This window comes from Edaphobacter lichenicola (genome assembly GCF_014201315.1).
Classification (GTDB): domain Bacteria; phylum Acidobacteriota; class Terriglobia; order Terriglobales; family Acidobacteriaceae; genus Edaphobacter; species Edaphobacter lichenicola_B.
On record NZ_JACHDY010000006.1, the window covers coordinates 1 to 114173 of the forward strand.

The 114173-nt window shown below is 59.0% G+C and carries 111 protein-coding genes (1 of these 111 running past the window's edge); 64 read left to right on the plus strand and 47 right to left on the minus strand.

What is annotated here, in order from left to right; translation table 11 throughout:
* The 34 genes from HDF09_RS17200 to rplQ form a co-directional block, all read left to right on the plus strand.
* Positions 1–165, plus strand: a 165-nt coding sequence (locus HDF09_RS17200; RefSeq protein WP_455685161.1) for an EF-Tu C-terminal domain-related protein, incomplete at its 5' end; no start/stop codon positions are given.
* Between the two features lie 127 nt (positions 166–292).
* Positions 293–610, plus strand: coding sequence for a 30S ribosomal protein S10 (rpsJ, locus tag HDF09_RS17205; RefSeq protein WP_013581294.1), 318 nt, complete (start codon positions 293–295; stop codon positions 608–610).
* Positions 611–706: 96 nt separating this feature from the next.
* Positions 707–1447 carry a 50S ribosomal protein L3 gene (gene rplC / locus HDF09_RS17210; protein ID WP_183768676.1) on the plus strand — a complete coding sequence of 247 codons (741 nt, stop codon included), beginning with the start codon at positions 707–709 and terminating at the stop codon, positions 1445–1447.
* Between the two features lie 87 nt (positions 1448–1534).
* The gene (rplD, locus tag HDF09_RS17215; RefSeq protein WP_183768678.1) at positions 1535–2233 is read left to right on the plus strand and encodes a 50S ribosomal protein L4; all 699 of its coding nucleotides are present in this window, start codon (positions 1535–1537) and stop codon (positions 2231–2233) included.
* Positions 2233–2526 (plus strand): 50S ribosomal protein L23, encoded by a 294-nt coding sequence (locus tag HDF09_RS17220; RefSeq protein WP_183768680.1) that lies wholly within the window; start codon positions 2233–2235, stop codon positions 2524–2526. Before rplD ends, HDF09_RS17220 begins: the two co-directional genes overlap by 1 nt.
* Positions 2527–2607: 81 nt before the next feature.
* The gene (rplB, locus tag HDF09_RS17225; RefSeq protein WP_183768682.1) at positions 2608–3432 is read left to right on the plus strand and encodes a 50S ribosomal protein L2; all 825 of its coding nucleotides are present in this window, start codon (positions 2608–2610) and stop codon (positions 3430–3432) included.
* A 122-nt stretch (positions 3433–3554) separates the two neighbouring features.
* Complete coding sequence (gene rpsS / locus HDF09_RS17230; RefSeq protein ID WP_183768684.1) at positions 3555–3842, plus strand: 30S ribosomal protein S19; 288 nt, start codon at positions 3555–3557, stop codon at positions 3840–3842.
* Between the two features lie 91 nt (positions 3843–3933).
* The gene (gene rplV, locus HDF09_RS17235) at positions 3934–4455 is read left to right on the plus strand and encodes a 50S ribosomal protein L22 (RefSeq protein WP_183768691.1); all 522 of its coding nucleotides are present in this window, start codon (positions 3934–3936) and stop codon (positions 4453–4455) included.
* Between the two features lie 78 nt (positions 4456–4533).
* The gene (rpsC, locus tag HDF09_RS17240) at positions 4534–5208 is read left to right on the plus strand and encodes a 30S ribosomal protein S3 (RefSeq protein ID WP_158943402.1); all 675 of its coding nucleotides are present in this window, start codon (positions 4534–4536) and stop codon (positions 5206–5208) included.
* Between the two features lie 74 nt (positions 5209–5282).
* Positions 5283–5717, plus strand: coding sequence for a 50S ribosomal protein L16 (rplP, locus tag HDF09_RS17245; RefSeq protein WP_183768693.1), 435 nt, complete (start codon positions 5283–5285; stop codon positions 5715–5717).
* 65 nt (positions 5718–5782) lie between these two features.
* Complete coding sequence (rpmC, locus tag HDF09_RS17250; protein ID WP_183768695.1) at positions 5783–6058, plus strand: 50S ribosomal protein L29; 276 nt, start codon at positions 5783–5785, stop codon at positions 6056–6058.
* Positions 6059–6060: 2 nt separating this feature from the next.
* Positions 6061–6405 carry a 30S ribosomal protein S17 gene (gene rpsQ / locus HDF09_RS17255; protein ID WP_179636960.1) on the plus strand — a complete coding sequence of 115 codons (345 nt, stop codon included), beginning with the start codon at positions 6061–6063 and terminating at the stop codon, positions 6403–6405.
* A 78-nt stretch (positions 6406–6483) separates the two neighbouring features.
* Positions 6484–6855: a 50S ribosomal protein L14 gene (gene rplN / locus HDF09_RS17260; protein WP_158790617.1), complete on the plus strand. Its 372-nt coding sequence runs from the start codon at positions 6484–6486 to the stop codon at positions 6853–6855.
* Between the two features lie 86 nt (positions 6856–6941).
* Positions 6942–7271 carry a 50S ribosomal protein L24 gene (gene rplX, locus HDF09_RS17265; protein ID WP_221270196.1) on the plus strand — a complete coding sequence of 110 codons (330 nt, stop codon included), beginning with the start codon at positions 6942–6944 and terminating at the stop codon, positions 7269–7271.
* Between the two features lie 119 nt (positions 7272–7390).
* Positions 7391–7939 carry a 50S ribosomal protein L5 gene (gene rplE / locus HDF09_RS17270; RefSeq protein WP_158790619.1) on the plus strand — a complete coding sequence of 183 codons (549 nt, stop codon included), beginning with the start codon at positions 7391–7393 and terminating at the stop codon, positions 7937–7939.
* 56 nt (positions 7940–7995) lie between these two features.
* Complete coding sequence (locus HDF09_RS17275) at positions 7996–8181, plus strand: type Z 30S ribosomal protein S14 (protein ID WP_020715220.1); 186 nt, start codon at positions 7996–7998, stop codon at positions 8179–8181.
* Between the two features lie 163 nt (positions 8182–8344).
* Positions 8345–8743, plus strand: a complete 399-nt coding sequence (gene rpsH / locus HDF09_RS17280; protein ID WP_158790620.1) for a 30S ribosomal protein S8 — start codon at positions 8345–8347, stop codon at positions 8741–8743.
* A 124-nt stretch (positions 8744–8867) separates the two neighbouring features.
* The gene (gene rplF / locus HDF09_RS17285) at positions 8868–9413 is read left to right on the plus strand and encodes a 50S ribosomal protein L6 (protein ID WP_183768697.1); all 546 of its coding nucleotides are present in this window, start codon (positions 8868–8870) and stop codon (positions 9411–9413) included.
* A gap of 133 nt (positions 9414–9546) precedes the next feature.
* Positions 9547–9912 (plus strand): 50S ribosomal protein L18, encoded by a 366-nt coding sequence (gene rplR / locus HDF09_RS17290; RefSeq protein ID WP_179636966.1) that lies wholly within the window; start codon positions 9547–9549, stop codon positions 9910–9912.
* 50 nt (positions 9913–9962) lie between these two features.
* A complete protein-coding gene (gene rpsE, locus HDF09_RS17295) occupies positions 9963–10469 on the plus strand; it encodes a 30S ribosomal protein S5 (protein ID WP_218884479.1) in 507 nt (168 codons plus the stop codon).
* Between the two features lie 38 nt (positions 10470–10507).
* Positions 10508–10702 (plus strand): 50S ribosomal protein L30, encoded by a 195-nt coding sequence (gene rpmD / locus HDF09_RS17300; protein ID WP_158943424.1) that lies wholly within the window; start codon positions 10508–10510, stop codon positions 10700–10702.
* A 101-nt stretch (positions 10703–10803) separates the two neighbouring features.
* On the plus strand, positions 10804–11265 hold the full coding sequence (rplO, locus tag HDF09_RS17305) for a 50S ribosomal protein L15 (RefSeq protein WP_179585620.1): 462 nt from the start codon (positions 10804–10806) through the stop codon (positions 11263–11265).
* A gap of 93 nt (positions 11266–11358) precedes the next feature.
* Entirely contained in the window at positions 11359–12768 is a 1410-nt protein-coding gene (secY, locus tag HDF09_RS17310) for a preprotein translocase subunit SecY (RefSeq protein ID WP_183768698.1), read from the plus strand.
* Between the two features lie 13 nt (positions 12769–12781).
* A complete protein-coding gene (locus HDF09_RS17315) occupies positions 12782–13507 on the plus strand; it encodes an adenylate kinase (protein WP_260181615.1) in 726 nt (241 codons plus the stop codon).
* A 20-nt stretch (positions 13508–13527) separates the two neighbouring features.
* Positions 13528–14277 (plus strand): type I methionyl aminopeptidase, encoded by a 750-nt coding sequence (gene map / locus HDF09_RS17320; protein ID WP_183768700.1) that lies wholly within the window; start codon positions 13528–13530, stop codon positions 14275–14277.
* A gap of 147 nt (positions 14278–14424) precedes the next feature.
* A complete protein-coding gene (gene infA, locus HDF09_RS17325) occupies positions 14425–14643 on the plus strand; it encodes a translation initiation factor IF-1 (RefSeq protein ID WP_013581270.1) in 219 nt (72 codons plus the stop codon).
* 178 nt (positions 14644–14821) lie between these two features.
* Complete coding sequence (rpmJ, locus tag HDF09_RS17330; protein WP_158790629.1) at positions 14822–14935, plus strand: 50S ribosomal protein L36; 114 nt, start codon at positions 14822–14824, stop codon at positions 14933–14935.
* A 159-nt stretch (positions 14936–15094) separates the two neighbouring features.
* Positions 15095–15475, plus strand: a complete 381-nt coding sequence (gene rpsM, locus HDF09_RS17335; RefSeq protein WP_183768702.1) for a 30S ribosomal protein S13 — start codon at positions 15095–15097, stop codon at positions 15473–15475.
* 3 nt (positions 15476–15478) lie between these two features.
* Positions 15479–15901 (plus strand): 30S ribosomal protein S11, encoded by a 423-nt coding sequence (rpsK, locus tag HDF09_RS17340; RefSeq protein ID WP_179585612.1) that lies wholly within the window; start codon positions 15479–15481, stop codon positions 15899–15901.
* Between the two features lie 15 nt (positions 15902–15916).
* Positions 15917–16102 (plus strand): DUF1272 domain-containing protein, encoded by a 186-nt coding sequence (locus tag HDF09_RS21395; protein ID WP_406705053.1) that lies wholly within the window; start codon positions 15917–15919, stop codon positions 16100–16102.
* Positions 16103–16156: 54 nt separating this feature from the next.
* The gene (rpsD, locus tag HDF09_RS17350; protein WP_179585608.1) at positions 16157–16789 is read left to right on the plus strand and encodes a 30S ribosomal protein S4; all 633 of its coding nucleotides are present in this window, start codon (positions 16157–16159) and stop codon (positions 16787–16789) included.
* Between the two features lie 168 nt (positions 16790–16957).
* Positions 16958–18061, plus strand: a complete 1104-nt coding sequence (locus HDF09_RS17355) for a DNA-directed RNA polymerase subunit alpha (protein ID WP_179585606.1) — start codon at positions 16958–16960, stop codon at positions 18059–18061.
* A gap of 197 nt (positions 18062–18258) precedes the next feature.
* Positions 18259–18492, plus strand: a complete 234-nt coding sequence (locus HDF09_RS17360) for a four helix bundle protein (protein ID WP_433985137.1) — start codon at positions 18259–18261, stop codon at positions 18490–18492.
* A 94-nt stretch (positions 18493–18586) separates the two neighbouring features.
* Positions 18587–19066 (plus strand): 50S ribosomal protein L17, encoded by a 480-nt coding sequence (rplQ, locus tag HDF09_RS17365; RefSeq protein WP_183768706.1) that lies wholly within the window; start codon positions 18587–18589, stop codon positions 19064–19066.
* A gap of 75 nt (positions 19067–19141) precedes the next feature.
* Here rplQ and HDF09_RS17370 read toward each other — a convergent pair whose 3' ends face one another.
* Positions 19142–20590, minus strand: coding sequence for a GGDEF domain-containing protein (locus tag HDF09_RS17370; protein ID WP_260181622.1), 1449 nt, complete (start codon positions 20588–20590; stop codon positions 19142–19144).
* 212 nt (positions 20591–20802) lie between these two features.
* Here HDF09_RS17370 and HDF09_RS17375 point away from each other — a divergent pair, with 212 nt between their 5' ends.
* On the plus strand, positions 20803–21234 hold the full coding sequence (locus tag HDF09_RS17375) for a hypothetical protein (protein WP_183768716.1): 432 nt from the start codon (positions 20803–20805) through the stop codon (positions 21232–21234).
* 19 nt (positions 21235–21253) lie between these two features.
* Positions 21254–22459 carry a lactonase family protein gene (locus HDF09_RS17380; protein WP_183768718.1) on the plus strand — a complete coding sequence of 402 codons (1206 nt, stop codon included), beginning with the start codon at positions 21254–21256 and terminating at the stop codon, positions 22457–22459.
* Between the two features lie 23 nt (positions 22460–22482).
* Here the strand turns inward: HDF09_RS17380 and HDF09_RS17385 are convergent, their stop codons facing one another.
* From HDF09_RS17385 to trpE, 7 genes are all read right to left on the minus strand, one after another.
* Complete coding sequence (locus HDF09_RS17385; protein WP_183768720.1) at positions 22483–23529, minus strand: NAD(P)-dependent alcohol dehydrogenase; 1047 nt, start codon at positions 23527–23529, stop codon at positions 22483–22485.
* Positions 23530–23607: 78 nt separating this feature from the next.
* Entirely contained in the window at positions 23608–24147 is a 540-nt protein-coding gene (locus HDF09_RS17390; protein ID WP_183768722.1) for an adenine phosphoribosyltransferase, read from the minus strand.
* Between the two features lie 6 nt (positions 24148–24153).
* Positions 24154–24435, minus strand: a complete 282-nt coding sequence (locus HDF09_RS17395; RefSeq protein WP_183768724.1) for an acylphosphatase — start codon at positions 24433–24435, stop codon at positions 24154–24156.
* A 100-nt stretch (positions 24436–24535) separates the two neighbouring features.
* Entirely contained in the window at positions 24536–25093 is a 558-nt protein-coding gene (gene efp, locus HDF09_RS17400; RefSeq protein ID WP_183768726.1) for an elongation factor P, read from the minus strand.
* Positions 25094–25242: 149 nt separating this feature from the next.
* The gene (locus tag HDF09_RS17405) at positions 25243–26181 is read right to left on the minus strand and encodes a nuclease (RefSeq protein WP_183768727.1); all 939 of its coding nucleotides are present in this window, start codon (positions 26179–26181) and stop codon (positions 25243–25245) included.
* 11 nt (positions 26182–26192) lie between these two features.
* Entirely contained in the window at positions 26193–26780 is a 588-nt protein-coding gene (locus HDF09_RS17410; protein ID WP_183768729.1) for an anthranilate synthase component II, read from the minus strand.
* A gap of 563 nt (positions 26781–27343) precedes the next feature.
* On the minus strand, positions 27344–28915 hold the full coding sequence (trpE, locus tag HDF09_RS17415; RefSeq protein WP_183768731.1) for an anthranilate synthase component I: 1572 nt from the start codon (positions 28913–28915) through the stop codon (positions 27344–27346).
* 229 nt (positions 28916–29144) lie between these two features.
* Between trpE and HDF09_RS17420 the strand changes: the two genes are divergently transcribed.
* A complete protein-coding gene (locus HDF09_RS17420; protein ID WP_183768733.1) occupies positions 29145–30410 on the plus strand; it encodes a Glu/Leu/Phe/Val family dehydrogenase in 1266 nt (421 codons plus the stop codon).
* A gap of 104 nt (positions 30411–30514) precedes the next feature.
* Here the strand turns inward: HDF09_RS17420 and HDF09_RS17425 are convergent, their stop codons facing one another.
* The gene (locus HDF09_RS17425; protein ID WP_183768735.1) at positions 30515–33226 is read right to left on the minus strand and encodes an FG-GAP-like repeat-containing protein; all 2712 of its coding nucleotides are present in this window, start codon (positions 33224–33226) and stop codon (positions 30515–30517) included.
* A 290-nt stretch (positions 33227–33516) separates the two neighbouring features.
* Here HDF09_RS17425 and pgsA point away from each other — a divergent pair, with 290 nt between their 5' ends.
* A complete protein-coding gene (gene pgsA, locus HDF09_RS17430) occupies positions 33517–34209 on the plus strand; it encodes a CDP-diacylglycerol--glycerol-3-phosphate 3-phosphatidyltransferase (RefSeq protein ID WP_183768737.1) in 693 nt (230 codons plus the stop codon).
* Positions 34210–34446: 237 nt separating this feature from the next.
* Here the strand turns inward: pgsA and HDF09_RS17435 are convergent, their stop codons facing one another.
* The 3 genes from HDF09_RS17435 to HDF09_RS17445 form a co-directional block, all read right to left on the minus strand.
* Positions 34447–36057, minus strand: a complete 1611-nt coding sequence (locus tag HDF09_RS17435; RefSeq protein ID WP_183768739.1) for an MFS transporter — start codon at positions 36055–36057, stop codon at positions 34447–34449.
* Between the two features lie 454 nt (positions 36058–36511).
* Positions 36512–38035 (minus strand): fumarate hydratase, encoded by a 1524-nt coding sequence (locus HDF09_RS17440; RefSeq protein WP_183768740.1) that lies wholly within the window; start codon positions 38033–38035, stop codon positions 36512–36514.
* Positions 38036–38201: 166 nt separating this feature from the next.
* The gene (locus HDF09_RS17445; RefSeq protein ID WP_183768742.1) at positions 38202–38936 is read right to left on the minus strand and encodes a hypothetical protein; all 735 of its coding nucleotides are present in this window, start codon (positions 38934–38936) and stop codon (positions 38202–38204) included.
* Positions 38937–39076: 140 nt separating this feature from the next.
* On the opposite strand from HDF09_RS17445, the gene HDF09_RS17450 reads away from it, so the two are divergent.
* Positions 39077–39634: a c-type cytochrome gene (locus HDF09_RS17450; RefSeq protein ID WP_183768744.1), complete on the plus strand. Its 558-nt coding sequence runs from the start codon at positions 39077–39079 to the stop codon at positions 39632–39634.
* A gap of 77 nt (positions 39635–39711) precedes the next feature.
* Here the strand turns inward: HDF09_RS17450 and HDF09_RS17455 are convergent, their stop codons facing one another.
* Entirely contained in the window at positions 39712–40908 is a 1197-nt protein-coding gene (locus HDF09_RS17455; RefSeq protein ID WP_183768746.1) for a DUF481 domain-containing protein, read from the minus strand.
* 568 nt (positions 40909–41476) lie between these two features.
* Here HDF09_RS17455 and HDF09_RS17460 point away from each other — a divergent pair.
* Both HDF09_RS17460 and HDF09_RS17465 read left to right on the plus strand, forming a co-directional pair.
* A complete protein-coding gene (locus HDF09_RS17460; protein WP_179637013.1) occupies positions 41477–42214 on the plus strand; it encodes a GvpL/GvpF family gas vesicle protein in 738 nt (245 codons plus the stop codon).
* A gap of 244 nt (positions 42215–42458) precedes the next feature.
* Complete coding sequence (locus HDF09_RS17465) at positions 42459–44051, plus strand: OmpA family protein (protein WP_260181629.1); 1593 nt, start codon at positions 42459–42461, stop codon at positions 44049–44051.
* 200 nt (positions 44052–44251) lie between these two features.
* On the opposite strand, the gene HDF09_RS17470 is transcribed toward HDF09_RS17465, so the two are convergent.
* The gene (locus HDF09_RS17470) at positions 44252–44473 is read right to left on the minus strand and encodes a hypothetical protein (RefSeq protein WP_179585564.1); all 222 of its coding nucleotides are present in this window, start codon (positions 44471–44473) and stop codon (positions 44252–44254) included.
* A 133-nt stretch (positions 44474–44606) separates the two neighbouring features.
* Here HDF09_RS17470 and HDF09_RS17475 point away from each other — a divergent pair, with 133 nt between their 5' ends.
* The 3 genes from HDF09_RS17475 (at position 44607) to HDF09_RS17485 (ending at position 47648) form a co-directional block, all read left to right on the plus strand.
* A complete protein-coding gene (locus HDF09_RS17475) occupies positions 44607–45644 on the plus strand; it encodes a zinc-dependent alcohol dehydrogenase family protein (protein ID WP_183768748.1) in 1038 nt (345 codons plus the stop codon).
* A 118-nt stretch (positions 45645–45762) separates the two neighbouring features.
* Positions 45763–46704: an ABC transporter ATP-binding protein gene (locus HDF09_RS17480; RefSeq protein ID WP_183768750.1), complete on the plus strand. Its 942-nt coding sequence runs from the start codon at positions 45763–45765 to the stop codon at positions 46702–46704.
* A 59-nt stretch (positions 46705–46763) separates the two neighbouring features.
* The gene (locus HDF09_RS17485) at positions 46764–47648 is read left to right on the plus strand and encodes an ABC transporter permease (protein WP_183768752.1); all 885 of its coding nucleotides are present in this window, start codon (positions 46764–46766) and stop codon (positions 47646–47648) included.
* Between the two features lie 66 nt (positions 47649–47714).
* Here the strand turns inward: HDF09_RS17485 and HDF09_RS17490 are convergent, their stop codons facing one another.
* From HDF09_RS17490 to HDF09_RS17510, 5 genes are all read right to left on the minus strand, one after another.
* Positions 47715–49439, minus strand: coding sequence for an ArnT family glycosyltransferase (locus HDF09_RS17490; RefSeq protein ID WP_183768754.1), 1725 nt, complete (start codon positions 49437–49439; stop codon positions 47715–47717).
* Positions 49440–49531: 92 nt separating this feature from the next.
* Entirely contained in the window at positions 49532–50836 is a 1305-nt protein-coding gene (locus HDF09_RS17495) for an NAD(P)/FAD-dependent oxidoreductase (protein WP_183768973.1), read from the minus strand.
* 206 nt (positions 50837–51042) lie between these two features.
* Positions 51043–52050, minus strand: a complete 1008-nt coding sequence (locus HDF09_RS17500; protein WP_183768756.1) for a YpdA family putative bacillithiol disulfide reductase — start codon at positions 52048–52050, stop codon at positions 51043–51045.
* Positions 52051–52091: 41 nt separating this feature from the next.
* Positions 52092–52799, minus strand: coding sequence for a response regulator (locus HDF09_RS17505; protein ID WP_183768758.1), 708 nt, complete (start codon positions 52797–52799; stop codon positions 52092–52094).
* A gap of 35 nt (positions 52800–52834) precedes the next feature.
* A complete protein-coding gene (locus tag HDF09_RS17510) occupies positions 52835–53551 on the minus strand; it encodes a response regulator (RefSeq protein ID WP_183768760.1) in 717 nt (238 codons plus the stop codon).
* Between the two features lie 86 nt (positions 53552–53637).
* Here HDF09_RS17510 and HDF09_RS17515 point away from each other — a divergent pair, with 86 nt between their 5' ends.
* Together HDF09_RS17515 and HDF09_RS21185 are read left to right on the plus strand one after the other, a co-directional pair.
* Positions 53638–55545, plus strand: coding sequence for a DUF2339 domain-containing protein (locus HDF09_RS17515; protein ID WP_183768762.1), 1908 nt, complete (start codon positions 53638–53640; stop codon positions 55543–55545).
* On the plus strand, positions 55542–56840 hold the full coding sequence (locus tag HDF09_RS21185) for a DUF3999 family protein (protein WP_183768764.1): 1299 nt from the start codon (positions 55542–55544) through the stop codon (positions 56838–56840). Before HDF09_RS17515 ends, HDF09_RS21185 begins: the two co-directional genes overlap by 4 nt.
* A 131-nt stretch (positions 56841–56971) precedes the next feature.
* Here HDF09_RS21185 and HDF09_RS17525 read toward each other — a convergent pair whose 3' ends face one another.
* Entirely contained in the window at positions 56972–59650 is a 2679-nt protein-coding gene (locus HDF09_RS17525; RefSeq protein ID WP_183768766.1) for a DNA translocase FtsK, read from the minus strand.
* A 378-nt stretch (positions 59651–60028) separates the two neighbouring features.
* Here HDF09_RS17525 and HDF09_RS17530 point away from each other — a divergent pair, with 378 nt between their 5' ends.
* Together HDF09_RS17530 and HDF09_RS17535 are read left to right on the plus strand one after the other, a co-directional pair.
* Positions 60029–60493 (plus strand): PA2169 family four-helix-bundle protein, encoded by a 465-nt coding sequence (locus HDF09_RS17530; RefSeq protein WP_183768768.1) that lies wholly within the window; start codon positions 60029–60031, stop codon positions 60491–60493.
* Between the two features lie 126 nt (positions 60494–60619).
* Positions 60620–60976 carry a DoxX family protein gene (locus HDF09_RS17535; protein ID WP_183768770.1) on the plus strand — a complete coding sequence of 119 codons (357 nt, stop codon included), beginning with the start codon at positions 60620–60622 and terminating at the stop codon, positions 60974–60976.
* 11 nt (positions 60977–60987) lie between these two features.
* Here the strand turns inward: HDF09_RS17535 and HDF09_RS17540 are convergent, their stop codons facing one another.
* Complete coding sequence (locus HDF09_RS17540) at positions 60988–61872, minus strand: undecaprenyl-diphosphate phosphatase (protein ID WP_183768772.1); 885 nt, start codon at positions 61870–61872, stop codon at positions 60988–60990.
* 98 nt (positions 61873–61970) lie between these two features.
* On the minus strand, positions 61971–62996 hold the full coding sequence (locus HDF09_RS17545) for an SH3 domain-containing protein (RefSeq protein WP_260181645.1): 1026 nt from the start codon (positions 62994–62996) through the stop codon (positions 61971–61973).
* Between the two features lie 184 nt (positions 62997–63180).
* Here HDF09_RS17545 and HDF09_RS17550 point away from each other — a divergent pair, with 184 nt between their 5' ends.
* Entirely contained in the window at positions 63181–64368 is a 1188-nt protein-coding gene (locus HDF09_RS17550) for a tetratricopeptide repeat protein (protein ID WP_183768774.1), read from the plus strand.
* Positions 64369–64374: 6 nt separating this feature from the next.
* Positions 64375–66159, plus strand: coding sequence for a chloride channel protein (locus HDF09_RS17555; protein WP_183768776.1), 1785 nt, complete (start codon positions 64375–64377; stop codon positions 66157–66159).
* A gap of 105 nt (positions 66160–66264) precedes the next feature.
* On the opposite strand, the gene HDF09_RS17560 is transcribed toward HDF09_RS17555, so the two are convergent.
* Together HDF09_RS17560 and HDF09_RS17565 are read right to left on the minus strand one after the other, a co-directional pair.
* Positions 66265–67290 carry a threonine ammonia-lyase gene (locus HDF09_RS17560; protein ID WP_183768777.1) on the minus strand — a complete coding sequence of 342 codons (1026 nt, stop codon included), beginning with the start codon at positions 67288–67290 and terminating at the stop codon, positions 66265–66267.
* 89 nt (positions 67291–67379) lie between these two features.
* A complete protein-coding gene (locus HDF09_RS17565; RefSeq protein WP_183768778.1) occupies positions 67380–69620 on the minus strand; it encodes a patatin-like phospholipase family protein in 2241 nt (746 codons plus the stop codon).
* Between the two features lie 277 nt (positions 69621–69897).
* Here HDF09_RS17565 and HDF09_RS17570 point away from each other — a divergent pair, with 277 nt between their 5' ends.
* Positions 69898–71103 carry a hypothetical protein gene (locus HDF09_RS17570; protein WP_183768779.1) on the plus strand — a complete coding sequence of 402 codons (1206 nt, stop codon included), beginning with the start codon at positions 69898–69900 and terminating at the stop codon, positions 71101–71103.
* 75 nt (positions 71104–71178) lie between these two features.
* Here HDF09_RS17570 and HDF09_RS17575 read toward each other — a convergent pair whose 3' ends face one another.
* A complete protein-coding gene (locus tag HDF09_RS17575) occupies positions 71179–72846 on the minus strand; it encodes a ribonuclease J (RefSeq protein WP_183768780.1) in 1668 nt (555 codons plus the stop codon).
* 118 nt (positions 72847–72964) lie between these two features.
* A complete protein-coding gene (gene rpiA / locus HDF09_RS17580) occupies positions 72965–73675 on the minus strand; it encodes a ribose-5-phosphate isomerase RpiA (protein WP_183768781.1) in 711 nt (236 codons plus the stop codon).
* Between the two features lie 260 nt (positions 73676–73935).
* Here rpiA and HDF09_RS17585 point away from each other — a divergent pair, with 260 nt between their 5' ends.
* Positions 73936–75636 (plus strand): tannase/feruloyl esterase family alpha/beta hydrolase, encoded by a 1701-nt coding sequence (locus HDF09_RS17585; protein ID WP_183768782.1) that lies wholly within the window; start codon positions 73936–73938, stop codon positions 75634–75636.
* A gap of 294 nt (positions 75637–75930) precedes the next feature.
* A complete protein-coding gene (locus HDF09_RS17590) occupies positions 75931–77316 on the plus strand; it encodes a dihydrolipoyl dehydrogenase family protein (RefSeq protein WP_183768783.1) in 1386 nt (461 codons plus the stop codon).
* Positions 77317–77680: 364 nt separating this feature from the next.
* Here HDF09_RS17590 and HDF09_RS17595 read toward each other — a convergent pair whose 3' ends face one another.
* The 3 genes from HDF09_RS17595 to HDF09_RS17605 form a co-directional block, all read right to left on the minus strand.
* Positions 77681–78526: a 2,3,4,5-tetrahydropyridine-2,6-dicarboxylate N-succinyltransferase gene (locus HDF09_RS17595; protein ID WP_183768784.1), complete on the minus strand. Its 846-nt coding sequence runs from the start codon at positions 78524–78526 to the stop codon at positions 77681–77683.
* A gap of 48 nt (positions 78527–78574) precedes the next feature.
* Positions 78575–79495: a 4-hydroxy-tetrahydrodipicolinate synthase gene (gene dapA, locus HDF09_RS17600; RefSeq protein ID WP_183768785.1), complete on the minus strand. Its 921-nt coding sequence runs from the start codon at positions 79493–79495 to the stop codon at positions 78575–78577.
* A gap of 120 nt (positions 79496–79615) precedes the next feature.
* Positions 79616–80860 (minus strand): pyridoxal phosphate-dependent aminotransferase, encoded by a 1245-nt coding sequence (locus HDF09_RS17605; protein ID WP_183768786.1) that lies wholly within the window; start codon positions 80858–80860, stop codon positions 79616–79618.
* Between the two features lie 372 nt (positions 80861–81232).
* Between HDF09_RS17605 and HDF09_RS17610 the strand changes: the two genes are divergently transcribed.
* Positions 81233–81646, plus strand: a complete 414-nt coding sequence (locus HDF09_RS17610) for a hypothetical protein (RefSeq protein WP_183768787.1) — start codon at positions 81233–81235, stop codon at positions 81644–81646.
* Here the strand turns inward: HDF09_RS17610 and HDF09_RS17615 are convergent.
* From HDF09_RS17615 to HDF09_RS17665, 11 genes are all read right to left on the minus strand, one after another.
* On the minus strand, positions 81643–82911 hold the full coding sequence (locus tag HDF09_RS17615; RefSeq protein ID WP_183768788.1) for an aminopeptidase: 1269 nt from the start codon (positions 82909–82911) through the stop codon (positions 81643–81645). The two genes, HDF09_RS17610 and HDF09_RS17615, sit on opposite strands and share 4 nt — an antisense overlap.
* 107 nt (positions 82912–83018) lie before the next feature.
* Positions 83019–83705, minus strand: a complete 687-nt coding sequence (locus tag HDF09_RS17620) for a 4-hydroxy-tetrahydrodipicolinate reductase (RefSeq protein WP_183768789.1) — start codon at positions 83703–83705, stop codon at positions 83019–83021.
* Between the two features lie 10 nt (positions 83706–83715).
* Positions 83716–85119 (minus strand): lysine-sensitive aspartokinase 3, encoded by a 1404-nt coding sequence (gene lysC, locus HDF09_RS17625; protein ID WP_183768975.1) that lies wholly within the window; start codon positions 85117–85119, stop codon positions 83716–83718.
* A 26-nt stretch (positions 85120–85145) separates the two neighbouring features.
* Complete coding sequence (gene asd / locus HDF09_RS17630) at positions 85146–86267, minus strand: aspartate-semialdehyde dehydrogenase (protein WP_183768790.1); 1122 nt, start codon at positions 86265–86267, stop codon at positions 85146–85148.
* A 183-nt stretch (positions 86268–86450) separates the two neighbouring features.
* Positions 86451–86819: a hypothetical protein gene (locus HDF09_RS17635; RefSeq protein WP_183768791.1), complete on the minus strand. Its 369-nt coding sequence runs from the start codon at positions 86817–86819 to the stop codon at positions 86451–86453.
* Positions 86820–86843: 24 nt separating this feature from the next.
* Positions 86844–87647 carry a carboxypeptidase regulatory-like domain-containing protein gene (locus tag HDF09_RS17640; RefSeq protein WP_260181647.1) on the minus strand — a complete coding sequence of 268 codons (804 nt, stop codon included), beginning with the start codon at positions 87645–87647 and terminating at the stop codon, positions 86844–86846.
* 110 nt (positions 87648–87757) lie between these two features.
* Positions 87758–88804, minus strand: a complete 1047-nt coding sequence (locus HDF09_RS17645; RefSeq protein ID WP_183768792.1) for an isocitrate/isopropylmalate dehydrogenase family protein — start codon at positions 88802–88804, stop codon at positions 87758–87760.
* 3 nt (positions 88805–88807) lie between these two features.
* Complete coding sequence (nrdR, locus tag HDF09_RS17650) at positions 88808–89281, minus strand: transcriptional regulator NrdR (protein ID WP_183768793.1); 474 nt, start codon at positions 89279–89281, stop codon at positions 88808–88810.
* Positions 89282–89509: 228 nt separating this feature from the next.
* Positions 89510–90553 carry a lysylphosphatidylglycerol synthase transmembrane domain-containing protein gene (locus HDF09_RS17655; RefSeq protein WP_183768794.1) on the minus strand — a complete coding sequence of 348 codons (1044 nt, stop codon included), beginning with the start codon at positions 90551–90553 and terminating at the stop codon, positions 89510–89512.
* Between the two features lie 33 nt (positions 90554–90586).
* Complete coding sequence (locus tag HDF09_RS17660; RefSeq protein WP_183768795.1) at positions 90587–91312, minus strand: lytic transglycosylase domain-containing protein; 726 nt, start codon at positions 91310–91312, stop codon at positions 90587–90589.
* 51 nt (positions 91313–91363) lie between these two features.
* Positions 91364–92347, minus strand: coding sequence for an HAD-IIB family hydrolase (locus HDF09_RS17665; RefSeq protein WP_183768796.1), 984 nt, complete (start codon positions 92345–92347; stop codon positions 91364–91366).
* A gap of 147 nt (positions 92348–92494) precedes the next feature.
* On the opposite strand from HDF09_RS17665, the gene HDF09_RS17670 reads away from it, so the two are divergent.
* Positions 92495–92845, plus strand: coding sequence for a hypothetical protein (locus HDF09_RS17670; RefSeq protein ID WP_183768797.1), 351 nt, complete (start codon positions 92495–92497; stop codon positions 92843–92845).
* A 170-nt stretch (positions 92846–93015) separates the two neighbouring features.
* Positions 93016–94290 carry a threonine synthase gene (locus HDF09_RS17675; RefSeq protein WP_183768798.1) on the plus strand — a complete coding sequence of 425 codons (1275 nt, stop codon included), beginning with the start codon at positions 93016–93018 and terminating at the stop codon, positions 94288–94290.
* A 132-nt stretch (positions 94291–94422) separates the two neighbouring features.
* Here HDF09_RS17675 and HDF09_RS17680 read toward each other — a convergent pair whose 3' ends face one another.
* Entirely contained in the window at positions 94423–94752 is a 330-nt protein-coding gene (locus tag HDF09_RS17680; RefSeq protein ID WP_260181652.1) for an STAS domain-containing protein, read from the minus strand.
* Positions 94753–94823: 71 nt separating this feature from the next.
* A complete protein-coding gene (locus tag HDF09_RS17685; protein ID WP_183768800.1) occupies positions 94824–95801 on the minus strand; it encodes a zinc-dependent alcohol dehydrogenase family protein in 978 nt (325 codons plus the stop codon).
* Between the two features lie 825 nt (positions 95802–96626).
* On the opposite strand from HDF09_RS17685, the gene HDF09_RS17690 reads away from it, so the two are divergent.
* Positions 96627–98012, plus strand: a complete 1386-nt coding sequence (locus HDF09_RS17690; RefSeq protein ID WP_183768801.1) for an MATE family efflux transporter — start codon at positions 96627–96629, stop codon at positions 98010–98012.
* A gap of 7 nt (positions 98013–98019) precedes the next feature.
* Here the strand turns inward: HDF09_RS17690 and HDF09_RS17695 are convergent, their stop codons facing one another.
* Together HDF09_RS17695 and HDF09_RS17700 are read right to left on the minus strand one after the other, a co-directional pair.
* Positions 98020–98940 carry a DMT family transporter gene (locus HDF09_RS17695; RefSeq protein WP_183768802.1) on the minus strand — a complete coding sequence of 307 codons (921 nt, stop codon included), beginning with the start codon at positions 98938–98940 and terminating at the stop codon, positions 98020–98022.
* A 90-nt stretch (positions 98941–99030) separates the two neighbouring features.
* Positions 99031–101148 carry a M13 family metallopeptidase gene (locus HDF09_RS17700; protein ID WP_260181665.1) on the minus strand — a complete coding sequence of 706 codons (2118 nt, stop codon included), beginning with the start codon at positions 101146–101148 and terminating at the stop codon, positions 99031–99033.
* Between the two features lie 160 nt (positions 101149–101308).
* Here HDF09_RS17700 and HDF09_RS17705 point away from each other — a divergent pair, with 160 nt between their 5' ends.
* Positions 101309–102946, plus strand: coding sequence for a hypothetical protein (locus tag HDF09_RS17705; RefSeq protein WP_183768803.1), 1638 nt, complete (start codon positions 101309–101311; stop codon positions 102944–102946).
* 231 nt (positions 102947–103177) lie between these two features.
* On the opposite strand, the gene rpsT is transcribed toward HDF09_RS17705, so the two are convergent.
* Positions 103178–103456 carry a 30S ribosomal protein S20 gene (gene rpsT, locus HDF09_RS17710; RefSeq protein ID WP_183768804.1) on the minus strand — a complete coding sequence of 93 codons (279 nt, stop codon included), beginning with the start codon at positions 103454–103456 and terminating at the stop codon, positions 103178–103180.
* A gap of 469 nt (positions 103457–103925) precedes the next feature.
* Here rpsT and HDF09_RS17715 point away from each other — a divergent pair, with 469 nt between their 5' ends.
* The 4 genes from HDF09_RS17715 (at position 103926) to HDF09_RS17730 (ending at position 107981) form a co-directional block, all read left to right on the plus strand.
* Positions 103926–104963: a PhoH family protein gene (locus tag HDF09_RS17715; protein ID WP_183768805.1), complete on the plus strand. Its 1038-nt coding sequence runs from the start codon at positions 103926–103928 to the stop codon at positions 104961–104963.
* A 74-nt stretch (positions 104964–105037) separates the two neighbouring features.
* On the plus strand, positions 105038–105949 hold the full coding sequence (locus tag HDF09_RS17720) for a glycoside hydrolase family 16 protein (RefSeq protein WP_183768806.1): 912 nt from the start codon (positions 105038–105040) through the stop codon (positions 105947–105949).
* The gene (ybeY, locus tag HDF09_RS17725; RefSeq protein ID WP_183768807.1) at positions 105946–106536 is read left to right on the plus strand and encodes an rRNA maturation RNase YbeY; all 591 of its coding nucleotides are present in this window, start codon (positions 105946–105948) and stop codon (positions 106534–106536) included. Before HDF09_RS17720 ends, ybeY begins: the two co-directional genes overlap by 4 nt.
* Entirely contained in the window at positions 106533–107981 is a 1449-nt protein-coding gene (locus HDF09_RS17730; RefSeq protein ID WP_183768808.1) for a hemolysin family protein, read from the plus strand. Before ybeY ends, HDF09_RS17730 begins: the two co-directional genes overlap by 4 nt.
* Before the next feature lie 512 nt (positions 107982–108493).
* Here HDF09_RS17730 and HDF09_RS17735 read toward each other — a convergent pair.
* Positions 108494–109558, minus strand: coding sequence for a rod shape-determining protein (locus HDF09_RS17735; RefSeq protein ID WP_281376834.1), 1065 nt, complete (start codon positions 109556–109558; stop codon positions 108494–108496).
* 102 nt (positions 109559–109660) lie between these two features.
* Complete coding sequence (locus HDF09_RS17740) at positions 109661–111013, minus strand: hypothetical protein (protein ID WP_183768809.1); 1353 nt, start codon at positions 111011–111013, stop codon at positions 109661–109663.
* Between the two features lie 194 nt (positions 111014–111207).
* Between HDF09_RS17740 and ald the strand changes: the two genes are divergently transcribed.
* Positions 111208–112320: an alanine dehydrogenase gene (gene ald / locus HDF09_RS17745; RefSeq protein WP_183768810.1), complete on the plus strand. Its 1113-nt coding sequence runs from the start codon at positions 111208–111210 to the stop codon at positions 112318–112320.
* Positions 112321–112523: 203 nt separating this feature from the next.
* Positions 112524–114173 carry the 5' portion of a sensor histidine kinase gene (locus HDF09_RS17750; RefSeq protein WP_183768811.1) on the plus strand. Its footprint extends 957 nt past the window's final position, so only the first 1650 of its 2607 coding nucleotides appear in the window; its start codon is at positions 112524–112526; the stop codon falls past the right edge of the window.

Below are 114173 nucleotides of genomic sequence, written 5' to 3' on the forward strand. Positions count from 1 at the left end.
TCGGCGAAGCTTCCTGCAGGCACCGAGATGTGCATGCCCGGCGATAACATCCAGCTGGAGATCACGCTGCACACGCCAGTCGCGATGGAGAAGGGGCTGCGCTTCGCTATCCGCGAAGGCGGACGCACCGTCGGAGCAGGCACCATCAGCGAGATCATCAAGTAAAGAACGTGCTTCACAAAGAAGTCTTTTAGTTTTAGCTGTTCAAGAATAACGAGGGCTGCCGGCAGGTGCAGAAGTTCATCACCGGCAGCTACTCCAAACGATCTTTGAAGCGTGAAAGAGACACACCATGGCTGGACAGAGAATCAGAATTCGTTTGAAGGCATATGACTACCGCGTGCTGGATACGTCGACCGGCGAGATCGTCGAGACGGCCAAGCGCACCGGAGCCCAGGTTGCGGGTCCCATTCCGCTGCCGACCATGAAGAACAAGTACTGCGTTCTTCGCTCGCCCCACGTGGACAAGAAGTCGCGCGAGGCCTTCGAGATCCGCACGCACAAGCGGCTGATCGACATCCTCGAGCCGACCCAGCAGACTGTGGACGCGCTGATGAAGCTCGATCTGCCTGCGGGCGTTGACGTAGAGATCAAGACGGTTCAGAAGTAAAGAATCTTTCAATAAAAGCTCTTTGTTTTCGGTTTAGATGCATCAACCCGGCAGTGCTGAGCTGAAGCATCAGCATGATGAGGAAAGGAAGCTCCAATGTCAGTAGTAGGAATTCTCGGAAAAAAAGTCGGCATGACGCAGATCTTCGACGAGCGCGGTGATATTCACCCTGTGACCGTCCTGAAGGCTGGCCCATGCGTGATCACCCAGCTCAAGACGCTCGCGAAGGACGGATACGAAGCCGCGCAGATTGGCTACGTCGACTTCGTGAAGGCTTCAAAGATCAATAAGGCGATGACTGGCCACTTTGCGAAGTCCAACGTTCCTCCGGTCAGGATGATCAAGGAAGTCGAGCTCGAAGCGGTGAAGACTGCTGAAGGCGAGGAGAAGGTCACGGCCAAGGCTGGCGATCGCATCCTGGTCGATATCTTCAACGACGAGCGTTTCGTCGACGTCATTGGCACCTCCAAGGGTCGCGGCTTTGCTGGCGTCATTCGCCGCCACGGCTTCGGCGGCGGTCCCAAGTCGCACGGCCATATGTTCCAGGTGCAGGGTTCGATCGGTGCTTCTTCGTTCCCCTCGCGCGTATTCCCCGGGCAGCGCATGCCGGGTCACATGGGCCACGCGCAGATCACGGTTCGCAACCTGCGTATTCGCGGTATCGATCTCGAAGACAACCTTCTGCTGGTTGAGGGCGCCGTGCCCGGCCCGCGTGATGGCTTCGTGCTGATCTCCAAGGCAAAGGCACCACCGCGTGAGCGTCGTGGATTTGCTGGCGCCGCAACGAAGGACGCTCTGAAGGCTTCCAAGAAGGCTGCACCGTCCAAGAAGAAATAAGTAGTCGATTGAAAAGGCTTGCAGCATGAAGCCGCAAACAAAGTTATGGCTCGCCGCATCGACGGCGAGCAAAGAGAGAGAAGAACGATGGCAAACATCAACGTAGTAAATCTTGCTGGAGCCAAGGTCGGAGAGTTTGAACTCGTCGACGAGGTCTTCGCGGCAGAGATCAACGACGGTCTCCTGTGGGAGTCGGTCAAGCACTACCGTGCTGCTCTTCGGCAGGGAACCGCTGCTACCAAGAACCGTAATCAGGTTTCGGGTGCAGGCAAGAAGCTTTGGAAGCAGAAGGGAACCGGCCGTGCGCGTGTTGGTTCGATTCGGACTCCGCTCTGGCGTGGTGGTGGTACGGTTCACGGACCGAAGCCGCGCAGCTACGAGTACGCCTTCCCGCAGAAGAAGCTGATGGGCGCGCTCCGCTCGGCGATCACGGCGAAGATCAACGATGGCAAGTTCACCATCGTCGACTCGTTCGAGGTTCCCGAGGCGAAGACCAAGCTCTTCCGCACCGCGCTCGACAAGCTCGAAGCGGGCAAGACGACTCTCCTGGTTGAGAGCAGCCGCAAGCTGGACGAGAAGCTCTACCTCGGCTCGCGCAATCTGCAGGGTGTGGAACTGGTTCTCAGCTCTGAGGTTCACCCGTACGACCTGCTCCGTTATGAGCACGCCGTCTTCTCGAAGGATGCCATCGAGGCTCTTCAGGAGACTCTCAAGAAGTTTGTATCCAAGCGCAGTAAAGCAACAGATGAGCGCAGCAAAGCCGCCGCGCAGAAGGAGGTTGCGTAATGCCAACTCTCTATACCGTCATTCGCCGCCCCCTCATCACTGAGAAGGGCATGACCGTCAAGGAGACGCAGAACACCCTGGTGTTCGAAGTCGCCCTGAAGGCCACCAAGACCGAAGTCAAGCAAGCTGTTGAAACACTCTTCAAGGTCAAAGTCACTGGTGTTCGCACCACGACCGTTGAGGGCAAGGAGCGCCGCCGGGGTAAGTTTGCCGGCTACCGCCCCGACTGGAAGAAGGCTTACGTTCGCTTGAAAGATGGCGAGAAGATGCCGGAGTACCTCAACAGCCTCTAAGCGAGATTGTTTCGCGAGTAACAGAATTCAGGACCGAAGCGCCGCTAAGCGATTAGCAGCGCGGGCAAGGGAATAAAGACGATGCCGATCAAATCATTTCGACCGATTACCCCATCACTCCGCTTCGCTACGAAGCTTGTCAACGATGACATCACGACGGACAAGCCGCACAAGCCGTTGCTCGGAGTCAAGCAGCGCACCGGCGGCCGCAATAACAACGGCGGTCTCACGATGCGTCACCACGGTGGCGGTCACAAGCAGAAGTTGCGCCTGATCGACTTCAAGCGCGACAAGTTCGGGATCCCCGGCACGGTTGCGACGGTTGAGTACGATCCTAACCGCAGCTCCCGTATCGCGCTGATCCACTACGCGGACGGCGAAAAGCGCTACATTATCCAGCCGATCGGTCTCACTGTCGGTCAGTCGATCATGAGCGGTCCAGAGGCCGATATCCTCGTCGGCAACGCTCTGCCGTTGAAGTTCATCCCGACCGGAACGATTGTGCATAACATCGAGCTTCGTCCGGGAAAGGGTGCACAGATGGCTCGTTCCGCTGGAGCCCAGGTCAACCTGATCGCGAAGGAAGGCGATTACGCTCTGCTGAAACTGCCTTCGGGCGAGACCCGCAAGGTTCTGGTTGAGTGCATGGCGACCATCGGCCAGGTTGGCAATACCGATCACGAGAACGTCACGATCGGTAAGGCGGGACGCAATCGCTGGAAGGGTATTCGCCCCTCCAACCGTGGTGTCTCGATGAACCCGGTCGATCACCCGCACGGTGGTGGTGAAGGTAAAACTTCGGGCGGTCGTCATCCTGTAACCCCCTGGGGTCAGCCGACTCGTGGATACAAGACCCGCAATAACAAGCGGACTGATGTGTTCATTGTGAAGCGTCGTACGAAGTAAAGAAAAAGCTTTTCAGCAAATAGTTTTTCGGTTTTAGTTCCGCAGCAAAGTGCAACACCAAGTCTCGCAAACAAGAGATTCGTCGTATCCAGCATCGCAACAAGAAAGTCGGAGCTTAGCAAATGTCACGTTCAGCGAAAAAAGGTCCTTTCATCGACGGTCACCTCATGAAGAAGATTGAGGGGATGAACCAGGTCAACGACAAGAAGGTACTGCGCACCTGGTCGCGCCGGTCCACGATTCACCCGGACTTCGTCGGCCACACCATTGCCGTGCACAACGGTCGCAAGTTCATTCCGGTCTATGTGACGGAGAACATGGTGGGTCACAAGCTTGGAGAGTTTTCGGCCACCCGCACGTTCAAGGGCCACTCCGCGCGCGCCGCTGAGACCTCCGCGAAGCCCAAATAAACCGGGCTGAGGCGTTTGCAGTTAGGTAGGACCGCGAGCCCGCGGCAATGGATAACGGGCAGCGAAGCAGAAGTTTTGAAGGACGAAGATTATGGCGAAGGCAGCAGAAAAAATCAGAGAGTTCCGCGCAGAAGCGAAGTTTCAGCGTACCAGCCCGCAGAAGGCGAAGCTTGTCCTGGATCTGATCAAGGGACTACGCGTCGAGCAGGCGCTCAATACCGTTCACTTCAGCACCAAGCGCATGGCGCCCGTGGTGGAGAAGGTTCTGCGTTCGGCGATCCAGAACGCGACTTACGTCTCGCAGGAGCAGGGGCTCGACGTCGATGTCGACAACCTCTACGTCCGCACCGCGATCGCGAACGAAGGTCCGCGCATGAAGCGCATCCGCCCTGCTCCAATGGGCCGCGCCTTCCGCTACCAGCGCAGGCTCGCACACATCATCGTCACCGTTGCTGAGAAGAAGTCGGCCACTGCGATCAGCGCAGCTGCCGATGCGACTCCAGCCCCGGCCGCGAAGAAGGGCACCAAGAAGGCAGCCAGCAAGACTGCGGCAAAACCCGCAGTCAAGAAGGCTGCCGCCAAGAAACCCGCAGCGAAAAAGGCCGCGAAGTAAGCCGGTTTCTTGTAAACTTAAAGTTTTGCACTACCGCCCACCGGCTCAACCGGAGAGGGCACGGAGTAAAGGGAAGCTATGGGACAGAAAGTCCATCCGTATGGGTTGCGCCTCGGCATCAACAAGCCGTGGAAGTCACGCTGGTTCGTGGAACGCGGCTATGACAAGCTGCTGGTCGAAGACGTCAAGCTCAAGGCTGAGCTGCGCGAGAAGCTGAAGGCGGCTGGTGTCAGCTCTGTTGAGGTCGAGCGCCCAGGCAACAAGCTGCGCCTGATCATCCGCACGGCGCGTCCGGGCATCATCATCGGCCGCAAGGGCGCCGAGATCGACAAGCTCAAGGCCGATATTCAGAAGCGCACCAGCCGCGAGGTCTTCATCGACATTCTCGAGGTCAATAAGCCCGAGCTCGACGCTCAGCTGGTTGCCGAGAACATCGCGCTGCAGCTTGAGAAGCGCGTCAGCTTCCGTCGCGCAATGCGCAAGTCGGTTGACTCGGCGCTCCGCTTTGGTTGCAAAGGCATCAAGGTCCGCGTCTCCGGTCGTCTGAACGGAAACGAGATCGCCCGCTCGGAGTGGTACCTCCAGGGCCGTCTGCCGCTGCACACGCTGCGTGCCGACATCGACTACGGTTTTGCCGAGGCGCACACCACCTACGGCATCATCGGCGTCAAGACCTGGGTCTATCGCGGCGATATCTACGAGCAGAAGAAGCGTCGCGACCAGGGTGTTACCACTGGCGCATTCGCAAGCTAAGTTTTTCCCGGCCTGGCCGGAGTTTCCGGGGAGCGCGTTGAACGTATCCCTGAAAGAGTGAAGAGGGTTTTCTTATGTTGATGCCAAAGAAGGTCAAGTTCCGCAAGCAGCAGCGCGGACGAATGAAGGGCAAAGCGTGGCGCGGCTCCGATCTCTCCTTCGGCGACTTCGGCCTGAAGGTGATGGAGTGCGGTTACATCACCGACCGCCAGATCGAAGCCAGCCGTATCGCGATGACGCGTTTCATCAAGCGTGGCGGCAAGGTCTGGCTCCGTCTGTTCCCGGACAAGCCGATCACGAAGAAGCCTGCCGAAACCCGTATGGGTAAAGGTAAGGGCGCTCCGGATCATTGGGTCTGCGTTGTTCGTCCGGGCCGCATTCTGTTCGAGATGGAAGGTGTCACGCCGGAGCTTGCCAAAGAGGCGATGCGTCTCGCGGCACACAAGCTTCCGCTCAAGACCAGCTTCGTCCAGCGCCATGATGTCAAGGCGACGGTCGTTACCAAGTAAAGGCGCGACCAAGTAAGACCGCGGTCAAGCAGCTTTAGCAATCTTTTAGTAGTTAGGAAAAGACAATGGAATTCGAAAAAATTCAGAACCTCAGTGACGATGAGCTCAAGAGCGAGCAGGCCAAGGCCGGCGAGCAGCTCTTCCGCATCCGCTTCCAGAAGAGCCTCGGCAACAACGAGGGCATCAAGAAGCTGCGGACGCTCAAGCTGGATGTCGCCCGCATCAAGACCGTCGAACGGCAGCGCACCCTGGCCGCCGAGAAGGCCGCCAACCCCGTCGTCGCCAACGTTGCGCCGGCCAAGAGCACTCGCACCGCCCGCAAGAAAGCGAAGAAGGACTAATCATGGCAGATACAACCAACACCGCAGCAGCAACTCCCGAAGCTCAGACCTCGCGTCGCAATGAGAAGGTGGGTCTGGTCGTCTCGACCAAGATGCAGAAGACGATCGTCGTCGAGATCGAGATGCGCAAGGCGCACCCCAAGTACAAGCGCGTGATGAAGTCGAACAAGAAGTTCTACGCGCACGACGAGCAGAACTCGGCCCGCGTGGGCGATGTGGTTCGCATTCGCGAGGCGCGTCCTCTGTCGAAACTCAAGCGCTGGTCGCTTGAGGAGATCGTTCGCCGCTCCTCGCTCGCGTTGGCGGAAGAGAAGTCTGCAGCCGCTGTCGCTGCCGAAGCTAAGTAGCTTTTAGCGTTTATCAAGTTCAAGCCTGGGGCATGAGCCCCGGCCGTGTCACCGCAGTAGATAGCCAGGAGAAGAACGATGTCAGTACAAATGAGAACAATGCTTGACGTAGCCGATAACTCTGGCGCGCGCAAGTTGCAGGTGATCCTGCCCCTCGGTGGTGGTCTCGGCAAGAAGGCAGGCCTGGGCGACGTCGTCACCGCAGCTGTCAAGGAAGCCTCTCCCGATGGCACCGTCAAGAAGGGGAAGGTCGTCAAGGCTGTGATCGTCCGTACGCGCAAGGAGTATCGCCGCCGCGATGGAACGTACATCCGCTTCGACCAGAACGCCGCTGTCGTCATCAACGATGCCAACGAGCCGGTCGGAACCCGCGTGTTTGGACCGGTTGCCCGTGAGCTTCGCGAGAAGAAGTTTTTGAAGATCGTCTCGCTCGCACCTGAGGTCATCTAGTTCACGTCGCGCAGCTTTTGCGCGGTGCCACAAAGTATTCGGAGTCCGGCTCCGAGGTTTCAAGATCGTCGAGAAGAGAGAGAGTTATGGCAGGCATCAAGATCAAGCGGAATGACAAGGTCGAAGTAATCGCAGGCAAGGATAAGGGCAAGCAGGGCCGAGTCCTTCGCGTCATCGCTGAAAAGAATCGCGTTCTGGTTGAAGGCGTGATGATGGTGAAGAAGCACGTGAAGCCGAATCCCCAGCGGAATATCAAGGGCGGCATCGCGGAGCAGGAGTCCACCATTCACGTCTCGAACGTGATGTTGCTCGATGGCGACGGGAAGAAGTCTCGCGTCGGATCGCGCTTTGAAGGCGACACTAAGGTACGCTTCGCGAAGACCAGCGGCGCCACGATCGCTGAGAAGAAGAAGTAAAGAAGATTTAGCAAAGTTTTTTTGTAGAGAAGTTCAAATCCTGTAGCAACGGTTCACCCCACGCATCGGTACACGGGCTCAAACCCAATCCGGCAACCGTGGAGAAAGCGAAGAAAAACATGGCAGCACGTCTGAAGCAGAAGTACGAGACCGAGATCAAGCAGGCGCTGGGCAAAGAGCTCAATATCACCAACGCCATGGCGATCCCGAAGCTCGAGAAGATCGTCATCAACATGGGTCTCGGCGAAGCCACCCAGAACGTCAAGATCATGGATCCCCTGGTGGCCGATCTTGCCGCCATTGCCGGTCAGAAGCCTGTGACCACCAAGGCCAAGAAGTCCATCGCAGCCTTCAAGGTGCGCGAGGGCATGCCCATCGGCGCGATGGTGACTCTGCGCGGCGACACCATGTACGAGTTTCTTGACCGCCTCATCTCGATCGCTCTTCCCCGCGTCCGCGACTTCCGCGGCGTCTCGTCGAAGAGCTTCGATGGCCGCGGCAACTACACCCTTGGCCTGCGCGATCAGCTGATCTTCGCTGAGATCGACTATGCCAAGGTCGACAAATTGAAGGGTATGAACGTCACCATCGTCACGACGGCGAAGGATGACAACGGTGCCCGCGCCCTGCTGAAGAGCTTTGGTATGCCCTTCCGCGTTGGAGCATAAAGAAAGATCAACCAAGTTTTCTTTTGAACTTGCACTAAAGATAGAGAGCAAAACACATGGCAACTACAGCAAAACGCGTCAAAGACGCAAGGAAACCGAAGTTCAAGTCTCGCCAGCACAACCGCTGCCAGCTCTGCGGTCGTCCCCGCGCCTTCCTGCGGAAGTTCGGCGTATGCCGTCTCTGCTTCCGCTCGCTCGCCCTCAAGGGAGAAATTCCGGGCGTTGTGAAGTCGAGCTGGTAGAATAAAAGGATCCGTGTGCGGCTCAGGTCGCGCACTTACTCCAGAGACCTCATCAGGGCGTCACGCTTATGGTGCAGAAGTCTGGACGTATCACCCGAAACAGACATCCCCGCTGGTTCTTACGAGAGATACTCGTGAGCGAACGGGGGATGAAGGAGAATGAATGAACCTCACAGATCCAGTAGCAGACTTTTTGACCCGCATCCGTAACTCCATCCGTGCGCGTCACCAGAAGCTCGACGTCCCCGCCTCCAAACTCAAGGCCGAGATCGCCCGCATCCTCAAAGAAGAGGGTTACATCGCGAACTACAAGCCGACCGAAGAGAATGGCATGAAGGTCATCCGCGTTTACCTGAAGTACGGCCCGAACAACGAGGCTGTCATCCGTGACCTGCAGCGTGTGTCGCGTCCCGGCTGCCGTGTGTATCTTGGCCGCGACGAGATTCGCCGCGTTCAGGGCGGTCTCGGCATCTCCATCATGACCACCCCCAAGGGTGTCATGACCGGCCGCCAGGCACGTCGCGAAGGTGTTGGCGGCGAGATCCTCTGCGAAGTCTGGTAAAGAAAAAGAAACAAAGTCTTTCCAGAATCTCAACTCTGGAAAGACTGCATTCGAGCCATCGGCTCATCGGCTGCAGTGGAACTTAGAAACCTTAAGGGACTCGCAAGCCACAAAGGGATTCGTTATGTCACGTATTGGTAAGAAGCCGATCGCTCTACCCGCCGGCGTCAAGTACACGGTCAGCGAGAACGGCAACACTGTAATGGTTGAAGGGCCCAAGGGCAAGGTCAGCGCGATGCTGCCTGGCGGCATCACTCTCGTCCAGAAGGATGGCCACCTGATCACCGAGCGCCAGACCGACAAGCAGGCGGCGTTTCACGGCCTCGCCCGCGCGCTGGTCTTCAACGCTGTCACCGGCGTCACCACCGGCTGGACCAAAGAGATCGACATCGTCGGCATCGGATACCGCGCCGAGCTGAAGGGGAAGAACATGGTGGTCTTCACCCTGGGCTACTCTCACCCCATCGAGTTTCCGCTGCCCACCGGCATCTCCGTTGAGATCGACCCCAAGCAGACTCACCTCACCGTCTCCGGCATCGACCGGCAGAAGGTGGGCCAGATCGCTGCCGACATGCGCTCTCTCCGCAAGCCCGACCCTTACAAGAACAAGGGCGTCCGCTACACCGGCGAGAAGCTGAAGAAGAAGGTCGGTAAGACCGGAGCCAAGTAACAGGGGGGAGGGTGTAGGGAATAGGGTGTAATAAGCACCGTCCTCTACACCCTGTGCCCTAAACCCTACACCCTGCATCACAAACCGAACGTCCTCAGCATTCTGAGTACGCCACTAGGAAGGAAAGTCAATCATGATCAATCCACGTCAGCGTAATGTGATCCGCCAGCGCGTTCACACCCGCATCCGCGAGAAGATGTCCGGTACCGCCGAGCGTCCACGCCTCAACGTCTATCGCTCGCTCAATCACATCTACACGCAGCTCATCGACGATCTCAACGGAGTCACCATTGCCTCTGCCTCCTCCATGGGCAAGAAGACCGAAGAGAAGAAGTACGGCGGAAACATCGCCGCGGCTGCCGAAGTCGGCAAGCTGATCGCCGAGCGCGCGAAGGAGAAGGGCATCAAAAAGATTGTGTTTGACCGTGGCGGCTATCTGTATCACGGCCGTGTGAAGGCTCTCGCCGATGCAGCCCGTGAAGCGGGTCTCGATTTCTAAGGTTCCCACGGCGCGCCTCGATTGGCCGCCAGAAAGCTGGATAAGACATTATGGCAATGAAGAAAAAAATCGATGCGAACCGCCTCAATCTGAAGGATGAGGTCGTTTCGATCAACCGCGTCACCAAGGTCGTCAAGGGCGGTAAGAATATGTCCTTCGCCGCGCTGGTCGTTATCGGCGACCCGGCGGAAGGCGTGGTCGGCTACGGCTCGGGCAAGGCCAAGGAAGTTCCCCAGGCGATCCGCAAGGGGATCGAGTCTGCCAAGAAGAATCTGCACAAGGTTAATCTGACCGAGAGCACGATTCCTCACCAGGTCCTCGGCCACTTCGGCGCAGGCCAGGTGATGCTCAAGCCCGCCCCGGAAGGTACTGGCGTCATCGCCGGCAAGACGGTTCGTGCTGTGATGACCGCCGCTGGTGTGCAGAACGTGCTGACCAAGAGCCTCGGCTCGGCGAACCCGCACAACGTCATCAAGGCTACGTTCGATGCTCTGATCCAGCTTCGCAACAAGGCCGAAGTCGCCGCCCTGCGCGGTAAGGCAGTGGAAGAGCTCTAAGCTCAACCCTGCTCCAACAAGATTCAAGGAGCTCTCTCATGGCTGACACCAACGCAATCGCCAAAATCAAGCTGCAGTACTTCCGTTCCAAGATCTGCACCCCGGTCAAGCACAAGCTCGTCATCAAGGGCCTAGGCTTTACCCGTCTCAACCAGATCGTCGAGCGCGAAGACACGCCATCCATTCGTGGCATGGTCGCAAAGGTTCCCCATCTCGTCCGCGTCGTCGACTAGTCGCCGAACCGGCATAACCGCACCAAACCCCGTAAGGGCTAACTCATAAGCGAGTCGGCGAAGAGCAGAAGCTGCTTCACCGGCGTTAAGCGAGGAAACAAATGGCAATCCGTAATCTCTCCAATCTCCGCGCCCCCAAGCGGGCGAACGAAAACAAGAAGCGTGTCGGCCGTGGTATGGGTTCGGGCATGGGTAAGACCTCCACCCGCGGCCACAAGGGTCAGGGCTCCCGCTCGGGTTCGTCCTTGATGCGTGGTTTTGAAGGCGGCCAGATGCCCCTTCACCGCCGTCTGCCCAAGCGCGGCTTCACCAACATCTTCCGTGTCGAGTACCAGGTCCTCGGCCTCGACCGCGTCGCCGAGATCGTTGCCGCTGAAAACGTCACCGAGTTCACCCTCGACAAGATCATCGAGCTTGGCCTTCTCCGTAAGAAGGGCGCTTTGATCAAAGTGTTGAATAACGGAGAGATCAAGACTGCCGTGACGGTTCACGCGCACAAGTTCTCGAAGACCGCCCAGGAGGCGATCGAAAAGGCCGGCGGCAAGGCCATCCTGATCGGCTAGGCAGCATTTAGAATGATTGGCAGGCGAGGGCAACCGCCCTCGCATCGCCGTTTCACCAGATCACCAGGTTTTACCCCGAGGTTCCCGCACCCGATGTTCGAGAAAATCGCAAACATCTTCAAAATCCCCGACCTCCGCAAACGCGTGTTGTTTACGCTTGGCATGTTGGCCGTATACCGCCTCGGCGGGCACATCCCCACCCCCGGCATCAACGCCGACATGCTCGCCCAGTTCTTCAATCAGAACTCCGGCTCAGCTCTCGGCCTGGTCGATCTCTTCTCCGGCGGAAACCTCCGCAAGCTCACCGTCTTCGCGCTCGGCATCATGCCGTACATCACGGCGTCGATCATCTTCCAGCTGCTCACGGTCATCTATGAGCCTCTGGCGAAGCTGCAGAAGGAAGGCGAACTCGGCCGCCGCAAGATCACCCAGTGGACGCGTTACGTTACGGTTCTGCTTGGCATCGTGCAGTCGTTTGCCATCGCGCTGACGCTCACCAATACCAGCACCGGGCAGACGATGGTCACCATCTCCCGCGCCGCTTTCATCCCGCTTTGCGTCATTACTCTCACCGCCGGCACTGCATTCATCATGTGGCTGGGGGAACAGATCACCGAGCGCGGCATCGGCAATGGCATGAGCCTGCTCATCTTCGCTGGTATCGTCGTCGGCTTGCCCAAAGGCATTGAGAATCTCTACGAGAAGGTACGTGACAACGCCTGGGGAGCGCTGACTCCCATCGCTGTCGCCTTCCTGATCGTGGGCATGATCGCCGTCGTCGCCTTCATCGTCTTCGTGGAGCGCTCCGAGCGTCGCATTCCGGTCCAGTACGCCAAGCGCATCGTTGGCCGCAAGATGATGGGTGGCCAGTCGACACACCTCCCGCTCAAGGTCAACTCCGGCGGTGTGATGCCGGTCATCTTCGCCAGCTCCATCCTGTCGGCTCCTCTGCTCTTCTCCGGCGCTCACATCTTCGGCTACTCTCTGCAGGACTCCTCCTTCTTTGGTCCGATCCTGCGTGCTCTGGCTCCCGGCGAGCCGTGGTACGAACTGCTGCAGATGGTCGCGATCATCTTCTTCGCCTACTTCTACATCTCGATCGTCTTCCGTCCAGACGATATCGCCGACAACATGCGCAAGTACGGCGGCTTTATCCCCGGAATTCGTCCCGGCAAGCGCACTGCCGACTTCATCAATGATGTGCTGACACGCATCACCCTTGTCGGCGCGCTCTATCTCATCATCATCACCATCATTCCGCAGCTGCTCATCAGCGGAATCCACTTCAACCATCTCTGGCTCATCGGCTCGGTCTTTGATCGGCTGCCGACCTGGATGACCAACGGCCTCGGCGTCAACTTCTACTTCGGCGGTACCAGCCTGCTGATCGTTGTCGGCGTAGCCATGGACACGGTCCAGCAGATCGAATCGCAGCTCATCATGCGTCACTATGACGGCTTCACTCCCAAGAGTGGCCGAATCCGTGGCCGCAAGAGCTGGTAGGGAAGTTAGCCCGTTGACTACAAGCACCGCATCCGAACCCGAGACGGCCCCGGCAGAGAAGAACTTCCTGCCCGGGCCGGTCCTCCTTTTAGGCGCTCCCGGCGTTGGCAAGGGCACGCAGGCGAAGGCGCTGATGGCCGCTTACGGTATCCCGCAGATCTCCACCGGCGACATCCTCCGCTGGAACATCTCCAACGGTACGCCACTCGGCAAGGCGGCGAAGACTCTCGTCGATCAGGGCACCCTCGTCTCTGACGAACTCGTCAACCAGATGGTCGCCGACCGACTAAAACAGCCTGATACGCGGCGTGGCTTTATTCTTGATGGGTTTCCACGGACGCTGAATCAAGCGAACTGGCTCGATGCGCAGTTGACCTCTGATGCCGGCACTCTGCCCGTGGTCGCGATCAGCATCGTCGTCGAGTACGAGCAGCTGCTCCATCGCATCACCGGCCGTAGGATCTGTGGAACGGACCACATCTATAACATCTATTCGAATCCACCTGCTGTTCCAGGCATCTGTGATGTTGATGGTTCCGCTCTGATCCAGCGTCCCGATGATTCCGAGGCTGTCTTCACGGAACGCATGAAGACTTTTGAAGCCCAGACCGCTCCTGTGATTGAACACTATCGGAAGCAGGGCCGCTTCGAAATAGTAGACGGGGACCGCCCAGTCGAAGAAGTGACTGCCGGAATCGTGTCCGCTCTTAAACGTCTTCGCAACGATTCGAACCAGTAGCCCCGAGACAAAGCTGCCCTATGGCCATCATGATCAAAACGGCGCAGGAGATCGAGAAGATGCGGATCTCCGGCAAGGCTCTCCGCCAGGTTCATAACGCAATCGCGCCCCATGTTGTTCCTGGCGCGTCGACGATGGATCTCGAGGAGATTGCCGTAAAAAAGATCGCCGAGCTGGGCGCCATTGCAGCCTTCAAGGGATACCACGGCTTTCCCGCGGCTCTGTGCACCTCGGTCAACAACGAGGTCGTCCACGGCATGCCCAACGCCAAGCGCATCCTCGCCGAAGGCGATATTCTCTCTATCGACTGCGGAGTTATCATCGACGGCTTTTACTCGGACGCCGCCGTGACCTACCCGATCGGCAAGGTGAGCGCTGGGACGACAAAGCTTCTCGAAGTGACAAAGGCCTCCCTCGAGAAGGCGATCGAGCAGTGCCAGGTTGGCGGGCGGTTGGGCGATATCTCCGCCGCCGTCCAGGAACTCTGTGAAGCGGAGGGTTTTGGGGTCGTCCGGGAGTTTGTCGGGCACGGGATTGGCCGCGCCATGCACGAAGACCCGCAGGTTCCGAACTTTGGCGCTGCCGGCAAGGGACCGAGGTTGAAGGCGGGCATGGTGCTCGCCATCGAGCCTATGATCAACGCCGGCGGGCCCGAAGTGCGGGTTTTGAAGGATGGCTGGACGGCGGTGACCATTGACGGCAGCTACAGCGCCCACTTTGAGCACACCGTCGCCCTCACGAAAGATGGCCCCTTGGTGCTTACCCGCTAGGTAAATCGACCCCTTTTGGGGTACTATAAGAGATGCGGTGTGCGCAAGTGTGTCGCATGGTAACTCTGGTTGAGGAAAACGCTCAACTCAAAGAAGAAGTTATGGAAACGAAAGGGGTTCGCCCCTTGACCTTCCAAAGGAGATCGTTTGTCGAAGGAAGATGCAATTGAAGTGATGGCGGTGGTCGTCGAGACCCTGCCGAATGCGATGTTCAAGGTCGAGCTTGAGAACAAGCACCAGGCCCTTGCACACGTCTCCGGACGTATGCGCAAAAACTTCATTCGTATCCTCCCCGGCGACCGCGTCGCGATTGAGCTCAGTCCGTACGATCTCAACCGCGGCCGCATTGTCTACCGCTACAAGTAGACAACGGCTACGGGGCCCATCCCGTCTCCAATCATGGGTTGCTCAAGCGCATTTGCACTTGGGATAGTTCAGGGTTTTTGACCCTGGCGTTCAGGCTGCACGTCAAAAGGAGTTTCGTCTCCTCGAGATGCGTACTCTGGTTGCCGGTTTCACGTTGCAATCAAAGAAGGGAATCACAATGAAGGTCCGTGCCTCAGTAAAGAAGATGTGTGACAAGTGCAAGGTTATTCACCGCCGCGGTGTTGTGCGTGTTATCTGCGAGAACGCAAAGCACAAGCAGCGTCAGGGATAAAAAAGACCGCAAGGTCTGTGTTTTTCGATTCCAGCATCACCGGCCCCGCCGGGCTAGTTAGCCGAAGTCAAGGCTTGCGTTGAACCCGACGGACTCAGCCGTAAACAAGAAACCCCGCTCCCGTGGCGAAGCTACGGAGCTCAACCGAAAAGGAACCCCATGGCACGTATTGCTGGAGTCGATGTCCCTAATAACAAACAGGTGCGCATCGGTCTCACCTACATCTTCGGAATCGGCGACTCTCGCGCCGCCAAGATCCTCGTGAAGGCGGATGTCGATCCCGTCGCGAAGGTCGGCACGCTCGACGAGGACGCGCTGAACCGCATCCGTCAGGTCATTGAAGCCGAGGGCCAGATCGAAGGCGATCTCCGCAAGGACATCTCGCTCAACATCAAGCGCCTGATCGAAATTCAGTCCTACCGTGGCCTCCGCCATCGCCGCAGCCTTCCTGTCCGTGGCCAGCGTACCCACACCAACGCTCGCACCCGCAAAGGCCCACGCAAGGGAACCGTTGCCGGTAAGAAGAAAGCGACGAAATAAGACATGGCGAAGACACAGAATACGAAGGGTGCAGCAAAGCCCGGCAAGAATAAGAAGTTCAAGAAGCGCGAGCGGAAGAATGTTCCATTTGGCCTCGTCTTTATTCAGGCTTCGTTCAACAACACCATCGTCACCATCACCGACCAGGTCGGCAATACGCTGAGCTGGAAGTCGTCCGGTTCGCTTGGCTTCCGAGGCTCCCGCAAGGGAACCCCGTTTGCCGCGCAGCAGGCCGCCGTCGGTGCAGCCAACGCAGCCCGCGACCACGGTGTCCGCTCGGTCGATGTGCGCGTCTCCGGTCCCGGCTCTGGCCGTGAGTCCGCGATCCGCGCTCTCGCCACCACCGGCATCGAGGTTCGCAGCATCCGCGACGTTACGCCGATGCCGCACAACGGTTGTCGTCCGCCGAAGCGCCGCCGCGTTTGATCTGTGGCACTTTTGATGAAGTCCGAATGCGAGCGCTGTAATACGGCTCTCAATGCAGACGGAGTAGCCTTCATCTGCAGTTATGAGTGCAGCTTCTGTGCAACATGCGCTCAGGTTATGAATGCAATCTGTCCCAACTGCGGCGGTGAGCTTGTTCTCAGGCCCCGCCGCAGGCAAGACGTTACAACAACTGGATCGTGAAGAAGCGCTGCCCGCGCGTAAAGCGATCGTCACCCGAAGTCAGGAGTTATAAAAATGGCACGTTATACCGGACCCGTCTGCCGCCTCTGCCGCCGCGACGGCACCAAACTCTTTCTCAAGGGAACCAAATGCTTCTCTGAAAAATGCCCGGTCGAGAAGCGCAACTTTCCCCCAGGCCAGCACGGCCAGTCCCGCAAAGTGAAGAAGGTCGTCGGCTACGGTCTGCAGCTCCGCGAGAAGCAGAAGGCCAAGCGCATCTACTTCACCCTCGAGACCCAGTTCCGCGCCTACTACCAGAAGGCTTCGAACAAGACCGGCGTCACTGGCGAGCTTCTGCTCCAGCAGCTTGAGACCCGCCTCGACAACGTCGCCTACCGCCTCGGCTTCGCCATGAGCCGCCGCCAGGCCCGTCAGGTCGTTCGTCACGGCCACCTCCAGGTCAACGGCCGCAAGGTCAACATCCCGTCCTTCCAGGTCAAGGTTGGCGATGAGATCGCGATTCGCGAGGGCTCGAAGGCTCTGGTCATGCTCGAAGAGGCCAAGAACTTTGCCGCCGGTCAAAATCAGGTTCAGTGGCTCGACATCAACCGCGACAATCTCTCCGGCAAGGTCATCGCTCTGCCGAAGCGCGAAGACGTCAACCTGCCCGTCAACGAGCAGCTGATAGTCGAACTCTACAGCAAGTAACCGCTGTAGTTACATATAAGATTCGTCATTTGGCAGCGCGACAAAGAACATTGTATTTGTTCCTTGTCACGCTACAAATGCGAAAGCAACACAACAAACGAACTCGCAACAGGAACACCCCGCCATCTCGCAGAATGCATCGCGAGTGAGCCGGAAAAGGAGAAACACATGCTTTGGAGAGGTTTTCAAAAGCCCAAGCGTCTCGCAGTCGACACCGAAACACTCACCGAAAAGTACGGCAAGTTCTCCGCGCAGCCCTTTGAGCGCGGCTTCGGTACCACCATCGGCAACGCCCTTCGCCGGACGTTACTTTCCTCTATCGAGGGTGCCGCAGTAACCGCCGTTCGCATCGAAGGTGTCCTGCACGAGTTCCAGTCCATCACTGGTGTTGTAGAAGATGCGACCGACATCATCCTGAACCTCAAGCAGATTCCGTTTAAGCTTGCCGGCGAAGGCCCCAAGGCTCTCTACCTCCGTGCCGACCAGGCCGGCGTCATCACCTCCGGCATGATCGAAGCTGACGGCGACGTTGAGATCCTCGACAAGAACGTCTATATCTGCACCGTCTCCGAAGGCGGCAAGATCGACATGGAGATGCGTCTCAAGCGCGGCCGCGGCTACATCTCTGCCGACAAGAACTTCGACGGCGACCTCGGCCTCGGCTTCATTCCGGTCGACTCCGTTCACTCTCCCGTTCGCAAGGTCAACTACCTCGTTGAGGCAGCCCGTCTCGGTCAGATCACCGACTACGACAAGCTCACCATCGAGATCTGGACCAACGGGACCGTGCTCCCCGCAGACGCGCTTGGCCTCTCCGCCAAGTTGCTGAAGGACCACATGACCATCTTCATCAACTTTGAAGAGGAGATGGAAGCTGGTCACGACGGCAGCCACGACGGCCCGGCCCTGCGCAACGAGAACCTCAACCGTTCGGTAGAAGAGCTTGAGCTCTCCGTCCGCAGCTACAACTGCCTCAAGAACGCCAACATCGCCACCATCGGCGAACTCATCCAGAAGACCGAAGCCGAGATGCTGAAGACCAAGAACTTCGGCCGCAAGTCCCTGAATGAGATCAAAGAGATCCTCGCGCAGATGGGCCTGTCCCTCGGCATGAAGATCGACGAGAACGGCAACCCGCAGCCCGGACCCACCTCCGTTCTGCCCGCAGCCACTCTCGCCGCCAGCTTCGGCAACTTTGATGACGATGATGACGAAGATGAAGATGAGGACGAAGACCTCGACCTCGTCGGCAGTGAGCCAGAGAACTTCTAGAAGCAGGGTGCAGGGAACAGGGAGTAGGGTGTAGCAACAACCAACCACCCACTCTCTTTTCCCCGCAACCCAGGATTGAAATGGCAGAGTCGTATCAAGATCTTTTGGTTTGGCAGCGAGCAATTCAGATGAGCTTAGCCATCTATCGCTTGTCCGCTGGTTTCCCGAAGGAAGAGTTGTTCGGTATCACCAGCTAGATTCGCCGCGCAGGCGTATCGGTTGCAAGCAACATCGCAGAAGGCTATGGCCGCATGTCCAAAGGCGAGTACAAGCAGTTTCTCGGTATGGCGCGCGGCTCAAACTTGGAAGCACAAACGCAGTTAGTTATAGCAAGGGAACTAGGTTACGGAAATCCGCAAACGCTAAAAGAATCCGAAGATCTTTCTATTGAGGTCGGCAAGATGTTAACCGCCATGCTCAAGAAACTCTAGCTTCCGAAATGTTTGCACGCTACACCCTCCACCCTATTCCCTACACCCTTGTAGTACCGACTCACGGCCATAGCCGAGTCGAAGGAGATCACCGATGCGTCACCGCAATGCAGGATACAAACTAGGCCGCAACACCAGCCATCGCCGCGCCATGCTCCGCAACCTCGTCACCTCCGTCATCCTGATGGACCGCGTCGAGACCACCATCACCAAGTGCAAGGCCACCCGCCCCCTCATCGAGAAGATGATCACCCTCGGCAAGCGCGGCACCGTCCACGCCCGCCGTCAGGCTGCTGCCTATCTCATGACGCCCGAGTCGGTCGACCGCCTCTTCGCGACCGTAGCCCCGCGCTACTCTGCACGCCAGGGTGGCTACCTTCGCATCACGCGCCTCGGAGCCCGCAAGGGTGACGCCGCCGAGATGGCCTACATCGAACTCCTCGGTGCAGAGCACGAGCTCAACGAGAAGGCTCAGAAGCGCGCTGAAGCTCGCACCAAGAAGCGTGAAGAGCTCGCCAAGCAGATGGAAGAGCGCGGCGAAGGCGAAGCTGGCGATCCAAACGCCGAAGCGTAAATTTCAGCTCAGATAGCAACACGAAGAGGCGCACCTACAAGGTGCGCCTCTTTGCGTTTGTAAGAACGAAACAATTTAGCCGCTGTGCACCATGACGCGGTTCTTTCCTGCGCGTTTGGCGGCATATAAGGCCTCATCTGCCAGCTCTACCAATTGAAACCCATTCTCAAGCGACTCGTTCATCGAAGCCATTCCTACGCTGATGGTCAACGGCTGATTCTCCCAGTCCTCAGTCGCGACCCGCTGCATGACCCGTCGGGCGAGGCCCATGGCGCTCTCTTCGCCGCTCTCTGGCAGCAGGACCACAAACTCCTCCCCTCCATATCGCGCAGGCAGATCGGGGAGCCGCACTGTCGTTCGCAGAATCATGCCCAGTCGGCGCAGGACCTCGTCACCGGCCGCGTGACCCCAGCGGTCATTGATCGTTTTGAAGTCGTCAACGTCGATCAGCAGTACGGAAAGCTCCCGCTTCCTCCGTCGCGCCAGCGAGAACTCCATCACCAGCCGCTCCTCGAACGACCTGCGATTGCGCAATCCTGTCAGTTCGTCGGTGACAGCGAGCTTACGCAACTGGTCGTTGGCATCTTCAAGCTCGCGATGATATCGTTCCAGCTCGGCCTGATGCGCTACCTCCTCCGACACATCGACGGCCACCCCGGCCAGCAGTACGTTCCCCGCAGAATCGTGGCAGGGAAACTTGAAGGACCGCAACGAGCTGACCGATCCATCGGAGTTTCGAATGTGCTCCTCGGTCTCGACCATCTTTCCGCCAGCCATCACTTCGAGATCATGAGTTCGTACGGACTTGGTCAGCTTTCTGGACCAGAGCTGCTCATCGGTTCGTCCGAGCCACGCATATTCACTCACGCCAAATCTTTGCGCGAAGCTGCGATTGTAGAAGAGTAGTCGCCCGGCGGCATCTTTGATGTAGCTCAGAAACGGGCTCGCATTCATGAACGCGCGAAACAGTTCTTCGCTCGCTCGGAGTCCTGCGCTTGCCCTCTCTTTCTCCGTCAGAGCCTGTTCCAGTGCCCGCCGCTGAACCACTGCCTGCAGCCGAAGACTTATCTGTCGTCCGAAGATCTCGAGAGCCTCGGATTGATCCTCGCTGAGGATGCGGGGGGACATATCGACCACGCAGAAAGTCCCGATCGGCTCACCATCGGAGTCATGCAAACCCACCCCGGCAAAGAACCGTATCGCCGGATCCAAGGTAACCAGGGGATTGCTGGAAAATCGGCTATCCAGCAGAGCGTCCTTCACCATGAAGAGACCAGTCTGCCGTACCGCGTGTGCGCAAAAGGCCACCTCCCTCGGGGTCTCGCCCATCTTAAGCACTTCGGACGCACGATACCATTGGTGTCGCTCATCGAGCAGCGTCACCAGGCCGAGTGGAGTTCCGCAGAGACAGGCAGCAAGCCTAACCAGTTCATCACATTCAAGCTCTGGCTGGGAGTCCAACAAATCACGTGTCCAGATCGCCCTTAAGCTAGCGGCTTCAGCTTCTGTTCGACGCACGCTCATCTATCACCGTAAAAACAAGACAAGAATAGCTGCGGTAACTTGCATAAGCCAGAGGCAATTTCAAGTGCTTACGAAAGTAACCTCGTACTTTATTCCCATTGTGGGACTATCTGCAACGACAAACCAGATTAAAGGCAGATCCGAGCAAATTTCTATGGTTTTAGGTCTCTGCCTTGCTCATCCCTTCCCCCTGCTCTAATCTAGAGACAATCATGTACGAAGACTTCAAAGTAACCGACCGCTGGACCGGAAAAGACCTTCACTGCGTATGGAAGGGCACCATGGTGGCCATCGCGACGCGCCATGCCGATGCCACCGACATCCGCTTTGCCGTCAATGGCAGACCAGTCTGGATCGCCATGCCGAACCTGGCCTGGGTCGAGCAGAAGCGACGTACCGGGCATGTCATTACGGATTATCTTGCTGCGCAGACCGCTGGCCGGTATCTGCAACACGCCGTCAAGTCCGGATACGATAATGGCCGCGAGATGTACACCATGACGGTCGATGAGGTTCTCGAACACGCCAGCGCCGTTGTCAAAGAGGCTGGCCGTACCGACAATCTTCCCAGCCTTCCCGTCATCAACGACAATCTTCGGGCCGAAGACGAGTTGGGCATCCATCTTCCAGGCGAACCAGCATAACCTCCCAGGGGTTTGGTCCATGTTCTCGCGCCGCCGATTCCTTGTCTTGTTTCCTGCCTTCACGGCCTCTGCGCACGCCTTCGCCACGTGGCCCGTTCGCAAAAAGAAAGTAGTTCCGCCGCCCTCAATTCATGTCTTCTTTGGAACCGACACGAACAAGGGAGTCAGCAAAGGTATCTACCGATCGACCTTCGATCCCGCTCTTGGTCAACTGACTCCGCCAACACTGATTGCCGCCACGGTCCGGCCGTCTTATCTTGCCGCCACCCCTCCTGGTGTGGGACGCCGCTCGCTTTATGCGGTCAATGCCATCAACGATCCTGGCGCTACCGTTACAACTTTTGTGATGGATACGAAAGATGGCAACCTTCAGCAGACCGGGCGGGTTCCCTCAGGTGGCGCCGGGCCCGCTTATGTTTCGGTAGACTCCACCGGTCGCGCCGCCTTTGTAGCTAACTACTTCGGTGCTTCTATCGCCTCTTACCGCGTCCAGCCAGATGGAACGCTCAGCCAGCCGGTCGAATGCCTCGATTTCAAGGATCATCAGAAGTTCGGAGCGCTTGGTCCTATCTCTGCTCGACAGGACAACTCGCACCCGCATTGCGTTACCATCTCCCCCGATGACCGCTTCCTGCTGGTCTGCGATCTTGGCACCGACCATATCGCAGTCTTTTACATTCATCCTGAGACGGGCCAACTCTCCGATCCGCATCTATTCACCAACGAGCGTCCAGGGTCAGGGCCGCGCCACGTCGTCTTCCACCCCAACGGTCGCTGGGTCTATTGCATCAACGAGATCGACTCCAGCATCGATCGCTGCCTGTGGACAGCCACCCGCTTCAGCAATGCACCTCAGGGGCTCTTGGTTAACTCCACCTTCTCGATCAAGACGATCGCGGCGGACTTTCCGGCTGAGAAGAATACCGCTGCGGAACTCACAATCTCTCCCGACGGAAACTTTCTCTACGCCAGCAATCGTGGGGAAGACTCTCTGGTCGTCTTCTCGATCGCAAGGAACGGAGACCTTGCGCTGCTCCAGCGGATCCCCTGCGGTGGCAAGACGCCTCGCCACTTCACGCTGGACCCGACGGCGCAGTGGCTGCTCTGCGGGAATCAGGACTCCGCGAATGTCACGGTCTTTCGCCGGGATGCCGCTACGGGAAAGCTCTCCGGCCCTACGCAGACCGTCGCTTTGGATTCGCCGCTGTTTACCCTCTTCGCCTGAACTGCGAAGACAAGCGGCCGAGATTACCCCTTAGGCAACGTAGCCATGTCGATGACGAAGCGATACTTCACGTCGGCCTTCAACACCCGCTCGTAAGCTTCGTCCAGTTTGTCGACCGAGATCAGCTCAATGTCGGAGACGATGTTGTGTTCGGCGCAGTAGTCCAGCATCTCCTGCGTCTGGTTCATCCCGCCGATCCCCGATCCAGCCAGCGAACGCCGATTGGCCACCACCGAAAACGGAGCCACTGACAAGGGAGTTTCAGGAAGACCCACAAGGCACAGGGTTCCATTCAAGCGCAGCAGATTCAGGTACTGGTTGATATCGTGGGGCGCCGAAACGCAGTCGAGAATGAAATCGAAGCTTCCAGTGTGTTTGGCTAGAGCTGCGGCGTCTTTGGTGACAACCACCTCATCGGCACCCAGCTTCTTCGCGTCTTCGATCTTGTTTTCGGAGGTGGTGAACTGCACCACATGCGCGCCGAAAGAATGAGCGAACTTCAAACCCATGTGACCCAAACCACCCAGTCCAACCACGCCCACTTTGCTGTTCGCTCCGACCTTCCAGTGGCGTAGCGGTGAGTAGGTTGTAATCCCTGCGCACAGCAACGGCGCTACCGCGGCGAGGTTCAGCTTCGGGGAGATCGTGTGGACGTAGTTCTCGTTCACAACGATGTTGTTGGAGTAGCCACCATAAGTGACGTCGCCCGCGTAGTCGCGCTTGTTGTAGGTTTCGACTGCACCCTTCAGGCAGTACTGCTGTTCGTCGGCCTTGCAGTTTTCGCACACCCGGCAGGAGTCGACGATCACTCCGACTGCGGCGAGATCGCCTACTTTGAACTTCTTTACCGCACCACCAACTGCGGTCACATGCCCGACGATCTCGTGCCCTGGCACCATCGGATAGATCGAACCACCCCACTCGTCGCGAGCCTGGTGGATATCCGAGTGGCAGACACCGGAGTAAGCAATCTCAACGACGACGTCGTTCGCGCCTGGCTCACGCCGCTCGAAGCTGAAAGGAATCAGAGGCGACTTCTTATCGTGCACCGCATATCCACGTGACTTCATCTTTTCCCCTTTGTCGTTGCAGTAGGACGAGTAGCTAGTAAGAGATGTTTGTTTTGGCGCGAGTTCCGCTCGATTCAGTTATTCGTCGTAGTGGAGCAGGCTTAGTACGTCGTACTCTTGAAACTTTTCGCGGCCCTTCAGAAAATCGAGTTCAATCGCAAATCCAAGTCCCGCAATCTCGCCGCCGAGCTGCCGCACCAGTTGCACCGTCGCCTGCATGGTGCCGCCGGTCGCGAGAAGGTCATCCACGATGACGACGCGCTCGCCGGGCTGGATGGCATCGAGGTGGATCTCCAGAGCATCGGTCCCGTACTCGAGATCGTAGTTTACTCGAGCCGTAGGAGCGGGCAGTTTCTTTGGCTTGCGTACCGGCACAAATCCCGCGTTCAGGCGATACGCCAGCGCTGGTCCGAAGATGAAGCCGCGAGCTTCGATGCCCAGCACCAGGTCGATCTCTTTTCCAATGTAGTACTGCGCGAAGGCGTCGATCAGCGTGGCGAACCCCGCCTTATCCTTCAAGACCGTCGTAATGTCATAGAACAGAATCCCAGGCTTGGGAAAATCCGGCACGGTGCGGATCAGAGTCTTCAGTGGTTCACAATTAATCGGTAGTGTCATCAGTTCTTACCAGGCTCCTTCAATCTCAAATGGTCCGAGCTGCGCGCCTTCGCTCTCGACCAGTTCCTGTTCCTCTACGGCGTCGACGCGGCTGCCGCGCGAACCCTTCCGCAGCGCGTCCTTCAACTCGGCAAGCTCTTCTGGTCTCCCCGCCGCAACGATCTCGACGTGGCCCTGGTCGGTATTCCGGACCCATCCCCGCAGGCCAATCTCAGCCGCCTCCTGGTGCACGAACCAGCGGAATCCGACTCCCTGCACGCGACCTTTGACGAGGTAATGGCACACCATGGAGCCTCCAGTTTCGCAGAGCAGCTACCCCCATGCAAGGCGCAGCAGACGAAAGAAAAGGCGGAGCCAGTGACTCCGCCATCTCTAAGAATGAGCCTTGTTACGCCCTGCTCATATAGGCGCCTTCTGCAGTATCCACGCGAATCTTTTCGCCTTCGTTAATGAAAGCGGGCACCTGCACAACCAGCCCCGTTTCGAGCTTCGCAGGCTTGGAGACCGACGACGCTGTCGCCGACTTGATCCCCGGTTCAGTCTCCATCACGGTCATCTCGACGACTCCCGGAAGCTCGATGCCGACTGCCTTGCCATCGTGGAAGCTGACGTTGATCGAGAGATTCGGCAACAGATAATCGACGGCATCGCCCAGCGTGTCGCGCTTCAACATGGTCTGCTCAAACTTGTCATCCATGAAGTAGTACTCATCGCCGTCGTTGTACAGAAACTCCATCTTCACCTCATCCACGTAAACGCGTTCAATCGGGTCAGGCGAGCGAAAACGTTCGGTGAACATCGCGCCCGTGCGCACATTGCGAAGCTTTGCCTGGATGAACGCGCGGAGGTTGCCGGGAGTCCGATGTTCCACCGAGAACACCAGGTGAAGATCGTCCCTGTACTTGATAATCATGCCCGGGCGCATCTGCGTTGCGGGAATCGACATAAAAGAAAACCCCTGATCTGTGCTGAATTCAGCTGTACTGAGAATTTTGGTGCAGGCATCGGCATCTCTGCCGGCGAGCCTACAACCCTATAATTGTAGCTCAGTGAGCACGTTTCATGCTCCCGCCGCAGCCTTGACATCACGGCTGATCAGTCGCCAAAGATCTTTCGGAAGAACCGGCCCAGGGCGTGCGCGAAACCGCGACGAGGGGGCGTTGGCGGTGGCGAATTGGGCGGGGTTGTAGTCTGCGCAGCCGCGCTCGTAGACGCGTCTCCGGTCTTTCCCTTCGGATCCGGCGAAGCGGCGGGTGTCAGGCTATCCGCTCCCTCGCCGGAGCTAAGGGTCGCCGCAACCTGCTCATGCAGATCTCCCGTAGGAGCCTGTGGCACCGCGACTGGAGCCAATCCCGCGCTCACGGCGGTAGGGAAGGGATGCTGTTCCGCCGCAGTCTTTGAGGCGTCACCTGGGTTCAAGAGTGCGTCGGCAACCGTCATTGTAGGCTCTGGAGGAGGCTCTGGAGGACACCCGCACGAGGAACTCTCATGGTCGACCACCTCTTTCAGGCTGCCATGTTCGAACAGCACGTGCTGCCCGGGATTCAGTACGTAGCTTGTCTCGCCAAACTGATCCGCGATGTTGAGCACAGGCGCCTGTGTTCCGCGATTCTCAACGCACGTATCGCCATTCCTCGTCACGCGAAGCTGCAAATCGAGCGGCCCATCTCCGCGCATCGTAAAACGCAGGTCCGGCGTCATCACCATATCGTGCGTCGTCGCGGCCATCTGCACCTCAATCGCCCCGCGATCCAGAGCCAGCATCAACGGCTGCTGGCCAGTCGCCCCTTGGCCGGAGGTCAGATGCAGACCGCTGGTCGCGCACACCCGCACCGTGCCGCCCCGCTTCAACTCGATCTCAGCCGTGTGATCTCGTGCTGTGACAGTAGTGTTCCCCACTAGGATCGCCTGCCCGTTGCTCACCTCGAGCGCCCCTGCAACATTGGCGTTCTGAATCCCCACCACCCCGATCGGCTGCTGCGCCCGCGCCACTCCACACCCCAACGCGAACACCACCATCAGCCGACGCACCATCGCAACCCACCCTACATCTTCAGGAAATTTTGAATGATCTGTTTGCCGTGCAGGGTCAACACGCTCTCCGGATGAAACTGCACTCCTTCAATCGGCAACTCACGATGCCTCAGCGCCATAATCGTCTCACCATCTGCCGTTCTCGCCGACACCTCCAACTCCTCCGGCAGTCCCTCCTCCGACACAATCAGCGAGTGGTACCGCGTACACGTCATCGCCGACGGTATCCCCGCAAAGATGGTCTTGCCGTCATGCTCCACCTCACTCGTCTTGCCGTGCATCAGCTTCGGCGCGCGAATCACATTGCCCCCAAACGCCGCTCCAATCGCCTGATGCCCCAGGCACACCCCAAGAATCGGCACCCTCCGTCCACCCGACTCCCCCAGCGCGGCGAAGTGCTTGATCAACTCCATCGAGATCCCCGCATCCTGCGGCGTACAAGGCCCCGGCGAGATCAGGATTCTCTCCGGCCGCAGGGCCTCAACCTCCTTCGGCGTCAGTTCATCGTTGCGCCGAATCACCATCTCGGCCCCAAGCTCACCCATATACTGCACCAGGTTGTAAGTAAAAGAATCGTAGTTATCCAGAACGAAGACCATAGCAATCCTTAAATTCTACGCTCTGCGCAGCGCACTATTCTCAATGCTTAGTGAGAAGTTGCCGATAACCCGACTTTGCGGCAAGAGAAGCCCTTCATGTTTATCCTGAGGGTTGAAGCCAATAGGAGAGTTACGTGAAAGCATCTAGCCGGACTGCGTTGGTGAGCTTGCAATGGCTTCTGTTTGCCGTCGAGGTCGTATTCCTTTTCTTTCTGCTGACTGAAGTCTTCCTGGTGCCCCAGATGGCTGCCCCTTGGGGCGATCTACGATTTCAGTTGGAGTGGGCCGCGCTGTCCCTCGTATTCGCTCTTGCGAGTGGAATGACCTTCAATCACACTGCCAGTTCACCTCCAACTGAATCTCGTTCTCTTCTCAAAGCGCCCCCGGTTGTGATCTGGCTGACGGTGGTAGCCGTAGTTCTAATACCTGCAGCAATGAAGTGGCGTTCTCTAAGCCCTAGCCACTCAGTCCACACAATGCACGTGCCTTGAAACGGCGTTATCGGCAACTTTGACTGCAGGCTTTAGTAGTTGCACTTGTGATATTCACTCACACCGACACTCCTAAACTCCCCGAGCCCGCTCAATCGCCCGCACCACCGCTCGCGCCTTATTCCCACACTCTTCAAACTCCTTCTCCGGAACCGAATCCGCCACAATACCCGCGCCCGCCTGAAAGTGCCCCTGCTCCCCATTCATGAACAGCGTCCGAATCGCAATGCACGAATCCAGGTTCCCACTGAAGTCCGCATACAGAACACTCCCGCCATACACCCCTCGCCGAGCCGGCTCCAACTCCTCAATAATCTCCATTGCCCGAATCTTCGGCGCACCGCTCAGCGTCCCCGCAGGGAAGCACGCACGAAATGCATCCAGCGCCCCCAACCCAGCCTTTAGCTTGCCCTCCAGAGAACTCACCATATGCATCACATGGCTGTACCGCTCCACGAACATCAGATCCTTCACCTTCACCGACCCAAACTCACTCACCCTACCCACATCATTCCGCCCCAGGTCGACCAGCATAATGTGTTCGGCAACCTCCTTCTCATCCGCGCGAAGATCCGCCTCCATCGCCCGATCCTTCACCTCATCCCCACCCCGAGGCCGCGTCCCGGCAATCGGCCGATACTCCACCTCACGCCCATGCACCCTCACCAGCAACTCCGGAGAAGATCCCACAATATGCGCCACCGTCTCGCCTCTGTTGATGAACTTGCCTTTCTTGTTGTCATCCTTCGCGGAGCGGAGGATATGCGTTTCGCTCTTCGCACCCTCCAGCCCAAACCGCAAAAAGTACATATACGGCGAAGGGTTCACAATCCTAAGCGCCCGATACACCTCAAACGCATCAACCCCCGGCACACAATCAAACCGCTGCGACAGCACACACTGAAACACATCCCCCGAAGCAATGTACTCCTTCGTCTTCTCCACCGCCTTCAGAAACGCATTCTTCGGAGTCCGCGAAGTAATCTTCAACTTCCCCTCAGGCCTCTTCGTCTTCCGCACCGGCAGCGCCTCCGCCAGCCGCCTCTCCATCTTGTTCAGCCGCCGCACCGCTCGCTCATACGCACCCTCGCGAGGCTCCCGCGTCAGGTCCGCCGTCACCATCAGGTGAATCTCCTTCTTTACGTGGTCGAACGCCAGCACCTGATCGAAGAACATCAGGCACGCATCCGGCACTCCCAACTCATCTTTTGCCAGCGAAGGCAGCTTCTCGATCTGTCGCACCACGTCATACGCAAAGAATCCCACTGCTCCAGCAGTAAACGGAGGCAGCCCCGGCAGACGTGCCGGAGTATGCCCGCTCAGAGCCTTCTTCAGCTCCTCAAAGATATCCCCCTCGAACGTGCTCTCCCGCCGCCCCTCGCGAACCGTAATGCGCGTCCCCCGCGCCACCATCTTTTTATACGGCTGTATGCCGATAAAGGTGTAGCGACCGACATGTTCGCCACCTTCGACCGACTCCAGCAGAAACGCCTCCGGCTCCTCGGCCGCAATCCGCAGAAAAGCCGACACCGGAGTCTCGAGATCTGCCGTTACCGTGCGATAAACGGGCACGAGCGAGTGTTTACGGCTTAATTTTAGAAATTCACCGGCAGAGGGGAGGGAGTTGGAGTCGAAAGAAGGCATGGCTTCCTCCATCATAAATGCGTCTTTATGCACGTTTTAGGTCGAATCGGCTAACCTTGACTGCGGCGATCCTCCCCCATTGGTTTCATTGCATATCGTTGTTTCAGCGGCCTATACTCCTCAAGTTTGGCCACAGACCGGTCTGGCACAAGCTGTATCCTGCTTCTTGTGAGGCAAAACGATGGCCGGAGAATCGCTGATACCAGCAACAGAACAAAGGAAAGTAAAAATGCAGACCCTTACGCTCGAGCAGGAGACTAACCCCTGGGAAGCCCAGGCCGCTCGATTCGACTTCGCCGCAAGAAAACTCAATCTCGATCAAGGCATCTGGAAGGTCCTCCGCTACCCCTCCCGCGAACTCATCGTTCACATCCCCGTCGGCATGGACGACGGCTCCATCGAAGTCTTCACCGGCTACCGCGTCCAGCATTCCGTAGCCCGTGGCCCAGCGAAGGGCGGCATCCGCTACTCCCCTGACGTCTCTCTCGATGAAGTCCGCGCCCTCGCCTCCTGGATGACCTGGAAGTGCGCTGTCGTTAACATCCCCTTCGGCGGAGCTAAGGGCGGCGTAATCTGTGACCCCAAGAAAATGTCCCAGGGTGAGCTCGAACGCATGACCCGTCGCTACACTGCCGAACTCATGGAATTCATCGGACCCGAAAAAGACGTTCCCGCGCCCGACATGGGCACCGACGAGCAGACCATGGCCTGGATCATGGATACCTACTCCATGCACATGCGCCAGACCGTCAACGCCGTCGTCACCGGCAAGCCCGTCAACCTCGGCGGCTCGCGCGGACGCAAAGAAGCTACCGGCCGCGGCGTCTCCGTCGTCTGCGATGAGGCCATGAAGCATCTCGGCATGTCCATCGACGGCTGCCGCGTCATCATCCAGGGCTTCGGCAACGTCGGCTCCAACTCCGCCAAGCTGCTCGCACAGAAGGGCTACACCGTCATCGGCATCGCCGAGTACGACGGTGCCCTCTACAACCCCAACGGCATCGACATCCACGCCCTCATGGAACATCGCAAGCGTGCCGGCACCATCACCGGCTTCACCGAGGCCGAGGCCGTCGACAAGCACGAACTCCTCACCTACAACTGCGAGATCCTCATCCCCGCAGCAACCGAGAACGTCATCACCAGCCGCAACGCCGACCGCATCCGCTGCAAGATTCTCTGCGAAGGCGCCAACGGCCCGACGACGACGGTGGCCGACGAGATCCTCGCCGACAAAAAAGTCTTCATCATCCCCGACATCCTCGCCAATGCTGGCGGCGTCACCACCAGCTACTTCGAGTGGGTGCAGGATCGCATGGGCTATTTCTGGACCGAGGCCGAGGTCAACCAGCGCCTCGACAACATCATGACCGAGAGCTTCCACGACGTCGTGACCTATGCCCAGACCCACAACGTCAACAACCGCATCGCCGCCTACATGCTGGCGATCGACCGCGTAGCCTACACCACCAAGCAGCGCGGCATCTACGCCTGACGCTCCTACAACGAAAAAAAAGAAAACAAGAAAAAAGACAAACAGAGAGGCAGCTCACAAGGCTGCCTCTTTTGCTGTCTCTTGCTATCGTCCGGTTTGCGCAGCTACTCCTGCACTAACACTCTTATCTTGGTCGACATGATGCTGGTAGCCGTTCCAGATCCGGTCCCGACGACTCGAACTGTATAACTGCCCGGCTTGGTCCCCAGGTCGGTGCAGGCCCCGCATCCCGTCAGCGAAGCCGTTCCGCAGATGGCAAGAACTGCCACCAGCAAGTTTCGAATCGTTCGCCGCCGCTTGCCCGGAAGGAGCAATACAACCAGCGCCGCCAGAGTCGTACTCGCAAACGGCAGACCAGCCGTCCGCGACTCGGAGTCCGCTACCTCGCAGGATCGGGGAGCCATCACGCTCAACTGCAGCGTAGTCGTCCCGCCACCTCCAGGAATCGTTGACGCTGCGAAGGCACAGATTGCCTCCGAGGGCAGATCGCTGCACGATAACTGCACCGGCTGCATATACCCGGTCTGAGGAGTCACCGTCACCTGCAGGCTGACCGTGCCGCCCACCCTTGTCGTCGCAGAACCAGTCACCGAGATGCTGAACTCATTCGTTGTCGGCGCCAGCGGCAGCACCGTCACCGTTACCGGTGCGGAGGTCGATCCCTGATGCGTTGAATCTCCGGAGTACACCGCCGTCAGGGTATGTCTTCCTACTGCGAATCCGGAGCCTGCACTCGCGGGACAGCTTGCCGCCTGGGTTACAGCGATTGTGCAGATGTTCGTTGTGCCGTCAAAAAAAGAGATCGTCCCGGTCGGCGTGCTGCCATCGCTCGCGGTCACTATCGCAGACCCACTCACTGTCTGCCCGAAGTAGATCGTCGACGGTGTCGAGATCGTAAAGACCACCATGGTCGGAATGCCCGTTACCGCGTGTGTAGGCTTCGTTTTGGCCGTATTGAGCAGCACCGTGATCCCACCGGTAGTGACATCGTCGCTCGCCGGCGTTGTTGGCCCCACCGCCGAGTTCGCAATCACCATACCGCCGTTGGCGACAACAAGATCCGTAAATCCATCCTTGTTCACATCTCCGGCAGAGATCGAATTGATCCCCATTCCGGCAAGGAAGTGCGCCTCTGCACCAAAGGCCCGGCCGCCGAGATTGCTCTGCACGCTCACAACGTAGCCGTCGCTCATCACCAGGTTCGGACGCCCATCGCCGTCTAAATCGATCGCCGCCAACTGGTAGAAGTTTCGTGAAGGCGTCATCACCACTGGCGTCGAGAAGCTTCCATCGGCGTTCCCATACCAGAGATAAATTGCGTTTGCTGCGGCTGCGGTCGGGTGAGCGTGATCGGCGCTCGTGTTGTCGTACGCCGCGATCACATCCTGATTGCCATCTCCATCGAGATCGACCGTGACAGACGCGGTCTGCACCAGTCCCGCTCCCTGCGGCGCTCCCGGCAAGCCGCCAACCTGAACCCCCGCGGTCGCACTCACCAGCGCGTTCGTCGGTGTCGCGGTAGAGGAGAACGTTCCGTCTCCACTCCCATGCAGCAACAGCGCCTGCGAAGCCGAAACATTCACCACCGCATCCAGATTGCCCGATCCGCTGAACTCTCCCAGAGCTCCCCTCAGCGCCGGTTGCCCTGCCGAAAACGCGCGAGAGCTTCCGAGTCCTCCATCCGCGCTCCCCAACAGAACTGCGATCCCCTCAGGCGAATCCATCGCCAAATCCAACTCCCCGTCGCCGTTGAAGTCCGCCGCTGCGAAGCTCGTCCGCCCCGGCCCAGCGTTGTAGATCCCCTTTAGCGTCAGGCTCAAATCACTCTGTCCAAGCAAAACACTGATGCCAGCGGAAGTCGCCGTATAAAAATTGTGGCACCCTGCGATATCCGTCACCGCGACAAGGTGTCCCCCCAAACCTGTCGTCGCATCTGCGCTTCCACTTCCGCCCTCAGAGCTGGTCGAAAAACTTCCATCGGCCTCTCCATGAAAGATCTCAATCCGTCCATCGACGCCCTCCAACACAAGGTCGGGATGTCCGTCGTCGTCGACGTCGTGCAGTAGCATGCTCCGCGTCGTGCTTGAGCCGGCAAAGCTCTCGAAAAGGGTCAGCAGCCCATCGGTCGATCCAAGAAAGACATCCACGACACCGCCGACGACAGACTGAATCACCAGGTCGGTGTGACCATCCCCATTCAGATCTGCAGTTGCCATCGGCCCAACGCCGCCCTGCAGCCGCGTTCCGACGATCCTCACCAGAACGCCGCTCTCATCGCTCGTCAGCGTAATCAGCGAAGGATTCGCGGCATCCTCCACCAACAGGTCCAGGGTCCCCTTATCGTGCAGTTGCTCCCCCATCACGTAGCGGAACTCAGGCGCATTCGTTCCCAAAATCGCGAAGGTCCCAAGCTCCTGCGCCGGCCTGAAGGTTCCATCGCCATTCCCCAGCGCCAGATAAGCCTTCCCGAGCCCAACCGTGCCCCAGACCCATGCCAGGTCCACATGCCCGTCGTGATTGAAGTCTGCGACCGCAATCGAAGCTCCCGCGGTAGCGAGTGTCTGGCCGGGCGCGAAGCTTCCGTCCCCATTACTTAGCAGCACATGAGTCGTCGACGAGGTCGCCGTCGCGCCATAGTCGGTATAGATCAGGTCGGCCCGGCCGTCTTCGTTCACATCTGCCGCCACAACTCCAGACGGCCAACTCCCCGTAGCAATCATCAGAGGCTGTTGAAACTGCTGTGCCGTCGCAGCCACAGCCATCAGGCTTAGCGAGCAGAAGGCTATCGTCCTCGACAAGACACCACGAATCGGCATATCGAAACGCTCGAACTACTTCTCTATCGGCGTTATCGAAGGAACAGAGAGGTGCATCCGAAGTTAGAGTTCCAGGTAGAACTCCTGTTTCGGGAGGGGAAGGAAGAGCGGCCTCCGAGCCGGCGAAACGCCAGCCTGTTTCGCTAAAGTCCTCCGCTATCTTGTCGATAGCCACCAAGGTAGCGCCCCGCAACCTCAGGCTGCCGTTGCCCTTTCGCACTTTCACGCGTCTTACTGTGGCAGAATGCTATTGTGTCGCGTACTCTCGATGCGCACTGCGTAACCTCTCGATGAACCTGCCCAACTCCATTACGATGAGCCGTATCGCATGCGTCCCTCTGCTCATCTGGATCCTCTCGCCCGCCTTCCCCTTCACCGGTGGACACGGAGCCGTGGGCCTGCGCGGCGGCGAACAGGAGATCATCGCCAGCATCGTCTTCATCCTTGCCGCCATCACGGACGGTCTCGACGGCTACCTCGCCCGCCGCCGCAAACAGATCACCACCATGGGCATGTTGCTCGACCCACTCGCGGACAAGCTCATGGTCACCGCGGCGTACATCATTCTGGTGGCCTATAACCCCCGAGTGGTGCCGCCCTGGATCGCGGTCCTGGTCATCGGCCGCGAGTTCCTTGTCTCAGGTCTCCGCAGCATCGCCGCCGCCGAAGGCTTCACCATCGAAGCCAGCGAGATCGGAAAGCTTAAGACCGTCATCCAGATTGTCTCGGTCGTCGCGGCCATTCTCGCGCACCGCTGGGACTATTGGAACTGGGGCGGTTACATCGTCGGCGTTCACTTTATTGCTGTCACGGCCATCTATTGGATGACCATCGTGTCGATCATCTCCGCAGTCGACTACTTCATAGGCTTCTGGAAGAAGATCGACCACGCCTCCGACAAACGCCGCAAGCGTCGCAGCTTCGTCCTCAGCCGCAAGCCCAAGCCGATGCCCCCGGCAGAGCATCCGTCCCGTATCACCTAACGTCCCGCATCACCTAATCTGCGAAGCCCCCCGCGTCTACCTGGGAAGCCCAATGAGGAGCAGATCAGTTTGGGTTGCCAACACTAGCTGCCGATAACCCCGTTTCGCGGGAAGTGTGAAGCTACTAATTCTCCGAGGGGCCTGAGCGTTCGCCGCAGCGCGTTCTGGTCAGGAGGGACCGCCAACGCAGAGCGAACAACTCGCTCGGCTTAGCGCTTCGTCCTATCGATGCTCGATTCATTGCATCTTTCTAAGGTCGTTGAAGGTAATTTTGCCTGGCCTTAGAAGCAGCATCATGAGGAGATAGACAATCACGACCCACACGATGAGGACAAATCCATCTGACGTCGCCAGTGTGTACGCCTGCGCCCGCACTTGCAGGCCAAGAAGAGTGGCTCCACGTTGCTGTGCCTCTTGCCCATCAGTGGACCGCGACAGTACTCCGCCCGCCAGCATCCGGACTCGGTGATCGGTAAGCCAGCTGCCCCTTTGTACATAGAGCCCCAGCATATTGGAGTGAAACTGCTCCCGCACGGCAATGAAGCGAGTCAGAGCAACTACGCCGATTTGGCCGCCGAAGATGCGCATCAGGTGCATGAATCCGGAGAAGGTGGCGGCGTTCGAGGCGCTGGTCAGAGCGCCCGCTTCGAGCCCCTCGAGGACAATGCTGCTCACCAATCCGATGTAGGTGCATGCCAATCCGAGAGACAGCAGAAGCTCCACAATTTCGAAGCTATTCCCTGACCACGAAGTATCCACATGGGACCAAAGCCAACAGCACATCGCTCCCACGGTAAGTCCAAGCGCCAGGACCGGCCGCGAGTTCGCGTAGATGATGACTGTGGCCACCAGCCACACCACCACGAACATCGGCAGGGCCACCCAGGCAAGCGTGTGTCCGGTCTCCAGCGGCCGGTAGTGTTGAATGTTGCTGAGGAAGCCTGGTACCAGCACAATCGCGGCCAGGTGCATGAACTTGAACACGAAGATAGATGTGGCAAGGATGATGATGTTCCGAGTGTTCAGAAACTTGAGGTTCAAGACGGGATTGGGCTGGACCATGCGTCTCACGATGGCCGCCCCAAGCAGAAAGAGTCCCGCGACCAGCATCCCGACGATCGTACCGGAGTTCAGCCAGTCCAGCCGCTGTCCTTGATCCAGAGCCCCGTATAAAAGAGCAAGGCTCACGCTGAAGTAAGTGAACCCGAGCCAACTCGGCCTGGGCTCTGCATTGGTCCGGTTCGGAATTCCGAAATGGATACAGACCATCATCACGGGCGTGAAGAGTGCGGCAGTCCAGAAGATCCAGCGCCAGGAAAGATAGTCGATGTACCATCCCTCCAGCAAAGTCGCAATGTTACTGACGAAGACGATGTCCGCTGCATACGCCGCGATCCCGAAGATGATCAGCCGCTTCGGAAGGTTGGTCAACACAAAGGTCATCGTGAGAGAGTAGAACGTGCCTGACGCGAGACCTGCGACGATCACCAGCGCCAACATCACCTGGTAGTTCGGCGCAAACGGCAGCAGGAAAGATGCGGTCGTGAAGATCGCGGCAGCCGGTAGCAGAATTCTGCGCGGACCCCAAAAGGCATTCAGGAAAACGATAAATACGCCACTGAACATCGTCGCCATGTTGAACGCGGTTGGAAGCCAGGATGCATCATCGAAACTGATGCCGAGGGTGCCTCGCAGATCGGGGAGACCGACGCTAAGTAATCGGCTGCTCAGTGTAGCGAGCCCCGCACCCAAAAAGACCGCCAAAATTCCCACGTATGGGTTGGTGGTGGATTGGGGCTGAACAGGTTTTGAGGGCGAAGATTGACCTGTGGTCTCTGAGGTCGTCATTGAGGAAGTTTCCGTCACAGATCAGCTCCATTTTACGAACATCTACGATTCTTAGATCCAGGGTGCCGTCGTTCCGCGTCCTTAGATTGTTCAACCGGCCCCTTTCTGTGCACCCGTCACACGGTGGAAGTCGTAGGTTCACATCAGCGGATTCAAAACCGACCCACTACCCGATCCTGTCAAGCCCCAAACCAACCTAACCGCCATTGTTCCAAAGAGATACACTTGTCCGAATCTCCCGCCTCAACTGCTATACTGGTAGTAGAGCTAAGAGAGAAGGCCCCGACCATCCATCGGGGCCTTTACCTTTTAGTAAACATTTTTCGTCGCTAAGTCCTTTGAATGAAATAGCTTTGCACTCAAAGTACCAAGCTAAGCCGTTTTTTTTGAATACTTTAACACTTTATCGAAGGGGGAGGGGGTACCAGTGACACAGACCAACAGTCGCACGCAGCTACTGCAAAATCGGAATCCCGGCGATTCTGCGCGACCACTCCTCTGGCCCCGTCGTATGCACGCTGGTGCCTTTGGTATCGACCGCCACGGTCACCGGCATATCCTGGACCTCGAACTCGTAGATCGCCTCCATGCCAAGGTCCGCGAACGCCCGGACCTTCGAGCTCTTGATCGCCTTCGAGACCAGATACGCGGCGCCGCCAATCGCGATCAGATACACCGCCTCGAACTCGCGAATGGCATCGATCCCGGTAGGTCCGCGCTCCGCCTTGCCGATCATTCCCAGCAGGCCGGTCTCAGCCAGCATCTGTCGTGTGAACTTGTCCATGCGCGTTGCGGTCGTCGGTCCGGCAGGTCCTACGGCCTCATCGCGCACCGCCTCCACCGGCCCAACGTAGTAGATAAACCGGTTCTTGAAGTCGACCGGAAGCTTCTCGCCACGCGTCAGCATGTCGGTCATTCGCTTGTGTGCCGCGTCGCGCCCGGTCAGCAGTTTGCCCGAGAGCAGAATCACCTCGCCCGGCTTCCACGTCTTCACCTCCTCGTGCGTCACCGTATTCAGATCGACCCGCCGCGCCGTGTGTACGTCGTACTCCAGCTTCGGCCACGCATCCAGCTTCGGCGGATCCACCATCACCGGCCCGCTGCCATCGAGATGGAAGTGCAGATGCCGGGTCGCTGCGCAGTTTGGAATCATCGCGACCGGCAGATTAGCCGCGTGCGTCGGGAAGTCCATAATCTTCACGTCAAGCACAGTCGTCAGTCCGCCCAGCCCCTGCGCGCCAATGCCCAGCCGGTTGACCTTGTGATAGAGCTCGATCCGCAGCTCTTCAATCTTCGTCTTCGCCCCACGTGCGATCAGCTCCTGCATGTCGATCGGGTCCATCAGCGACTCCTTCGCCATCACCATCGCCTTCTCCGCGGTCCCGCCGATCCCAATCCCCAGCATCCCCGGAGGACACCATCCCGCGCCCATCGTCGGCACCGTCTTCAGCACCCACTCCACCACCGAGTCCGACGGATTCAGCATCGCAAACTTGCTCTTCGCCTCCGAGCCCCCGCCCTTCGACGCCACCGTAACGTCCACCTCGCTGCCTTCCACCAACTCGACCACCACCATCGCCGGAGTATTGTCGCCTGTGTTTCTCCGCGTAAACGCCGGGTCTTCGAGGATGCTCGGCCGCAGAACGTTATCGGCATTCCGCCACGCCTCGCGCACGCCTTCGTCGACCATCTCCTGCATCGTCATCATGCCGCCGATGCCGGGCTCCCACCGAACCTCCATCCCGACCTTCACAAACGCCGTCACAATTCCCGTGTCCTGGCAGATCGGCCGATGCCCCTCCGCGCACATCCGCGAGTTGATAAGAATCTGCGCCATCGCATCCTTCGCGGCGTGGCTCTGCTCCATCTCATAGGCTCGTGCCAGGTTCGTAATGTAGTCCACCGGATGGTAGAAGCTGATGTACTGCAGCGCGTCCGCCACACTCCGGATAAAGTCGTCCTGCCTGATCGTCGCCATTACAAACTGCCTCCTACGGATCATTCCGCTACCGCATTTTACTTGCGCTGCGGCACCTCTGGCCGAATGCGGGCTTGTCTCCACCCGCACCCGGAATCAAATCAGCGCAAAAACTAAACGGGTGCAGCGAAGTCTCTCGCCGCACCCGTTCAGAATTGGCCAACGCTTACTTGATCTTTCCGAACCGATACACCAGACCGACATTGACCCCGAAGTTGTTCTGGATCGTGCTCTGCGGTCCATGGGTCAGATCCAGCGGATCCAACCGGAAGAACGTTCCGACATAAGTTGGCGAAACCCTGAACGCGATGTTCGGATAGAAGTTGTAGTCGAAGTTGGCGCCAAGAGCAAAGGCCGGCTTGGTCGCATCCTGCCACACCCCGATATCCTTCGACTGAAAGCCCTTGGCGCCGCCGTCGAACTTGCCCAGCACAGCTCCGCCCTCGCCCGTTACCGTCACCGCAACCTTCTCCTTCGCATACACCCGGTACGCCACGCCGCCCAGGAACGGATACTCGGAGATCTGCGGATTGAAGGGAAGGGTTACGGGCGAACCAAGGTTGTTCCCGATCCTCGCATTCCCATACGCCCCGCGAACTTCGCCGATGATCCCTAGCTTCGGATTCAGGAAGTAGGTCCCCGACATCCAGAACGTCACTTCATTGCTCTTCTGCAGCGAAGATCCGGCTTTGAACCGCATATACCCGCCACCACCCGCAACTTCATACCGGTGGCCGTACGTCTCGGCAGTCGTCCTCGCAATGCGAGCCTTGCGGTTAGCGCTCGACTCTCGCCGCGTCCTGTGCGTCACTTGCGCCTGTACTGCATCTGCTCCGCTGGCCATCAGCCCCACCAGCAACAATCCTGCTACTTTCTTTACACTCGAACGAAAACCGAACATCAACGATTACTCCTGCACAAGCTTGGCTTTGCTATTGTGGAACTCGAGACCCGCTGGCTGGAACCCCAACTGCGGCCATTCCTTATTAGAACATCCGCCGCCCCTCAAAGCGGCCCTCACCCCAAAGGAGTTTGCTCAAGATGGCGAAAAAAAGCAGCAGCAGTGGCGGTTTTGGCAAAGTCTTTCTCGGTTTTCTGATCGGTATTGTCGCCGTCGCCCTGGGACTCTTCGTTTATCTCAAGTTCGGACCGCTGCCAGTCGCGGTGGCTGACGTGCCGCTGCCGTTCGAAAAACAGATCGTCAGGGTTCCTCTCAACGCCCGCATCGAACGCGAGTCCAAAGCCGCTCCCTTCAGCACCAGCGAGGATGTCTTCGAGTCCGGAGCGCACATCTACCGTGCTCAGTGTGCAAGCTGCCACGGCACTCCCGGCCGCGATGTGCCCTTCGCCAAAGCTATGTTTCCCTCGGCTCCGCAGCTCTGGAAGAAACACTCAAATAGCGATGTAGTCGGCGTCAGCGACGATGAACCCGGCGAGACCTACTGGAAGGTGGCCAACGGCATCCGCCTCTCCGGCATGCCCTCCTACAAGCATGTCCTCTCCGATACCCAGATGTGGCAGGTCAGCCTGCTTCTGAAGAACGCCGACAAGGAGCTACCCGGTCCCGTCACTCAGATTCTCGACTCCCCTACACCATAAGCGCGTCGTCGCTCGAAGAGTAAAAAGGGAACGGCCTCGACGCAGTATTCACGTCGAGGCCGTTCTCCGAAAGCAGACTACTTCAGTGAGTAGGTAACGCCCGTTATAAACTGGAAGCTATTATCTTTGTATCCAAAGGCCGGATTGCTCAGATAGTTATCCTGCAGGCCGAGATTGACGCTTAGTCGTTTGTAGGTAGGCATCTGCAAACCAGCTTCGAAGATCGCGGAGTAGATGCTCGGATCGTTCCACGCCGGGATAAACGTTCCGCTCTCCGTAAAGAGTATCTTCCGCGGCAGAGTGCGGTGATACAGCTCGGTGAAGCTTGATCCGATCAGGTCCGTGCTTGCAGTGGGCGGCACGAAGTTCTGCCTCTCGTAGTGCACATCCGCCTTCACGTCGAACTCCTGAACCGGCGTTTTAAACACCGTGTAGCCGATACCAGCGCCGTAGATCTGCTGCAGGTTCAGGCCTTGCGCGAAGTTATGGTCGTACGACAAACCAACCAGGCCGTAGAGTCGAGGCGTGAAGTACTTGTCATGCTCTGCGTCCGCATGAAAGATATTTGACTTCGCTACCGAATCCGGTGTGGGAGGCGTGGTCTGAGGAATCACAGGCTGTGTCAATTTGCCGTAGCTCTCCAGCACGTTGACCGTGTCACGGGTCCGCGTTGGCAGAAAGTCAACTGAAGGGACGAGCCGAATCAGATTGACTGCCGCGGTGAACGTTTGCCCAGTCTGCGTGGATTCGACCAGCGTCACCCCGCCGGATATTCCTCCAGTCCAATCCTGGAAGATGCCCGGGTTTCCCGTCACCTCTTTGGCGTAAGTTGCCCCGTCGATCAGAACAGAGAGATCCTTCACCGGCACCGTCTCCACCGTGCTCGAGGAGGACTCATCCGCCAGCGAAATGGCGTTGTCCTGATAAGTGATCGTTCCCGGCGTCTTCGAGGTGCGCGTCACCTTTTCGCCGTTCTTCAGCGCGACGAACTTACCTCCGGTGTGCAGCTCTTTGATCTTGTCCGCAGTGACTGTAATCTCGCCGACGATATCGCTCTTGAAGACAAAAGAATCGCCCGTCGCCCGCTCCAGAGTTCCAGTCAACTGATCGCCATTGGTAAATATGATGACGTCTGGCGCCGGTTTTGCCGGGGCGCTCTGGGCCCATACCGTTGCTGTCTGCTGAAAGGCGACGCCTGTGATCAGACTCAAGGCAAACAGGCTGTACCACTTACCGCGCCTGCTGCCGGGATTCGTTTGGTAGTGTAAGCTCATCCGTTAAAAATAGCGTAGCCTGAACAGAAGTCGGCGCGGTTTCGAGGTAAATGTGCGACCCATTGTTCGTGTCATTGGAAAAGTATTGCGTCTGGTCGGTATCTCCAGCCCGGAAGACTACGCACGCAAGCCGATAGCTCCGTCGGATCCTCCGTCCTGGCGGACCCATGCGCCTCCGCCTGCCAAATCGAAAGAGACTTCAACCGAAGAGTAGAGAAGAGTAGATCTGAAGCAGAGATCCGTCTCTGAAGAGTAGATCCGTATCCTGGTCTCAGCCGGGACGCGTCCTTCCGAGGGCAGTGTCGCCGGTCCGACCTCTTGTATCGCGAAAGTGCTTGCCCAGAAAATAGTGCATCTTTTCAGCGAAGAAAGTATTGCCAACCGTACTTCAATAGGCATACTATCCGTTTCGGTTCGGCGGAGTTTGCGGCAAATAGGCCTGCTTCTCAGGACCAAAAACCTAATGAAATGAAGACTTCCTTCAAAATTTACGTATCGGTTTGAGTTACATAACAACTTCCTGATGGGGCAGTTAGACCCCTCAGCGCGCTCGGAAGGATAAAAAGCTATGGCATGGTACGCGTATTGCGTCGCAGAGAGACAAGCATTTCCGGAGCTTTGTCGCCACCGCCGCCCGATGCCCCTGACGAATGTCTCGGGACTCTTCGGTAACCAGACGTTTCTATTTCCTGCCAGTGATCTTGCGGTCATCGTCTCCGAGCACAGCCCCGAAGACACTGCACGGCTCGACCAGCAGGCCGCCAAAGACCACGCACGTGTTGTCGCAGACTGCTTCAAGCTCTCCACCGTTCTGCCCTTCCGCTTTGGCACAACCTTCCAGGATGACGACGCCCTGCGCCGCTCCGTCCGCTCCAATCAGCGACACTTCCAGGCCAACGTCGAACGCCTCCGTGGCAAGGCCGAGATGCATCTCAAGGTCCTCGTCGACGACATCTGCCCCGGCAACTCAGCTCGCGACATGACCGTCGGTCAGCAGTACCTGACCAGCCTGCGCGAGAGCGCCAGCCGCCAACGCGAGCGTCAGTCCAAGGCCCGCGCCCTCTCCATCCAGATGCACCGTATGTTCCTGCCGCTGGCCGAAGAGATCACCTGCAAGCGCATGGACACCGGCAAGATGCTTCTCGACATCGCCCACCTGATCGACAACAAGACCGTGGAGCGCTATCAGAACAAGTACACCTCAGCCACGCTTGAGCTCAAAGACTGCCGCATGCAGCTCTCCGGCCCCTGGCCTCCCTATCACTTCGTACATAAGACCACCCCCCAACATCAGCACAGCGCATAGCGCCAGACGCCACCAGCGGCCCTCCTCAGCGGGGGCCGTCGTTCGTCCGGAGGGTCCGCGCTGCTCCGTGTCTGTAACTTGCCTGTTTTCTGCGTTTTGTATTTGTGTATTCTTATGGAGTGCGTCCGGAACGCGCCCTTCCGGACACCCTTTACCCCGTCCTGCGCATCGCATGATAAGCCGCCAGACACAGGAAAAGTTCTGCGCCTGTGCACTAGCTAGTTGTTCGGCAAGGAGATTGTGAATGAATCGCACCAAGAACGTCTTTACTGCCCTGATGCTTTCTGTTGGAATCCTTGGATATTTCGCAGCCGGATCTTTGACGCTCCACGCGCAGGAACCAAACCCGACCTCTCAGGCAAATCCCCCTCAGGACGAGAATCAGATCAAGAAACAGGATGACGGTGTCTATCTCTACCGCGTTAAGGTCGTCCAGCGCGACCTCGACGCTGTCAACTACCTCCACCGCAGCGGTTCGACCAATATAGGCTTCAAGGGGACGACTCTTCTCCCGTTCGCCAAAGGAGAGGCCAAGGTCACCAGTGAGCGTGGTGGAATTCACATTTCGGCCCGATTCCAGGGACTCACTCCGGCCAACGGCTTCGGCCCCGAATATCTGACCTATGTCCTCTGGGCGATCACCCCCGACGGCCGCCCCAACAACCTTGGCGAAGTCCTTCCTGCCAACAACAAGAACAACATTGAAGTGACCACCGCTCTGCAGTCCTTCGGCATGATCGTCACCGCCGAGCCCTATTTCTCGGTGACGCAGCCAAGCGACGTCGTCGTGCTGCAGAACGTGATCCTCAACGACAAGACCACCGGTGTGCTCGAAAAAGTGAATGCGCATTACTCCCTTCTGGCACGTGGCGCTTATGCTCAGACGGATGGCTCCAAGTCGAGCCTGAACCCAATTACAAGGGATGAACGATCGCCGCTTGAGCTCTATCAGGCCAACAACGCCATCCGCATAGCGCAGGCCGCGGGAGCCGACAAATACGCTCCCGACATTATGGCCGAGGCGATGCAGGACCTTCGCAACGCCACCGACATCGATCAGAACAAAAAGGGCGATCGCAGGATGGAGATCACCTTCGCGCGTCAGGCCGTACAGCGTGCCGAAGACGCCCGGCTGGTAACGCTGCGTAAACAAGCAGCCGAACGCCAGTTGAACGCAGACAACGCCAAGCGGGATGCCGAGGCGCAGGCTCAGCAGTCGCAGCTACAGGCTCAACAGTCTCAGCTCGATGCGGAACGCGCCCGTGCCGCCCAGGCGGAAGCCGATGCCGATCGCGCCCGTGCCGAAGCCGCCGCTGCCGAAGCCCAGGCTCGTGCCGCCGCTGCTAACAAGAGCGCAACCGACGCCAACGCAGTTCGCGAGAGGCTTCGCGCTCAGCTGAACAGCGTCCTCGCCACCAGCGAATCGGCCCGCGGCCTCATCGTCAACATGTCCGATGTGCTCTTCGACACCGGCCGCTACACCCTCAAGACCAATACCCAAATCAGTCTGGCTAAGGTGGCTGGAATTCTGCAGGCCTACCCCGGACTGAAACTTCAGGTCGAGGGTTACACCGACAGCGTCGGAAGCGACCAATACAACCAGAAACTTTCGGAGAACCGAGCCGATGCCGTTCGCGACTTTTTAGTCACGCAGGGTGTCCAGACGGACAATATCTCCGCCACCGGTTACGGCAAAGCCAAGCCTGTAGCGGACAATGCCACCGCGCAGGGCCGAGCCCAGAACCGCCGCGTCAATCTGGTCGTCTCAGGCGACGCAATCGGTGTTCAACAGAGCAGCCCTGACGCCGATCCCGCTCCCTCCGCAACACCGCAGTAAATTTCGTTTCTACAAAAACAAAAGGGCCGCCCAGAGCGGCCCTTCTCATTCCCAAACACGAACGATTGAACTTCTTCCCAGCGAGGTCCTTTTGCGCGCCAGCGGTCAAGCGCCGGTCAAACCGTAAAGTCGGCGACCGATCAACATCAGCGACGGACGCTGCCCCTCTTAGCACAACTGCCACAGCCAGCAGTCGAAGCCTAGAGGTGAATCGACCACCCAAGCTCCGAGAGCTTTTCTTCGATATCGGCCAACGCAATCGTAAGCGCGGACCGCCGATGCGGGCTTGAGGTTCGCTCCGACAGAATACGTTCTCGCTGCAACTCCAGCGCCTGCCGTCTTCGTTTGCGTTCCGCCACCTCGGCATTATCGTTTGCGGTGACAGGTTTCGGAGCGGCAGCCTGATTTTGCTGTTCTTCCACGGATTTACTCTCCCATCCTCGCGACATACTGCTCATTCTACGCTGCGATATATCAATATATAAATAGTTTGCCGTTTCCCCTTCCACCTGCATCCCAATTTGACTAGTAACTGACGTCGTCCAGAGGCCCCAAATGTACGCATTCCCGGTCCAGCAATTTGGCATCGATCACCTCCGGCAGATCGATCTGCCCACTCCCCAAACAGCCCCCGGCACGGTCCTGATCAAAGTTCACGCCGTCTCTCTTAACTACCGCGATCTCATGATGGTCAAGGGTCTCTACAACCCGAAGATGGGTCTCCCGCGCATCCCCTGTTCCGACGGAGCGGGAGAGGTGGTCGCCACGGGCGATGGTGTTACTCGCGTCAAAGTCGGCGATCGCGTCTGCGGCATCTTCATGCAGCGCTGGCTCGACGGGCCGCTCACCGCCGACAAATCTAAGGCCGCCCTCGGCGGAGACGTCGATGGCATGCTCACCGAGTACGCTCTCCTCGACCAGGAGGGAGTCGTCCGTTTCCCCGAGCACTTGACCTACGAAGAGGCCGCCACTCTGCCTTGCGCCGGGGTCACTGCGTGGAACGCCCTGCATCATGCCGGAGACCCAGCCTATCCAGCACATCCAGGAGAGACCGTAGTCATCCAGGGCACTGGCGGCGTCTCCATCTTCGCCCTGCAATTTGCAAAGCTCCTCGGAGCTCGTGTCCTCGGCACGTCCTCGAGCGAGGAAAAATTATCCCGCGCCCGCAGCCTCGGCCTCGACGAAGGATGCAACTACAAGCTGCGTCCCGACTGGTCCAAATGGGTCACCGAAACGACCGCAAACATAGGAGCGGATCGCATCATCGAAGTAGGAGGTGGCGGCACCTTCGGCCAATCCCTCCGAGCAGCCCGCGTCGGCGGCACTATCGCGCAGATAGGCGTACTCTCCGGTGCCGCCACCTCCGATCCCGTCGCCCTCACGCCCATCCTTCACAAGCAGCTTCGCGTGCAGGGCATCTACGTAGGCTCCCGCGCCATGTTCGAGCAGATGAACGCTGCCATCTCCAAGGCCAGCCTTCATCCCGTCATCGACAAAGTCTTCGACTTCTCTCACGCCGCCGAGGCTTTCGCTTACATGGAGTCCGCGTCGCACTTCGGGAAGATTGTCATTCGCGTTACACCAGAGTTGTGACGGCAACCAATAACTTCAGAGCGTTACTTGTTGACATTGCAAAACAGTCAACAACTCCGCGTCCAGAGTGCTCCGTTACGTTGCATATAATCGCAGAAGCGCAGGAGGGCTAAGTCAAGTGATAGTCGAGATTGAAAGCCTCCAGAAGATCTACGAAGGCAAGCAACGAGTCGTTGCCGTCGACGGCATCGATCTCAGCGTCCACGAGGGCGAGCTCTTCGGCCTTCTCGGCCCCAACGGCGCAGGAAAAACCACTACCATCAGCATCTGCACCACCCGCGCCCTGCCCACCTCCGGACGTGTCCGCATCGCAGGAATCGACGTCGTCAAAACCCCTGCGGTGGCGCGTCGTTTCATAGGAGTGGTGCCTCAGTACAACACCCTCGACCGAGCCTGCACCATCTACGAGAACATCAACTTCCACTGTCTTTACTTCGGCTTCTCCGGCCCCGAGGCGACAGAACGGACGAATCAGCTTCTCGCTCAGTTCCACCTCACCGAGCGTGCCGGCGCCTATCCCGCGCAACTCTCCGGAGGCCTTGCCCAGCGTGTCCAGATCGCCCGAGCCATTGCACACCGCCCCAAGGTGCTCTTTCTCGATGAGCCGAGTGCCGGCCTCGACCCGCAAAGCCGCATCGCCATGTGGGACGCCGTCCGCAACCTCCGCGAAGAGGGAATTACCGTCGTCCTCACCACCCACTACATGGAGGAGGCTGACGAACTCTGCGATCGCGTTGCCATCATCGACCACGGCAAGATCCTCGTGCAGGACACCCCCACTGCACTCAAAGGCTCCGTCGGCGCGCAGAAGGTCTACGAGCTCGACCTGCGTAGTCAGGACAACATCCCAACCCTCGTGCAGCAGCTCCAGCAACTCACCGGAGTAGCCAGGGCAGAGCCCACTCCCAAAGGTGTCCGTGTTCTTGCCCACGGAGCCGAAGGCCTGCTCTCCGACGTTGTTCGTGAGGCGAATCCGTACGGCCTCCGCGATCTCACGATCACTGAGACCAGCCTCGAGACCGTCTTCATCCGCCTCACCGGCCGCGACCTTCGCGAGTAGCGGGGAGCACTTTAAGGGGAGCACCTTAACAGGAGCACCGTACCAAGATCGAGATATCTATGACCCAACTGGCAGAAGCCGCAAAACCGAGCACGCCGCAGAATCGCCAATCCGCCAGCCGCGCTCAAACCCCGAAGCTCACGCAGTACACGCGCGCCTTCGTCGGTCTCTTCCGTCGTGATCTCCACGTCCTGCGTCGCGAGCTATTCCCCTTCGTCATCCGCGTCTGCATGAACCCCCTGCTCTTTCTCTTCGTCTTCACCTACGTCATCCCACACATGAACGCCGGCGCCGCCATGAATCCCACCGCATCCATGGCCGGCAACGCCTTCTCGACAGTACTGCTGCCTGGCCTCATGGCCGTTGCCATCATGTTCTCCGGCATCGCCGCCGTCGCCCTGCCACTCGCGCAGGAGTTCGGCATCACCCGCGAGATCGACGACCGCGTTATGTGCCCCTTGCCCGTACCCTTTGTCGCCATCGAAAAGATCTGCTTCTCCGCGGTACAGAGCGTCATCGCCGCCTGCATCGTCTACCCGCTGGCCTACTACGTCCCGGCGACGCACCCCACAACCCATATCAGCAACTGGCCGTTCCTCATCCTCGTTGTAGCTCTTGCCAGCCTCACAGCGGGCGCGCTCGGCCTCACCATTGGCACCAGCGTCAAGCCGCAACAGATCGGCCTCATCTTCGGTGTAGTCGTCATTCCCATCACGTTCCTGGGCTGCGTCTACTACCCCTGGGCCGCGCTCACTCACATCCGCTGGCTCCAGGTCGGCGTTCTCATCAATCCCATCGTTTACATGAGCGAAGGCCTACGCGCCGCCCTCACCCCAACGCTGCCCCACATGAACCCCTACCTCATCGTAGGCATGCTCGTAGCCTCTCTCTGCCTCCTCACCTGGCTGGGCATCAAAGGCTTCCTCCGCCGCGTCATCGGCTAAGCCACTTCGCACAACGCCACGTTGGAGTCTTGCTTATCAACTTGTTGAAAGAAAATCCGCTCCGTCTCAAGGCACCTTGTGAATGTAAATAGTGCGAGTATGCGGAGACAGCCAGGCGTTATAAGAAACGGGCGCGAACTGAGAAGGGGAATAGCAGGATGATTGGTCAACCGAAAGTATGTAACGCGGATTGATCGAGGGGGTGTACACCCAAAAACCGAAATAGCAGCCAGCCGGAACATTGGCAGGTATGTTTTTTGGATGGAACGCCCCCGCTGGAATGCGGATTCGATCATTGTTCATATAGCCTGTACTTTCCAGCTGGGTCCACCCGTCATATTCAAAGCCGCCCTGAATCTCAGTCCTGACAACACCCGCAGCAAGAATCTCGTCAGCTGCTGTAAGCCGCGCACGGCCCATTGCGAAGAGGTCGTGCATGCCGGCTACTGCGAATGCGCCAAACAGAAGGACCAGGAAAAGGCTGATCTTTGGTAAACGGGCGCCTACTTCTTCTTCATAAACCCGTAGAAGTATTACCAGAAACACAAAAATGAGAGGAAGAAGATATCGATCAAAGATATCCGTTCGCGTTACAAGCAAAAAAACATAGACCAGCGTAAATGGGCCGAAGATCGTGAGCAGGGCCTCCCAGGGGAACGCTGAGACGGACTGCGAAGCACGATTCTCCACAGAGTAAGAGTTCCACCCCAGAAGAAGAAAACTGATGGCGGCTGCGAATGTCACGATGGATAAGATCAACCTGACGCTAAACGAAAGAATGTCGGGTGGATTACCGGCCATTCCAGAGGCATTGTCCAAACCTTTTTCTGTAACAATGTTGCCGGAGAACGGAGCAAGCCAGTCCGAAGAGCCGCGGTGAAAGATAAAAAACAGAGTGATGAGCACAAGAAAGGCGCCGACAATTGCAGATTGTTTACGCGCTCTCTCAGACCCGAGAGGAAACTTCCATAGAAACCCGATCAGAACTGGCAGCACATACAGACAAGCCGCGAAACTGTTCTTGATCGATTTTTTAACAGTCACTACCAACTCAACCAATGTGTGCGGATTACTGAGCAACCCCTCTCTCAGAGAATATGGTTGGTGGTTGAACCAATGGATGCACCCCACAATCGCAATGGCGCTCATCAGCCAAACGACGACTCCAGTTAGAATCACACCTGCTCGTCGGCGCAGATACCAGGTTGTACAGGGTACGACGACCAACGCACCGAGCCACGCGACCTGACGTACGGTCCCACCAAGCACATTGGACAACGCCGCGAAGACAAGCCAGCCTGCAGCGGCCCTGTCGGTTCCGGCCTGGATGGCACGCACGCAACTATAAAAGCACACGATGAGGCAGAAGAAGCTAGGCACGTCGGACATGAAGCTATATGCCAGCGGGAGGAAGAGTGGCGAGAGGGCAATCGTCAAAGTTGCAATCGTAGCATTCCATTGGCTAATCCCAAACCGCAGGAAGAGTCGCTGGATCAACACGACCGTCCCAATGGAAACAATCAGAACAGAGATTCGAGCAGCAGTGAAGGAGAAGCCGAAAAGCTTGATGAAGAGGGCGCCAAGGTACAACTGCCACCCCAGCATCATGGCTCCCCATCCGTTGTACACGACATGGCCGGTGTCGGCCAGCACCCGTGCGCTCCATACATAAGACCAGTCGTCGTTCGTCGCCAATTCGAGTACAGGATGCGAGATTGCAACGGCTGCGGCCAGAGCAAACGCACAAATCAATGCAGGATAGAAAACACCACGCCGGTTCTCAATAGACAACTTCAACCCTCGTTCTTTCGAGTTCGCTCGACTGAAGACGAACAACCAACCGAAGTACGGTTGCGTCGTAAGCCAGGTTAGACAATCTTAGGTCAGGCCGACGGAAACTCGAGCTTGGAAAGATCTTCCGCCATCTGGCGCCCAAGACGAACGCTTTCAGAAATCCCCCTGTCTTCGGGATAGTAAAAGCAAGTGTCGGCAACCTGTAGTCCGCGTATAGGAGTCTGTATGGGTGGAATCTTCGCTGCGAATCCAGGTTCGCAGACAGGCTGCGCGTGACGAAGACGAGCTACATGTTGAGCGATAACGTCGTCGTGCGTCAACTCCGGATTTAATCGTTGCAGATATCCGAATGATTCGCTTAGAAGTTCTTCATCGGTCCAGGTGAATTTGATATTGTCGTTCGGCATGTAATAGGGCACATACACCACCGTCTGGCCGCCTACCGGTCTTAGCCTCGAAAACTCAATGATTCCCGGGATAGCCATATCAGGCTCGCTGATATTGACCCAGAAGTGCGGACTTATCGATCGCTTGAGTTTAAAGACCAGGCAGCAGATGCCCATATTCTTGATCGATTCGTAACGTGCCTTCCAATCTTCGGGCAGGTCTGGGATCATCGCTGTAACCAGCGGTGTCGGAACCGTACTAATTACCGCATCCGCTCGCACGAACTCCTCGGACGTGATCACACCCGTTACTCGTCCACCTTCCACGACTACCTTCTTCGCACCACAACGCGTGCGAATCCTGCCACCACTCTTCTCAATCGACGAGCACAGAGCATTCACCAACGTCTGACTTCCGCCTTCAATGTAGCCGAGTTCTTCCTGCAGGAATGACTTGCGGGAGCGACCGATCCGCTTGATCCGCGTCCATATCCAGGCCGCTGAGACGTTATCCGCGTATTGATAAAACTTCAGCGCGAACAGCGGCTTCCAGAGGCGGTCAAACACCTCCGTTCCACACCATCGTGTAATCCAGGAATGGGCCGCCTCAGTCTCAATCGCATCCCAGCGCTCCCTGCGCACAGACAAAAACGCAAACAGGCCATATCTGAGCCGGGAGAGGAGACTGATCTCCGGAAATTTCAGTAGCGCAAAGGGAGTCCCCCAATCGTGCATCCTGTTACCGGTAAAGATGCCCATGGAGGTAGTCCTCCACCTCAGCTGGTCGCGGATGCCAAGCTCTTCGAGAAGCTCCATCGTTGGTACATCGCTCTTACAAACGAAGTGGTAAAAGCGCTCAATCGAAAGCCCTCCCATGTCAAAGTGTGCGGCCATGCCACCGGGCTCCGGCGCCACCTCCAGCACTTCGACAGTGTGTCCTGCCTTGGCGGCGTGGAACGCTGCGGAAAGACCCATTGCCCCTGATCCAATGACTACAACGTGAGCGATAAGGCACCTTCTCCTGAAGTCTCCGCAAAGCGCGAAGTCGAAATGATTTTGTTACGGACAGTTCGAAACAGACAGGGGAGGTTTGACTGTCGATGCGCAGCACGCGTTCCCCTGAACATCTCCGAATGTCGGTTCTAGACTACCATCCGTCAGGAGTCAACATCAGGAGGCTGCGGGGAGCTATTGCTCGGGCCGGTCCCGCAAGACTAAGCCGCAACTCGCTTCCGCCGAAGATCTTCCGCGATCAACTTCCCATGAAAGCGCCCATTTTCGATGAAGATCTCGCTCGTCCGCTCGCCCGCAACAATGACTCCAGCCGCATAGATCCCCGGCACATTGCTCTCAAGCGTAGCCGGATTGCATACCGGGCAACGGTCATTCGACTTATCCAGCTTCACTCCCAGCCGCTCGATGAACTCGAAGTCTGGATGGTATCCCGTCAGCGCAAACACAAACTGGTTTGCAATCGTCACCTTTCCCCTCCGAGTCGCGAGCGTCACATTGTCCTCAGTAATATTTGTGACAACACTGTCGAAGTAGGCTTCGATCTCATGGTTCTTGATCCGGTTATTGATGTCTGGAAGAATCCAGTACTTCACGCTCTTCTGAATCTCTTTGCCGCGATGCACCAGCGTCACCTTCGCCCCATGTCGCCAAAGATCGAGCGCAGCAATCGCCGCCGAGTTCTTGCCTCCGATCACAAGCACCTCGAGCCCGTAGTAGGGATGCGGCTCATGATAGTAGTGCTTCACCTTGCTAAGATCTTCCCCTGGAATTCCAAGATAGTTAGGCAGATCGTAGTACCCGGTGGCAATCACCAGCTTCCGCGCACGATGCTGTACCGCCCGCCCAAAGCGATCCATCGTATGAACTGTAAAGTTTCCGTCCCCGCCACCCACCCGCTCGACATTCTCATACTGTCGAACGTCGAGCCTGTAGAACTCCGCCACCTTGCGATAGTACTCAAGCGCCTCGCTGCGTTTGGGCTTCTGGTTCGGGCTGGAGAAGGGCATGTCCCCGATCTCCAGCAGCTCCGGCGTCGTAAAAAACGTCATATGGGCCGGGTAATGGAACAGCGAGTTACAAAGGCAGCCTTTATCGACCAGCATCGTCGTAAAGCCAGCCCGTTGTGCCTCAATCGCGCAGGCCATGCCGGTCGGGCCTGCGCCAATCACCAATAAATCTACAATCTCTGAATCCGCACCCTCGCCCATACCTTCATTCTACTGAAGGCGCGCAAGCGCCAATCCCAGAGCTAGTTGTCCAATACAACCAGCTTGTGGGCAATCGCAAACAGCGCCAGCTCCAGCCGCGTCGAAACGCCGGTCTTATCGAAGATATTTGAAAGATGCCGCTTCACAGTCTCTTCACTAATAGTGAACTGCTTCGCCACATCCTTGTTGCTGCAGCCTTCCACGATGCAGGTCACAACTTCCAGCTCTCGCGGAGTCAACCCATAGGTCTTCCGCTCGGGCACTGCGGCTGCTTTCTTCATCAACTCATTCAGCGCCGTCACCAGATTCACGACACGCTCGCCGCCAATCCAGTAATCGCCAGACAGTACAGCCCGCAGCGAACGCGAAAGATCGCCGGCGACCGCATCCTTCAGCACGATCCCGCGAGCTCCGATCTGTAGCGCCTCGATGATCTGCTGCGTTGAAATCGTACTCGTCAGCATGATGATCTTCACGCGCGGCGACTTGCTCATGATTGCGCGCAGAGCCTCAAGCCCAGGCAGACGCGGCATCTGCAGATCGAGCAGCAGAATATCCGGCTCCAGCTCCAGCGTCTGTGTAATCGCCACATCGCCGTCTTCGGCCTCGCCTACCACCTCGAAGCCAGCCTCATTCTCCAGCATGTTCTTCACGCCGAAGCGCACTACAGGATGATCGTCGGCAACAACGATACGGATCGGTGTCGCCGCAACAACTGCATCGTCAGATTTCTTTATCGATTCCTTCATCGTGCATCATCTCCCGACAACTCGTTGACTCGACACTAGTTGCTTTCGCGTGCGACCAGAATACGCCGCAGCCGTTCGCACGCCACCATGAATTCGTCCAGTGTAGCTACATCGTCATCACACAAACCCCGCTCCTCCATTGACGTTGCAAGTCTTTGCAACTCAAGGGCCCCCACCATTCCGCATCCACCCTTGATAGCATGAGCCTCCTTTCTATACGCCGCATCCTCGCCGTCGGACGCTGCCCGCCGCATCCGCCCAACCCTCGTCTCCGCATCCCTCAGGCAGAGCGCATACAGCTCGTCTAACTGCGAACGCCGCATCGACCCCATCAGTTTCGCGTAAACGCCCTCATCCAACACAACTCCACTCGTGCCGCTTAATCCCCCTTCGCCCCGAGCGGAACCACCGGAGATCGCTCCCGCCAGGGTCTCCATCGTAAACGGTTTCAGCAGGAACCCATCGAACTCCCGCCCCACCCCATCCTCCACCTCGCTTCCGCTCATCGCCAGCAGCAAAGTCCCCGCCCCGCACAATCCGCGCAGCCGCCGAGCCAGCTCATCCCCCGCAGTCCCGGGCATCTGCATATCTGTCAACACCACCTCCGGCAACGGACGTGCTCGCTGCACATGCACCAAAGCCGCATCCCCCGACTCCACCGCCTCCACCTCGTATCCCGCCCGCTCTGCCAGCAGAGTAAGCACCTCGCGGCTCAGCTCGTCGTCATCCACAATCAAAACTCGAACCGGCATGTATTTTCATTCATCCTCAGCGCAAAGACTATCAACTGACAGTCTTCAATACCACTATCGCGCTCGATAGCGGTAAAGTAGTTGCCATGGCTTCAGGGGATCTGCAGGACGAGCAGAATCAGGACCGGCCGAAGCAGCCCAACGAGCAAGCCCAACTGGCCGCGGCCCTCGCAGCTCTCTCCGCCCGCGTCGAAGGTCTCGAGCAGCAACTGGCAGAACTGCGCTCCACCCCATCCTTGCGAGCGCGCAAACTCTCAGCCCTTCCTCCGCCACCTCCTCCCGGAACTCCATCCACCGCCTCGATCCCGAGCGTCAACCGCAGCCTTCCCAAAGCCAGCGGTTCACTCGAAGACCGCATCGGCTCCCAGCTCTTCAGCCGCATCGGCATAGTCGCTCTCCTCGTCGCCACCGCCCTCTTCCTCAAGTGGGCCATCGACAACCATTGGATCGGCCCCACAGGCCGCATCCTCGCGGGTCTAATCGCGGGCGCGGGTATCGTCGTCTGGTCCGAGCGCTTTCGCCGCCAGGGATTCAACGCCTTCTCCTACTCCCTCAAAGCCATCGGCAGCGGAGCCCTCTACCTGTCCCTCTGGGCCGCCTTCCAGCTCTACCATCTGTTACCTGCCGGCGTCGCTCTCGCCGCCATGATCCTGGTCACCGCCTGGAACGCTTACATGGCCTGGTCGCAGAACAGCCAGGTCCTCGCCGCCTATGCACTCGCCGGAGCATTTGCAACTCCTCTGCTCCTCTCCACCGGCGGCAACCACGAAGTCTTCCTCTTTACCTACATCCTCGCAATCGATGTAGCAACGGTCTTGCTCGTCCGTCTCAAGCCCTGGCCGCGCCTTCTCTTCGGAGCCTTTCCCCTCACCGTAGCCTTCTTCATCGGCTGGTACGTCGAATGGTTCGACGTCTACAACACCACGAAGCCCCTCGCCGTCACAGCGATCTTCATCGGCCTCTTCTTCCTTACGTTCCTGCTCCCATCCATCCGCATTCAACAAAACGAAGAGCACCCATCGACTCCAATTACCGAAATCCTCCTCCCGCTAGCGAACGCAGCCTTTGCGGCACTCGCGTTCTACTCCATCCTGCATGACACCGGCAATCACGATCTCCTCCCCTGGCTGGCGGTTCTATTCGCCGCACTCTATCTGGGCCTGATGCGCCTGCCCCAACCCCGCGTCACCTCCGCCGTCCATCTCTCTCTCGCAATTGTCTTCCTCACCATCGCCATTCCCCTTAAGGCCAGCGGCCGTTGGATCATCGTTGGCTGGCTCGCTGAAGGCGCGGCTCTTCTCTGGGTAGCGGCTCGCCTGTCCAGCCCAGCAACAGACAAAACTCCCGAGCCAGCCCCGCTCATCCTCCGCCGCCTCGCCGCCGCAGCTCTCGTTCTCGGTATCTGCGGCCTCCTCATCGAACCCTTCTGGCTCAACGAACGAATCGACACCGCCTTCCTCAATCTCCGCTTCGCCACCGCCCTCTTCGGACTAGCCGCTCTAGCCCTCTCCGCGATCTTCGCGCACGGCCCCCTTCGTCACTCCGACCAACAGAACAAAGCCTTCCCCAACTGGCTCACCATCGCGGGATCCTCCATCGTCGCGTTCAACTTCATCGCCATCCTCGCCTGCCTCCGCGAGCTTGACTCCGCATGGAGCGTCACCGCGGGCAATCCCGAAGCCGACCTGCAAAAGGCCCTCGCCATCTCCGCTTTCCTCATGCTCTACGGCGCAGGCCTGCTCGCCATAGGCTTCTGGAAGCGCTCCGCCTTCATCCGCTGGCAGGCACTCTTGCTGTTGGTCTTCACCATCGGCAAAGCCTTCCTCTACGACCTGCGCAACCTCAGCCAGGGCTATCGAATTCTAAGCTTTCTCGGGCTCGGGGCCTTACTGATGGCAATCAGCTTCGCCTATCAGAAAGACTGGCTGGCCCTCCGCATCCCCAATCCCACATCCGAACCTCATCTGCCCAAGCACGAAGGAGCCGACCAGTGAAGTCTGCGATCCTTCTGACCCTCCTTCTCTGGCAGGCAGCCGCAGCCCCGGAGCACACCGACCCGCACTACCTCCGCTACGAACGAACCATCACCACGCCGTCAGGCGCAGGTCAAAGCTGCGCCATCATTGACCCATCCCTCTTTCCACACGCCGGTCCATCACTCAAAGATCTCCGCCTCTTTCAGGACAACCGCGAGATACCCTACGCCGTCACGCTGAGCGAACCCCAGCAACCAGACAGCGACACCGCCGCCATCCGCAACCTCGGCCTCCGCGGTCGCAACATCGTCTTCGATCTCGAGATGCCGAACCGCCCCTACACCGAGCTCACCCTCGATCTAGCCGGACATGATTTCCTCGCCACCGCAACCGTCTCCGGCACCCACGACCCCAGCTACGCGAACCAGACACAGCTCGGCGAGTTCACCCTCTTCGATCTCACCAGCCAGCATCTCTCCCGCAGCACGACGATCCACCTGCAGGAGACCAGCCTCCCCTATCTCCACATCGAACTAGCCGTCTCCCCGGCCACTGGCACCCACACCTTCGACGCCTCCCCCCAGGCCCTGCAAAAGATGGTGCAGAGCGCCACCGTTCCCCCCAGCCGCGAAGCCCAGTCCCTCTACACCACTGCAGTCCAGACCGCCACCATCACGCAGCGTGGCCGCAAAACTGTCGCAACCTTCGCCCTGCCGCAACGCATCCCCATCGAGCGCGTCTCCTTCTCCATCTCATCCGCCTTCAAAGCGAACTTCAGCCGCGACATCAGCATCACGGACCATCCCGCCGCCTCGCCCAACCCAGCCGACGCACTCAGCGAAACCCTCGCCGGCACCATCCTCCGCGTCCATCTCACGCAGGCTGGCCGCGAGATACGTCAGGAGCAACTCAGCGTCCCCGCCACCCTCGGCTCCAACATGCAGAGCGCAGCGACAGTCGAAGTCGCAGTCAACAACGGGGACGACGCCCCGCTCCCCATCACCGCCATTCGCCTCGAGATGCGCCAGCGCAAGATCTGTTTCGACGCCCCCACGGCCCAGCCTCTCACCCTCTTCTACGGAGACGCTGACCTTACCGCCCCGCAGTACGACTACACGCGCCTCTTCTCCCCTTCAGCCGAGTTTCACGCAGCAAACTTAGGCCCCGAGCAGTTCAACCCTGCCTATCGCGATCGCCCCGATGCGCGCCCTCTCACAGACCGCCATCCTCACCTACTCTGGATCGCCCTTCTCATCGTGATCTGCCTTCTCGCGATAGTCGCCATCCGCTCGTCGAAGACAGTCCACCACTAGCTGTCAGCCCCTGACAGCATATCTTCCGACCAACGGGAGGACCATCGCTGCCAAACCAACCGAGACAACGTATATACAAGTCACGAAGTGACCGCCCTCCGCGCAGGAGGCCCGTCCGGCAGGACATTATCTTACCGAATAGCCGCATCCACTTCGTTGATCCAGTTAGGCGACTTCAGAATCTCTCTCGGCTTCGATCCATCCGCAGGCCCCACCAGACCATCGTTGTACATCATGTCGATCAGGTGAGCGGCGCGCCCATATCCAATCCGAAGCCTGCGCTGCAACAGGGAAGTACTCGCCTTCCCAAACTCAAACACCAGTCGAACCGCATCATCGTACATCGGATCGTTGTTATCCCCATCGACGCCGCCGTCGCCATCCTTGCCCGTGCCGGTATCTTCCTTCGGTCCTTCCAGGAAGCCATGCACATACTCAGCCTCGCCCTGCGCCTTCCAGAACTCAGTCACGGCCGAGATCTCTTTCTCTGTCACAAACGGCGCATGCACACGCTGCACCCGGCTGGTCCCCGGCGGCAGATACAACATATCGCCGCGTCCCAACAGACTCTCCGCGCCATTCGAATCGATGATCGTCCGCGAGTCCACCTTCGTCGCCAATCGGAAGCTCATACGAGTCGGCACATTCGCCTTGATCAATCCCGTAATCACATCCACCGAAGGCCGCTGCGTCGCCAGCACAAGATGAATGCCCACCGCGCGAGCCATCTGCGCCAGCCGCGTAATCGACTCCTCGACATTCGCCCGATCCAGCATCATCAAGTCAGCCAGCTCGTCAATGATGATGATGATGTAAGGCAGCGGCTCCTGATTCACATCTTCAAACAAGTACTCGCTGCCATGATCGAACAGCTTGTTGAACTGATCGATGTTCCTCACATGGTTGGCAGCCAGCAGCTTCAGCCTTCGCTCCATCTCACGCACAGCATTGCGCAGCGCATTCGCCGCCAGCTTCGCCTCCGTGATGATCGGCGTAAACAGGTGCGGGATACCCTCATACATCCCAAGCTCTACCCGCTTCGGGTCCACAAGAATCATGCGAACCTGCTCCGGCGTCGACTTGAACAGCACACTCATAATCATCGCGTTGATCGCAACCGATTTACCCGAGCCAGTCGAACCCGCGATCAACACGTGCGGCATACTCGCCAGATCCGCAGTAACGATGCGCCCGTTAATGTCCTTCCCCAGCGCAATCGCCAGCCTGCTCTTGCTCTGCGCAAAGCTCTCACACTCGACCACATCCCGCAGCCAGATCGTCTCCCGCTCATGGTTCGGCACCTGAATCCCAACCGTGCTCTTGCCCGGCATACGCTCAATCAAAATCGACTCAGCCGCCATCGCAAGACAAAGATCATCCGCCAGCCCGGTGATCCGAGCGACCTTAACCCCAGCCTCCGGCTTGAACTCAAACGTCGTCACCACCGGTCCCGGATTGATCTGGGTCACCTGCCCATCGACGCCAAACTCAGCCGACTTCTCCACCAGCACCCGCGCCTCTTCCCGCAGTGCATCCTCGCGAACCACAGCGTGCTCTTCACTCCGATAAAGCAGCGACGAAGGCGGAAGCTTATACCCCCGCACACTCTTCGGCACAATCGTCACCGGCTTGATGTCCGCATCTGCACGCTTGCCGAACGAGATGGTATCCGGCAGCGTATGCAGCGGCTGCGGAGCAGCAGTGACGGGAGCAGCAAACGAAGCTCTCGGCTCATCCATCACCTTCTTCGGCGCACGTACAGGAGCCGCAGCCTTCATCGAAACCGGCTCACGCCACTCCTCTGCACCGCCAAACTCTCTAAAATTCGACTCATCATCCAGCGCATGCACCGGAGCCGCCGCCTTCGCCAGCACCTCCGCAAACGGCGCAACCGCCGCCGCCGCCGTACCAAACGCCGTCACCGGAGGAGCATCCACCAGCGTCCGCGGCATCGCCCCAAAGATCGAAGCATGATGCCCGCCCGCAACCTCCTCAGGCACAATCGAGATCGGCTGCACTTTTTTCTTCCTGCTCAACCAGCCGAACAATCCACCCAGCAGCGTCGCTGGCTCCGGCTCAGGCTCCAGCCTTCTGCGCTCTGCCGCCTCCGCAAGCTCACGAGCCCGCCGCGCTCTCGCATCAGCCTGTTCCCGCTTGCTCCCATAAGCTTCTTCAAGATCAACCTCGGCGCCAGCCCGGCGACTCCGCCGCTGCGACCACCACTCCCACAGCCGCTGCACAAATCCAAATCGAATAGTCGCCCACTCCCGCGCCGTATTGAAGGTAAACGTAGTCACCAGATACAGCGACATTGCCACCATCAGCGTCAGCACAATCGCCGCTCCCGGCAGATTCAAATAATGCACCAGCAGATCCGCCAGCAGCCGTCCCGTAGTCCCCTCGATAGGCAGTGAGCCACGCCAAAGCATCTCGCCAGGCAGCAGCGCAATCGCCGCCGGCCCAAACACCACCCACATCCCCAGCCCAATCGTCTTCGCCAGCGGAGATCCAGCCGGTCGCGACCGCATCCAGCAGATTCCAAGCCGCCCCAACACCAGTGGCAGAAAGAACGCAGCCACCCCAATCAGCTGCAACATCGCATCCGCGAGATAGGCCCCAACCATCCCCGTCCAGTTATGCGCCGGCCGCCCCTTCACATACTGCCCCACCGTATCGAACGACGGATCGGTCGGCGTATAACTCGCCAGCGCCAGCAGCAGCAGCCCTGCGCTCACCAGTACGACCATCCCGAGAATCTCATTCAGGCGGCGGTTGCGCGTCGGGGTCGAAACAAGTCTCAGAGTTTTCATTGGGGAGCCTTCACGTGAGGGGGACGCGCGGGCTCATTCGTCACGGCGCGCACAACCCCTCACGCCGTCCGATCCAAACCGAGCCCGCAAATCACCAGAGCACCTTCGATTATCCCAGACCCTCCCCAACCCCCTGCACAAATGTCGAAAAACCTCGCTTTGGGGTACCCACATACAAACCCACGGGCACTCCCTGCATCTACTCCCTCATATTCACCGCCGAGCCAAATTTCACTCGGCGGTCCTTAGAACCGGTTGGCAGGGGAGCGGGGTTTTCGCGATTTCTCTTGCTTGCCGTCGGCGGAGGAGAATCGCGCACAGCCGACGGACCCTGCCCCAACCGCACCAACACTTCACCCCAGGATTGAGGTTTCCATCATGCCAACAGACACAGGGAAGCAGCACGAAATGCAGCGCGCTCTAAACTCCCTTATCAGCACCCTCCTCGACAGCCAAAAAGGCTTTGCCGACATCGGCGAACATCTGAAAGACGACACCCTCAAGCGCTACTTCCTCGCCGAATCCCTCAAACGTGCCAGCTTCCGCGGCGACCTCGAGGAGATCCTCCATCAGAACGGCGTCCACGACATCAAGGAGTCCGGCACAACCGCCGGAACCCTCCACCGCGTCTGGGGAGACCTCAAAGCTAAACTAGGCGGCGGCGACCACACCCTCCTCGAGACCGCCGAACAGGGTGAAGACGATGCCAAAAAGGCCTACGCCGATGCTCTCAACCAGGATCTTCCGCTTCCCGTCCGCCAGCTCATCGCTGATCAGCAGGCCCACGTCCTCACCTCGCACGACTACGTGAAGAGCCACCGCGACACACTCATATCCAAATAACCAAGGCGATGCAACTCGACGATGGGCAGCAGGGTTCGTCCCGGCTGCCCATATTTTTGTTAGCGCCAACAATTTTGCTGGTGTGGACATGCATCAAGACAGGCGCAAAGAGGGAAGTGAGTCAACGTGATCGGCCGCATCCTCCTCGCCTCAATCTTCCTCATCTCCGGCACTCTTCACTTCCTGGCCCCGGGCGTCTATCTCCGAATCATCCCGCCCTACCTGCCCGCGCACACACTTCTAGTCCACATCAGCGGTGCGGCGGAGATACTCGGCGGCATCGGCCTGCTCGTTCCCTCAATGCGTCACACCGCAGCCTGGGGTCTAGTGGTTCTGCTCATCGCCGTCCTGCCGGCCAACATCTACATGGCGATGTCGCACCTGCGCTTACCCGGCGTCATGGGCCAAAGCTGGGCGCAGTGGTTGCGCATCCCGCTGCAGATCCCACTTATCTACTGGGCCTGGCTCTACACCCGCAGATAACTATCCACGGTCTAATACCCCGCGTGATACAGACCAAACACCACCACCGAAGCCGCCAGGCAATAGATTCCAAACAGATACCATCGGCCCTCCTCCAGCCAGCTGCTCAACCACCTCAAAGCCAGCAGCCCCGCCAGAAACGCAAACACCGCACCAAGCAATCCCATCATCATGCTTCCGTGCAGATCAATGGGCACACCCGCCGCCGTCGCCGCATGCGACGCCTTCACCAGCCGCATCACCTCGCGCCCCACCGCCGGAGGCGTCAGCACCACAGCCAGCGCAAAGCTGAACCGCTCCGCCCGCTCCTTGCTCGCCCCCGTCAACATGCCCGTCGAGATCGTAGCGCCCGACCGGGAAAATCCGCGGAACGGCAGGCATAGCCCCTGAATCGCTCCGATCCAACCCGCCTGCCGCATCGTCACGCTGTCGCCATAGACCTTCTCATGCGCCCCCATCCGCCGCTTCTCCATCAGCCCCGCAAGCAGAATCAACAAGCCCGCAGCGAACAGCGCAGGAGCGATCAGATCCAGCCGCCCAAACAGCAGCTCAATCTCACCCTTCGAAGCCCCTTTGAACGCAGTCTTTTCGATCACCTTGATGATCACTTCGCCGATCGCAGCCGTCAGCAGCGATGCCCAGATCAAGCGAATCAAAAACCGTTTGAACGCGTCGCCACTCGAGAAGTAGGTCTTCTTCCACTGACTCCAGAAGTAGACAATCACGGCAAACATTGTGCCCGTATGCAGCATCACCAGCAGCAGCGTCATCTGCGGCGTCGTCGGATCCAACCCCAACAGCTTTTCGGCGACTACAACGTGAGCGGAACTCGAGACAGGCAACAGCTCAGCAAGACCCTGCACAATGGCAAGGAGGATGACATGAAGAATCGACATGCATCCATCCTAAAGCGTCCGCATGTGTAAACGGTAAACAAGCTATGTCCTGCCGGACGAGCCCACGCGCAGTGGGCCCTTCCGGCAGGACATAGCTTCTAATCCCGATCACTCCCATAGATCGCGATCCCCTGCGAAACTCGAAACGCAATACTAGCCCCCCGCGCCGCAAACTCCGACTTCGGATACCGTGCCTTCAAATCCATCGCCAGGGCCTGCGTCCTCTTCGCCGCCTCCTCCGACCGCTTCTTATCCTCCTGCACCTGGTACATCGTCACCACCACACCCTGCCGATAAACCGCGTTGTAAAGCGCCTCCGCAGCCTTAGGCCCATCCGCATACTGCTGCGCATACTTCACATAAAGCCCCGTCTCCATCTCCGGACACTTCGGCAGCCCCTGCCAGTCCCCGCACAACTTGTTATCCAGCAGATCGAACGCAGCCCGCGCCGCAAACTCACTCCCCGGATACGTCTTCATCACCTTCTTCAACTCACCCTCGTAGATCTGCGGCCGCAGATAAGCCTCCTGCTCCTTCGCACTCGGCAGCGTGCTGATATCGACCTTATCCAGCTGCCATCGAATATCCGCCGCCCGCCACGCCGCCTCAGCCGCCAGCGGAGAGTCCGGAAAGTACTCCGCCACGCGCTTGTAAAGCAGATGAGCCGCCCCCGCCGCGCCTTTCGGTGCATGCGGCCGCTCCGCCTCATCTTCAAAGTTCGCAGCTGAACCAAACAGAATCACATCCCCACCAGCCGTCCCCGGCCCCAGAATCCCCTTATCCCGAATCCACCCCGACGCCGGAGTTACATTCGCGTCCTCGCCGAACTCAGGCTTGTTGCGATCGTCCTCATTCGCGTCATCGTTGATATCGGTATTCGCAAACACCTTCACCCAGGCACCACTCCGCTCAACAATCTGCACCTCATGTCCCGGCGTCACCAGCGAGATCTTCTGCGCATCCGCATCCGACGCCACATACACATTCGCATCATGCAGCACCGTCGCAATGGCCGTCCTGTCGTAGTCCTTTCCCTTCTTCTGACCTATAGCAGCGACGCTCGCCACCAGCAGCACCGCTCCAGCACCCATCGCCGCACATCGCCTGATAGAAAAAATTCGCATAGACCTCATTTAGACGCCACCACAATCCTCTGGAAAGCCAAACACCGTCCAGTCTAAACTTTCGCTCCTCAACGAAACGAACCAATATCGTCCACGACTCCCCAGACCGCGCCTCTATCTCAACGAGCATCAAATCCATAGACTAGAGAAAGACCATGCAGCCAGATAAAAACGCACAAATCGCATGATGACACTCCAAACAGAAGACTATTCGAGCCTCAAGCGGAAGTTGATCCTCCGCGACTCCCTGACCTTTCTCAGTCTGCTGCTCGTCACCATCGTTCTGTTCCTCATGACGTTCTTCCTCTTTCGCTCCTTCACCTCCCACCGCGAAGAGCTTGCCCAGCGCTGGTCCGCCCGAGGCCAGGCCGCCATCAACGCCGGCCGCCCCGACCAGGCCATCGTCGCCCTCCGCACCGCCCTCTCCTACGCCCCCGGCCAGCGCTCCTGCGAGCTCCTCCTCGCCCTGGCCCTCGGCGACGCCGGCCACACCGAGGAGTCCTTCAACTACTTCCTCGGCCTATGGGAGACCCAACCCGGCGACGGATTCATCAACCTCAGCCTCGCCCGCCTCGCCGCAAAGAAGAACGACATCCAGGCTGCCATCAACTACTACCGCGCCTCCATCTTCGGCACCTGGCAGGGAGACGGAGTCCTCCGCCGCCGCGAGGTCCGCCTCGAGCTCTCGCAGTACTTCATCGCCCATCACGACCTCAGCCCCGCCCGCACCGAACTCCTTATCATCGGAGGCAATGCGCCCGAAGACGTCCCCCTCTCCCTCACCCTCGCGCAGCTCCTCGAGCAGGCCCAGGCCCCTCACGACGCCTTGACCTACTACCGCAAAGTTCTCACGCAGGAGCCGAAAAACCAGATCGCCCTCGATTCCGCTGCTCGCCTCGAATACGACTCCGGCCACTTCGACGAAGCCCACCGGCTCATGGAGCAGGTCATACACCAGCAGGAAACCTCCCCCTCCACGCGCGAACCAATCACCCCCAGCGACAAGGAGATGCTCGAAGACTCCGCGCGCATCCTCGAGCTCGCTCCCCTCAAGAAACTGCCCAACAACGAACGCGTAGCGCGCATCCTGCAAGTCCGCGCTCTGGCAAAGAAGCGCTTCGCCGTCTGCAGCGCTCAGCTCTCCGTCGCCAACGGCTTGTCTTCTCCGCTCAAGGATCTCGCCGCAAAGTGGACGAGCAAAGACGCCACCGCCAGCCGCGCCGCTCTCCTCAACGACCCCGCCCAGCAGGATGCCACCATGCAGCTCGTCTTCGACACCGAGTCCCAGACCAGCAAGATCTGCGGCCCTCCCACCGGCGACGACGCCCTCCTCCTGCAACTCGCCAAATTCCCCAAAGCGATGGAGCCCTAAGTCAAGATGGAAGATCGAACAGCAATGGCGGAGACGGAGCCGGTCGCACAAAGTACCCTGCGCGACGACATGATCGCCCGCATCGCCTCCGGCCGCGAAGAGCGTGTCTTTCTCCTCCTCTCCATCTTCATCGGTGTTATCTCCGGCCTCCTCGTAGTCTCCTTCCGCATGGCCATCGAGTGGCTCAGCGTCCTGCTCCTCGGCTCCTCTCCAAACCCGCACCAGCTACGCCTGCTCTACATCCCAGCCGCCGCCGGCTTAGTCATCGCGGTCTTCACCCGCTACATCTTCCCCAATGTTCGCGGCAGCGGCATCAACCAGACCAAAGCTGCCCTCTACATCAGCAACGGCTATATCTCCTTCCGCACCGTCATCGGAAAATTTCTTCTCGCCGCCCTCGCCATCGGCAGCGGCCACTCCCTCGGCCCCGAAGACCCATCCCTCCAGATCGGCGCCGGAGTAGCTTCACTCATCAGCCGCCGCTTCGGCATGTCGAAAGAAAAACTCCGCATCTTCGCTCCCATCGGAGCCGCCGCCGGCCTCGCCGCAGCCTTCAACGCCCCCATCTCCGCCATTCTCTTCGTCATCGAAGAGGTCATCGGCCAATGGAGCGCCGCAGTCCTAGGCTCCATCGTCCTCTCCGCAGTCGCCAGTGTCGTCGTCGCCCGCTCCTTCTGGGGAGCACAGCCGATGTTCCGCATCCCCGTCATCGATCTCCGCGACTCCCGCGAGCTCCTCGCCTACGCCGTCCTCGGAGTCGTCGGCGGTTTTGCCTCTCTCCTCTTCGCCCGCTGCCTCAGCTACCTTCGCCCCAAGCTCCGCAGCCAGCCGCAGTGGTCGCAGCTTCTCCAACCCGCCGTCGCCGGCCTCCTCGTAGGAGCCATCGGCTACTTCGGTCTAGTACAAGTCATGGGCGCAGGATACGAAGCCATCGACCAGGCCATGCACGCGCAGTTCGCCTGGAAGATGCTCCTCCTCCTCGCTCTCTTCAAGATCATCGCCACCACGCTCTCCTTCTCCAGCGGCACCCCTGGCGGCATGTTCGCCCCCACCCTCTTCATCGGAGCCATGCTTGGCGCATCCGTAGGCACCTTCGAAAAGATCTACTTCCCCCACCTCACCGGCACCATCGGCTCCTACGCGCTGGTTGGCATGGGTGTCCTCTTCGCCGCATTCCTCCGCGCTCCCCTCACCTCCGTCTTCATGGTGCTCGAGGTCAGCGGCAACTACTCCATCGTCCTGCCTGTCATCCTCGCCAACACCATCGCCTACCTTATCTCACGCGTCCTCCAGCCTGTCCCCATCCTCGAGCAGTTCACCCACCAGGACGGCCTCGACCTCCCCTCCATGGAAGAGCTCCGCGAAGAGAGCAACCTCCACCTAGAAGACGCCATGCAACCCGTCACCGTCCCCGTCCTGCAAGGCAGCGAAACCATCCCCGACACGCTCAACTCACTCGTCCAATACGAAGACCTGAAATCCATCCCCATCTTCCTGGTCCACTGCAGCGACGGCCTCTGGTACACCGCAAGAAGAGAAGAGCTCGAAGCCCTCTCCGCGAATCAGCCAGAAGGGCAAGACGCGACCACACCCACGCCCTCAGCCGAGACACTAGACGAGCATCTAGGCCCCGAGCGCACTCCCATTCTCTTTCCCGACCAGCCGCTATCCAGCACCCTCCCGCACTTCCAGCGCTGGCCTCTCCTCCCCATCACCAACCGCGCCATGCGAGGCTCTCTCGAAGGCACAGTGACCCTCGAGGACGTTCTAAACCGCTACCAAAAACACTAAGTCTACCCCCGACCAACGGGAGGACCATTACCTCACACTCACCGAAGACAAGGTATACACGTCACGAAGTGACCGCCCCACGCGCAGTGGGCCCGTCCGGCAGGACTAAGCCTTAGCAGCCAGCTCCCCCTCCAACTGCTCCCGCAGCGCCGGCTCCAGGTTCCCTCCACTCAGAATCACCGCCACCTTCTTCGCCCTCGGCAGCTCCTCCGCATGGAACAGCGCCGCCGCCAGCGTCACCGCCCCACTCGGCTCCGGCACCAGCGTCGTCGCCCGCAACATCACTCGCATCGCCGCCAGTATCTCCTCCTCCGACACCGTCACAATCCCATCCGCAAACTTCATCACATGCGCAAAGTTCAGCACCCCCAGACTCTGCGTCCGCAGCCCATCCCCAAGCGTCCGCGTAGTCTTCGCCGCGGGCCACTCCACCAGCGTCTTCGAATAAAAACTCTCCTTCGCATCCGCCGCCAGCTCCGGCTCCGCGCCCCAAACCTGCACCCCGGCACTCACCAACCCAGCCTGCGCCGCCAGTTTCACCGACGTAGCCGTCCCACTCAGCAACCCGCCACCGCTCACCGGCGAGATCACCAGCTCCACCCCCGGCAGCTGCTCCACAATCTCCAATCCACACGTAGCCTGCCCCGCTATAATCTGCGGAGCGTCATAAGGCGGAATCATCGCATACCCAAACTCCGCCACCAGCTCCTCCGCCTTCAACCTCCGCTCCGACGAAGCCGGCCCCACCTCCACAATCTCCGCCCCCAGCGCCCTCGTCGCCGCCTTCTTCACCTCAGGAGCGTTCCCCGGCATCACAATCACCGCCTTCGCCCCCAGCGCCCGCCCCGCATACGCCACGCCCTGTGCATGGTTGCCGCTCGAATACGTAATCACCCCACGCCGCAGCGCCTCAGGCGACAACTGCGCCACCATGTTGTAAGCCCCACGCAGCTTGAAGCTCCCAATCGGCTGCTCACTCTCTGCCTTGATGTAGAGATCAAACTCCGGCTCCGGAAACTTCCCCATCCGCAAACGAGCCCGTTCCACGCGATAAAGCGGCGTCCTCACGGCAACCCCGGCGATCCGCTCCTTCGCCGCCCGAATCTCCTCCAACGTCACAAACTCGCTCATCTACTTCATCTCCTCGACGCATCGCCGCAGAGATAATACTATTCGTCCACCCACGCAACAGTTAAATCAGAAGCATCGGAGCAACGCCGCTAAAACACCCGCCCCAACCCAAAGAACCACTTCCGATGATCGCTATCCCCGACACTCCCGCCACCATAAAACGGCCCAAAGATCGTCTTCACCACCACCGCACCTGAGATATCGTTAGGCAACGTCGGCGTCCCCGCAGCCGCATTCCACACCTTCCCAATCTCATAAAATCCCGCCGCATAGATCGAATCCCCGATCACCGGATTCAGCTTCGTCAGCCGGTACAGATAACCCACCTGCCCGAGAAAATAATCACTCCCCAGCAGCTCTCCACGACCGTAAGCACTCAACCGCAGCGCACCACCAAGCGAAAACCCCGCCAGCCCAAGGTTCGTCGCTCCGAAGCTCGTTCCTCCCTCCATCGTGCCAAAGATAATCCCCTTCTGCCCCGCAGGAAAGAAGTGCGCCACGCGAGTATCCCACTGCGAGTAGCCGCCCTCGCCAAATGGCCTCTGCGTCGAGTGCGTAAACTTCGTCAGCAACTCCGACCCCCTCGTCGGCACCTGCACATTATCCTGCCCCAGGTATTGAAACCGCACGTTGCTCACAAACGGCGTCAGGTGAAAGATCTGCTCAATCGGCTGCCCCACGCGCAGCTTCTCGCCATACCATTGATAGTCCTCACCCACTCTCAACTCAGCCTTCGAGCTGAACCGATACCCAAGATCCAACCCAAATCCATTCCGCTCCTCCGTGTACTGCGAGAGCTCCTGGCTCCCCGAATAAAGCGACGTAATCGTATGAGCGTAGTAGGCTCGCGGCGCAGCAAAGTACCGTTTCGCCGCCACCAGCGGTTGATACAACTCCGCTGAAACCCCCGCCACCTGACCAACCGAAGCGTCCACCCGTACCTCAGACCCCGGCCCCGTCAGCCCAAAGAACGTCACCCGTCCACCCAGCCCCAGCTGAATATCGTTCGAATCATTCGAAGCAAGCGTCGGCCCCACATCCAAAAACGGTGGCCCATAGTCTTTGATCCGTGGCCGTACGAGCAGCCCGGTCATATTCTGCTCATCGACCAGGTTATAGCTGATGCTCGAGTAAGTTCCCGTGCCCTGCAGATCCACGATCGTCCCTTCAATCTTCTTCGGGTCAATCGGCTTGCCGACATACTTCGTAAACTCATTCGCAATCTCTGCACGCTGCGCGCCCTGCACTCCACGCACACTCACAAACTGCGGAGTGGGAATCTGCGTCCTTCGCCGCGCATCTCGCTGCGCCACATACGCCTGCCATTCGGCATCGTTCAAGGCATACTTCAGCAACTCCGCCGAATGCTCTTCTGCCACCTTCACGCCCTGCGGAACAATCTCCGCGCTCCTCTCAAACTCGCTCGAGCTGAACTTGCTCACATCCGCCTTCAGCAGAATGTTGGCGTTCTTCATACTCTCGAGCTCGTTCGCCGAAACCATGATCGCAACATTCCTTCCCGCCACCCCGACCAGCGAGTTCAAGCTCGCCTTATCCACCGGCCCCGTATCCAGGTACACCGCAATCACAATCTCCGAGCCCATCGACCGCGCCACATCAACTGGCAGATTATTCACCGCGCCGCCATCCGAGTAGATCTGGTCCCCATGCGTCACCGGCGCAAACACACCAGGGATCGACATCGTCGATCGCATCGCCTGTGCCAGCGACCCATCCTTGAACACATGCTCCTTGCCCGTCGTAATATCAGTCGCCACGCAGCGAAAGGGAATCGGTAGATCGTCGAAGTTCTTCAAATCGTAGTAAGGGAGCATCTCCCGATCCAACAGCAACCCCACCGCCGACCCCGAGTTCAACCCATTCGGCAGACTCAGGCCATGCTTCAACCCAAACTCGAGCCGATTCGGAAACGCCAGCTTGTCTTCTTTCCGGCGATAACTCAATGCCGGAAACGGAACCTGCCCGCTCAACACCGCCGGCCAGTTAATCCCACCGACAAACTCCTCAATATCGTCCGGGCTGTTCCCCGACGCATACAGTCCGCCGATCAGGCCGCCCATGCTCGTCCCGGCAACATCATCTACTGGAATGTGGTGCTCCTCCATCCACTCAATCACACCGACATGCGCAAACCCCAGCGCCCCACCACCCTCCAGTACCAGCCCAATCCGCTGCCGGGTCGGCGGCTCAATCACCGGCCTCTGCGCCCAAGCCGCTCCTGCCGCCCACACCATCGCAATCGACATCGCCGCAGCAACGATCGTCTTCAAAGCTGTTTGCGGGCAGGGATGGAGTCGAAGAAGCTTCATAAGAAGGAGCAACTCGCAACAGGGATGTTGTCGCTTCATTCTACGGGGCATACTCCGTTTATCTTCAGAACTTCAACCCTCCAGAATCACAGGCATCACCTGAGGTTCCATCCACCAAGCCCTCCGGCAAGCAAGCGTAGCCAAACAGTGACAATCTTGCGTAGCCAAACAGTGACAATCTTTTCATGTTGCACTGACAATCGCGCCAGGCGAAACGCCTACCGTGTGCTGGGGCCAGCTTCTTGGCTCAATCAGTTTGGCAAAGGGAGAAGTGGATATGACGAAGTTCGAAAATCTGATCGGGAAATCCGCGAATCGGCGTGCGTTCCTGAAAACCGGAATCACAGCAGCAGGTGCAGCGACAATCGGCGCTGGACTGTCGGGCAGCGGGCGATCCGCGTTCGGTGAGGATCAAAACAGGGATCGAGACGACATCACCAAAGGCGATATCGCGATCCTCAGGTTCCTCAACGTTATCGAGCAGATCGAGACCGATCTGTGGATTCAATACTCCGAACTCGGAGGCACCCAGGACAAAGAAGTCTCCGGAGCCAACGGGGGAAATCCTCTCTACACCGCCGCACTCTCCATTCTCGATGGCGACATGGCCCAGTACATTCACGACAACACCGACGATGAAATCAGCCACGTGGCCTTCTTGAAAGCCTATCTGGAGTCGAAGGGGGCCGAGGCCGTCGACCTCAGTCCATTTGCCACCATCCCAGGCAGCACCGCGACTGGATCCACCGGCAAGAAGCGTCTCACCAACCTCACCCAGCTCACCGTCGACACCAGCTTCTGGTCCTCGTATCGCAGCATTACCAACCCCGACGTCGACGAGAACTCGCCGTTCCTGCAAGCGGTTCCCAGTCTCAACGTAGGCCGGCATACCGCGATTCCAAGATCCGACGCCGATACCGCCGGCAGCTTCATCAGCAGCGATAACACAACAAGCATCACACCCCACCTCCAGGCGATCGCCTTCACCGCTGGATTCCATTTCGCCTTCATTGAGGCAGGCGGCACCAGTCTCTATCCAACTCTGGCCCAGCAAGTGCATAACGCGGAGGTCCTGAGGGTCCTGCTCAGCATCGGCCCAGCCGAGACCATGCACTTCCAAACCTGGCAGGACAAGGCTGGCAACGCACTCCCGCTCACCGACGTCGACAATGGACCCGGAGGAACCGGAGCAACGGTTACATTTACAACCCTTTCCGCAGCCCAGGGAGAGACCAATCCAGAGTCTCTCAAAGGCGACACCCTTCAGGCCAACCTGATCATGCCCGAGCCAACCCACTTCCTCAGCAAGAAGTTCCCCCCGGTTTCGATCATTCGTCCAACTTCGACCAAAAACTCAGGAGCGATGGCCACCGTCCAGGCCTTTATCAAGGACGGGCTCTTCATCGGCCAGAAGAATCCCGAGTTCCTGCGTCTCTTATTCGAACTGGCGGAGGAAGCAGACGAGGCTCACCGCGGATTCTAAACGATCTGTAAGTTTTTCCTCAAAGAGAAAGGCGCGGAGTGCCCAGGCGCCTTTCTCTTATTTTTCAACTCTTCGTCATATCTCCAGAATCACCGGCATGATCAAAGGACGCCGGCTCGTGCTCTTCTGGATATACCGCTTCAGATCGTTGCGAATCTTCTCTTTGATCACGCCATAGTCGGCCTTCTCTTCCGCCGAAGACCCTTCCAGCGTCCGCTGCACCACCTGCCGCGCCTCACTGATCAAACCCTCTTCTGTTGCGATCGCCATACCGCGGATCACAATCTCAGGCGGATTCTCCAACAGGCCTGTCTGTTTATTGATCGCAATGATCGGCAGCACAATGCCATCCTCGCTCAAGTGCTTCCGGTCGCGAATGACAATGTCTTCCACCACGTCCGTCGAGGTCCCGCCCGAATCAATGCACACTCGCCCAACCGTTACCTTCCCGGTCTTCGTAGCCGAGCCCTTATCCAGCTCCAGAACGTCGCCGTCCTCCATCAAAATCGTCTTCTCTACCACGCCCATCGACCCCGCAAGCTCAGCATGACGCTTCAGGTGTCGATAGTCACCATGGATCGGAATAAAGAACTTCGGTCTCACCAGGTTGATCATCAACCTCAGCTCCTCCTGGCTCCCATGCCCGCTCACGTGGATCAGACCCGACTGCCCATCATCATGAATCACTTTCGCATCGCGCCGCTCCAGGTGATCGATCATCCTGTAGATCGACTTCTCATTTCCCGGAATCACCCGCGAGCTCAGGAGCACCGTATCACCCGCATCGATATGCGCGAACTTGTGATTGTTCACCGCCGCCCGGCTCAGCGCACTCATCGGCTCACCCTGCGTGCCGCTGATCATGATCAGCAATTTATTCGGAGCAAAATCACGAATCTGCCCCGGATTGATCACCAGACCCTGCGGCAGATCGAGATACCCAAGATCCTGCGCAATCTCGGTCGAGTTATCCAGCGACCGCCCAATCACGGCAACCTTGCGCCCATGCTGATGCGCCAGCTCCATCGCCAGTCGGATCCGATGAATCGAAGACGAAAAGCAGCTGAAGAAAAGTTTCTTCTTCGTCTGCGAAAAGATCTCATCCAGCTTCGGCCGCACAGCCCGCTCACTCGGCGTATACCCATTGCGGTCCACGTTGGTTGAGTCCTGCAACAGCGCCAGCACGCCCTGCTTGCCCAGCTCCGCAAACGCATGCAGATCAAACGGCTTGTTATCCGGTGGCGAAAGATCAATCTTGAAGTCGCCCGTATGCAGCACCACGCCCACCGGCGTATGAATCGCCAGCGCCACGCAGTCCACCAGCGAGTGCGTCACCCGGATCGGCATGATCGAAAACGGCCCCAGCGTAATCCGATGCCCGGGAATCATCTCGTTCAGATCCGCATCATCCAGTAGCCGGTGCTCTTCCAGCTTGCCCTCGACATACGCCAGCGTAAACTCCGTCCCATACACCGGAACATTCAGTTCAGACAGAATCCACGGCAGTCCGCCAATGTGGTCTTCATGTCCATGCGTCAAAAGGATCGCGCGAACCTTCTCGCGGTTTTCAGTCAAATAGCTGATATCCGGGACAACAATGTCCACACCCAGCAACTCTTCTTCAGGAAACATCAGACCGGCGTCGATGACAATAATGTCATCCTGCCAGCGGATCGCCATGCAGTTCATACCGAACTCGCCAAGGCCACCCAGCGGAATCATCTTCAATTTATCTTGTGCCATCAATAGTTAAGCTTACCATCGCAAGCCCGACTGCTCTGTGAACGAGGCAAACAAGGCATCTTCCCCACAATCCGCCCGAAGAAAACATGCGATCAATCATCAACGCCCGATGAATCGCCTACCGCGCCGCCTCCAGAACCTCGATCCCCTCCAACCCACCAATCACCACCTTGCTCGCCATCCCCAGAAACAGCCCATGCTCCACCACCCCAACCGTCCCCTTCAACTTCGCCGCCGCCTCATACGCATCGAACCCAACCTGTGGCAGCTTGCAGTGCACAATGTAGTGCTGCCCATCCGTCACATACGGTTTCCCCTCGTCCGTCACCCGCAGCTCCGACTCAAACCCCAGATCCTCGAGCCGCCTGATCGTCGTCTCATAGCCAAACGGCACCACCTCCACCGGCAACGCAAACACGGCTCCCAGCGTCTTCACCAGCTTCCGCGGGTCCACTGCAATGATCAGCTTCTTACTCGCCATCGCCACAATCTTCTCGCGCAGCAGCGCCCCGCCATGCCCCTTGATCAGATAAAGCGTCCCCTCCTGCACCTCATCCGCGCCATCGATCGTCATGTCCAGCTGCGGCAGATGCGCAAAGTCGCTCATCGGAATCTTCCACTCCAACGCCAGCTTCTGCGAGGCCTCAGACGTAGCGATCGCCTTGATCCGCAACCCCTCCGCAACCCTTCGCCCCACCTCTTCAATCACCAGCGCCGAAGTGGACCCCGTTCCCAGGCCCACCGCCATTCCATCTTCAATCTGCGCTGCCGCCCATACCGCAGCCCGGCGCTTGGCTGCATCGGTCGAATTGCTCTCAGGAGAACTCATGCCTTCCTTGATATCACGGGAAGCAAAAATCTGCATCCCTTCTGCGACGGGCAGGCAGAAGCCAGTACTGCAAGACGGTTCATGCGGCCGTGGTCCCCACTCGTCGAAGACTATCTTTGAATTCGAACGCTTATTCGAATATCGGTGCGGCTCGCGTTTAGCATTGAGTAAAGTTGCATACGTGGCGAAGCCTCCCACTCATTGGCCATTCGCCTGGGTAAGCGCATCTCCAATCACAACGGCAAGAAAAGGAGTCGAACATGTTCGCCTTCCGCCGATCGACCGAAGCGTTTCCCTCATTGAGAACCGGATATCTCCCCCGATTTGCAGGAGTCTGTCTCGGCATCCCCCTCCTATTGCTGGCGACGTCGTTGGCCATGGCGCAGGATACGCCGAGCGCGGCGCCATCTACCCCGGATGCCCTGAAGTGCGCCGCTTTGGCCCAGTTGAAGCTCGAAGACGCTCCAGGAGGCCCGGCAATCATCTCTTCGGCACACCTGGTCGAAGTGCCGTCGACCGGTCTCGATCAGTGGATCGTCATCCCCAGCGGATACGGAAGCGTTGCCGCTCGCATTCCCACTCGTATCCACGCGTATTGCGACGTCACCGGCTATGTGGCGCCTCAGAACAAATTCGAATTGAAACTACCTCTGCCCGACGATTGGAATCAGAAATTCTTCTTTACCGCGTGCGGCGGCTTCTGTGGCTATCTTGATGGCAGACGATGCAATCTTGGCCTCGCGCGTGGTTATGCCACAGTCACGGGGAACGGCGGACACGAGAGCGTCATGGGGTTCGACGGCGTATGGGCTGCCAACGCCCCCGAGCTACAAGAAGACTTCGGTTGGCGAAGCAACCATGTCGTCACGCTCATTTCAAAGGTTATCGTCACGCACTACTATGGCGCACCCATCAAGTATTCCTACATGGTTGGCAACTCAAAGGGTGGCCAGGCAGTCCTGATGGAGGCTCAAAGGTTTCCCGAAGACTTCGATGGACTGATGCCCAGCGCTCCGGTTTACGACTACACCGGACGGAATACAATCGCAGCGGCCTGGTTTGCGCAAGGCATCACCGATGGTCACGGAGGCTCGGTGATCACCGCCGAAACCTCTCAAGTCGTACACAACTCTGTGCTCGAGCACTGTGGAGCGCAGTCGGGCGTCGAAGAGGGGCTCGTGACCGATCCGCCAGCCTGCAAATGGAACCCGGAGATGATTGCCTGTGCCGACGGCACCCAGAAACGGGATTGTCTGAATCAGAAACAGGTCAGCGCGATCAAGCGTCTGATGTCCCCAGCTACAAACTCCAAGGGGGAAGTACTCTGGGCTTACCCCTACATCCCGGGAACGGAGACCCAGTGGGGAGCCTGGAACTACTTTGGGGCGCTCAGTCCCGGACTTCCTCCGCGCACCGCCAACCTGGACCTTCCTGGGCAGCACATGAAATACCTCGCAGACTCGAAGGTGAGGGAGAACATTGATGCTCTCAACTTCGACTTTGATCGCGATCCCCCAACCCTCGAGAGATCGCGCCAAATTTATGATGCGACCTCGCTTGACCTGCGTTCCTTCAAGGCGCACGGTGGCAAGATTGTCATGTGGCATGGTTGGGCCGATGGAGCCATCTCTGCGACATCCTCAATCGGATATAACGAAGGGGTCACCAGGCTGATGGGAGGGCGAAAACAAACGGAAGACTTCTTCCGGCTCTTCCTGATTCCAGGAGTGCATCACGGTGGCGGAGGTCCGGGTCTCACCGAGTTTGACGCATTCACGGCCTTGGAGAACTGGGTCGAAAAGGGCCACGCTCCCGATGTGCTGATTGCCGGACGCTCAACCAATGGCGTCGTGGAGCGATCGCGACCCGTCTTTCCCTATCCAATTCTGGCCCATTACTCCGGACACGGCGACCCCAGACACGCCGACAGTTTCGTGCCGTTCGATCCTTCCACACACTGATGTTTTTACCTACGTATTTCGGTGCGTCAAATTCCATCAAAACGAGAGTTGCACGTCAATTTAGGCCAACAGGCCGAGGCGCTCATTCCAGACAGCAGAGGGTCAAATCGAGCTGGATGGTCGGCAACCGGATGTAGTCCGGCGCAAGCTTAGGGTTGCCAAATCGCAGAAGCATTCATCGGTGGCAGATAGGTACTTACAGTCGGCTTATGGGCGGCGATAACCTGAGCCATCTGCGACCGTCGCGGCATCTGAGAGTGGCCTCGATCAATTCACTCCCAACGGAGAACCCTCATGTCCACGCCCGAACAGTACGACGCAATCATCATCGGCAGCGGAGAAGCCGACAAATATCTAGCCTGGCACCTTGCCTCTCAGGGCAAGAAAGTCGCCAACATCGAAGACAAGCGTCTAGGCGGAGCCTGTCCCAACATCGCCTGCCTGCCCAGCAAAAACGTCATCCACTCCGCCAAGGTAGCCTCCTTCTTTCACCGCGGAGCCGAGTTCGGCATCGTCCACGGCGACTGGCACGTCGACATGGCAGCCGTCAGCGCCCGCCGCCAGCGAATGATCGACGGCCTCCGCGACATGCACCTCGCCAACTACGCCAAATCCAAAGCCGAGATCGTCATGGGCTTCGGCCGCTTCCTCGCCGAAAAGACCATCGAAGTCGCCCTCAACGCCGGTGGCACCCGCACCCTCCGCTCCGACTCCATCTTCCTCGACACCGGTTCCCGCGCCACCATCGACCCCATCCCCGGCCTCGCCGACTCCGCGCCAATGACCCACATCGAAGTCCTCGAGCTCACCACCCTCCCCGAGCATCTCCTCGTCCTCGGCGGCGGCTTCATCGGTCTCGAACTCGCCCAGGCCATGCGCCGCTTCGGCTCCAACGTCACCATCATCGAGCGCAACCCAACCCTCGTCCACCGCGAAGACGCCGACGTCACCGAAGCTCTCCACCAGCTCTTCGCAGACGAAGGCATCGACATCGTCACCAGCGCCACCGTCACCCGCGTCGAAGGCACCAACGGCAAATCTGTAACCGTCCACCTGAACGACGGAGCCAGCCTGGAGGGCACCCACCTCCTGGTCGCCACCGGCCGCACCCCAAACACGCAAAACATGGGCCTCGACCTCGTCGGCATCAAGACCACCCCCTCCGGCCACTTCCAGGTCAACGACCGCCTCGAGACCACCGCACCCGGCGTCTGGGCTCTGGGCGACTGCGCCGGCTCCCCCCACTTCACCCACGCCTCCTTCGACGACTTCCGCATCGTCCGCGACAATCTCGCCGGAGCCAGCCGCAACACAAAGAACCGCCAGATTCCCTCCGTCACCTTCACCGACCCCGAACTAGCCCACGCAGGCCTTACTGAAAACGAAGCAAAGAAGCAGGGAATCGCCTACCGCCTCGGCAAGATCCCCATGGCCGCCGCCCTCCGCACCCGCACCCTGGATGAAACCCGCAGTTTCATGAAGGTCCTCATCGGTTCCGACGACCGAATCCTGGGCTTCACCGCCTTCGGCCCAGGCGCAGGCGAACTCCTCCCAGTCATCCAGCTGGCCATCTCCGCCAACCTGCCCTACACCGCCGTCCACAACCTCATCCTCACCCACCCCACCCTCTCCGAGGGCTTCCTCAACCTCTTCAACACCATCCCAAAGCAACCAGCATAATCAAATTCCGGTCTCGCATCTTCCGCTCTAGCATCTTCCGGTCTCGCATCGCCAGCCGGATATGCTTTTGCATCTAGGTACGCCAAGGCTTTAGCCTTGGCCTTCTAGGAAGCTAAATCAAAGCGGGCTTTAGCCCCTGGGGTATGCCTTCTTTGTCTGGGCGCAACAAGCTCCTTCAAGCGAATGGGTCCGGGAAGCCGCGAATCCATCTTCGACGCCAAACGCTATCATTTTGCAAAAAGCGATAGCCTCAAAAATAAACTTCAAAATCGTGGCGTATTTTTAGACACCCAAAAAGAAGCTGCGAAAACACCACATCAGCCAAGCAACTCACCACAAACCCACCACGATCTACCACCACAAATCACCGCAAAATCTCCTCTAACACCAAAGAAAGCTCAGTTTTCTCATCCCGATATTTAACAATCACCGGAGCCGCCAAACTCAACCCCCACTCCGCGCCCTTCCCCTTCGAAACTGCCCTTGACCCCGGCACCACCACTGCCCCCTCAGGAATCACCAGCGGCATCTCTGCCGTAGCTTTATAGATCTCGCCCTTCACCAGGTCATACACCGGCGTCCCCCGCGTCAACACGGTTCCAGCCGCCACCACCGCGCGCCTCCGCACCACGGTACCCTCATAAACCCCAGTATTTCCGCCAATAAGGCAGTCATCCTCAATAATCACAGGCGAAGCATTCACCGGCTCCAGCACCCCGCCAATTTGTGCCGCCGCACTCAGATGCACCCGCTTCCCCACCTGCGCGCAACTCCCCACCAGCGCATGGGAGTCCACCATCGTCCCCTCATCCACATACGCCCCCACATTCACGTAAGAAGGCGGAATCAACGCAACCCCCTTAGCCACATACGCCCCACTCCGCGCACTCACGCCACCCGGCACCACGCGCACCCCATCCGCAACCACAAATCGCCGCACCGGATAAGTATGTTTATCAATAAACCGCAGCGTCTCCCCACCCATCTCCCTCATCGTTCCAATGCGAAACCCCAGCAGAATCCCGCGTTTCACCCACCCATTCACCCGCCAGCCCAGCGGCACCGAAGCATCCGGCTCCGCAGCCCGCAACTCGCCAGCCTCCAGCTTCCCGCGCAGCTCAAGAAAACACGCCTCCGCCTCAGCATTCCCAATCGCCGCCGCACCCTGCGCAAACCAATGCTCAATCCGCTCCTGCAAATCTCCGTTCAAAACTCAGTCCTCATCTCTTTCCTTGTCGTAAATAGAACCGAAGCACAACTAAAACATCCGCAGATCATCGCCAGTCGCTGGAACCCTCACCAACATTCCCAACTCTCCCACCATCCGCTCCAGCCGTCTCCGCGTCGCATCCGACACCGGCACCATCGGCAGCCGCAGCACATCCTCCCCGCGACCCAGCATATGCAGCACCGCCTTCACCGGAGCAGGGCTAGCCTCCCAGAAGTGCGCCTGCATAAGCCGGAAGAACTGCCGATTGATCCGCCTCGCATCCACCCAATCGTTCTCCAGCGCCGCCCCCACCATCCGCGCCATCTGCCCCGGAATCACATTCGAAGCCACCGAAACCAACCCAGCCCCGCCCAGCGCCAGCACCGGCAACGCCAGCCCGTCGTCCCCTGCAAACACCTTGAAGCTCCGCGGCGCCGTCGTCAGCAGCTCGGTAATCTGCGCAATATTCCCACTCGATTCCTTCACTCCAATCACATTCTTCAGCTCCGCCAGCCGAAGCACTGTCGCCGGCTCCAGATTCGCACCCGTCCGCGAAGGAATGTTGTACAGCAGCACGGGCAGCTCCGTCGCCTCGGCGATCGCACGAAAGTGCTGATACTGCCCCTCCTGCCCCGGCCGATTGTAGTAAGGATTAGCCGACAGAACGCCCGTCAGCCCATGCACCTGCGACAGCTTCTGCACCCGCGCCACAGCCTCATGCGTCGAGTTATGCGTGCACCCCGCAAACACCGGCACCCGTCCCCCCGCAGCCGCAACCACCACCTCAATCGCTCGCAGCCACTCGACTTCGGTCAACGTCGAAGCCTCACCAGTCGTCCCGCAAGGCACAAGAAAATCGATCCCGCTCTCGATCTGCCACGTCACCAGAGCATGCAGCGCAGGCTCATCTACGCTGCCGTCCCTGCGAAAGGGAGTCACCAGCGCCGTTCCACAACCCATCAATTCCATAGTGTCTGCAAGTTTACCGCGCCGGCGGTGTTGATTTCAGAACAACTGTTCCCGCAACTCCCTAAAGCAAAAAAAAGCCCCAGCGATCTCTCGCCAGGGCCTCAAAAGCACTCTACACAACTAGCCCCGATAGAGCTCCGACGGCACATGGAACTCCGGCATATGCAGCGCCGCCGCCCCATTCGCCGCGCCCGCCGGCATATCCATGCACTTCACAAAGGCCGTCTGGAACTTCTCCATCTCAGCCTTCGTCCCCACCGTCACGCGCACATAGTTCGGCATCGCCGACCACGTCCGGCCAACCGCAACGTTTTCCTTCAGCATGGCGTTCTGAAACTCCCTCCCGGGCCGCTTCACATCCACCATGAACATATTGCCCTGCGACCCCGGAATGACCTTGTAACCATGCTTCGTCAAAAACTCCACCGTCTCCGTCCGAATATCCGCATTGATCTTCTTACGCAGAGGCACCAGGTCCTTGTCCTGCAAACTCGCCCGAGCAGCAGCAGCGCTGGCAATCGAGACACTCGCCAGACTCTGGCTAGGCCCGCCGACATTGTTGAACCGCTCAATCAGATCCGGCCGCGCCACCACAAATCCCGCTCGCAGACCAGCCATCCCGTAGATCTTCGAGAACGTCCGCATTACGATCACATCTTTATCCTGGTTCACCAGATCGATGCACGACTCGTCATTCGAGAAGTGATGGTAAGCCTCGTCGATGATCACCACCGACCCCTTCGGCTTGTTATTCACCAACCAGACGATGTCCTCCTTAGGCGTCATCGTCCCCGTTGGGTTGTTCGGATTCACAATGTAATACGCCCCCGGCGAAGGATGCGCCTTCAACATCGCCCGCACGTCATGCGCATAGGTCGCAGTCAACGGCACAGGGTACTTCGGCGCCTTCATCACCTCCGCCGCGCGCGGCCCCTGCTCATAGCTGGGGTCCCCATACACCAGCGGCTTATCCGGGCCAAGGTTCGACATCAGCGCCAGATCCAGCGGCCCGCTCGATCCAGGGAACAACGCCGAATAGTCCTTCTTCAACCCAAACTCCCCGTTGAAGACATCGATCGTCTTTACGTACTCATCCCAGTGATACCGGCCGCCCTGCACGCCCATGCTACATATCGCCGTCAACGCGGACTGCGCCGGTCCCAGCGGATTTTCATTCGAGCTGATCACCACAGTGTCAGGCGACAGCGCCTGCATCCCACGCGTTCGTCGTGCTGTCTGACCGGCGGGCGCAGCAGCCGGTGTCATCGCGGCGAATGCAGGAAACGAGGTGGCTGCCGCCGAAGCCGCACCAACGATGCGCAGAAACGATCTACGCGAAACGCCTTGCGTCCTATCGGAATTCATAGAAGTTCTCCTCGAAAGTTTGATTAGTAGAGATGCGACACCACGGCAACAGAAGGAAGAAGCCAACTGAGGATCCTGAGGATCAGCTACACCTTTCCTGCAAAAAACAGCAGGAACTATTCTTTGGGAACTTTGGGATAAAGACGGACCGCTGTCCGATTGAGTTTCAATCTACCGCGAATCCCCCGTAAATACTAGAAAAATTCCTGCACTGATCCAAAAGCCCACCAGCCACGGCACCCCTCGAACATCCGATTTCTTCTAAGTCGCTACGACAAGTGGAACTTTCCCGCCACGGCTTCGTAATCATGCACTGGGCAGTCTCCGAGCAGAGTTCCGCGGAGGCGCGCGAAGTTGAAGCTCGAGGCCTGAATGCCAGACATAGCCCGCTTCCTCATCTTCATGATTACGGCATTTCTTCTCTTTATCGCCGTCCTCCTGTTCGTTACGCGCAAACGAGCGGCAACGCCCCACCCGGCATCACTTCTGGCCCTTGCGACCATCGTCGTGGTAGCAGGAATGACCTTCGCGAGATACTCCCACCTCTGGCTTCCCACACTCCCCTGGCAGATCTACTACGGCCTCCCAGCCCTGCTCACACTCACTCTGGCGCCGCTCACCCTGCGAATGTCCCGCACCGAGATTGCCCAATATATTCCCATGGCATTTCTCATGGCGCCTGTGATCCACATCGTCTTCTCCCTGCTCGTCGGATGGCACGACTACATGCCCTTTCCCGTCTACATCCCCTCCATAGCAGAGTTTTTCGGAGCCCGAATTCGCTAAACCCACTCACCCTTACGCATCAACGGCTCAGCACTCCCATCGGCCGCCACCCCATCCACATCCATCTCGCCCGACCCGATCATCCAGTCCACATGGATCAAACTCGCATTCGCACCCAGCGCCGCCAGCTGCTCCGCATCCATCTTCTCGCCGCCAATCAGACACGTCGAGTAAGCCTGCCCCAGCGCAATATGGCTCGCCGCATTCTCATCGAACAGCGTACTCCAGAACAACACCCCACTCTGCGCAATCGGCGACGAGTGCGGCACCAGCGCCACCTCCCCCAGCCGTCGCGCGCCATCATCCGTGCTGATCAACCTATTCAGCACATCCTCGCCAGCCGTCGCCGTAGCCTCAACGATCTTCCCGCCTTCAAACCGCACCGCAATATTTTCAATCAGCGTCCCCTGGTGCGACAGCGGCTTCGACGCCCTTACCGTCCCATCCACGCGATCCTTATGCGGAGTCGTAAAGCACTCCTCGGTAGGAATATTCGGCTGACAATAAACCCCATTCCCCGCAGTAGTCCCACCGCCGGCCCACAGATGGTCATCCGCTAACCCCACCTTCAAATCTGTCCCCGGCCCCTTGAAGTGCAGCGCATAGAACCGCTTCGCATTCAACATCTCCATACGCTTCTTCAACCGCGCACCATGCTCCTGCCACTCGACCACCGGATCGTTCACCGCGATCCGCGAGGCCACGAAGATCGCCTCCCAAAGCTTCGCCACCGCGATCTCCACCGGCTCTCCCGGAAACACCAGCTTCGCCCACTCCGGCGTCGCGCACGCCACAATCGTCCAGTTGATCTCATGTCGCGTAATCAACTCCATCGCCGGCTTGCCCGCCTTCGACGCCGCAACATTGGCCCGCGCCACCTTCGCCGGATCCTGCTTCGCCAGCAGCGCAGGATTCGTCCCCGCAATCGCCAGCCGCGCCGCGCCACTCCGGAAACCCTCCGCAATCCCATCCTGCAGCCACTTCGGCGCATAGTCGAAGCTCGCATCCGCTCCATACTCAAACCGCGCCAGCACACTCGGGTCATCCGCGTAGAACGTAGTCACCAGCAGCGCCCCCGCCTTATACGCATGCTCGGTGATCCTCCGCACCAGCGGCAGCGCCTCCATCGGAGCGGACATGATCAGCTCCTGCCCAGCCCGCAACCCCAGCCCAACCTTCACCGCGACCTCTGCCAGCCGGTCCAGCTTCTCTTCAAACGTAAGATCCGCAAACGTCGTCTTCGCCACTGCTTCCATCACATTCATCGCCGATTCCTCCAAGTCTTCATTTCGATGCGTCATCTCGACCGAAGTCACGCAGTCTTATCGTGTGACGCAGTGGAGAGATCCCTGTATTTCGTTGGTGCCGGTACTTACACCTCGGCATAAACGTCTTGAAAGTCGTAACATCCCGTCCGCGACGACAGCCACTCCGCCGCCCTCACCGCGCCCTCGGCAAACCCTCTCCGCGAAGACGCCTCATGCGTCAGCACCAGGCGGTCCGCATCGCTCGCAGCGGTTAGCGAATGAAATCCCATCACATCCCCCTCGCGCTTCGCCTCAACCGGAATCGCACTCGCACCAGTCGCAGCCTCAACCACTTTCGCCAGACTTATCGCCGTGCCCGAAGGCGAATCCAGCTTGCTCGCATGGTGCGTCTCCGCAATCGAAAACGCATATCCCGCCTTCTTCAACTCATTCCCCATCGCCGCGGCCAACTTCAACATCGTCTGCACGCCCACCGAAAAGTTCGTTCCATACAACAGCCCCGCCTGCTTCCGCTCAGCCAACGCCCGCATATCCGCAAGCTTGTCATACCATCCCGTCGTTCCAACCACCATCTTCGCGCCCGTCGCCAGGCAAGACCGCATATTCTGAACCGTCGCCTCAGGCGTAGTGAAATCAATCACAACATCGAACCCCGAAACAAACGGTGGCGTCAGCGCGGAAGCCCCCGCATTCTCCTTCGCATCCAGCACATGCACGCTATGCCCATGCTCCGCTGCAACCGACGCCACTAGCTTACCCGTCTTCCCCATCCCCAAAACCAAAACCCGCATGTGTGCCTTCCTAAGCCTTGCTCTCGAGCTGAACCCTGTTCGCAACATCGAACACCGTCTCATCCGGGTTCGCAAAGAAGTGGTTGTGCAGACTCCGCACCGCCTCCTCAACATCCTCTTCATCAATCATGAAACTCATATTGATCTCGCTCGCCCCCTGCGAGATCATCCGCACATTCACATGGCTGATCGCCGAAAACACCTGCCCCGCAATGCCGTTGTGTCCACGAATATCCTCGCCAACCAGGCACACCAGAGCCTTGTGCCCCTCCATCTTCACGTCTGCAATCTTCGCCAGCTCCGCGCAGATCTCCGGCAGCTGCTGATTGCTGTCCACCGTCAGCGAGATACTCACCTCGCTCGTCGACACCATATCGATCGCGCACTTGTACTTATCGAAGACATCGAACACCGCCTTCAGATACCCATGCGACATCAGCATCCGGCTCGCAACCACATCAATAATCGTCAGCCGCTTCTTTGCCGCAATGCTCTTGAACGGACTCGCACACTTCGCCGCCATCGCGGTAATCTTCGTGCCCTCATTCTCCGCATTGCGCGAGTTCAGCACCCACACCGGAATGCTCTTCTGCACCGCTGGCAAAATCGTCGCCGGATGCAACACCTTCGCGCCGAAGTAAGCCAACTCCGCCGCCTCTTCAAAGCTGATCGTCTTCACCCGCAGCGCATCCGGGCAGATTCGCGGATCGGTCGTCATAATGCCGTTCACGTCCGTCCAGATCTCAATCGCGCCCGCATGCATCCCGCCGCCCACCAGCGCAGCGGTAAAGTCGCTTCCACCGCGCCCCAGCGTCGTCGTCACGCCCTCGGTCGACGATCCAATAAACCCGCCCATCACCGGAGTCTTCCCAGCTTCAACCAGCGGCAGCACAATCGTCTTCAGCTTTGACTCAATCGCATCATCCTGCGGCACGGCCTTGCCATAGGTCGCATCTGTAATGATGCAGCTTCGAGCATCCACATGCGCGCCCTGCAGCCCCTGCTGCTCCAGCGCCTCGGCCATCATCCTGCTCGAGAGCCTCTCGCCGAAGCTCACCACCAGATCATTCGTACGCGGCGTCAACTCACCCACAGCAGCAATCCCACGCAGCAGATCATCCAGCGCATCGAACTCCTGGTGCAACACCTGCTGCACCCGCACACATCGCTCCGCCTCAAGCAGCGCCGTAGCGGTGTCGATATGCCGATGCCGCAGCCGGGCGCCAATCGCCAGCGCTCCAGCCTTATCGCATCGCCCAGCCGCGGCCGCAGCCGACAGCAACAGATCCGTCACCTTCGCCATCGCCGACACCACAACGACAGCCTCCAGCCCCTTCTCCCGTCGCCCGCGAACGATCGCCGCAGTCCGCTTCATCGCCGGCGCATCTTCCACCGACGTGCCGCCAAACTTCATCACCACCAGCTTCTCTCGCGCTACACTCAAGCCGTCACCGCCACAGCCCTGGCCGAAAACTTCTCCAGGGGCACACCCAACTTATCGAGCTTACCCAGCAACGCCAGCACCTCCGCGTTCAGCACCGCCGCGCCCGCCGCGCCACGAATCGTATTATGCGACAGCACCACAAACTTCCAGTCCAGCAGCGTGCACTCGCGCAGTCGTCCCACCGTCGCTGCCATTCCATGCCCGCGCATCCTGTCCAGCCGAGGCTGCGGACGATCCACTCCCTCGTCATACTCCACCGGCTGCTCTGGAGCCGTCGGCAGATGCTGCCCCTCCAACGGAAGAAACTCACTCCACGCCGCCAGAATCTCCTCGCGCGTAGCTTTCTTCTTCAGCTTGATGCTCACGCACTCCGTGTGGCCATCCTCTACCGCAACCCGGTTGCAATGCGCACTCACCTTCGCGTCTAAAATCTCGACCTTCGCGCCGCTAAGACGGCCGAGCAGCTTGCCGACCTCCTCCTGCAGCTTCTCCTCTTCATTCTTGATGAACGGCACCACGTTCCCCAGAATGTCCAGCGATGCCACGCCCGGGTAACCAGCGCCGCTCACCGCCTGCATCGTCGACACGAACAGACTCTCAATCCCGAACCTCTCTTCCAGCGGCTTCAGTGCCAGCACCAGCCCAATCGCGCTGCAGTTCGGATTCGTGACGATATATCCGCCCCGCCCGCCATGCTCCTTTCGCCAGCTCTGCGTCTCCAGCAACGCAAGATGATCGGCATTCACCTCCGGCACCACCAGAGGCACATCCGCCGTCATCCGGAACGCACTCGAGTTCGAGATCACCGCGCATCCCGCCGCCGCAAACTTTGGCTCCAGCTCGCGCGCAATGTCAGCATCGAGCGCGGCAAAGATAATCTTCGGCAGCTCAATCGCCGACCCCTCAGGAACATTCGGCTGCAACGTCATCGCCGCAATCCGCTTTGGCAGCGGAGTATCCAGCTTCCACCTGCAAGCCTCGGCGTACGTCTTCCCGGCGCTGCGATCGCTCGCCGCCAGCCACGCAATCTCGAACCACGGATGATTGCTCAAAAGTTGAATGAATCGCTGCCCGACCATTCCGGTCGCGCCAAGAATGCCAACCCTGCGTCGTTCCATCCACTAAGAATAACGCGCCAGCCGAACACCCGCACGTCCAGCCAAACGAGAAGTGCCTAAAAAGGCGACTCACCCACATGCCGACCAACGGGAGGCCCAATATCGTTCGCCAGCCACGACGAAGGTATACGCGTCACGAAGTGACCGCCCTCCGCGCAGGAGGCCCGTCCGGCAGGACGCTCTCTAGTCGACCCGCCGCCGCGTGCGTGTCATCCGGTGCCCACCGCCGGCCCACACTAGCAAGGCCACCAACAAATGAAGTAGAAACCAGAAGTGAATCCCCTGATCCTGATAGATCAGATAGAGCACCAGCGCCCGCGGCAGCAGCAGCCAGAAGAGCAGCGGAAGCCAGCCCTGAAAGTGGGGTGGTGTCAGATCGAAGTGAAACGGCCCCAGCAAACCCTGAAACCACGCCAAGACCATCGCCAATCGAGGCAGAAACAGAGCAAACACCAGAAACCAAAGCGGCAGCGCATGAATCACAAAGGCCAAATCAACCGTGAACTGCGCCGTATGCTGCGTCGCTGCCAACATCGTCAATCCTGCAATCATCGCGCCTCCGCCGTTCTATCGTATCTACTTCGCGCTGAAGCTGAAGTCTACCTTCGCCGTTCCCTTAGGCTCGACCGTCACCGTCATCGTCTGCTCGCCGAGCTTCTCGTGCACCGCCGCCAAAGTATACGTCCCCGCCGGCAATCCGCTGATCCCAAAGTGTCCATCCGCATCCGTCACCGCAAAAAACGGCGTCGCCGACACATTGATAAACGCATTCATCCAAGGATGGTTGTTACACCGCACCGGAATCATCACCTCCGGCTGATTAAACTGCTTCCTCTGCGGCTCTCCCTTCGGTCCCTGCGAGATATCAATCGGCTGGCTCCCCACCACCGTCGGCATCGTATGAATGTTGTGCATCGTCGGGTCCGAGTTCCTGAACTCCACCGACCCGCCCCGTACCAACGCAATCACGTGCGGCACATACTTGCACCCCACCTGGTCCAACACTACAGGAGCAGGCGTAGGCCCACCCGACAGCATCGCCGCCGGCGGCCCACTCTTGATATACACATACACATTTCCAAGCTTGCCATCCTTCACCGCATACTGCTCCGCAAAGTTGTCCCCCGCCGTCATCGAGCAGACCGGATCCATCGACATATCGATCTTCACCGGCTCCGGAGCCTTCCCCACAAAACGGATCGTCCCCGTCACCATCCCCAGCATCGCCTTATCGAGCTGCACCGTCGAAGCCGGAGGAGCCGCCGGCACCGTCGCTGTACTTGCATCGCCGCTATGCTTCACCGCATCGCTCGGCTTACATCCGCTCAACCCCGCCGCTGCAATTGTAGCGACCATCAACCAACCAAAGATCCGCCTCATACCACCTCGCCCTCTCAACAAAACTCCCAACAAGATCGTCATCTCGACCGAAGCTACTCACAGTTTCATCGTGAGTAGCGAAGTGGAGAGATCCCTGTATCTCGTCTTTGCTACCCCGCCGCTGCCGGAGCTTCCATCGCCGCTACCACCGCATCCGCAAACGCCTTGGTTCCACTGGTGCCGCCAACATCCTTCGTCAGCGTCTTGCCCTCGCGATAGACCTGCTCCAACCCAGCCTGCACGCGCTCTGCCGTCGCCGGCTCATCGATATGATGCAGCATCAAAACCGCGCTCTGAAGCAACGCAGTCGGGTTCGCCAAATCTTTCCCCGCGATATCAGGAGCCGACCCATGCACTGCTTCGAAGATCGCGCACTCCGTCCCCAGGTTCGCCCCCGGAACCAATCCCAGCCCACCCACAAACGCGCTGCAAAGGTCGCTCAGAATGTCCCCGTACAGATTCTCAGTCAGCAAAATATCGTACTGATAAGGATTCATCACCAGCTGCATACAAGTGTTATCCACGATGTGCTCGTGATACGCGATCTCCGGAAACTCCTTCGCTACCGTCTGACAGCACCGAAGAAACAGGCCATCCGACAGCTTCATGATGTTCGCTTTATGGATCGCATGAATCTTCTTCCGCCCATGCTTCCGCGCATAATCAAACGCAAACTTCGCAATCCGCGTCGAACCCTTCTCCGTAATGATCTTCAGCGCCTGCACCACCCCCGGCACCACCTCATGCTCCAGCCCCGCGTACAGATCCTCCATGTTCTCGCGCACAATCACAAGATCCAGCCCCGGATACTTCGTCTTCAAACCCGGCAGATTCTTCACCGGACGAAAGTTTGCAAACAGCTCAAACTTCTTCCGCAACGTAACGTTGATCGAAGCGAACCCTCCGCCAACCGGCGTAGTCACCGGCCCCTTCAGCGCCACACGATTCTTCTCGATCGAGTCATACAGCACCTTCGGAATGTACTCACCCGTCTTCTCGAACGCATTCGCCCCCGCGTCATACGGATGCCAGTCAAACGCCACGCCCGTCGCCGCACCCGCGGCCTCAAGAATCTTCACCACCGCGCCAGAGACCTCCGGGCCAATTCCATCGCCCGGAATCAAAGTAATCCTGTGCGTCTTCTTCGTTGCCGTCATCCACTACCGCCTTTTCTTTGGATCTTTTCCGTTCAACAAATCTTCCAGCTCTTCCTTGAACTCACGAACATCTTTGAAGTCCCGATACACACTCGCGAACCGAATGTACGCAACCGTATCGATCTCTTTCAGCCGCGACATGATCAGTTCGCCAACCTCATTCGTCGTTCTCTCGCGCTCCGGCGAATCGACCACATAGGCCTCGGTCTCATCCACAATCCGTTCCAGATTCACCGCGGCCACAGGACGTTTTTCGCACGCATGCAGCAGCCCACTCAGCACCTTCTGCCGGTCGAACTTCTCTCGCCGCCCGTCTTTTTTCACCACCATGTAGGGGATCTCGTCGATCCGCTCATACGTCGTAAATCGCTTGTTACAGCCTTCGCACTCCCGTCGCCGGCGTATCGAGTCTGCGTCTTTACTCTCGCGCGAATCGACAACTCGGTCCTGGGCAAAACCACAGTAGGGGCACTTCATCGGAATAAGTCGATTCTACCAGCGCGTGTCCTGCCGGATGGGCCACTGCGCGTGGGGCGGTCACTTCGTGACACGTATACCGGTCTTGATGGACGAGCGGCATAGATCCTCCCGTTGGTCGGAACGATCATCTCTCCCGACCAACGGGTGGGCCCACCGAAGGGGTATACAAGTCACGAAGTGACCGCCGCCCGCGTAGGGCGCCCGTCCGGCAGGACATCATCATCTTTACCCCAAATCCACCGCCGCCCCAGCCGCCTCGCTCTCCTCCGCAACCTTCTTCAAACTCACATGCTCCATCCGCGAGTAGATCAACCCAGTAGGAATGATGCAAAGGAAAGTCACCACCAGCAACAAAGCCCCACAAGCCGTAGCAGCCTCAATCGGCGCACCATAAAACGTATGCATCGCCGCAGCCGTAATCGCAATCTGTGTAAACCACCCAATAATCGGAAGCTGCAGCAACGACCCGCCAATACTAGCCGCCATCAGCAGCATCGTGCGAGAGAACGTCACCCCAGCCAGCTCAGGCGTATTCACAAACGCATGCGCCGTCTCCAGGTAAGCAAACCCGATCATCACCCACATCGTCAGCGACAGAACCGTCACCACCCCAAAGTCCCGAGCAGAAGACAACGCATTCAACCCATCGCGAAACCCAATGATCTTCGTCGCAATGCTCTCTCCAGCGCTCTTCGAAACCAACCCCACCGTGCCCCGCGCAAACGAAGCCACCGTTCCACCTGCCACCCGCACGACACCAGCAAAGATAGCAATCGCCAGCGTAGCCCCCATACTCAACACGCCCGCCTTCACAAAAACCTCATGGTGAGGCAGACCTTTCGGAGTAAACGCCAACGCTCCTGAAAAAATCAGCGCAGCCGCCCCAAGATCGAACATCCGTTCAATCGTGTACACCGCCACCTGCGAGCTCAAGGGCAACCCAGTCCGTCGCGCCACCAGGAAAGGCCGCGTCAAATCCGCCAGCCGTCCAAACAACGCCACCGCGGTAAACCCGATGAACTGCGAACCCAGCAGGGAAGTCACCGGAACCTTCTTCGTCGGCGACAGAAACACCGACCAACGAACCGCCCGCAGATAATACGTAACGTAAATCAGCACAATACCAGCAACGATATGGCCCACGCTCACATACCGAAGCTGTTGCCAGAAGTTGGCCCAATCAAACTGCACCTTCGTCCGAAACAACCAGACCAGCAACACCAGCGCAACTGCGCCGACTCCCCACACCACTCCATTACGCTTGGTCATCCATCTCTCTCTTGGTCTGTAGATCGTGCTGCCTTACCGTGCCTGCGCGACCGTCGCCATCTGCTTCCGCCTATTGAACTCGCGTATCACCCTCGCCACATACGCCCGCGTCTCGCGAAACGGAGGCACCCCATGATACCTATCCACCGCGCCCGGTCCAGCGTTATACGCCGCCAGCGCCAACGCCACATTGTCGTGGTATCGCGTCAGCATCAAATCCAGATACGCCGTCCCGCCCGAGATATTCTGCTCTGGACGAAACGAATCCTCAACCCCCATCGCACTCGCAGTGCCCGGCATCAGCTGCATCAATCCCTGCGCGCCGGTCCGCGAAACGGCCCGCACCTGCCCACCACTCTCCGCCCGCACCACACTCGCCAGCAGATCCTCATCGATGTTGTGCGCCGCCCCCGCATGCGCCAACATCTCATGCATCTCTTCCCTCGTCGGCGCAGTCATCAGCGTCACTGCCGTCGGCGCCTTCACCTCAGTCGCCTTCACCTCAACCACCGGGTCCGGCACATCGGCTACGGTCTCAACCCGAACCACCGACTCCGCCGCAACCTCCATATAGTTCTCATCGGAATCGGGCTTACCCTTCTCAACAAAGTAGAGACGAACCTTATCCCCAACCGCCTCCCGCCGAACGCAATCCACTCCAAACCCGTTCTTCAGCGTCACATGCTCGGCCGCACGCGCCAGCGGGCACACCGCCGCCACCGCCAGGCCAAACGCAAACGCTTTAAGACAGAGTGCCACCTCTAAAGCCTACCACCCCCAGCCCGCCGTCCGCTCAGTCAAAAACTCCCACTATCGTGTCACCGGCAAACCGTTCAACACCGCTTCAATCACCTCCGCCACCCCATCCTCATCATGCCGCCGCCCCATCACCCACCCTCTCTCCGCAGCCGTCGCCTTCAAATCCGCCGGAGCGTTCCCCATCAGCACGGCCTGCCCCGCAACCTCCAGCATCGAAACGTCATTCCAGTTATCCCCAATCGCCAGAATCTCCTCCGCCTTCACCCCATGCGTCTCCGCCAGCCGCAGCAGCGCCGACCCCTTGCTGCACCCCGCCGGCAAAATGTCCACAATACTCAAATCCCGCTCCGGATACTCCGTCCGGTGCAGCGCCGCCTCCGCAACGGAAGCCCTCTCCTGAGGCGTAATCCCGCCCCGCGTCAACCCAATATTCTCCAGCCGCCGCACCTCATCCCTCCGCAGCGGTGTCACCCCCACAGCCGACACCCCCGGATGCTCCAGCAGCCTCGCCTCCGCCCTCCGCATCCGCTCCACCGTCCCGCACAGCATCATCTGGATCGGCGCATCTCCCTCCAGCGCCCTCTCAATCGGCACTACGCACTCGATATAAGGCTCATTCGCCACCACCCACCTGCCGATGCTCGCGTTCAACTCCACCAGATGTTCCACCACCAGCGCCCCGCGCACATCCTGCCCATCCGCACCCACCTTATCGAAGGTCACCACCAGCGCATCGCGAAACTCCTCCACATGGCCACAAAGCCACCGCGCCGTCTCCACTGGCAGCAACGTCCTCTCCAGCAGCTGCGCCCCAATCGTTCGCGTCACCGTCCCATTCGAGCTGATCAGCGCATCCTCCTCTCGCAGCCCCAGCCCGCGCAGCACCTTCATCGCATACGAGTGCCGCCGCCCCGTCGCCACCACCACCCTCACCCCAGCCGCCTCAGCCAACTTCATCGCGGCCAGATTTCGCGCACTCACCCGCCCATCCGGCCCCACCAGCGTCCCATCCATATCCACCGCGATTAAACGCATTCCAAACCTCGATTTCCCTGCATATTCTCTCATTCGCCATGTATAAAAATCCATAAACCGTTCATTATCTTTCATTTACCTGAAATTCACGTGACTTTCACGTGCTACCCGGGAGACACTGGAAGCAGGCACCACAAAGGCTTGTTTATGTTTCACAAAAATGTACTAACCTCCCTCGGGAGCATCTCACCGCAGCAAATCCCAGCTTCTCCCCAGCCCATCAACCGAATCGCGCTGGTTCCACCCGGAGGCGAAGCTCCGCCCCACAAGAGACCCTCCCCGCTCCTCGACCTGATCGCCATCGCCGCACCGCGCTGTTCTTCGTTCTTCGCAGAGGCGGCGGTGCTCGTCCTGGTCCTGGCCCTGCTCGACAGGTTCATGCTCAAGGGCCGCATGGAGCTCAACTGGGTCATCAGCGCCTTCGCCATCAGCATCGCGCTTCTGGTCGCCAGCATCGTCACGGAGTTCACCTCCCGCCGCTGGCTCCAGCGCCATTGACGCTGCAACAGACTCCCTGACATAGACCTGACAAGACCGCCCACTCACAAGAGCTTCAACGCGAGCCAGGCGGTCTGGCCAGTCTCATCTCCTCAAAACCAAACGACCCTCAGCAGCTTTCCCTGTTAAGCACGAGTCTTTTCGTCGTCACATCCGTTAGCATCTAATATATGGCCGCTATTGCTTTCCTCGAATGTTCCCGTTGTCACCACCACGTCTCCGCTGAAACGCCTCAAACCCTCTGCCCCCTCTGTGCCGGCTCTCTCTACGTCCGCTACGACATGGACAAGCTCCGCCACACCGCCAAACGAGAAGACATCGCCGCCCGCGCCTCCGCCAGCTCAGCCAGCCTCGGCATGTGGCGCTACTCCAGCGTCCTGCCCGACGCAACCCCCGTCACCCTCGGCGAGGGCTGGACCCCCATGCTCAACAGCAAGCGCTACCCCGGCCTCTACATCAAGGAAGAGGGCGCGAACCCCACCGGCACCTTCAAAGCCCGCGGCCTCTCGCTCGCCGTCACCATGGCCAAGCACTACGGCCTCCAGCACCTCGCCGTCCCCTCCGCAGGCAACGCCGCCGGAGCCCTCGCCGCCTACGCCGCCGCCGCCGGCATCGCCGCCCACCTCTTCATGCCGCAGGACGTCCCCTTGGCCAACTACCTCGAAGGCATCGTCTACGGAGCCGACGTCACCATGGTCGACGGCCTCATCTCCGACTGCGCCCGTATGGTCGCCGAAAACATCAAGGCCCAACGCGACGCCAACACCCCCGCCCACCAGGTTTGGTTCGACATCTCCACCCTCAAGGAGCCCTTCCGCGTCGAGGGCAAAAAGACCATGGGCTACGAGTTGGTCGAGCAGCTGGGCTGGCAGTATCCCGACGCCGTCTTCTATCCCACCGGTGGCGGCGTAGGCCTCATCGGCATGTGGAAGGCCTTCGACGAGATGGAGCAGCTAGGCTGGATCGAAAAGGGAAGCAAGCGTCCGAAGATGTACGCCCTCCAGGCCTCCGGCTGCGCCCCCGTAGCCAAAGCCTTCGAAGAGAACAAGCCCGCCAGCGAGTTCTTTCAGAACGCCGCCACCTTCGCCGCCGGCCTCCGCGTCCCCAAGCCCTACGGCGACGCCATCATCCTCGACATCGTCCGCCAGTCCGGAGGCAAAGCCCTCGCCTTCACCGACGAGCAGATCCTGACGAGCATTCTCGACTGGGCCAAACACGAAGGAATCTTTCTCTCCCCCGAAGGCGCCGCCGCCACCGCAGCCTACGACGCGCTCCTCGCCACCGGCGAACTTAAGCCCACCGACAAGGTCGTCCTCTTCAACACCGGCGCCGGCCTCAAGTACACCGACATGACCGCCGAAGCCATGCACCTGAAGCGACCAAACGAAAAGAAAGCCACTCTCCCCAAAAGCATGCCAGTAGGGGGCATCATCACCCCACAATAAGCCCCCTGCCGAGCAACGCGAGGCCCTAAGCATCTAACCCACCAAGACAAGGTATACAAGTCACGAAGTGACCGCCGCCCGCGCAGGGCGCCCGTCCGGCAGGACGCGCCTTTCAGTAGCTTGATGCGAAGCCTACAAACTAGCCTCAGCCGCATCCACCGTAGGAAAGCTCTTCAAGATCTTATCGACCTTGGTCATCTCCATCAGAGACGTAATCCGCTCATTCAGCCCCGCCAGCAGCAGCTTTCGTCCATGGCCCTCCGCCGACACGTAGTAGTTCATCAGCAGCCCCAGCCCAGCCGAATCCATATACGGCGACTCGCTCAGGTCCACGATCATCACCTGCGGCGTCTTCGCGCGAAACTCGTTCTGAAACCCGAAGATCGTAGATAAAGTCAGCGGCCCAACGAGCTTTAGGATCGTCGTTCCCTCGCTCTTTCCATCCGTAAAACTATGAGTCAAAGGTTGCTCGAGCATGTTTGAAAGTGTAGCAAGCCCGCAGGACTGAAGATTACAAGCATGTAAATCCTGCACTAAAGCTCCACCACCACCTTGCCCACAGCACCCGACTCCACCAACGCATGTGCGGCACTAATATCGCCAGCAGCAAAGCGCCGCCCATTCATCAACGGCCTCAGCCTGCCACCATCCACCAGCGCCGCCGCCTCGCGAAGAATCTCCCCATGATGCGCTCGCCCCAGCCCGGTCAGTAGAGGCATCAGTGTAAACACACCCGAGTACGTCGCACCGCGAAACGAGAGCGGAGCCAGAGAGTGCGTACTCCACCCCAGGCAACTCACCACATGGCCGGTATACCGCTTCACAGCAACAAACGAGGCGTCAATCGTCGCGCCGCCCACCGTGTCATACACCACATCGAAGCCCTCCCCACCGGCATACTGCGCAACATACTGCTCAGTCGAAAGCGTGCGGTAGTCGATGGGCACCGCACCAAACTCCTCCACGTAGTGTCGCTTCTCCGCCGACACCGTAGCGAAGACCTCCGCCCCGAATGCCTTCGCCAGCTGCACCGCAATGTGTCCCACCCCACCCGCACCGGCATGCACCAGCACCGTCTGGCCCTCCTGCACCTTCGCGCGATCGACCATCCCCTCCCACGCCGTAATCGTGATCAGCGGAAGCGCCGCCGCCTCGCGCATCGAGATCGACTTCGGCTTCAGCGCAACCAGCTCCGCATTGGCCACCACAAACTCCGCCAGCGTCCCCTGCAATCCGCCCACGCCCCCCACCATGCCATACACCTCATCCCCCGGCCGCAGCGTCGTCACGCCAGCGCCTATCTCCTCCACCACACCAGCCATATCAAGCCCCAGCACCGCAGGCAGCGGCTGCTTCGCATGAGCCGCCTTCCCAGCCCGAATCTTGGTATCCAGCGGATTCACACCACTCGCCTGCACACGAACCAGCACCTGCCCCGCCAACGGAGAAGGGCGGGGAAGCTCAACCTGCGTAAAACCCGCTTCGGGACGTTCCACAATGTAGGCGCGCATACAGGTTCTGGTATTGTCCCAAATCTGCGTTGATTTATATTTTTTAAACTGGACAGCGCTGGGATGTCCCGTCCGAGCATAGGGGGTGTAGTCTCTTCGTAGTAGACCGACATGCACGTCGTAGGAGACTGACATGCACGCGACCGCCATTTTTATAGCCATTTTTGCAGGACTATTTGCAGCCATTATCCCGATTTTCCTCCCGCTGTTCATGTCGGGAGAGCGATGGAGAGCAGCGGAGGAGAGGACGCGCGCGCGCCGTCTCGCTGACGCTAGAATGAATGCAAGACTCCTGAGATTCAACCTCTGATGCGTTCCTAAAGGCTCTCCTCAGGGTCTCGCAAAGAGTTCGCCGGAAATCCACGCGCTGTCGTCTTGATTTGGGCAATCGAAGGTTGCAAACCGATCAACGCAGATTTAGGACACTACCCAGGGTTCTCTCTCAAATTCTCTAAATTTCGTGATTTGCAATCGCTCAGATATCAGGTTTTGATTTGCAGCTCTTCGAAACGATGCGGCGCCTCTCCTCCAGAACCTGTCAATCCCCCAACCCGCGAATCGCCGCGCCAGACAAGCAGATTCGCGTGGCGTATTAGTTTCCCTCCACCAGCTATACTGGTAGCAGGCTTCAAAAAAGACCCCGGCGCACTCCGGGGTTTTGTCTTTATCCATCGCAGCACAAGCTAAATAGCACAAAATAAGTATTTTAGGCACAAGCCATTTGAAATGAATGCTTTGCCGACACCATAGGCATCTATCTCGCAGATTCGATTGAACTTGCGTACAAAATACCCCGAGGGGGGGAGGGGGGTACCCGACAACACGATGTCCATCCGTCAACAAATGCGGCCCGTGCTCACCCTCGCCCTCCCACTCATCCTCGCCGAACTCGGCTGGATGTCCATGGGCATCGTCGACACCATCATGGTCGGCCACATGGCCAATCCGGCCCTCGCTATCTCCGCCGCAGCCCTCGGCCAGGTCCTCTACAACACCATCGCCTTCGGCATCGCCGGAGTCCTCCTCGGCCTGGACACCTACCTCTCCCAGTCCCACGGCGCAGGCCGCTTTGACGAGGCCAACCGCTGGCTCCTCCACGGCCTCATCCTCGCCGGGGGCCTCGCCCTCACGCTCATCCTCATCATCCTCTGTGCACCGTACCTCATGCTCCGCCTCCCCATCGACCACGCCGTCCTCACCGGCTCAGTCGCCTTCCTGGGGGCGCTCAACTACGGCACCCCCGCCCTCTTCCTCTACTTCACCCTCCGCCGCTACCTCCAGGCCTTCAACCACGTCCGCCCCATCGCCGTTGCCCTGGTCACCGCGAACCTCATCAACGTAGTCGGCAACTGGCTCCTCATCTACGGTCATACTTTTGGCCCCCTCCACATCCCCGCCCTCGGAGTCACCGGAGCAGGCCTCGCCACCTCCTTCTCCCGCTGCTACCTCGCCCTCTTCATGGTCCTCGCCCTCTGGCGCATCGAGCGCCGCCACCACTACGGCCTCCGGAGCATGGCCCGCCACTTCGAGCCCCGCCGCCTCCGCCGCCTCGCCCTCCTGGGAGCACCCGCTGGCGGGCAGATCTTCGTCGAAATCTCCATCTTCGGCATGGTCACCTTCCTCATCGGAGTCATGGGACGCCTCCCCCTCGCCGGACACGAGATCGCCCTCAACTGCGCCAGCTTCACCTTCATGGTCCCCTTCGCCATCTCCGCCGCCGCGGCGGTCCGAGTAGGGCAGGCCATCGGCCGCAAAGCCCCCGCCGAAGCCGCCTCAGCAGGCTGGGCCGCGATCCTCTTGGGCGCAGGCGTCATGGCCTGCTTCTCCGCCGTGCTCCTGCTCTTCCCCCACGCCATCGCCGCCAGCTTCACCACCGACCGCGACGTCATCGCAGCCACCATCCCCCTGCTCTTCGTGGCCGCCATCTTCCAGTTCTTCGACGGCCTCCAGATCACCGCCACCGGCTCCCTCCGCGGCGCAGGAAACACCCACGCCGGCCTCGTCGTCCAGATCGTCGGCTACTGGATCATCGGCCTGCCCATCGGCTACCTCTTCGGCTTCCGCCTCCACTACGGAGCCGTCGGCCTCTGGCTTGGCCTCTGCGCCGGCCTCATCGTAGCCGGCACCACCCTCACCCTCATCTGGCGCCACACCACCAAAAAACTCAAATCGTCGACCGTGACCCAGGAGCCACTAACAACCATCCACTAACCACACTTCAACCAGCCAGAGCCATATCCTCGCGCACCCTGGTCTTAGACCGCGTCGTCAATGTAACCGCCGAAGCAAGGATCAACCCGCCCCCAACCCAGGCGCTGGGCCCCAGCCGCTCCCCCAGCACCATCACCCCCAACAGACTCCCAATCAGAGGCTCCATATTCAGCAGCACCCCCGCCTGCGAAGCCGGAACCTGCGTCATCCCCCAGTTCCAGAGCAGAGTAGTCGTAGCTGTACAAAGCACACCACTCCCAGCCAGCGCCAGCCACGCCTTCACCGACACCCCCGCCACCGGCGGCATCCCATACCGCACCGGCACCCACACCATCAGCATCAAGGTCCCAAGCAACAACCCATACGCCGTCACCACAATATGCGAGTGCCGCCCCATCAACTGCTTATTGAAGAGAATCCAGAACAGCGCAATCAGCAACGACACCACCACCAGTGCATCCCCAGCCAGCGTAGCGCCACCCTTGGCATGCAATCCACCACCCAGCGCAATCAGGCCTGCCCCGCAAGTAGATCCCGCCAGAGCCACCCACCCCACCCAGTCCATCCGCTCATGCGCAAACGCCGCCGCCCCCACCGCAAGGATCACCGGCATCGTCCCCACCATCAGCGAAGCATGGCTCACCGTCGTAATCGACAGCGCATAAAACTGAATCAGAAATTGCAGCGGCACGCCCAGAAATGAGGCAGCCAGAAGCACTCCCCACTCCCGCCGATTCAACCCCGGCCGATGCGTCACCAGCAACGGCAGCAGCACCACCATCGCAAACAAAAACCGGTACAGCACCATATGCGCGAAGCTCATCTCCGCCAGCGCAATCTTCCCGAAGAAGAACCCACACCCCCACAACGAACTAGCCAGCGCGCAGGCCGCAAACCCCAGTGCCCGTCTTTTTTCTAAAACCGCCATCCTTCCACTCTCGCACACTTAAAAGCGAACGGGAGAGAAAGCCGAAGCCTCTCTCCCGATGCATTCCGAACCTGACACCAATCCGAGTCGCTACCAGACGCGGCAGCTCTTCACCGGCACCATCGGCGCGCCCTTCTTGCAGCCAAACGCCGCCGCAAATCCAGGCTGATTCACAATCGCACCATTCGCGCGGAAGTGGTCCGGCGAGTGAGGATCGGTTAACACCTGCGTCCGCACCTGCTCTGGCCGTGGGTTCTCGCACCAGTTCTGCGCGTAGCCGATGTAGAACCTCTGCGATGCCGTATATCCATCCTTCTTCGCCGCCAGATCGACTCCCTCCTTCTTCGCACGATCGAGGTAAGCCATGTAAGCCAGCAGCAAGCCGCCATTGTCAGCAGTGTTCTCGCCCAGTGTCAGCCTGCCATTCACCTTCACATCAGCGACGGCGACAAAGCTGCCATACTCATCTGCCAGACAGTCCGTCCGGGCCACGAAGTTCTTCGTATCCTCCGGCGTCCACCAGTCGCTCAGGTTCCCCTTGCCGTCGAACTTCTTGCCCTCATCGTCGAACCCATGCGTCAGTTCATGTCCAATCACCGACCCAATATGCCCATAGTTCACCGCATCATCCTGCTTCGGATCGTAGAACGAAGGCTGCAAAATGCCGGCAGGGAAGTTGATCGTATTCTGGCTCGGATCGTAGTTCGCATTCACCGTCGGCGGCGTCAGATCCCACTCGAAGATGTTGACCGGCTGTCCAATCTTTGCCAACTGCCGGTCGTTCTCGAATGCATCCGCACGACGCGCATTTCCCAACGCGTCATCCGGCTTGATCTCAAGCTTCGAATAATCTCGCCACTTGTCTGGATAGCCGATCTTATTCGTGACTTCGTGCAGCTTCTCCTTCGCCCGTGTCTTGGTGGCGGCTGACATCCACTCCAGTTGGTCAATGTCCCGTCCCATCGCCGCCTCGATATCAGCGACCATCTCCACCATCTTTGTTTTGCTGTCTCCGGCGAAGTACTGTTCCACATATACCTTGCCCAGCGCCTCGCCAAGAGCGCCATTGACCGAATTAGAACAGCGCTTCCATCGCGCAGCCTGCTCCGGCTGCCCATTAAGTTTGCGTCCGTAGAAGTCGAAGTTCTCCGCATCAAACTTCTTCGGTAGTCTGCCGGCCGACGTCGTCAGCACTTGGTACCGCATATAGGCCTTCAATGTCTCTAGATCCGTCGCGTGAATCTCCTTCATTAGAGCAGGGAAGAACTCCGGCGTCGCATTATTGATCTCGCTCACGCGCGGCGAATGGATCGCATCTTGAAACTCTCCAAAGTTCATCCCCGGCACTGTCGCTTCAAACTTGGCAATAGGTTGCAGATGGTACGTCTTCTCCGGGTCGCGCATCTCGGTCACACCCATCGACGCCTTGGCCAGTGCCGTCTCGAACATCAGAATCGAATGAGCATCCTTCGTAGCCTTCTCCGGCGAGCTGCCCGCCAGCTCCAGCATCTTCGCGACGTGTGCGACATACTGATCCCGAAGCTCAACATCTTTCGCTCCCGTTCGCAGGTAGTAGTCTTTTTCCGGCAATCCGAGCCCGCCCTGCTGCACAGACGCGATCTGTTTGGTCGCGTCCTTGAAGTCCTGCTGCTCTCCATAGCCGAAGAACACATTCACGCCGATCCGCTGCAGCTTGCCCGCCAAGGCTGGCAGTTCTTCCTTGCTCTTCATTGCATCGATTTCACTGAGCAACGGCTCGGCAGGGGCAACTCCTTTTGTCTCGATCAGGTCTGTGTCCATACAAGCCTTGTAGTAATCGCCAATCTTCTGTTCGTCCGGCGAACGCCCCGCGCCACCGGCAGCCGCCTTGGTCAAAATTCCATACAACGACTGGGTGTTCACGTTGTACAGTGCGTAAAACTGATCCACGCCCGCCTGATCTGCAGGGATAGGATGATTCGCCGCGAACTTCCCGCAGGCGAACTTGTAAAAGTCATTACACGGATCAACCGAAGCATCCAGGGAGGTCGTATCGAATCCCGGAATCGGTAGATAAGTCTCTGTTGGCTTGCTGCTGTCGCTTACCAGCCTGGTCTGCTGTGCCAACCCCGCACTCCAGGCAACCGCTGTAGCCAGGGCAATCATTGCACCAAGTCCAGCCTGCCGTCTCATTGTGCCAGGCACTCCCAACGTCCACACATTCAACATTTCATCATCCTTTTCCTGCAGAATTTCTGCAGCCTTTGTATCACCAACGGAACGCCGGTCGTTATTTTCACCCGGTCGCCCGCATACATTGGCGTCGCCCGCGCGTCTGTGAAAGCATTACTCGAGCGTTCTCAGTGAGCAGAGATACGCGTCTACCCCCATGATGGTTCCCAAATCTCTCATTTCGACGTTTCGTCGCCGCCTCCCGCTCATGGGTGTTCTGCTTTTTTCCCTCGCTCTCCCCCTCTTCGCAGCCCGCGGCCCCGAACCTCTGTTGCGCCTGCCCCTGGAGCCGTTCGGCTTCCAACCCCTTTCTGAGCAGTTCCTTCTCGCAGGCAGCTCCATGTTGACGATCCACTACGTCGACAACCAGCATCTTCTGCTCACCTTCAGTGCCCGTCACCTCCTCAAGCGCCTGCCTGACGAGCCCGAAGACGACATGGACCGCACCATCGACGCCGTCCTGCTCGAGCTACCCTCCGGGCACGTTCTGGCCCGTACCACCTGGCGCACCCACGACCACGGCCAATATCTCTGGAGCCTCGGACACGGCCACTTCCTCCTGCGCATCCGCGACACGCTCACCACCTTTGCTCCACTCGCCAACCTGGCGACCGGCCAGCCTTTCGCAGAGCACCCTTTTCTCTCCACAGACGATCGCCGCATCGCTGTCGTCATCCTCTCCCCCGATGCTGACTTGCTCACCGTAGAGACTGTCAAACGCACCCCCCCTGCTCGCAAGCCGAAGACTCCGCTCTTCGGCCCCACCTCGGTTGAACCGGCTCCGGAGCCGAAGGTCGTCCAGATCAACTTCTATCGCCTTCACGTCCCAACCGAACCCGGCACTCAAGTCAAAGCAAGCCCTGCCGGCGCTGTCCGCTCCAGAGGCGCCGGAGGCCTTCCCGTCTCTGTCGCCGGATACCTCTCCACCGTCGATCAAGGCCATCAACACTACGCCTTCGACTTCCACTCCTACGCCGGCAAGGTCGACGAACTCTCTCCCTTCGACTCCACCTGTCCGCCCTTCCCCCTCTTTGTCAGCCACAGCGAGTTCATCGTCTTCGGCTGTCGCACCGGTCAGACTATCGGTGCCGTCGGCGGCTTCAACATGCGCGGCCAGGAGATGTGGGAGCAGGGTCTCTTTGGCGATTTCATCGCTCCGTCTCTCGTCTACGCCCCATCCAGCGGCCGATTTGCGCTCAGCCGGGTTCTCCTCCACTCCTCTGCCGTAGCCGATCAGCCCATCAGCGCGGACGAGATCTCAGCGCAAACCGTCGTTGTCTATCAGACCGACAGCGGCAAGCAGGTCTTCCACGCCGACTGCACCCCCGTAGAGCGCGCAGGCCAGAACTTCGCCCTCGCCCCGGACGGCCTCTCCCTCGCCCTCATCCACGCCGACGCTATCGAGATCTATCGTCTCCCGCCTCTCACCCCTAAAGAAGAAAACGCAGTCAAACTAGCTCAGACCTCTGCCCCGCCAGAGAACGATCTCCCGGTCCACTTCGTCAGCCAGCTCTCCCCGTCAACAGAAGAAGCCGATTCCACCGTTCAACCCGAAGCCCAGCCCGCGAACGCCGTCGCACCCACCACAGCGAACACAACCGCCCCTGATTTGACTCAAACGCCTCCACCTGCAAATGCAGTTCCTGCCACGGAACCCTCCGGCGATGCCGCTCAAGCCACTGGCGACCCGGTGCCCGAGGAGCACCGCAAACCGCCCACCCTCTATACCCTCCCCACAGACAAACCCTCAGACAGACCTTCCAGCTCCGACCGTCCAAAGGACACTCCTCAATAAGCTCTCCCCCCAAACTTTCGCCTGGTAGAGCAAAGTCCATAAGCCTGCAGAGAGACAAGAACCTTAGCAAAAACGAGGTGCATCATGTCTCGATGGGGACATGGGTACAACCGGATTGTCGGTTTGCCGACAATTGAGGCAAACAGAAAAAGGCCGGCCACGGTCTCCCGCAAGCCAGCCTTTTCCTAATCTCTACGCCAAAAAAATCAGCGTCCCATCAACGACTGAAAACTAAGCAGCCTTCTTCGGCGCAACAGCCTTCACGCGCGCATTCAAGCGGCTCTTGTAGCGGCTGGCGGTGTTCTTATGCAGAACGCCCTTCTGCACGCTCTTGTCCAGAATCGACGCGGTCTCGCGGTACTGGGTGGTTGCGGCGGCGTGGTCGCCCTTGGCGATCGACTCCCGCAGCTGGCGCAGGGTGCCACGCAGCTTGCTCTTGTTCGAACGGTTTACCGCGGTCTTGGCTACGGTCTGACGTGCGCGCTTCAAAGACGAAACATGATTTGCCATAAACTCTCTTCTCTCAACCCGTACATTTGTAGGGGAAAATGGGATGCAGGCTCAAGGCCAGCCGACTCTGTATCCAGTCTCAGCCTTGAGCAGCGCTAAACAAGCCTGCCGCACTCCCTGCAATATCTAAGTCTACGGAAACCATGCCCTTCGGTCAACTCTTCTTCTGTCCGAAAATGCTGCTTCAACCCCTAAAAAAGCATCCAATTTGTAGAAAACATGTCGTACCGCGATCCCATCCCGGTTCTGCACCAAAATCTATTCATCATTTGCCCCTTGACGCCATCTCCCCGACGTTCTACTCTTTGCCCATCTTCGACACTAGATTGGCACCTTCCGCCATCCCGGTCGCAGTCAAAGGGCGCAGCCAATGCGCCACCAGTCAGTGCCTGCTCTTCCCCTTTAAAACTCCCAAGTCAACCGGCCAAGCATTCAACCCAGCTCCCCCTGACGGAGGTCAGCACACTACTTGATTAAAAAATCCCTGGAAATCACACCTGGCATTGAGCCCCTGTACGGGACCCACGACGAAAACCTCCGCCTCCTCGAGGACAAACTCAACGTCACGATCGATCTCCGCTCCGACGCTATCCACGTTACCGGCGAAGCCACCAACGTTGCCCGCGTCGAACAACTCTTCACCGACTTCGACACCCTCCGAAAATCCGGCGTCAATCTCCACAACGGCGAACTAAACGGCATGCTTAAGCTCCTCGTCGCCGACCCCGCCGCAACCCTTAAGTCCATCGTCGACACCGGCAAACAGCGCTCCGCCGGCGTCAAGCGCATGGTTCAGCCCCGCTCGCCCAACCAGCGCAAGTACGTCGAAGCCATCGAACAGTCAGACATGACCTTCGGCCTCGGCCCCGCCGGCACCGGAAAGACCTACCTCGCTGTGGCCATGGCGGTCTCCGCGCTCATGGCCAAAAAAGTCAGCCGCATCATCCTGGTCCGTCCCGCAGTCGAAGCCGGCGAACGCCTCGGCTTCCTCCCCGGATCGCTCCAGGAAAAGGTCGACCCCTACCTCCGCCCCCTCTACGACGCCCTCTATGATCTCCTCGACCCCATCAAGGTCGACAAGCTCCTTGAGTCCAACGTTATCGAGGTCGCCCCGCTCGCGTTCATGCGCGGCCGTACCCTCTCCGACGCCTTCATCATCATGGACGAAGCCCAGAACACCACCATGGAACAGATGAAGATGTTCGTCACCCGTCTCGGCAACAACTCCAAGGCCGTCATCACCGGCGACCTCACCCAGACCGACCTGCCCAATCCCAAGAAATCCGGCCTCCTCGAAGCCCTCCACGTCCTCGACGGCGTCGAAGGCATTCGTTTCTGCCACTTTGAAGACGTCGATGTCGTCCGCCACCAGCTCGTCCAACGCATCGTCCGAGCCTACGACAGCTACGGCAAGGCGCAGCAGCAGCTTCCTCTTCCCATCGGCGAAGTTGCCATGCCCGACCCCAACCTCGCGCCCACAGCCAAACCCATACCTAAACCCCAATAAATTCAACCAATCTGCGATAATCAATCACAGGGGGCCAATCCAGCCCCCTGTTGATATTGCAACCGTTCTTCACGATGATCACCATCGAACCCCCAAGTACTCCCTCCATTCCCGCGCCCATCCGCTCCGGCCTGACGCTCACCCGCGCCTGCCTTGTTCTCCTCGCGGTTGGAACGACCCTCGTCGCGCAATCCCCAGCGACTCCAAACTCCAACTGGCGCCTCACCTGGAGCGACGAGTTCAACGGCCCCAACGGCTCCTCCCCCGATCCCGCCAAGTGGGTCTCGGAAACCGGCGGCAAAGGCTTCGGCAACAACGAGCTTGAGACGTACACCAACCGCGCCGTGAACGCTCATCAGGAAGATGGCCACCTCGTCATCACCGCCCGCAAAGAAGACCTCATCGGTTCTGACGGCATCCCGCGCCACTACACCTCTGCCCGCCTTAACACCAAAGGCCTCTTCTCCCAGGCCTACGGACGCTTCGAAGCCCGCATCCAGCTTCCCACCGGCAAAGGCATCTGGCCCGCCTTTTGGCTCCTGGGTGACGACATCGACACCAATCCCTGGCCCAAGTCCGGCGAGATCGACATCATCGAAAACATCGGCGATCCCCACACCATCTACAGCACTCTCCACGGCCCCGGCTACAGTGGCACCCAACCCATCTCCTCGAAATTTCCACTCCCGCCCGGAGAATCCGTCACCACCGGCTACCACCTCTACTCCGTTGAGTGGGCACCTAACGATATCAAGTTCTTCTTCGACGATCACCTCATTGTCGAACGAACCCCAGCCGACCTGCCCCCCAGCACTTACTGGGTCTATGACCACCCCTTCTTCATCATCCTCAACCTGGCTGTAGGCGGCGGCTGGCCCGGCAACCCCGACGAAGCCACCACCTTCCCCCAGAAGATGCTCGTCGACTACGTCCGCGTCTACCAACCGGCCTCCTCAGCAGCCCAGACGCCGAAGCCAATCCAATGATCACCATCGAACCAGCGGCTGGTCTTGAAGCGACGCTGTCCCGCTCCAGCCTCACCGACTTTCTCAAGCGTGCTCGACTTGCCCTCGGCCTTCGGGGCGAAGTCGAGGTCCTGCTCGCAGACGATCCTACCCTCCGGCGGCTCAACAAATCCTTTCGCGGCAAAAACAAACCCACCGACGTCCTCAGCTTTCCCACGCCCGCAGAGATCGCCCACCTTCATGCTGGAGACCTCGCAATCTCGCTCGAAACCGCCGCACTTCAGGCTGCTTCTTATGGGCACTCTCTGCGCGACGAAGTAAAAATACTCCTCCTCCACGGCTTGCTTCATCTCTCCGGTCTTGACCACGAGACCGACAACGGAGAGATGGCCACCCGCGAAGCCGCTCTCCGCCGCCAGCTCCGCCTTACGACAAACTCACTCACCGAACGGGCCACGAAGCTGCCGCAAAAGTCGTCGTCACACACAGCCAAAAAGAAGCCCTCCAGTCCGAAAAAGGTGCCAGCAGCTTCGAAAAAATCACCTTCGATTCGACCTATTAAAAAAGCCGGCATGCCAAACAAGAAAACGGCGCGAGGCTCCAAATGACCCCCGCTTATTTCTACTCCCTCGCTCTCATCCTTCTTCTGGGTATCCTCGCGTTAGCCGCCTACGTCGATCGCGTCTACTCCGAGATGGGCAAGTTCCTCGCCCGCGAGTACCAGGACAACATCGACGCCTGGGAGCGTGTCGTCGAACCCCGTCTACGCCTTGGTCGCGAGTCCATCGCCCTCTCCGCCTCAGTCCTTCGCCAACTCACGCTGGCCGCCCTGGCTTTGTTCTCCGGCCTTCGCCTCTACACCCATACCAGCCTGGTTCCCACCCTCGCCCGCACGCCCACCCTCGGCGAGGTTCTGCGCGCCGTCTTCGAACTTATCCTTCTCATCCTCATCTTCGACCGTCTGCTACCGCAACTCCTCTTCTCCCGCACCCGCGGCCTCTGGATCGCGCGCATCCTTCCTCTTCTGCAGACGCTCTTCTATCTCATCCTTCCCGTCACCATGCTGCTGCAACTGCTTCTCTCCATTGCCGCCCTTGCCGAGCCAGAAGACGCCACCGAAGAAGACCATCCCTCCGAGGCCATGGATGCTCTCCTCGAAGCCGGCGAGGAGGAGGGCATCCTCGAAGAGTCTGATCGCGAATTGGTCCGGTCTGCTGTGGAGTTTGGTGACAAGGTCGTTCTCGAGGTCATGACGCCTCGCCCTGAGATCTTCGCTGTTCCCGGCACCCTCACCCTGCAGGAGTTCACCGCTACCATCAACGAACATGCCTTCTCCCGCGTCCCGGTCTACAACGGTTCGCTTGATCACGTCACGGGCATCGGCTTCGCTCATGACCTGCTCAAAGTGCTTGACGCTGAAGCCAATACCCGCACGGTTGCGCAAATTCAGCGTCCCGCGGCCTTTGTTCCCGAGACGAAGAAAGTGGCTGAGCTGCTACGCGAGATGCAGCGTGAAAAGCAGCATATGCGCATTGTCATCGACGAGTACGGAAGCGTTGCAGGCCTTGTCACCATTGAGGATTTACTTGAGGCTATCGTCGGGAACATCGCGGATGAGCACGACGAGCCTGAAGCGGATGATGAGCCGATTCGCGAACCTAACGGTGCCTACGTCGTCTCTGGATCTTTTGAGCTCTCGCGTTTGCGCGATCTTTTTGCCGATCAGTTTGAGCCGAATCAACGCGTTACGCGGCCTGCTGAGGATGGGGAGCTGCATGAGCCCGAAGAGCTGGCGGTGGAGTCTGGTGAGGGGGGAGAGGGGGAGGAGTTGAAGGATCTTCGCGATACGCGGGACGATCCGACGGCTCTACGGCTTCCAGAACACTATGAATCTACGACACTTGGGGGCTTGGTCTCGGAGATTGCGGGGCATATCCCGCTGCCGGGCGAGGTGGTCGAAGAGGATGGGCTTCGGCTGGAGGTGCTGGCTAGCACGGACCGGCGGATCGACCGGATTCGGGTTAGTCTTACGAATCCTCCTGACCTCTCCTAGAGGACTTTGGGTAGCGTTTTTGGATATTTTTCTGGGGTGGTGGAATGTGCGAAAAATAAGGGGATTTTGCGAAAAACGGGTGTTTTGACGTGGTGTTTTGATGGTGTGAGTGTGGTGATTTGCGTGGCTGAGATGGTGTTTTAGCAGTCGTTATTTTGGGGGCTAAAAATACGCCACGGTTTTCAACTTTATTTTTTGGGGAGAGACTCTGTCCTGCCGGACGGGCGCCCTGCGCTCAGTCACCCCGCAAACGAAGACCTGTTTGCGGGGACCCCGATTCGGCGGTCACTTCGTGACTTGTATACCGCTTCGCTTGGCGCTCCCGTTGGTCGCGAGGAAGATTGATTCCGACCAACGGGAGGACCACGCGAAGCTCTAAAAAGGCGTGCGAACGCCCGCGCTCCGCGCACGAGGCCCGTCCGGCAGGACAGATTCCCTAAAACAGAAAGGTCCCGGATTGAGCCCGAGACCTTCCCTGTAACCAAGGTGGAACCGTCGCAACAGTGTCTTGATTAGTCGATTGAGATCTTTCGGAGCAGTTTGAAGTCGGAGAGCATCTTTCCTGTTCCGAGGACGACGGAGGCGAGGGGATCGTCGGCGATGGAGACGGGAAGCCCGGTCTCTTCGCGGATACGCTTGTCGAGGTTCTTGATGAGAGCGCCGCCGCCGGTGAGCACGATGCCGCGGTCGGAGATGTCGGCGGAGAGCTCGGGCGGAGTACGCTCGAGGGCTACGCGGATGGCGTTGATGATGGTTGCGATGCACTCGCTGAGGGCTTCGCGGATCTCGGAGTCTTCGATGGTGATGGTCTTCGGCACGCCCTCGATGAGGTTGCGGCCTTTGACCTCCATCGAGATGGGCTTGTCGAGCGGGTAGGCAGAGCCAAGCGAGATCTTGATCTGCTCCGCGGTGCGCTCGCCGATGAGCAGGTTGTACTTCCGCTTGAGGTAGGTCATCACGGCCTCGTCCATCTGGTTTCCGGCCATGCGTACGGAGCGCGAGTAGACGATGCCTGCGAGCGAGATCACTGCAATATCCGTAGTCCCGCCGCCGATGTCGACGACCATGTTTCCACCTGGCTCGGTGATGGGCAAACCCGCGCCAATGGCGGCGACCATGGCTTGTTCGACCAGGTGAACCTCGGAGGCTTTGGCGCGATAGGCGGAGTCCATGACGGCTCGTTTTTCTACCTGGGTGATCTCGGAGGGGACGCCGATGACGATGCGCGGGTGAACCATCATCTTCCGGTTGTGCGCCTTCTGGATGAAGTAGTTCAGCATCTTTTCGGTGTGGCGGAAGTCGGCGATGACGCCGTCCTTCATGGGCTTGATGGCGACGATGTTTCCCGGCGTGCGGCCGAGCATCTCCTTGGCCTCTTTGCCGACGGCTTCAACCTCGTTGGTGATCTTGTTCACCGCGATGATGGAGGGCTCGTTGACGATGATGCCTTTGCCATGCGCGAAGACGAGCGTGTTCGCCGTGCCGAGGTCGATAGCAAGGTCGCTGGAAAAGAGGCTGAAAAGTGACCGCATATTGTGAATGCGGGAGTAACGCATCTGAAAACTATTCGAAGACATAGGTGTTTGCGATCGATCCTAAAAAGAGACTCACACTAGTGTATTCCTTTAGCAAGCTGTATTTCAGCACCTAACCTAACCAGTAAGCATGCCTCTTCTGTGTTAGTCCCGTTCTGGTTCACACAGCAGCCGACAGCAGAAGAGCGCCGAGGGATAGATGAGGATGCTGACGTGGCGGGTGTAGGCGAAGCCGGCCAGGTAGGGAAGTGTGGAGGCTGCGACCAGGGCAAGAAACGTGGCCGCCGCGACGCGCAACGATCGGTCGGCTGGAAGACAGTGTCGAAGCAGCAGGAAGACTGCACTGGCCGTCGCGGTCCAGAAGATCAGCCTGAAGGTCAGCATCCCGGCGATTTCGATCAGACGTCGAGCACCAGAGTTCGCGGTCGAGCCGTACTTTTCGAACGAGAAGAAGAGGATTTTCAGCTTGCGGAGATCTCCTGACAGAGTCTCCCGGGGATGAGTCCGTAGATACTCGAGGGCCGCTCGCCGGTGATAGTCGTTGAAGCTCCACTCGTCCGGGAAGCTTACGCCACGATTCAGTTCGAAGTCGTACCAGTCGAGCGAGTCGCCGTGCACCGGCGGGTAGTTCTGAAGAAACCCGGCGTTGTTGCCCTTGTGCAGATTGATTCCGTCGAAGCTGGTTCCCACGCTGTATCGGCCACTGGCGTGATGTTGATGCAGTGCCCACCCGAGGGGAGCTGCCGCAACCAGCAGGAGGACGAGCCAACGCAGCCTTGTCTGCTTCTCCAATGCGAGGAACCCCACCAACAGTACCAACACGGCCAGCAGCATCCCGCTCTTCGAGAGGTATAGGCCATCGAGCGCTACGGCGAACAGCAGAGCCTTGCCAATACCGCGCAGGCTTGTCCTTCGAGTGCTGCCGACGGCGGCCCGGTTGAGGAACAGAATCGCCGTGGCCAGCGCCAGAAAGCTGTAGGAGAACCCTTCGTCTACCTGGAGATTGGTGACGTCGGCCAGAAACGCCGGAATGAGGAACGGAACGAGAAGCAGCAGGATCGCCACGGCTCTGCGACCGGGTGGCTGCGGCAGACAGCACCATGCGAGATAGATGGCAAACTCGACGGGCAACAACAGAAGAATCGTCTTGAAGCAGACGACCGGAAGGTAGCGGTCGCCCAGGAGCCGAATGCCCGAGGCGACGACGACTGCTGTGGCCGGCATGCGCGCGGCGTGGAAGCAGATGGGATTGCCGCGAGTTCCCATCTCCTCGGTGCAGACCGTAATACCATCGCCGGCGAGCAGGCTGCGCGTGGTTGGCCCCACCAGATTCGTGATGGAAAAGAGCGATTTGTTTGCCCGAGTATGATCGAGGGCCCACACCGCGGCCAGCGAGAGGAGCACGGGGACGATCAGCAGCACCAGCAGCAGGCGACGGTCTGGCCTGGTCTGGTCTAAATCGCCTGAGTTTAAATCGTCTGCGACGATTTCTGGCATCTGCCCAATCTAATCGAAGTTGAGCCGGTTGCTGCGTTTTAGTCTCCGCTTACCTGATATTGTCCTCGTCTTGTCCTCGTCTGGGTTCGCTTCTGGAACTAAGTCTTAGCGGGGGCTTCTCATCCTCCTGTGACATCGTTTCGGTGCAAATAGATACAATCGAAAGAAGCGTCAAGCAAAGTGGAGACAGGCGAATGATTATTGGTGTGCCCAAGGAAGTTAAGGATCACGAGAGCCGCGTAGGGGTAACCCCGGCCGGCGTTAAAGCACTGGTCGAGGCAGGACACAAGGTTCTCGTGGAGCATGATGCTGGCGCGCTGTCGGCTATGCCGGATGACGAGTACCAGTCTGCGGGTGCCGAGATCGTCGGCTCAGCCTACGATGTGTGGCGGCTGGCCGAGATGGTGGTCAAGGTGAAGGAGCCGGTCGAGAAGGAGTACAAGAACTTTCGCGAGGGCCTGGTTCTTTTTACGTATCTTCATCTGGCACCGCTGAACGACCTGACGGATGCGCTGCTTACCTCGAAGGTGACGGGGATTGCGTATGAGACGGTTCGCGATCGCGCGGGAGCGTTGCCGCTGCTGACGCCGATGAGCGAGGTTGCCGGACGGATGAGCGTGCAGGTTGGCGCAGCTTATCTTGAGAAGGAGCATGGCGGGCGTGGCGTTCTGCTGGGCGGGGTTCCGGGCGTGCCTCCGGGGAACGTCTGCATTATTGGCGGCGGTATTGTGGGGACAAACGCCGCGAAGATTGCGCTGGGCATGGGCGCGAAGGTGACGCTGATTGATTTGAACCTGAATCGGCTGCGGGAGCTGGATGACATCTTTGGCGGCCGGATCTATACGGTTGCGTCGAATAGTTACAACATCGAGCATGCGGTTCGGGAGGCTGATCTGGTGATCGGCGGCGTTCTGATTCCGGGTGCTGCTGCGCCGAAGATTGTGACAAAGGCGATGGTGGCGAAGATGAAGAAGGGTGCGGTGATCGTGGATGTAGCGATCGATCAGGGAGGGTGCATTGAGACGGCGCACCCGACGACCCACTCGAATCCTTCGTACGAGGTGAACGGCGTTGTGCACTACTGCGTGACGAATATGCCTGCCGCGGTGCCGAATACCTCGACGCTTGCTTTGACGAATGCGACGTTTCCTTACGTGCTGAAGCTGGCGCGGCTGGGGGCGAATGCGGCGATCAGCGAAGACAAGGGCATCGCCGAGGGCGTGAATACCTTCAACGGTGTGCTGACTTATGGTGCGGTGGCGCAGGCGCAGAAGCGTGAGTGGCAGGCGGTGGCGAAGCTCGTTTAGAGCAATTTCCCTGTTGCTGTGGAGTGGAAGATATACCGCAGTGCCGGTTTCCTTGAGAGAAAACGGCCATGACTGCATTGACTCGCTTGTACACCCACAGGGAAATTGGTCCAGCCGCCGCGGTTGTTGGGGATGGAGCGAAGGAAGCGCTGGTGGCCGCATATAATCGGGGGGACTGAATCAGGGGAGTGGGAGGGCGGGCGATGGGCACGACTGCGAACCGGCGAAAGATTTGGATCGTGGCGCTGGGCGCGTGCCTGCTCATCCTGTTTGTGGCTCTGGCGACGCTGAATGCGTTCAATACGCAGCTGCCAAAGCCTGCCAGCACGCAGCAGACGGTCATCTTTACTGGGCTGTCGATTGTGGCGTTTCTGCTGTTTGTTACGGTGCTGCTGATGCTGGTCCGCAATGTGCTGAAGCTGTATGCCGACCAGCGCAGCCGGGTGATGGGCACGCGTCTGCGCACGCGGATGCTGTGGGGCGCGGTGCTGGTGAGCCTGGTTCCGATTGCTTCGATGTTTGCGTTCAGCTATCAGCTGATGAACCGCGCGGTCGATCGCTGGTTTACGCAGCCGGTTACGGACATGCGCGAAGACAGCAATAACATGGCGCTGGAGCTGGCGCACTATACGACGGCGAATGCTCGTGCTGAGGCGGATTCGATCGCTGCGAGTTTGCCGGCGGCGCCGGTGGTTGCTCCTGTGGCCAAGGCGGCGGGTGGTGGGAGCGAAGCTGCTTCGGGTCGGGGTTCGGGACGCCGCTCGAACCATGGGTCGTTGCCTGGGAGTGCTCAGGCGGTCGCGCCGGCTGCGTCTCGGAATCGCGAGGCGATCCATGAGGTTCTGCGACAGCACGAGATTACGCTGCAGAATGGCTTTGCGATCGTGTATCGCGAGGGCCGCGTGGTGGCTTCGTTTCACATGCCGCAGGGGACTGGCGCGACGGCGAAGGTTAAGGTGTGGCTCCCCGATCAGGTGGCCGCCGATATGGATAAGTCGAGCGCTCAGGCGCCTGCCGATCCCGTGGATGCTGCGATTCTTGCTGCTGCCCAGCGCATGGACCAGCCGGTTTTTTCTCTTGGCGCCACGGACTACGCGCTCGGCGCAACGACTTTGAAACAGGGCGAGACTGTCGTGGTTGGCCTACCGATGCCGTTTGGGATGGCGGCGACGATGACCAATCTGCGCAAGGCGGCGGATGCGTACTGGGTGCTCTATAGCGAGCGGCGTCAGATTCGGGATCTTTATATGCTCCTGCTGCTGATGATGACGAGCCTTGCTCTGTTCGCGTCGTGCTGGCTTGCGCTGCATCTGTCGAAGCAGGTGACCAAGCCCGTGGAGGCGCTGGCGGATGCGATGGAGGCTATCGCGCAGGGGGACTACGGCCATCGCGTGCAGGAGAGCGCGACCGAAGAGCTGGGGGAGCTGGTGCGGAGCTTCAACCATATGGCGGCGGATCTTGAGGGCAGCCGGCGTGCGGTGGAGGAGTCTACGGTGCAGCTTAGCGCGGCGAATACGGCGCTTGAGGCCAGGCGCGGCGAGCTTGAGACGATGCTTGAGACGATTCCGAATGGCGTGGCGACGCTCGATACAGATCGCCGGATCATCCTTGCTAACCGGGCGCTTAGCGAGATGATGGACCCGGGTGGGCAGAGGCCGTTCTATGGGCTGGTGATGGAGGAGGTCTTTCCGCCTGAGGTCTCTGAGGTGCTTGATCGGTTGATTAAACGCAGCCATCGCATGGGGTCGGCGTCAAGTGAGATCGAGATTCCCGGCTTTCCGCAGAGCTCGGACGACAGGTTTGGCGGGACGATGAACCTACTGGCTACGGTCGCGCTGCTGGAGATGCCGGCG

What these genes read in the sequence shown, in the direction of transcription:
- rpsJ (WP_013581294.1), top strand. Translation starts at nt 293, where the DNA reads ATGGCTGGACAGAGAATCAGAATTCGTTTGAAGGCATATGACTACCGC.
- rplC (WP_183768676.1), top strand. Translation starts at nt 707, where the DNA reads ATGTCAGTAGTAGGAATTCTCGGAAAAAAAGTCGGCATGACGCAGATC.
- rplD (WP_183768678.1), top strand. Translation starts at nt 1,535, where the DNA reads ATGGCAAACATCAACGTAGTAAATCTTGCTGGAGCCAAGGTCGGAGAG.
- HDF09_RS17220 (WP_183768680.1), top strand. Translation starts at nt 2,233, where the DNA reads ATGCCAACTCTCTATACCGTCATTCGCCGCCCCCTCATCACTGAGAAG.
- rplB (WP_183768682.1), top strand. Translation starts at nt 2,608, where the DNA reads ATGCCGATCAAATCATTTCGACCGATTACCCCATCACTCCGCTTCGCT.
- rpsS (WP_183768684.1), top strand. Translation starts at nt 3,555, where the DNA reads ATGTCACGTTCAGCGAAAAAAGGTCCTTTCATCGACGGTCACCTCATG.
- rplV (WP_183768691.1), top strand. Translation starts at nt 3,934, where the DNA reads ATGGCGAAGGCAGCAGAAAAAATCAGAGAGTTCCGCGCAGAAGCGAAG.
- rpsC (WP_158943402.1), top strand. Translation starts at nt 4,534, where the DNA reads ATGGGACAGAAAGTCCATCCGTATGGGTTGCGCCTCGGCATCAACAAG.
- rplP (WP_183768693.1), top strand. Translation starts at nt 5,283, where the DNA reads ATGTTGATGCCAAAGAAGGTCAAGTTCCGCAAGCAGCAGCGCGGACGA.
- rpmC (WP_183768695.1), top strand. Translation starts at nt 5,783, where the DNA reads ATGGAATTCGAAAAAATTCAGAACCTCAGTGACGATGAGCTCAAGAGC.
- rpsQ (WP_179636960.1), top strand. Translation starts at nt 6,061, where the DNA reads ATGGCAGATACAACCAACACCGCAGCAGCAACTCCCGAAGCTCAGACC.
- rplN (WP_158790617.1), top strand. Translation starts at nt 6,484, where the DNA reads ATGTCAGTACAAATGAGAACAATGCTTGACGTAGCCGATAACTCTGGC.
- rplX (WP_221270196.1), top strand. Translation starts at nt 6,942, where the DNA reads ATGGCAGGCATCAAGATCAAGCGGAATGACAAGGTCGAAGTAATCGCA.
- rplE (WP_158790619.1), top strand. Translation starts at nt 7,391, where the DNA reads ATGGCAGCACGTCTGAAGCAGAAGTACGAGACCGAGATCAAGCAGGCG.
- HDF09_RS17275 (WP_020715220.1), top strand. Translation starts at nt 7,996, where the DNA reads ATGGCAACTACAGCAAAACGCGTCAAAGACGCAAGGAAACCGAAGTTC.
- rpsH (WP_158790620.1), top strand. Translation starts at nt 8,345, where the DNA reads ATGAACCTCACAGATCCAGTAGCAGACTTTTTGACCCGCATCCGTAAC.
- rplF (WP_183768697.1), top strand. Translation starts at nt 8,868, where the DNA reads ATGTCACGTATTGGTAAGAAGCCGATCGCTCTACCCGCCGGCGTCAAG.
- rplR (WP_179636966.1), top strand. Translation starts at nt 9,547, where the DNA reads ATGATCAATCCACGTCAGCGTAATGTGATCCGCCAGCGCGTTCACACC.
- rpsE (WP_218884479.1), top strand. Translation starts at nt 9,963, where the DNA reads ATGGCAATGAAGAAAAAAATCGATGCGAACCGCCTCAATCTGAAGGAT.
- rpmD (WP_158943424.1), top strand. Translation starts at nt 10,508, where the DNA reads ATGGCTGACACCAACGCAATCGCCAAAATCAAGCTGCAGTACTTCCGT.
- rplO (WP_179585620.1), top strand. Translation starts at nt 10,804, where the DNA reads ATGGCAATCCGTAATCTCTCCAATCTCCGCGCCCCCAAGCGGGCGAAC.
- secY (WP_183768698.1), top strand. Translation starts at nt 11,359, where the DNA reads ATGTTCGAGAAAATCGCAAACATCTTCAAAATCCCCGACCTCCGCAAA.
- map (WP_183768700.1), top strand. Translation starts at nt 13,528, where the DNA reads ATGGCCATCATGATCAAAACGGCGCAGGAGATCGAGAAGATGCGGATC.
- rpmJ (WP_158790629.1), top strand. Translation starts at nt 14,822, where the DNA reads ATGAAGGTCCGTGCCTCAGTAAAGAAGATGTGTGACAAGTGCAAGGTT.
- rpsM (WP_183768702.1), top strand. Translation starts at nt 15,095, where the DNA reads ATGGCACGTATTGCTGGAGTCGATGTCCCTAATAACAAACAGGTGCGC.
- rpsK (WP_179585612.1), top strand. Translation starts at nt 15,479, where the DNA reads ATGGCGAAGACACAGAATACGAAGGGTGCAGCAAAGCCCGGCAAGAAT.
- HDF09_RS21395 (WP_406705053.1), top strand. Translation starts at nt 15,917, where the DNA reads ATGAAGTCCGAATGCGAGCGCTGTAATACGGCTCTCAATGCAGACGGA.
- rpsD (WP_179585608.1), top strand. Translation starts at nt 16,157, where the DNA reads ATGGCACGTTATACCGGACCCGTCTGCCGCCTCTGCCGCCGCGACGGC.
- HDF09_RS17355 (WP_179585606.1), top strand. Translation starts at nt 16,958, where the DNA reads ATGCTTTGGAGAGGTTTTCAAAAGCCCAAGCGTCTCGCAGTCGACACC.
- rplQ (WP_183768706.1), top strand. Translation starts at nt 18,587, where the DNA reads ATGCGTCACCGCAATGCAGGATACAAACTAGGCCGCAACACCAGCCAT.
- HDF09_RS17370 (WP_260181622.1), bottom strand. Translation starts at nt 20,590, where the DNA reads ATGAGCGTGCGTCGAACAGAAGCTGAAGCCGCTAGCTTAAGGGCGATC.
- HDF09_RS17375 (WP_183768716.1), top strand. Translation starts at nt 20,803, where the DNA reads ATGTACGAAGACTTCAAAGTAACCGACCGCTGGACCGGAAAAGACCTT.
- HDF09_RS17380 (WP_183768718.1), top strand. Translation starts at nt 21,254, where the DNA reads ATGTTCTCGCGCCGCCGATTCCTTGTCTTGTTTCCTGCCTTCACGGCC.
- HDF09_RS17385 (WP_183768720.1), bottom strand. Translation starts at nt 23,529, where the DNA reads ATGAAGTCACGTGGATATGCGGTGCACGATAAGAAGTCGCCTCTGATT.
- HDF09_RS17390 (WP_183768722.1), bottom strand. Translation starts at nt 24,147, where the DNA reads ATGACACTACCGATTAATTGTGAACCACTGAAGACTCTGATCCGCACC.
- HDF09_RS17395 (WP_183768724.1), bottom strand. Translation starts at nt 24,435, where the DNA reads ATGGTGTGCCATTACCTCGTCAAAGGTCGCGTGCAGGGAGTCGGATTC.
- efp (WP_183768726.1), bottom strand. Translation starts at nt 25,093, where the DNA reads ATGTCGATTCCCGCAACGCAGATGCGCCCGGGCATGATTATCAAGTAC.
- HDF09_RS17405 (WP_183768727.1), bottom strand. Translation starts at nt 26,181, where the DNA reads ATGGTGCGTCGGCTGATGGTGGTGTTCGCGTTGGGGTGTGGAGTGGCG.
- HDF09_RS17410 (WP_183768729.1), bottom strand. Translation starts at nt 26,780, where the DNA reads ATGGTCTTCGTTCTGGATAACTACGATTCTTTTACTTACAACCTGGTG.
- trpE (WP_183768731.1), bottom strand. Translation starts at nt 28,915, where the DNA reads ATGCCTTCTTTCGACTCCAACTCCCTCCCCTCTGCCGGTGAATTTCTA.
- HDF09_RS17420 (WP_183768733.1), top strand. Translation starts at nt 29,145, where the DNA reads ATGCAGACCCTTACGCTCGAGCAGGAGACTAACCCCTGGGAAGCCCAG.
- HDF09_RS17425 (WP_183768735.1), bottom strand. Translation starts at nt 33,226, where the DNA reads ATGCCGATTCGTGGTGTCTTGTCGAGGACGATAGCCTTCTGCTCGCTA.
- pgsA (WP_183768737.1), top strand. Translation starts at nt 33,517, where the DNA reads ATGAACCTGCCCAACTCCATTACGATGAGCCGTATCGCATGCGTCCCT.
- HDF09_RS17435 (WP_183768739.1), bottom strand. Translation starts at nt 36,057, where the DNA reads ATGACGACCTCAGAGACCACAGGTCAATCTTCGCCCTCAAAACCTGTT.
- HDF09_RS17440 (WP_183768740.1), bottom strand. Translation starts at nt 38,035, where the DNA reads ATGGCGACGATCAGGCAGGACGACTTTATCCGGAGTGTGGCGGACGCG.
- HDF09_RS17445 (WP_183768742.1), bottom strand. Translation starts at nt 38,936, where the DNA reads ATGTTCGGTTTTCGTTCGAGTGTAAAGAAAGTAGCAGGATTGTTGCTG.
- HDF09_RS17450 (WP_183768744.1), top strand. Translation starts at nt 39,077, where the DNA reads ATGGCGAAAAAAAGCAGCAGCAGTGGCGGTTTTGGCAAAGTCTTTCTC.
- HDF09_RS17455 (WP_183768746.1), bottom strand. Translation starts at nt 40,908, where the DNA reads ATGAGCTTACACTACCAAACGAATCCCGGCAGCAGGCGCGGTAAGTGG.
- HDF09_RS17460 (WP_179637013.1), top strand. Translation starts at nt 41,477, where the DNA reads ATGGCATGGTACGCGTATTGCGTCGCAGAGAGACAAGCATTTCCGGAG.
- HDF09_RS17465 (WP_260181629.1), top strand. Translation starts at nt 42,459, where the DNA reads ATGAATCGCACCAAGAACGTCTTTACTGCCCTGATGCTTTCTGTTGGA.
- HDF09_RS17475 (WP_183768748.1), top strand. Translation starts at nt 44,607, where the DNA reads ATGTACGCATTCCCGGTCCAGCAATTTGGCATCGATCACCTCCGGCAG.
- HDF09_RS17485 (WP_183768752.1), top strand. Translation starts at nt 46,764, where the DNA reads ATGACCCAACTGGCAGAAGCCGCAAAACCGAGCACGCCGCAGAATCGC.
- HDF09_RS17500 (WP_183768756.1), bottom strand. Translation starts at nt 52,050, where the DNA reads ATGGGCGAGGGTGCGGATTCAGAGATTGTAGATTTATTGGTGATTGGC.
- HDF09_RS17505 (WP_183768758.1), bottom strand. Translation starts at nt 52,799, where the DNA reads ATGAAGGAATCGATAAAGAAATCTGACGATGCAGTTGTTGCGGCGACA.
- HDF09_RS17510 (WP_183768760.1), bottom strand. Translation starts at nt 53,551, where the DNA reads ATGCCGGTTCGAGTTTTGATTGTGGATGACGACGAGCTGAGCCGCGAG.
- HDF09_RS17515 (WP_183768762.1), top strand. Translation starts at nt 53,638, where the DNA reads ATGGCTTCAGGGGATCTGCAGGACGAGCAGAATCAGGACCGGCCGAAG.
- HDF09_RS17525 (WP_183768766.1), bottom strand. Translation starts at nt 59,650, where the DNA reads ATGAAAACTCTGAGACTTGTTTCGACCCCGACGCGCAACCGCCGCCTG.
- HDF09_RS17530 (WP_183768768.1), top strand. Translation starts at nt 60,029, where the DNA reads ATGCCAACAGACACAGGGAAGCAGCACGAAATGCAGCGCGCTCTAAAC.
- HDF09_RS17540 (WP_183768772.1), bottom strand. Translation starts at nt 61,872, where the DNA reads ATGTCGATTCTTCATGTCATCCTCCTTGCCATTGTGCAGGGTCTTGCT.
- HDF09_RS17545 (WP_260181645.1), bottom strand. Translation starts at nt 62,996, where the DNA reads ATGCGAATTTTTTCTATCAGGCGATGTGCGGCGATGGGTGCTGGAGCG.
- HDF09_RS17550 (WP_183768774.1), top strand. Translation starts at nt 63,181, where the DNA reads ATGATGACACTCCAAACAGAAGACTATTCGAGCCTCAAGCGGAAGTTG.
- HDF09_RS17555 (WP_183768776.1), top strand. Translation starts at nt 64,375, where the DNA reads ATGGAAGATCGAACAGCAATGGCGGAGACGGAGCCGGTCGCACAAAGT.
- HDF09_RS17560 (WP_183768777.1), bottom strand. Translation starts at nt 67,290, where the DNA reads ATGAGCGAGTTTGTGACGTTGGAGGAGATTCGGGCGGCGAAGGAGCGG.
- HDF09_RS17565 (WP_183768778.1), bottom strand. Translation starts at nt 69,620, where the DNA reads ATGAAGCTTCTTCGACTCCATCCCTGCCCGCAAACAGCTTTGAAGACG.
- HDF09_RS17570 (WP_183768779.1), top strand. Translation starts at nt 69,898, where the DNA reads ATGACGAAGTTCGAAAATCTGATCGGGAAATCCGCGAATCGGCGTGCG.
- HDF09_RS17575 (WP_183768780.1), bottom strand. Translation starts at nt 72,846, where the DNA reads ATGGCACAAGATAAATTGAAGATGATTCCGCTGGGTGGCCTTGGCGAG.
- rpiA (WP_183768781.1), bottom strand. Translation starts at nt 73,675, where the DNA reads ATGAGTTCTCCTGAGAGCAATTCGACCGATGCAGCCAAGCGCCGGGCT.
- HDF09_RS17585 (WP_183768782.1), top strand. Translation starts at nt 73,936, where the DNA reads ATGTTCGCCTTCCGCCGATCGACCGAAGCGTTTCCCTCATTGAGAACC.
- HDF09_RS17590 (WP_183768783.1), top strand. Translation starts at nt 75,931, where the DNA reads ATGTCCACGCCCGAACAGTACGACGCAATCATCATCGGCAGCGGAGAA.
- dapA (WP_183768785.1), bottom strand. Translation starts at nt 79,495, where the DNA reads ATGGAATTGATGGGTTGTGGAACGGCGCTGGTGACTCCCTTTCGCAGG.
- HDF09_RS17605 (WP_183768786.1), bottom strand. Translation starts at nt 80,860, where the DNA reads ATGAATTCCGATAGGACGCAAGGCGTTTCGCGTAGATCGTTTCTGCGC.
- HDF09_RS17610 (WP_183768787.1), top strand. Translation starts at nt 81,233, where the DNA reads ATGCCAGACATAGCCCGCTTCCTCATCTTCATGATTACGGCATTTCTT.
- HDF09_RS17615 (WP_183768788.1), bottom strand. Translation starts at nt 82,911, where the DNA reads ATGAATGTGATGGAAGCAGTGGCGAAGACGACGTTTGCGGATCTTACG.
- HDF09_RS17620 (WP_183768789.1), bottom strand. Translation starts at nt 83,705, where the DNA reads ATGCGGGTTTTGGTTTTGGGGATGGGGAAGACGGGTAAGCTAGTGGCG.
- lysC (WP_183768975.1), bottom strand. Translation starts at nt 85,119, where the DNA reads ATGAAGTTTGGCGGCACGTCGGTGGAAGATGCGCCGGCGATGAAGCGG.
- asd (WP_183768790.1), bottom strand. Translation starts at nt 86,267, where the DNA reads ATGGAACGACGCAGGGTTGGCATTCTTGGCGCGACCGGAATGGTCGGG.
- HDF09_RS17635 (WP_183768791.1), bottom strand. Translation starts at nt 86,819, where the DNA reads ATGATTGCAGGATTGACGATGTTGGCAGCGACGCAGCATACGGCGCAG.
- HDF09_RS17640 (WP_260181647.1), bottom strand. Translation starts at nt 87,647, where the DNA reads ATGAGGCGGATCTTTGGTTGGTTGATGGTCGCTACAATTGCAGCGGCG.
- HDF09_RS17645 (WP_183768792.1), bottom strand. Translation starts at nt 88,804, where the DNA reads ATGACGGCAACGAAGAAGACGCACAGGATTACTTTGATTCCGGGCGAT.
- nrdR (WP_183768793.1), bottom strand. Translation starts at nt 89,281, where the DNA reads ATGAAGTGCCCCTACTGTGGTTTTGCCCAGGACCGAGTTGTCGATTCG.
- HDF09_RS17655 (WP_183768794.1), bottom strand. Translation starts at nt 90,553, where the DNA reads ATGACCAAGCGTAATGGAGTGGTGTGGGGAGTCGGCGCAGTTGCGCTG.
- HDF09_RS17665 (WP_183768796.1), bottom strand. Translation starts at nt 92,347, where the DNA reads ATGCGTTTAATCGCGGTGGATATGGATGGGACGCTGGTGGGGCCGGAT.
- HDF09_RS17670 (WP_183768797.1), top strand. Translation starts at nt 92,495, where the DNA reads ATGTTTCACAAAAATGTACTAACCTCCCTCGGGAGCATCTCACCGCAG.
- HDF09_RS17675 (WP_183768798.1), top strand. Translation starts at nt 93,016, where the DNA reads ATGGCCGCTATTGCTTTCCTCGAATGTTCCCGTTGTCACCACCACGTC.
- HDF09_RS17685 (WP_183768800.1), bottom strand. Translation starts at nt 95,801, where the DNA reads ATGCGCGCCTACATTGTGGAACGTCCCGAAGCGGGTTTTACGCAGGTT.
- HDF09_RS17690 (WP_183768801.1), top strand. Translation starts at nt 96,627, where the DNA reads ATGTCCATCCGTCAACAAATGCGGCCCGTGCTCACCCTCGCCCTCCCA.
- HDF09_RS17695 (WP_183768802.1), bottom strand. Translation starts at nt 98,940, where the DNA reads ATGGCGGTTTTAGAAAAAAGACGGGCACTGGGGTTTGCGGCCTGCGCG.
- HDF09_RS17700 (WP_260181665.1), bottom strand. Translation starts at nt 101,148, where the DNA reads ATGTTGAATGTGTGGACGTTGGGAGTGCCTGGCACAATGAGACGGCAG.
- HDF09_RS17705 (WP_183768803.1), top strand. Translation starts at nt 101,309, where the DNA reads ATGATGGTTCCCAAATCTCTCATTTCGACGTTTCGTCGCCGCCTCCCG.
- rpsT (WP_183768804.1), bottom strand. Translation starts at nt 103,456, where the DNA reads ATGGCAAATCATGTTTCGTCTTTGAAGCGCGCACGTCAGACCGTAGCC.
- HDF09_RS17720 (WP_183768806.1), top strand. Translation starts at nt 105,038, where the DNA reads ATGATCACCATCGAACCCCCAAGTACTCCCTCCATTCCCGCGCCCATC.
- ybeY (WP_183768807.1), top strand. Translation starts at nt 105,946, where the DNA reads ATGATCACCATCGAACCAGCGGCTGGTCTTGAAGCGACGCTGTCCCGC.
- HDF09_RS17730 (WP_183768808.1), top strand. Translation starts at nt 106,533, where the DNA reads ATGACCCCCGCTTATTTCTACTCCCTCGCTCTCATCCTTCTTCTGGGT.
- HDF09_RS17735 (WP_281376834.1), bottom strand. Translation starts at nt 109,558, where the DNA reads ATGTCTTCGAATAGTTTTCAGATGCGTTACTCCCGCATTCACAATATG.
- HDF09_RS17740 (WP_183768809.1), bottom strand. Translation starts at nt 111,013, where the DNA reads ATGCCAGAAATCGTCGCAGACGATTTAAACTCAGGCGATTTAGACCAG.
- ald (WP_183768810.1), top strand. Translation starts at nt 111,208, where the DNA reads ATGATTATTGGTGTGCCCAAGGAAGTTAAGGATCACGAGAGCCGCGTA.